General features: G+C 54.9%; 78 protein-coding genes, 1 tRNA gene and 2 pseudogenes. 24 read left to right on the top strand and 57 right to left on the bottom strand.

All coding sequences use genetic code 11. The annotated features are described in order from the left end of the window. Positions 1-131: 131 nt before the first annotated feature. The 7 genes from B5G40_RS11860 to B5G40_RS17185 all read left to right on the top strand — a co-directional run bounded on the left by B5G40_RS11860 (position 132) and on the right by B5G40_RS17185 (position 7,802). Positions 132-548, top strand: coding sequence for a terminase small subunit (locus B5G40_RS11860; RefSeq protein WP_087399741.1), 417 nt, complete (start codon positions 132-134; stop codon positions 546-548). Between the two features lie 83 nt (positions 549-631). Beyond that, entirely contained in the window at positions 632-2,257 is a 1,626-nt protein-coding gene (locus B5G40_RS11855) for a hypothetical protein (RefSeq protein ID WP_206407237.1), read from the top strand. Then, complete coding sequence (locus tag B5G40_RS11850; protein WP_087399739.1) at positions 2,250-4,139, top strand: hypothetical protein; 1,890 nt, start codon at positions 2,250-2,252, stop codon at positions 4,137-4,139. Before B5G40_RS11855 ends, B5G40_RS11850 begins: the two co-directional genes overlap by 8 nt. A gap of 136 nt (positions 4,140-4,275) precedes the next feature. Further along, a complete protein-coding gene (locus tag B5G40_RS11845) occupies positions 4,276-5,097 on the top strand; it encodes a hypothetical protein (RefSeq protein ID WP_087399738.1) in 822 nt (273 codons plus the stop codon). Positions 5,098-5,115: 18 nt separating this feature from the next. Continuing rightward, positions 5,116-5,751, top strand: a complete 636-nt coding sequence (locus B5G40_RS11840; protein WP_087399737.1) for a hypothetical protein — start codon at positions 5,116-5,118, stop codon at positions 5,749-5,751. A gap of 12 nt (positions 5,752-5,763) precedes the next feature. Then, a complete protein-coding gene (locus B5G40_RS11835) occupies positions 5,764-6,726 on the top strand; it encodes a hypothetical protein (RefSeq protein WP_087399736.1) in 963 nt (320 codons plus the stop codon). Positions 6,727-6,779: 53 nt separating this feature from the next. Further along, positions 6,780-7,802, top strand: coding sequence for a hypothetical protein (locus B5G40_RS17185; RefSeq protein WP_206407236.1), 1,023 nt, complete (start codon positions 6,780-6,782; stop codon positions 7,800-7,802). Between the two features lie 46 nt (positions 7,803-7,848). Here the strand turns inward: B5G40_RS17185 and B5G40_RS16920 are convergent. The 18 genes from B5G40_RS16920 to B5G40_RS11750 all read right to left on the bottom strand — a co-directional run bounded on the left by B5G40_RS16920 (position 7,849) and on the right by B5G40_RS11750 (position 24,325). After that, positions 7,849-7,929, bottom strand: a tRNA-Ala gene (locus B5G40_RS16920). A 348-nt stretch (positions 7,930-8,277) separates the two neighbouring features. Then, positions 8,278-8,844 carry an SLATT domain-containing protein gene (locus tag B5G40_RS11825; RefSeq protein ID WP_087289525.1) on the bottom strand — a complete coding sequence of 189 codons (567 nt, stop codon included), beginning with the start codon at positions 8,842-8,844 and terminating at the stop codon, positions 8,278-8,280. Positions 8,845-8,877: 33 nt separating this feature from the next. After that, positions 8,878-9,696 carry an SMODS domain-containing nucleotidyltransferase gene (locus B5G40_RS11820; RefSeq protein ID WP_087289524.1) on the bottom strand — a complete coding sequence of 273 codons (819 nt, stop codon included), beginning with the start codon at positions 9,694-9,696 and terminating at the stop codon, positions 8,878-8,880. 137 nt (positions 9,697-9,833) lie between these two features. After that, the gene (locus B5G40_RS11815; protein WP_087289523.1) at positions 9,834-10,256 is read right to left on the bottom strand and encodes a hypothetical protein; all 423 of its coding nucleotides are present in this window, start codon (positions 10,254-10,256) and stop codon (positions 9,834-9,836) included. After that, a complete protein-coding gene (locus tag B5G40_RS11810) occupies positions 10,253-11,770 on the bottom strand; it encodes a DNA methylase (protein ID WP_087289522.1) in 1,518 nt (505 codons plus the stop codon). The genes B5G40_RS11815 and B5G40_RS11810 overlap by 4 nt, the downstream gene beginning before the upstream one ends. A 49-nt stretch (positions 11,771-11,819) precedes the next feature. After that, the gene (locus B5G40_RS11805; protein WP_087399735.1) at positions 11,820-12,551 is read right to left on the bottom strand and encodes an AlkZ-related protein; all 732 of its coding nucleotides are present in this window, start codon (positions 12,549-12,551) and stop codon (positions 11,820-11,822) included. Between the two features lie 75 nt (positions 12,552-12,626). Then, positions 12,627-14,264: a recombinase family protein gene (locus B5G40_RS16915; protein ID WP_158099526.1), complete on the bottom strand. Its 1,638-nt coding sequence runs from the start codon at positions 14,262-14,264 to the stop codon at positions 12,627-12,629. 12 nt (positions 14,265-14,276) lie between these two features. Beyond that, on the bottom strand, positions 14,277-14,435 hold the full coding sequence (locus B5G40_RS16910; protein ID WP_158099525.1) for a hypothetical protein: 159 nt from the start codon (positions 14,433-14,435) through the stop codon (positions 14,277-14,279). Beyond that, positions 14,419-14,871, bottom strand: coding sequence for a hypothetical protein (locus tag B5G40_RS11795; protein ID WP_087399734.1), 453 nt, complete (start codon positions 14,869-14,871; stop codon positions 14,419-14,421). The genes B5G40_RS16910 and B5G40_RS11795 overlap by 17 nt, the downstream gene beginning before the upstream one ends. 346 nt (positions 14,872-15,217) lie before the next feature. Further along, positions 15,218-15,562, bottom strand: coding sequence for a response regulator (locus tag B5G40_RS11790; protein WP_087399733.1), 345 nt, complete (start codon positions 15,560-15,562; stop codon positions 15,218-15,220). A gap of 89 nt (positions 15,563-15,651) precedes the next feature. Next, the gene (locus tag B5G40_RS11785) at positions 15,652-17,277 is read right to left on the bottom strand and encodes a hypothetical protein (RefSeq protein ID WP_087289517.1); all 1,626 of its coding nucleotides are present in this window, start codon (positions 17,275-17,277) and stop codon (positions 15,652-15,654) included. Further along, on the bottom strand, positions 17,265-18,455 hold the full coding sequence (locus B5G40_RS11780; protein WP_087289516.1) for a hypothetical protein: 1,191 nt from the start codon (positions 18,453-18,455) through the stop codon (positions 17,265-17,267). The genes B5G40_RS11785 and B5G40_RS11780 overlap by 13 nt, the downstream gene beginning before the upstream one ends. Then, positions 18,452-19,324 (bottom strand): ABC transporter ATP-binding protein, encoded by an 873-nt coding sequence (locus tag B5G40_RS11775; RefSeq protein ID WP_087289515.1) that lies wholly within the window; start codon positions 19,322-19,324, stop codon positions 18,452-18,454. Before B5G40_RS11775 ends, B5G40_RS11780 begins: the two co-directional genes overlap by 4 nt. A 10-nt stretch (positions 19,325-19,334) precedes the next feature. After that, positions 19,335-20,474, bottom strand: a complete 1,140-nt coding sequence (locus B5G40_RS11770; RefSeq protein ID WP_087289514.1) for a hypothetical protein — start codon at positions 20,472-20,474, stop codon at positions 19,335-19,337. A gap of 5 nt (positions 20,475-20,479) precedes the next feature. Continuing rightward, positions 20,480-21,475: a hypothetical protein gene (locus B5G40_RS11765; protein ID WP_087289513.1), complete on the bottom strand. Its 996-nt coding sequence runs from the start codon at positions 21,473-21,475 to the stop codon at positions 20,480-20,482. A 51-nt stretch (positions 21,476-21,526) separates the two neighbouring features. Then, positions 21,527-22,783, bottom strand: coding sequence for a sensor histidine kinase (locus B5G40_RS11760; protein WP_087289512.1), 1,257 nt, complete (start codon positions 22,781-22,783; stop codon positions 21,527-21,529). Further along, a complete protein-coding gene (locus tag B5G40_RS11755) occupies positions 22,771-23,433 on the bottom strand; it encodes a response regulator transcription factor (RefSeq protein ID WP_087289511.1) in 663 nt (220 codons plus the stop codon). The genes B5G40_RS11760 and B5G40_RS11755 overlap by 13 nt, the downstream gene beginning before the upstream one ends. Positions 23,434-23,800: 367 nt before the next feature. Then, positions 23,801-24,325, bottom strand: coding sequence for an SLOG family protein (locus B5G40_RS11750; RefSeq protein WP_087289510.1), 525 nt, complete (start codon positions 24,323-24,325; stop codon positions 23,801-23,803). A 164-nt stretch (positions 24,326-24,489) separates the two neighbouring features. Between B5G40_RS11750 and B5G40_RS11745 the strand changes: the two genes are divergently transcribed. Then, the gene (locus B5G40_RS11745) at positions 24,490-24,813 is read left to right on the top strand and encodes a helix-turn-helix domain-containing protein (RefSeq protein ID WP_087289509.1); all 324 of its coding nucleotides are present in this window, start codon (positions 24,490-24,492) and stop codon (positions 24,811-24,813) included. Between the two features lie 133 nt (positions 24,814-24,946). On the opposite strand, the gene B5G40_RS11740 is transcribed toward B5G40_RS11745, so the two are convergent. The 4 genes from B5G40_RS11740 to mobP3 all read right to left on the bottom strand — a co-directional run bounded on the left by B5G40_RS11740 (position 24,947) and on the right by mobP3 (position 30,610). Then, positions 24,947-25,201, bottom strand: coding sequence for a helix-turn-helix domain-containing protein (locus tag B5G40_RS11740; protein ID WP_087289536.1), 255 nt, complete (start codon positions 25,199-25,201; stop codon positions 24,947-24,949). A 13-nt stretch (positions 25,202-25,214) separates the two neighbouring features. Then, a complete protein-coding gene (locus B5G40_RS11735) occupies positions 25,215-27,029 on the bottom strand; it encodes a type IV secretory system conjugative DNA transfer family protein (protein ID WP_087289508.1) in 1,815 nt (604 codons plus the stop codon). Positions 27,030-27,039: 10 nt separating this feature from the next. Beyond that, entirely contained in the window at positions 27,040-28,473 is a 1,434-nt protein-coding gene (locus B5G40_RS11730) for a toprim domain-containing protein (RefSeq protein ID WP_087399732.1), read from the bottom strand. A gap of 208 nt (positions 28,474-28,681) precedes the next feature. Continuing rightward, positions 28,682-30,610: a MobP3 family relaxase gene (gene mobP3 / locus B5G40_RS11725; protein WP_087399731.1), complete on the bottom strand. Its 1,929-nt coding sequence runs from the start codon at positions 30,608-30,610 to the stop codon at positions 28,682-28,684. A gap of 116 nt (positions 30,611-30,726) precedes the next feature. Here mobP3 and B5G40_RS11720 point away from each other — a divergent pair, with 116 nt between their 5' ends. Further along, positions 30,727-30,945, top strand: a complete 219-nt coding sequence (locus B5G40_RS11720) for a type II toxin-antitoxin system Phd/YefM family antitoxin (protein ID WP_087289505.1) — start codon at positions 30,727-30,729, stop codon at positions 30,943-30,945. 5 nt (positions 30,946-30,950) lie between these two features. Then, on the top strand, positions 30,951-31,349 hold the full coding sequence (locus B5G40_RS11715; protein WP_158099524.1) for a PIN domain-containing protein: 399 nt from the start codon (positions 30,951-30,953) through the stop codon (positions 31,347-31,349). A gap of 37 nt (positions 31,350-31,386) precedes the next feature. Here B5G40_RS11715 and B5G40_RS11710 read toward each other — a convergent pair whose 3' ends face one another. The 8 genes from B5G40_RS11710 to B5G40_RS11675 form a co-directional block, all read right to left on the bottom strand. Then, positions 31,387-31,794, bottom strand: a complete 408-nt coding sequence (locus B5G40_RS11710; RefSeq protein ID WP_087289503.1) for a hypothetical protein — start codon at positions 31,792-31,794, stop codon at positions 31,387-31,389. A 527-nt stretch (positions 31,795-32,321) separates the two neighbouring features. After that, on the bottom strand, positions 32,322-33,761 hold the full coding sequence (locus B5G40_RS17365; RefSeq protein ID WP_087399730.1) for a hypothetical protein: 1,440 nt from the start codon (positions 33,759-33,761) through the stop codon (positions 32,322-32,324). After that, positions 33,761-34,012: a DUF6103 family protein gene (locus B5G40_RS11700; RefSeq protein WP_087399729.1), complete on the bottom strand. Its 252-nt coding sequence runs from the start codon at positions 34,010-34,012 to the stop codon at positions 33,761-33,763. Before B5G40_RS11700 ends, B5G40_RS17365 begins: the two co-directional genes overlap by 1 nt. A gap of 4 nt (positions 34,013-34,016) precedes the next feature. Further along, positions 34,017-35,099, bottom strand: a complete 1,083-nt coding sequence (locus tag B5G40_RS11695) for a M23 family metallopeptidase (RefSeq protein WP_087399728.1) — start codon at positions 35,097-35,099, stop codon at positions 34,017-34,019. Positions 35,100-35,134: 35 nt separating this feature from the next. After that, entirely contained in the window at positions 35,135-36,982 is a 1,848-nt protein-coding gene (locus B5G40_RS11690; protein WP_087289499.1) for a VirB4 family type IV secretion system protein, read from the bottom strand. Next, a complete protein-coding gene (locus B5G40_RS11685; protein WP_242959415.1) occupies positions 36,975-37,508 on the bottom strand; it encodes a hypothetical protein in 534 nt (177 codons plus the stop codon). Before B5G40_RS11685 ends, B5G40_RS11690 begins: the two co-directional genes overlap by 8 nt. 46 nt (positions 37,509-37,554) lie before the next feature. After that, positions 37,555-37,821 carry a hypothetical protein gene (locus B5G40_RS11680; RefSeq protein ID WP_087289497.1) on the bottom strand — a complete coding sequence of 89 codons (267 nt, stop codon included), beginning with the start codon at positions 37,819-37,821 and terminating at the stop codon, positions 37,555-37,557. Between the two features lie 66 nt (positions 37,822-37,887). Further along, entirely contained in the window at positions 37,888-38,241 is a 354-nt protein-coding gene (locus B5G40_RS11675) for a hypothetical protein (RefSeq protein ID WP_087289496.1), read from the bottom strand. A 189-nt stretch (positions 38,242-38,430) separates the two neighbouring features. On the opposite strand from B5G40_RS11675, the gene B5G40_RS11670 reads away from it, so the two are divergent. Continuing rightward, positions 38,431-38,988 carry a DNA-3-methyladenine glycosylase I gene (locus tag B5G40_RS11670; protein WP_087289495.1) on the top strand — a complete coding sequence of 186 codons (558 nt, stop codon included), beginning with the start codon at positions 38,431-38,433 and terminating at the stop codon, positions 38,986-38,988. On the opposite strand, the pseudogene B5G40_RS11665 reads toward B5G40_RS11670, so the two are convergent. From B5G40_RS11665 to B5G40_RS11545, 25 genes and pseudogenes are all read right to left on the bottom strand, one after another. After that, positions 38,976-39,914 (bottom strand): annotated as a pseudogene (locus B5G40_RS11665) (DNA cytosine methyltransferase); the annotation flags it as partial. The gene B5G40_RS11670 and the pseudogene B5G40_RS11665 overlap by 13 nt on opposite strands. A 521-nt stretch (positions 39,915-40,435) precedes the next feature. After that, positions 40,436-41,074: pseudogene (locus tag B5G40_RS11660) on the bottom strand (DNA cytosine methyltransferase); the annotation flags it as partial. A 23-nt stretch (positions 41,075-41,097) separates the two neighbouring features. Further along, positions 41,098-42,003, bottom strand: a complete 906-nt coding sequence (locus tag B5G40_RS11655) for a conjugal transfer protein TrbL family protein (RefSeq protein WP_087399727.1) — start codon at positions 42,001-42,003, stop codon at positions 41,098-41,100. Next, a complete protein-coding gene (locus B5G40_RS11650) occupies positions 41,990-42,460 on the bottom strand; it encodes a hypothetical protein (protein WP_087399726.1) in 471 nt (156 codons plus the stop codon). The genes B5G40_RS11655 and B5G40_RS11650 overlap by 14 nt, the downstream gene beginning before the upstream one ends. A gap of 11 nt (positions 42,461-42,471) precedes the next feature. Continuing rightward, positions 42,472-42,807: a DUF3852 domain-containing protein gene (locus B5G40_RS11645; RefSeq protein WP_087399725.1), complete on the bottom strand. Its 336-nt coding sequence runs from the start codon at positions 42,805-42,807 to the stop codon at positions 42,472-42,474. Between the two features lie 187 nt (positions 42,808-42,994). Further along, positions 42,995-43,453, bottom strand: a complete 459-nt coding sequence (locus B5G40_RS11640; RefSeq protein ID WP_087399724.1) for a hypothetical protein — start codon at positions 43,451-43,453, stop codon at positions 42,995-42,997. Between the two features lie 169 nt (positions 43,454-43,622). Then, positions 43,623-49,214: a SpaA isopeptide-forming pilin-related protein gene (locus B5G40_RS11635; RefSeq protein WP_087399723.1), complete on the bottom strand. Its 5,592-nt coding sequence runs from the start codon at positions 49,212-49,214 to the stop codon at positions 43,623-43,625. Between the two features lie 268 nt (positions 49,215-49,482). Further along, entirely contained in the window at positions 49,483-50,172 is a 690-nt protein-coding gene (locus tag B5G40_RS11630) for a CAP domain-containing protein (RefSeq protein WP_087399722.1), read from the bottom strand. Positions 50,173-50,303: 131 nt separating this feature from the next. Continuing rightward, positions 50,304-51,113 carry a class D sortase gene (locus B5G40_RS11625; protein ID WP_087399721.1) on the bottom strand — a complete coding sequence of 270 codons (810 nt, stop codon included), beginning with the start codon at positions 51,111-51,113 and terminating at the stop codon, positions 50,304-50,306. Then, the gene (locus B5G40_RS11620) at positions 51,110-52,033 is read right to left on the bottom strand and encodes a cell wall anchor protein (protein ID WP_087289488.1); all 924 of its coding nucleotides are present in this window, start codon (positions 52,031-52,033) and stop codon (positions 51,110-51,112) included. Before B5G40_RS11620 ends, B5G40_RS11625 begins: the two co-directional genes overlap by 4 nt. A 21-nt stretch (positions 52,034-52,054) precedes the next feature. Next, a complete protein-coding gene (locus B5G40_RS11615; protein ID WP_087289487.1) occupies positions 52,055-52,423 on the bottom strand; it encodes a SpoVG family protein in 369 nt (122 codons plus the stop codon). Continuing rightward, complete coding sequence (locus B5G40_RS11610) at positions 52,420-53,067, bottom strand: hypothetical protein (RefSeq protein ID WP_087289486.1); 648 nt, start codon at positions 53,065-53,067, stop codon at positions 52,420-52,422. The genes B5G40_RS11615 and B5G40_RS11610 overlap by 4 nt, the downstream gene beginning before the upstream one ends. 14 nt (positions 53,068-53,081) lie before the next feature. Then, entirely contained in the window at positions 53,082-53,819 is a 738-nt protein-coding gene (locus B5G40_RS11605) for a DUF3849 domain-containing protein (RefSeq protein ID WP_242959414.1), read from the bottom strand. Then, positions 53,812-54,354, bottom strand: a complete 543-nt coding sequence (locus B5G40_RS11600) for an AbrB/MazE/SpoVT family DNA-binding domain-containing protein (RefSeq protein WP_140394185.1) — start codon at positions 54,352-54,354, stop codon at positions 53,812-53,814. Before B5G40_RS11600 ends, B5G40_RS11605 begins: the two co-directional genes overlap by 8 nt. Next, entirely contained in the window at positions 54,335-55,177 is an 843-nt protein-coding gene (locus B5G40_RS11595; RefSeq protein ID WP_087289484.1) for a DNA adenine methylase, read from the bottom strand. Before B5G40_RS11595 ends, B5G40_RS11600 begins: the two co-directional genes overlap by 20 nt. 8 nt (positions 55,178-55,185) lie before the next feature. Next, on the bottom strand, positions 55,186-55,494 hold the full coding sequence (locus B5G40_RS11590; protein WP_087289483.1) for a hypothetical protein: 309 nt from the start codon (positions 55,492-55,494) through the stop codon (positions 55,186-55,188). Positions 55,495-55,591: 97 nt separating this feature from the next. After that, positions 55,592-56,653: a hypothetical protein gene (locus B5G40_RS11585; protein ID WP_087399720.1), complete on the bottom strand. Its 1,062-nt coding sequence runs from the start codon at positions 56,651-56,653 to the stop codon at positions 55,592-55,594. Continuing rightward, on the bottom strand, positions 56,650-57,900 hold the full coding sequence (locus tag B5G40_RS11580; RefSeq protein WP_204248306.1) for a hypothetical protein: 1,251 nt from the start codon (positions 57,898-57,900) through the stop codon (positions 56,650-56,652). Before B5G40_RS11580 ends, B5G40_RS11585 begins: the two co-directional genes overlap by 4 nt. Next, the gene (locus tag B5G40_RS11575; protein WP_087289481.1) at positions 57,893-58,870 is read right to left on the bottom strand and encodes a DUF4314 domain-containing protein; all 978 of its coding nucleotides are present in this window, start codon (positions 58,868-58,870) and stop codon (positions 57,893-57,895) included. Before B5G40_RS11575 ends, B5G40_RS11580 begins: the two co-directional genes overlap by 8 nt. Before the next feature lie 31 nt (positions 58,871-58,901). Further along, a complete protein-coding gene (locus B5G40_RS11570) occupies positions 58,902-59,420 on the bottom strand; it encodes a hypothetical protein (RefSeq protein WP_087289480.1) in 519 nt (172 codons plus the stop codon). Further along, a complete protein-coding gene (locus B5G40_RS11565; protein ID WP_087289479.1) occupies positions 59,420-60,454 on the bottom strand; it encodes a hypothetical protein in 1,035 nt (344 codons plus the stop codon). The genes B5G40_RS11570 and B5G40_RS11565 overlap by 1 nt, the downstream gene beginning before the upstream one ends. 82 nt (positions 60,455-60,536) lie before the next feature. Further along, positions 60,537-61,274: a hypothetical protein gene (locus B5G40_RS11560; protein WP_087289478.1), complete on the bottom strand. Its 738-nt coding sequence runs from the start codon at positions 61,272-61,274 to the stop codon at positions 60,537-60,539. Continuing rightward, a complete protein-coding gene (locus tag B5G40_RS11555; RefSeq protein WP_087399719.1) occupies positions 61,274-62,482 on the bottom strand; it encodes an antirestriction protein ArdA in 1,209 nt (402 codons plus the stop codon). Before B5G40_RS11555 ends, B5G40_RS11560 begins: the two co-directional genes overlap by 1 nt. Continuing rightward, positions 62,457-62,738 carry a hypothetical protein gene (locus B5G40_RS11550; RefSeq protein ID WP_140394184.1) on the bottom strand — a complete coding sequence of 94 codons (282 nt, stop codon included), beginning with the start codon at positions 62,736-62,738 and terminating at the stop codon, positions 62,457-62,459. The genes B5G40_RS11555 and B5G40_RS11550 overlap by 26 nt, the downstream gene beginning before the upstream one ends. A gap of 103 nt (positions 62,739-62,841) precedes the next feature. Beyond that, complete coding sequence (locus tag B5G40_RS11545) at positions 62,842-63,468, bottom strand: hypothetical protein (protein WP_242959413.1); 627 nt, start codon at positions 63,466-63,468, stop codon at positions 62,842-62,844. A 694-nt stretch (positions 63,469-64,162) separates the two neighbouring features. Between B5G40_RS11545 and B5G40_RS11540 the strand changes: the two genes are divergently transcribed. From B5G40_RS11540 to B5G40_RS11500, 9 genes are all read left to right on the top strand, one after another. Continuing rightward, positions 64,163-64,747 carry a restriction endonuclease subunit S gene (locus tag B5G40_RS11540; RefSeq protein ID WP_087380776.1) on the top strand — a complete coding sequence of 195 codons (585 nt, stop codon included), beginning with the start codon at positions 64,163-64,165 and terminating at the stop codon, positions 64,745-64,747. Between the two features lie 2 nt (positions 64,748-64,749). Then, positions 64,750-66,279: a type I restriction-modification system subunit M gene (locus tag B5G40_RS11535; protein WP_206407235.1), complete on the top strand. Its 1,530-nt coding sequence runs from the start codon at positions 64,750-64,752 to the stop codon at positions 66,277-66,279. A 15-nt stretch (positions 66,280-66,294) separates the two neighbouring features. Next, the gene (locus B5G40_RS11530) at positions 66,295-67,053 is read left to right on the top strand and encodes a DUF6414 family protein (RefSeq protein ID WP_087399716.1); all 759 of its coding nucleotides are present in this window, start codon (positions 66,295-66,297) and stop codon (positions 67,051-67,053) included. A 20-nt stretch (positions 67,054-67,073) separates the two neighbouring features. After that, positions 67,074-67,955, top strand: a complete 882-nt coding sequence (locus B5G40_RS11525; RefSeq protein WP_087399715.1) for a S1 family peptidase — start codon at positions 67,074-67,076, stop codon at positions 67,953-67,955. After that, the gene (locus B5G40_RS11520; RefSeq protein ID WP_087399714.1) at positions 67,952-69,226 is read left to right on the top strand and encodes a restriction endonuclease subunit S; all 1,275 of its coding nucleotides are present in this window, start codon (positions 67,952-67,954) and stop codon (positions 69,224-69,226) included. Before B5G40_RS11525 ends, B5G40_RS11520 begins: the two co-directional genes overlap by 4 nt. Further along, entirely contained in the window at positions 69,223-69,576 is a 354-nt protein-coding gene (locus B5G40_RS11515; RefSeq protein WP_087399713.1) for a DUF2513 domain-containing protein, read from the top strand. Before B5G40_RS11520 ends, B5G40_RS11515 begins: the two co-directional genes overlap by 4 nt. 76 nt (positions 69,577-69,652) lie before the next feature. Further along, a complete protein-coding gene (locus B5G40_RS11510; protein WP_087399712.1) occupies positions 69,653-72,742 on the top strand; it encodes a type I restriction endonuclease subunit R in 3,090 nt (1,029 codons plus the stop codon). A 5-nt stretch (positions 72,743-72,747) separates the two neighbouring features. Further along, positions 72,748-73,473, top strand: coding sequence for a M48 family metallopeptidase (locus B5G40_RS11505; RefSeq protein WP_087399711.1), 726 nt, complete (start codon positions 72,748-72,750; stop codon positions 73,471-73,473). 70 nt (positions 73,474-73,543) lie between these two features. Next, positions 73,544-73,834 (top strand): DUF6809 family protein, encoded by a 291-nt coding sequence (locus B5G40_RS11500; RefSeq protein ID WP_087399710.1) that lies wholly within the window; start codon positions 73,544-73,546, stop codon positions 73,832-73,834. An 8-nt stretch (positions 73,835-73,842) separates the two neighbouring features. Here the strand turns inward: B5G40_RS11500 and B5G40_RS11495 are convergent, their stop codons facing one another. Together B5G40_RS11495 and B5G40_RS11490 are read right to left on the bottom strand one after the other, a co-directional pair. Further along, a complete protein-coding gene (locus tag B5G40_RS11495) occupies positions 73,843-74,715 on the bottom strand; it encodes a hypothetical protein (RefSeq protein WP_087399709.1) in 873 nt (290 codons plus the stop codon). Next, positions 74,705-77,734, bottom strand: a complete 3,030-nt coding sequence (locus B5G40_RS11490) for an RNA dependent RNA polymerase (RefSeq protein ID WP_242959412.1) — start codon at positions 77,732-77,734, stop codon at positions 74,705-74,707. The genes B5G40_RS11495 and B5G40_RS11490 overlap by 11 nt, the downstream gene beginning before the upstream one ends. Before the next feature lie 122 nt (positions 77,735-77,856). Between B5G40_RS11490 and B5G40_RS11485 the strand changes: the two genes are divergently transcribed. The 4 genes from B5G40_RS11485 (at position 77,857) to B5G40_RS11470 (ending at position 81,027) form a co-directional block, all read left to right on the top strand. Then, entirely contained in the window at positions 77,857-78,933 is a 1,077-nt protein-coding gene (locus B5G40_RS11485; RefSeq protein ID WP_087399708.1) for an AAA family ATPase, read from the top strand. Positions 78,934-79,135: 202 nt separating this feature from the next. Beyond that, entirely contained in the window at positions 79,136-79,447 is a 312-nt protein-coding gene (mobC, locus tag B5G40_RS11480; RefSeq protein ID WP_087399707.1) for a plasmid mobilization protein, read from the top strand. A gap of 3 nt (positions 79,448-79,450) precedes the next feature. Further along, complete coding sequence (locus B5G40_RS11475; protein WP_087399706.1) at positions 79,451-80,815, top strand: relaxase/mobilization nuclease domain-containing protein; 1,365 nt, start codon at positions 79,451-79,453, stop codon at positions 80,813-80,815. Between the two features lie 14 nt (positions 80,816-80,829). Then, on the top strand, positions 80,830-81,027 hold the full coding sequence (locus tag B5G40_RS11470; RefSeq protein WP_006572265.1) for a hypothetical protein: 198 nt from the start codon (positions 80,830-80,832) through the stop codon (positions 81,025-81,027). The last annotated feature ends 167 nt before the right edge of the window (positions 81,028-81,194 follow it).

Below are 81,194 nucleotides of genomic sequence, written 5' to 3'. Positions count from 1 at the left end.
CCCCTATCTATTACCCCCCTATTATCCCCCCAAAAAAGAAAGAAAAAACTCTTGCGCATTTCGCAAGTTTTTGCGCAGAATCTGGGGGAAGAAAACGAGCCTTTGAGCAGCCACAGAAAGGCGGTGATACCGTGGCATTGACAGCAAAACAGACAGCGTTTGTCCAGGAGTACCTTGTGGACCTCAACGCCACGCAGGCCGCTATCAGGGCGGGGTACAGCCAGAGGAGAGCGGGGGAGATCGGATACCAGCTACTCCAAAAAACTACAGTCCAGGAGGCTATAAAAGCCGCAATGGATGAGAGAGGCGACCGGACGCATATCACCCAGGACTTTGTACTGGCCGAGCTGTACAAGATCGCCACCCAGGGGGCGGACGACGGGCCGGAGAGCAGCCTAAAATACTCCAACAAACTCAAGGCGCTGGAGCTGCTGGGCAAGCACATGGCCATGTTTACCGAGCGGTCCGAGGTCACGGGCACCCTGTCCCTGACCATGGAGAGCTACCTGGAGGACCTGGACAAGCAGGGCGAAGGGCAGGCGTTTTGATGGTTCACGTCAGAGTCTGCCGGGAGTACATCGAAAAGTGCTTGAAGATCCGAAACAAGCAGGGCAATATAGTCCCGTTTAAAATGAACGGCCCACAGGGGCGTTTGTATGACCAAATCAAGGAACTGCGGGCGCAGGGAATCCCGGTGCGCATCATCGTGTTAAAGGCCCGTCAGATGGGGTTTTCGACCCTCATTGAGGCAATCATATTTTGGGCAGCAGCCACGGCGCGAAACGTGGCGGGGCTGGTCATGGCCCACCAGGACGACGCCACGTCAAACATCTTTGGCATGGCAAAGCGGTATTACGATTACCTGCCCGACCGCCTCAAGCCCATGCAGAGGGCCAGCAACGCCCGGGAGTTGCTCTTTGCATCACCTACCGGCAGCAAGGGCAAGCAGAGGGGCCTGGACAGCTCCATCCGGGTGTCCACGGCAGGCGGTCATGGCGTCGGCCGGTCCTTTACGATCAAGGTGGCCCACCTTTCTGAGTTCGCATTCTGGCCGGGAGACAAGCGGGACACGCTTGCCGGTATCATGCAGGCAGTCCCGGACGAGCCGGACACTATGGTATTCATCGAGAGTACGGCAAACGGATTCGACGAGTTCAAAGATATATGGGACAACGCGGTAAGCGCCTGGGAGCGCGGAGAGCGTGACGGATGGTGTCCCTTCTTCGCTGCCTGGTGGCAGATGGAGGAATACCGGCGGCCCGTGCCACCTGGATTCGTTCGGACGGTGGAAGAAGAGGAGCTTGTCAAGCTCTACGACCTGGACGACGAGCAGCTTGCATGGCGGCGCTGGTGCATCAAGATCAACTGCGGCGGGGATCTGGACTTGTTCAGGCAGGAATACCCCGCCTGCCCCGATGAAGCCTTCATCGCTTCCGGTTCCTGCATCTTTGACCAGACGGCAATAGCCGCATGGCGGCAGGTTATCAAGACCCGGGCGGCAGTAACCGGAATGAGCCAAGTATACAGCGGGCGAACGGAAAACCGTGGCCGATTTGTCTATGAGTACGACGGCCTGACGGTCTCCGGGATCACCTGGGAGCCTTGCGCCGATGGTGAGATTACCATATACAAGCGCCCTGTGGAGGGCGTGCCCTACGTCATAGGCGCAGACACCGCCGGAGACAGCGGGACGGCCTGGTCCGACTTCTTCGCAGCCCATGTGCTGGACAACACCAGCGGCGAGCAAGTCGCCGTGCTGCATGGCAAGATGGACGAGGACGTATTTGCCCGTCAAATCTACTGCCTTGGGATGTACTACAACGAGGCGTTGGTGGGCGTGGAGGTCAACTACTCTACCCACCCGGTCAAAGAGCTAACCAGGCTGCAATACCCCAGGCAGTACACCCGGGAGCAGACAGACACCTATACCGGGGCGCTCAAAAAGGCCTATGGATTCAACACCAACACGGCCACACGGCCGGTTATCATTGCGGAGCTGGTGGAGGCGGCCCGGGACAACCTGGAGAACATCGTGGACGATGCCACACTGGCCGAAATGCTCAGCTTCGCCAAGAACGACAAGGGACGCGCCGAGGCGCTACCGGGCAAGCATGACGACCTGGTTATGTCCCTTGCCATTGCCAACCACATCCGGCCCCAGCAGTCCATGGTGGTTCTGGAGACGCCGGAGGAACCCCACAAGAAGCTGATAGACATACTCAACGCAAAAGACAGGAGGAGACGCCGCCGTGCCTAAGAAAAAGACTGGAGCAATCCCCGGCTATGATTACTCCGACCGGCAGGCCCGGGAGGAAACGGCGGGGCAGCTCTTTGCCAAGGCCAAGAACGCCCGAACATTCCGCGAGACGGAGTGGGTGCGGTACAACGATTATTACAACTTTATCCACGCGGTCAGCGACGAGATCCGGGAGGCCGTGAGGGACTCTGACATTGGATGGGACCCGGCGGTGGTGCCTGACCCGTTTATCATGGTCGAGAGCCAGGTGGACCCCGTGGTGCCCGAGCCGGAGTTCCGAGGAAGGGACGACGATCTGGACAGCAGCAAGGCCAAACAGCGTGAATATGCGTGCAAGTTCGTCTGCCAAAACAACCGATTGGACGACCTCAACACCAGCAATGAACGGCGGCTGACCAAGTACGGCGACGCCTTTTGGAAAGTGTACTGGGACGATGGTATGCCCTGCGGCCCCAACTGGGGCGACATCCGAGTTCGGGACGTGCCAGTGGATGCGCTGTACATCGACCCTACCGCAGGCCCGGACGGCATCCAGGCTGGGCAGTATGTGGCCTACCTCTACCGGCTCCACAAGGTGGTATTTTGGCGGACCTACGGGGCAGCGCTCCGCAAGGACGGCATGACGGTAGACTCTATTCTGGAGAGCGAGTACACCGAGCGTGGCGGTATCTTTGACATGGTGACCCCCAATGTGGAGGACTCCGAGGATACCGTGCAGGTGATGGAGTTCTGGTATAAAGACCCGGAGACCGGCCGCGTGGGCTGTACCATCCAGGCCGGGGGCCACGAGGTCAAGCACATCCCGGACTACTGGCAGCGGACCGGAGACCAAAACCAGCTGTTTCCGTTTGTCCATTACTGGCGGATTCGGGACGAAAACCAGTTTTATAACCGCTCTGAGCTGGAGCCTATCATTCCTATGGTGGACGCAGCCGACCGGGAACTTGCCAATGGCCTGCTGAATGACGCCTTTACCGCCAACGATATTGTTCTGGTGGAGGAAAACGCCCTTGCCCCCGGCGAGGAATTTACCAATGTCCCCGGCGCTGTGGTTACCGTCCGGCAGAACGCCGTCGGAAAGATTGCCCGTCTGGGCGGACTGAACAGCGGTTCCAATTCCCTTCCTATGGTGGAGTGGCTGCTCACTCAGATTCAGCGCACCAACCGCAACTATGAGACAAACCAGGGCAAGGTCTCCAGCTCCGTCAAGACGGCATCCGAGCTGGCTATGATTCGCTCCGATGTGGACACCCAAATGGAGATTAAAAAGGCCGACCGAAACGCCGGTTTTGAGCGGCTTTATGAGCTGATTGACTGGTCGGTGCTGGAGTTCTACGACGAGGAGCGACAAATCTTCATCGGGGCCGAGAAACCGGACGAAGATCCGGTAAACTTTGCGCTCAATACCGACCAGCTGGCCGGATATGTGCCGGCCACTTACGACTTCATGACCGGCGACGTGCTGGAGGAGGAACGCCGGTACTGGCCCCGGGTGGGTGTGACCGTAAACGCCGGTGACGGCGTGATCCGTAGCAAGGCGGCGACGCTCCAGGCCCTGCAAAACCTTGTTGCGGCGCAGGTCACCCCTGACAATTACAAGTTGTTTGAGGCCATGGTGGACGTGCTGGACATCCCGCAGAAACAAGAAATCATCCAGGACTGGGAAAGCAAGTTTGCCCCGGCGGTTCCGCCTGAGATCGTGGAGGCGCTGGCGCAGAATCCCCAGCTTTTGCAGCTTGTGACCCAGGCTGTAACCGCCCAGCAGGCAGTCCAGCAGATGCAGAGCGCCCAGCAGGTGCCCACGGGCCAGATGGGCGGCAACCCCACGGCGGCCCAGTTTGACATGATGGGAGGCGGTGCAAGTGCTGTGCCCACGGTGTAAAACGGACTGTCAGGTGGTCCGGAAAGAAGGAAAAATACTCTATATCTGCCGGGATCCCCAGTGTGAGAACAAGGGGAAGATCGTGGCAGAAAAATAAAATCGCGGCCGGGGCGGATAACGGCGAAAGGAGATCACTATGGGCGAGTTTGAAAGCCAGGTAACCGAGCAGGAGATTGACGAGGGCACCGCTGGCCAGGAGAGTGTCGTGGACTCTCAGGAAGAAGATGTGACCGAAACCAACCAGGACCCCGGCGAAGGGGGTAACGCTGACCCCGCAAGTCAGCGCCAGGAGGGCGGACAGTCGCACCAGGACAACGCCGCCGCCAGAGCGGCCCGGATTCGCGCTGAACAGGAGACCACCGAGCGCCTGCAACGTCAGTATGACCAGCAGGTAGCCGGTATGGGTATCATAAATCCCTACACCGGGAAGCCTTTCAGCAGCTTCAAGGACTTCCTGGCCTATGGGGAAAGGTTCAAGGCGGATAAGCTGGCAGAAGAAGCCAAGCGCAAGGGAACCACCGTGGAAAAGCTCCAGGAGGAGCAGGAAAACCAGTCCTGGATTACTCAGAAGCGGCGCGAAGAGGCTGTCCAGAAGCAGGCTATGGCGGCCATCAACGCAAGAAACGATTTTGTGCGTCAGGACTTGGACCGGTTTGTCAAGAAGTATCCCGACGTGGACCCCGGGAAGCTGGAAAGCAACCCGAAGTTCCGGAAGTTTGCAAAGAACCGGCTTTACAAGGAATCTCTGTGCGACCTGTACGAGGATTTTGTGGAGCTGGTCAGTGACGCCGAGCGTTCCGCCGTCGAAAAGGCCGCACGCAAGAGCGGCAGAGGCACCGGCGGCGGTCAGAGTGGCGGTGGTGACGGCCTTACCCCTGCGCAGCGGGCAGAACTGGAGGAGTGGAACCGCGATAACCCCTCCATGAAGATGACCGCAAAAGAGTTTTTGAGTATGTAACAGAAAGGAGACCCCTATATGCACCAGGTTATGGATGTATCCGGTGCCGTGCTTCAGTCCGAGCGTGAGTACGACATCGCAAGCAATACCAATGTAACTGTGGGCGCTCTGGTCAAGCTGGAAAAGGGCCTTGTGGTGCCCGTGGTTTCGGCTGAGACCGGCGCTGTGCTGGGTATCACCGCAGAGGCCCACACCGGCACCGAGGACGCCCTCAACCCCCGCAACAACGGCACCAAGATCATCGTCCGGGACGCCCCCGGCGCTGTCCTTGCCTGCCCCGCCCCCGTGGTGGATGCCATTTCCGGCAGCGGCGCTACCACCGTGAAGTTCACCGCCACCACCGGCGCAGGCGCGAATGCCTTTGACGGCGGCTACATCAAGGACAAGACCGGCGCTATCCGCCGGATCACCACCGGCTCCGAAAGCGGCGGAACGGTTACCCTTACCGTCGAAAGCGGCGACACGGTAGCCGTGGGCGATAAGATCGTGGTTTATCCCCCTGTCGGCTGTGACAAGCTGGCTGTGGGCGACGACGGCACCAACATGGTTATTACCAAGGCCGGCGCAACTTCCATCAAGGTAGTGGGCCGCGACGAAGTAACCGACGAGATTTGGTTCATGGCCGTCAAGCACGCCCTGGGCAACGGGCAGTAAGGAGGTCCAAGTATGCCTACTAATGTCAACTCCACCGCCTGGAAGGGCGATAACTACAAGTTTGTGGGCAAGGCGTTCCAGAGCGCCTATGCCAACCGCATGAACAAGTTCAAGATGATTATGGGCGAGGTCAATTCCAAGTCCATCGACTACGAGATGAACGGCACCGGCGGCTACGGTGAGCTGTCCCCCTACAACGGAGCCGACCTGAACATGGGTGAGCAGAAGCGCGGATTCCGCACCATCATCACCCCCGGCGAGTTCCAGAAGTCCATTCCCATCGGCTACAAGCAGGCCAAGGTGGACAAGCTGGGCGAGACCAAAAAGGTGGGAACCAAGCTGGGCGACTCTGCTGCCATGACCGTGTATCTGCACTGCCTGCGGATGTTCGGCAACGCGTTCAACGCCAAGATCCTGGGCGGCGACGGCCAGCCCTGGGCCAGCACCAAGCACCCCGTGGCTGCCAAGATGGACCAGGGCCGCAAGCGTGTGCCCGATCCTGATTCCGGCACATTCTCCAACCTCATCACCGACGAGCTGAGTGTGGATGCTATCACCAAGGCCCAGTCCCTTTCGGGCCGGTATCTGACTCCCGACGGCCTGCCCTTCCTCTGCCAGATGGACTGCGTGCTGGTCTCTCCCGAGCTGGAGGCCACCGCAAAGAAGATCTTTGGCGAGAACAGCAAGCTGCGCCCCCTGCGCAACCCCGGCGACGACACCAACGCGGCAAACCCCGTGTATGAGGACATGACCTACATGGTGGTGGGCGGCGGCAAGGACGGCTTCGGCCCCAAGCAGTGGGCCATCTGTGACCGCACCCTCATGAAGGAGCTGGTCAACATCGTGTACATCACCAAGCCCATGGTCATGAACTCCGACCTGGACAACCCCCTGATTGACCTGTACACCGCCTATGTGGACTTTGGCGTGGGCTGGGGCGACTCTCGGCAGATCATCTTCTCCAACCCTGCGTGACAACAAGAGGGCGGGCAAACGCCCGCCCTCTTTGACTTTCTGGAGGTAATACCATGACATTGGGAGATGGAAAACGGAAGGTCCTCATGCTCATTGACGAGTATTCCTCCGGCGGGTCTATCACCGTGGACGAGGACCTGAACGTGCGCATGGCGGACTTTTTCGACCTGGCGCAGAAAAACATTGCCAATTACAAAAAAATCATCCGGACGTTTACCCCGGCGGCGCCAGACCCGTCCCCGGGCGATACTCCCGCCGCCGGTTTTATTGCCTGCCCGTTGCCGGACAACTTCAAGACCCCGTTTCGGATTTGGAAGGACGGCAAGCGGGGCCGGAACTATGTGTTCACAGAAAGCGCGATCCTGCTTCCGGAAAGCGATATCGGCGCGGTGGTGGTGGAGTACTTCGCCACACCGGCCACCATCCCGCAGAACGCGCCGGACGATTACGAGTTCGAGGTAGACGAGGATGCAGCGGCTTGCCTGCCCTACTTTGTAGCCGCACAGCAGCTGGTGGTGGATCTTGTTGTCGATTACCAGCCGCTGCTTGATAAGATCGTCATCCAACTCTTTGAGCGGATGAAGACTGCACCCAGGAGCCAGCTCATTCAAAAGCAGCGGGAGAAAGAACTCCAACTGGCAAACAGTTCAGTAGCAAATCTGGAGAAACTCCACGCCGCCGCAGAACGGGAACTGGAGAGCTACAAGAAGGAGATCATCAAGACCATCAATGGGACTGGCAGTTTTGGAGCGGACATCCTCGGCGAGATGATAGAGGACACCCGAAGCAAACTGGCGGCGCTGGCACAGGAATTGGAACAGGCCAAGGAAAAAGCGGCTGATCTGAAGAGCTCTGCCGTTGCCGTCCAAAAGGAGTATGACAAGATTATATCCTGGGCCGACCTGTATGCGGGGAGTAGTATCGAGGGAAAGAAGATGATCCTGCGGCAGCTCATTGAGCGGGTGAATATCGGGAGGAACTTTGAAATCCAAGTGGAATTCAAAATCAGTGTCACACAGTTCTTCGACTTCCTGCATCCGGAAGGGGACAAGAGTGTGTACTATCGTGCATCCTGAAAGCATGAAAAAACTCGGGAGATCTCATTTTGAGATCTCCCGAGTGTGGTGGACCTAATCGGGATCGAACCGACGACCTTACGGATGCGAACCGTACGCTCTCCCGAACGCGACACAGCACGGGCCCCACTCTTTTGGCCAAGCAAGGCTTTTTGCCAGCTTTACTTGGGCCCGTGTATTGCGCGGGATTCTTAGGGGATGCGAACCATTGGGAGGAAGCCTCCGAATGATTCGCATCTTGGCCCCAAATGAGTAATTCTTTGTTGAGAGATTTTCGCTAAGGTGTCCTCTATTTTCCCTCAAAAAAACACTGTCCAACAGGGTCTTCCTCTTAACTCCTTTTGGGGAGAGTTCAAGTCATCCCAGACACGGAGATCCTCCCAAAATATCTTTTCGAAATTCACTCTTTTTTGAAAACAAAACCCGCACCAAATTGGAACTGCAAATGTCTTTTGATTCTATCCACGGTGAATCCTTAATTTCTTGAGCTTTCTCGCAAGTGCTCAGGGAGCATTTGATCAATCTCCTCCGTGTCAAAAAACTGTTCTTCATCTTCTTTTAGTGCCTTTTGCGCCGCAAGGTAACTTCTGTGATCAGTTGGTCGAGCTGTTGTATAGACTTTTGCTGTAGACTCCTGGAGCTTATCTCGTCGCTCCATGATAATATCTTCGCTTAGAACTGAGAAGTCTGTAAGAAGAGAAATATATTGCTCTCGAATAATCCATAATTCGTGGGCTGTTGCGCGGTGACTGCTAATATCGCCAGCAAGGTCGAATTCTTTAAAGAACAAATTAAGTGCCAGTAAGATTGTCGAAACAATACCCGCGACCCAGGTCATGACAACTTCATCTGAAGCTATTGCGCCAAGAAATCCACCAGTTGAAATAGCAGAGAGAAAAATTTGCCATATCCTTATTCTTTTATTTTTCTTGACCAAAAACTCTGCTTGCTTTAAATGCGTTGTATATGTGTAAACAACTCGGCCAAAAGCCTCTCTGATTTGGACTTTTAAATCTCGCTTGTGAGATTCATTATGTTCCATTGAATTATTCTCCTATAAAAATGGCTGCCATTTTCAATTAACCATATAGTTAAGCACTTTCCACAGACATTCTGTGCTGTCTCTCCAGCTTAATACCTGGTTGCTTCCAGGAGCATATAAATGATATATTCCTCTTTGAAGATAGTTTTCTAAACTTTTCAGGAGATGGTTTTCATATTCTCCCCATGCAGAAGTTGAAGTTTCTCCATCAGGTACCCACTTCCAGCTTCCGATGGTTGAAAATACAAAGCTATCTATTACAATTCCTGATAGATGGTAACTTTTATAATTGCTATCTCGAACACTTCTAATATGCTTACAGGTATCATAAAGTAATCCATTGCTTTGCCTATTTTTTGCATACATAGCTTCTTGTTCTGCTTTAGGATTCGTGGGCAGCCAGTTTCCTCCCATATTTGTGTCAGGGTAGATATATGTACCGTCCCACTGACCAATCCAGTTCAAATTTTTAAATGCAGGAAGTATCTCGAATTTCATACCATCGCTAAAGGAAATTATTACAACTTGCCCATCAGCTCTCACATCGCTACGAGGATAGGTATTTAGAATTGCTAATCTCACCGCTTGTAGTAAGCGAGATTGTCCATTCCCTTTAACAACATCATACTGCATATATCTATTCTGTGGTAATTCAACCAAGATGTCAAGATCGCTGGTATTGACTGCTGTCCCACGCCCATATGAACCGACATACAAGCTATGTTCTAATTCGCTATCGATACCCCAAAATTCACGGTTAATAGCACGTGTCACAACATGATACCGCATAGAGATTGTTTCCCGAATAGCTTGCGGAATTATTTCCTGATGCTTACATACATGTGAACTCATGATATTATACCTCACTTATAGGCGGACCATAATATATAGAAAATTATACCATGGAAAGCATCCATTTTAAAGCCACATACCATCCATACGGATCAAAATATTTTGCGGATTAGGATTCACAACAAGAATTACTCTTATTAGGGTAGGTCATAAAGCAATTGGCTCTCAATCTGTACAATATCATCCAAAACTATCTCCTGTCCGCCAACCATGCTCAAAATTCTTTTAAATTCGTCAATCTTTTTTGCTCGGCCGACAGTTGTGACATAGGATCCGCCGTCTTTCCGCTCGTCCGGCTGGAACCAGATGACCGTGACCTCCGGCTGCTCGGCAATGTATTTCAGCAGCACCGCCTGCCGTCGATCTAACTCCGCTCTGGTGTCCTCGTCCAGATCCATTCTCTGGTCTGTCAGCCGGGCGGTTTCCGCGACGGCACCCGCGTGACCGGAGAGGGCGGCGAAGGGGCTGAAAATGGCGGCCCGCTCTGAAATCGGCATCCGAGGGTGCTTGGCGGAGGTGGGGTGGGGCAGGTGGAGGATATCGTCATATTTCCCGCTCATGCGTGGTGCCCTCCTATGGTCTGATTCCGCTCCTTGGCAGTGGCCCCCTCCTCCAGGTTCATCCCTTTGAGGATGGCGTTCTTGCCGAACTTCTTCTTGATCCCCAGCATGGCCTCCTGAATCTTCCGCTCCCGGGCATGGGCGGCCTCGTCCGCCTGCTCCCGCTGCTCCTTGGCGGCGTAGTCGGTGAACAGATCCAACTGCTCTGCCTCATCCTTGGGCACATCAACCTCGGGGAGCAGCTTGTTGGCGCTGATGCTCAGTCGGCGGATCAGTAGATTCTCGTCCACGATCCGGTCGTAAAGGGCACTCACCGCCTTCAGCAGATCGCTGGCGGAAGAAGTGTAGGGGAAATTCTCTGTCCCCACGGCGTGCTTGGGGATCTTCCGGCCATAGCGATCAGTGGTCACCGGGCCGCGGTAGCTCTGACGGCGGCTTGGGTCGTCCAGATTCTCCCGGTCGTAGCCCACGGTGAGTACCAGCTGGTTGGTCACCAGCCCTTTGTCCACCAAATCCAAGGCCAGGGCGTCCGCCATCTCCCGCACCACCAGCCTGGCTTTCTCGAAGTCGTAGGGACACTGCAGGACTTGCCCGGAGACGATACTTTTGTTCTCCGGCTTATAGGCTTTCACGTCCGCAATAGTGCAGGGCTCCCAGCCCCAGGCATGGTCGATCAAAATCTCCGCATTGACGCCGAACAGCCGGTACAACAGTTCCTCGCTGTGGTAATCTCCAGGTTTGCCGATGGAACACCGGGCGATGTCGCCCATGGTATATAGTCCGTGAGCCTCCAGCTTATTGGCATAGCCCTTGCCTACCCGCCAGAAATCCGTCAGGGGGCGGTGGGTCCACAGAAGACGGCGGTAGGTCATCTCATTCAGTTTGGCAATCCGCACTCCATCTTGATCTGGATGGACGTGCTTGGCTACGATGTCCATGGCAACCTTGGCAAGATATAGATTGGTACCCATTCCCGCCGCAGCGGTGATGCCGGTAGTCTTCAGAATGTCCAGGATAATGGTGCGGGTCAGTTCCCGCGCCGTCATCTTATAGGTGTCCAGGTAGTTGGTGATGTCCATGAACACCTCGTCGATGGAGTAGGGGAAGATGTCCTCTGGGGCGATATATTTCAGATAGACGCTGTAGATTTTCGTACTCCAATCGATGTAATGAGCCATCCGGGGCGGAGCCACGATATAGTCCAGAGCCAAGGCAGGGTTCCCCTGTACTTCAGGATCGTTCCAGGAGGCGCCGGTGAGCTGATGGCCTGGAGCGTCCCATTTCCGCTTGGCGTTTACCTCTGCCACCCGCTGTACCACCTCGAACAGCCGGGCCCGGCCAGAGATACCGTAGGCTTTCAGAGAGGGGGAGACGGCCAGGCAGATCGTCTTCTCCGTGCGCCGCTTGTCTGCCACCACCAAGTTGGTGGTCATGGGATCCAACCCCCGCTCCACGCACTCCACCGAGGCGTAGAACGATTTCAGGTCACAGCAGATATAGGTCCGTTCTTTCATGCCCGCTCCCTCCTTCCATTTTAATTAGTATCTCACAATCGCTGTCCCATTATCGGGTCCAACCCAGCACGGTGTCCAGTTCCCCCAGGGCCGCGTCCGGAAAGTTCTTCCGTACCTGTTCATAAATCATGGTTTTGGATTCCGCCGGGTCCACGGAATAGGCGGAAGAAATGTGGTCATAGCCCCACAGGGCCTCCGGGGTGGTGTAGATGGAGAGGGGCCAGCCGTAGGGTGCGCCCCGTTTATTGATTCGCTGCCGGAAGTCCCGAATCAAGAGATAGCCGCCCATCTGCAGGTCGGTGACGGTACCCTCGAAGTTCTTTTCCCCGCCCTTGCCGAAGCCGGCCCGCTGTTTCAGGGCAAAGGAGAACCACTCGTCCTGCCCGGCAAAGCAGTCCATGATCCGCTTCTGGCGCATGGGAGCCAGCTCGTCCTCCCAGCGGCTGTCGAAGTCGTACCCGTCCCGCCGCCAGTTGGCAAAATGGGGAAACCAGGCTTTGGAGATGAAGCCGGCCTTCTTCCCAAAGAACTTTCCGTAGGCCACCTTGCCGCTGCGGGCCATCAGGCACCGCCACTCCCAGGGGTCCTGGGCTTCATCCCCAGACCACCAGTAGAGGTCGGCGGTGTTCTCCTCCACAGAGAATCCGTCCACCTCATTTTTGAACAGGGGCAGAAAGCCAATCTCGTCAATCCACTCGATCAGCTCATCCCAGCTCTGAATGCGGGCGGGATCATACCAGTCCAGTCCCCGCATGATCCACTCGCCGTTCTCGATGGACATGATATTCCCCCTTCCACATTGTTGCCATGATTATAACACAGTAGGGAGGAGGGATGCTATTGATATTTCTTCAGATCAGCCCATCTCCATGCCGTTGAGGAATTGGGCCTCGGAAATGTTAAACTCGATCTGGATACCATAATTGCGGGTCAGGGTAACGGCCTTGATCATCTGTGAGGAAATCACTTTTTTCTCGTCAATGCTGGCAGAATCGAATAGTTCCGCCCAGGAGAGGAGCTGTTGGTGCTGTGCCAAAATCTCGGATGAAATCGTTTTGGCTTCGCTCATGCCTATCTGTAGCATCTCAATTTCCTTGGAGAGTCCATCCACTTTTTCCTGCGCAATATCCATCCGCTTTTTTACTTGTCCCGGCGTAAATACGCAGGTCCCCTCAATAGAAGCAAGCATTAGTTCCTCCCACTTAGAGAGCTCCTTGGTGGCCTTGGAATATTCCGCCTTTGCCAATTTCAGCTTTTGCTGATATTCTTTATTGGAAATCTGAACTTGTGCTTTCAAAAATTCCTTTTCATCTACCCGTTTGGCCCGCTCAAAAATGCCCCGAAGAATGGATTCAACAACGCTGTCCACTTTCTCTGCACGATATGTAGTGGGGCCGTCACATTGTTCCTTGTGCTGGGTCCGGTTGTAGCACTTATAGATTGCGATGCGCTCCGGGTGATCTGAGGGGTGGTGGGCCTTTCGTGCGGTAGTTGCAAAAACACGGCCTCCGCAATGACCGCAGTAAACATTGCCTGAGAGCAGGGCTTTTCCGACAATTTTCCGTGGATATGAGCCGGAGGAGCGGACTACAGTGGCTTCGTTTCCATCCTCCAAGGTGACTTTTTCCGTCTCCCAGCCGCATTTGATTGCGTAGTTGATGGATCTCTGCTCTCTGGCCTTTGTCACCCGCTGAAACTGCTCCAACGGGATGATCTGCAGCTCTGGAAACACATCAGATTGTGTTTCCCCGCTTCGTAAAATGCCGGCGTTCATGATGTTGGCCAGAATGTGCTGGATCGTAGAGTAGTGAAACGGCTCCCCGGTTCTTAGATTGATGATCCCCTCATTTTTCAGGATCGTAGAGATTTTCCGGCCTCCGTAACCGTATCGATCAGTCAGGTCAAACATTCGCTTGACTGCGAAAGCTTCGTCCGGATTGATTTCGATATCATACAACTCTCGATTTTTCTTTCCTGTCCGGCCTTTTTTTACCAGTTGAAAGCCATAGGCAGGGGTACCGCCACGGAAGCGGCCCTCTTGAACAATTTGACCCAGCCTGGTCTTAGTGCGGATGGAGGTCTTCAGGCTTTCCCCGGACGCCTGCCAGTAGCGGATGTAATTCATAAGCTTGTCAACATGATTATCAAACCGCTGCTGCCCTTCCTCGGCGCTCCATACCTCGATTCCGTTATTGACGAACCACTCTACTACAAAGGGTGTCTCATCCTCTTTGCGGCCAAGTCGGTCAAACATAAAGACCAACAGAACATCAAATTTTCCCAAGGCCGCATCCCGCTGAATCTCTTGGACAGCATCCCGGTCTTTGGCAGAGACCTTGAAACCGGAGACACCTTTTTCAGAAAACTCCGCAATGATGTCCCAGCCCTTTTCAGCGGCAAATTCGTGGCACCGATGTTTTTGCATGGGGATATCGTCTTTTTCTACCTGTCCTTTTGTAGAAACGCGATAAAGACAGTAGACCCGCTTTCCCATGGGCGCTCCTCCTTAACCTGCACCCCGCTGGAGGTAGGATTCCTTCAGAATCTCTCGCACCAGACTGGGAACAGCTTGGTTGGCCTGTTCGTTAAAGATGAGCCTGACGACCAGACCTTGGACAATCAGTTCTTGTACGCCTTGTCTTTTTGTATCATTCTGCTGCCTCATGGCCGATAGCTCCTTCCTGAATGATTTGTTCCAGTTGATGAATCAAAGAACCGGCTTCCTCAGGCAAAGAGAAAGCCAGTTCCTGTGCGGCCCGGAGCTGCTGAAGGATAGCTTCCAGGTCATTTCGGTCAAGTGTCGATGTTTCGCAGAGCACAATGGCCCGGTCGAGGCAGAGGATTTGAATATCCTCACCAGGGGACAGATTTGCTTGCTCCAAAAGCGGGGAAGGAATCAAAAGCTTCTCCGCGTCCTCCCCGGCCTCGATGCACTCGGGAGAGAGCAGGAATTCCTGATAGTCATTTTTTGCCCCGCCTCGTGTCAGATAGGCGAGGTAGACGGGATCGGCAGGGGATAGCCCCATCTCCTGGAGCAGTTCAGATGCGATGTGGAGATCCCCGTTTTCGCTTACCTGCAGAACCACTTCACTGATTTTCAAACACACCATCCTCCCTAAAAGATAAAGTGCCGGCATCCGAGAACGGTGGCCGGCACTCATCATGATTTGTCAATAGTAATGGTATATAGAGAATACATCATCAGATGATTGCGGTCTGTAACCATCTGCTACTCTCTTTGTTGACAGTTATACGTTATTTTCTATGGCATTCGCCTCACTTTTCTTGGTGTTCCTTAAAATCTGCGGTTAATACCACAAACATAGGGACCGCCCTGCCTTTGGCATTTCACCTTCTCCAGCGATTTTTCTGGATTTATGCAATAAAAGCATCCTCATCAGTTGGAGGGTGAAACAGGGACAAAGGCGATCCCCATGGCTTCTGATATTAAGACTTCACAGTTCTCTCTGTGTCTAAGGGATGGTCGAAAGCGAGATACCGATCCGCACCGGCATTCAGCGTCTCCACTTCCTCTGAGCTGGTAGCGTGGGTTGACAGAACCAGGATCGGGGTCTGTTCCAGCTCCCGCATCCTGCGAATCAGGTCCACACCGCTGATCTCTGAAAAAGATAGATCCATAACCACAAGAATATAGTGATACCTTGCCACCATACTCAGCGCTTGCATATAGCCATCAGCATGGTGGAATTCCAGTGAAAGCCCCTGCAGGCTGTCCTCAATATCCTGACAAAGTTGCTGATTGCTTGTGATAATCAACGCTTTATGCGGCATTGTCTCACCTCGAATCTAATAGTGTAAGCGCAACAGGAAGTGGTACGCAACTGCTCGTAAGTTTCTTAAGAAAAACCAAAATGCTTAAATCATTTCTCACAGACGATCTTTCCATCTAAAAACTTTATACTTTGGACTTGTGCTGTGTTTGTGACCTCCACAGTTTCCCATCCCGTCCAGCGGAACACTTTATAGAGCCGTCCGCCTTGCAGATAGTAGATGTAATTCCTGTCTACGACAAAGGATGTAACAGAGCCCACATCGGCCAGCAGTTCGTCTACCGTCGGTTCATGGTCAAACAGCCCCCAAAAGGTTGCCATGTTATCAGAGCCGGTGCTGAAGTAAAGCCGTGTGGAAAAATCCTTTAAATCGATTCGGTAAATCTGAAAGCCATCCCCCACCTCGCCGCTGGAGGCATAATAACAGGCATCCTCGTCAACATAGATGCTGGAGATAGCCCCGGATTGTCCAAAGGGATCACGGGTCAGCAGGATAGCCTCGCCTGTGGCCTTGCTGGTCGCAGTGATTGTGTTCTCCACCATATCAAGCTCTACCGTGTAGGCCCTGTTTTCTCCCTTGGACGCATCGGCCAGAAAATCATGCGTAATCTCACTGGAATTGCTGTGCCCACAGCCAGTCAATGAAACGGTCATGCAGAGTATGAGCACCGCTGTCAGGAGCGGGCGGGCAGAAATGGCCTTCCGCCTGCCGACATAAAATCTGAGACAAAGCCACACCAGCAGACATACGATAGCCAAGAACAGGACTATCAAAAAGCCGAACTGCTCCGGTGTGATGCCCGGAAAGGTTACTATATCAATCAAGTTCCAGTCCTCGTCATATCCAACCTCTGTCAGTGTCCCCCACACATAGCCGGTTCCGGCCAGCAGACCCGCCGGGAGCGGAAGGACATATTTGAGAAAGCTGCCGCCGATCAAATGTGGCAGAATAGAAACCGCGATGCCGGAAAATGTAGTCAGCACCGTCTGCCGGAACAGGATGGAGAGAAGGGCAATCAGGATAGCAAACCAAGCAGCCCCCAAGCACCTGGATAAGACTACGATCCCATACGCCTGCCCAACGGAAATAAGGTAGGGCGAATGTTCAAAAAAGGACAGGCTTTGCAGCGGATAGGAGGCTCCATCCAGGCCGACCGACAAGGCGACAACAACAAACTGCACCAACTGAAACAGCACCGTCGCCAGAACCGCCAGAGCCGCCATTACGCATAATTTGATCCCAGCCAACCGCCCTCGGCCATTTCTGCAAGAGCGGAGGATCTGCGCCATCCCGCACTGGTACTCCCCGCAGAACACCGGAACACAGAGCGCCAGCAGAAATAGTAACAGGATTACATTCACGCCATCGCGGGTCAGCAATGTGTCCCATCCTCGCTCATCCATCAGGAAACGATGGGCGGGGTCCTCTTTTGCGTAGTAATACTGGTTGTAGATGGTTAAAAAGGCGGCCTTCCTGCCATCATCGGAGCGGGTGGCTTCTGCGTACTCCGCCTCCATCTCCTGCGCCTTTTCCTCTGTTATCTCACCTTGCCAGCGTTCCATGTAGGTCAGGTAGGTATCTTCGTTCCGATCAATCACATAACTGCTGTCGTAGCCGCTGCCGACGCAAAAGACTGCATAAGCCGCCAGAGCAATCAGAAGAAGCAAAAGCCCTTTATGATGAAATAATATCTTCTTTAATTCTACTTGCAGCATGATTTCCTCCTGATTGCTATGACCAGCAGACACGCGATTACAGCTTGAACGATCAGAACCACAAAAAGTCGGAGCAGATATACCCCACCGATGCTCACCCCGGACAGGCTTTCCAGCAGGTTACTGCCGCTGGTCAAGGTGAATGGGCTGATGCAGGAGAGGGCCTGTTTCCACCACACGGGGGAGAGCGCCCAACCAGTGCAGTAGTTTAATACCACGCCAAGCCCCAATCCCATCAGGCAGGGATAGAGTGATTTTTGGAAACAGGCGGACAGGAGAATCAGCAAGAGTGCTGTCACACTGAAACCGATGGCCTTCAACCCGCAAATCAATCCATAGAACAGCAAAATCGAGCCGGAGAATGGAGTATATTGATAGCTTTCGATGGCATAGAGCGGGCTGCCCCAGCCCTCAAAGCCGCACAAAAGCCCAAATACCAGCAGGTTTAACAGGGCGAACAGGATTGTCAGTATCCATGCAAATATCACTCCAGCGCCGCATTTGGAAATAAGCAGAGGCCATCTGCCTCGTTTGCAGGAGGACAGAATCAAGGTCATCCCGTTTTCCTTCTCCCGGGTGAATGCGGGCGCTACCGCCAAAATGAGTAAAAGCAGGATCAGTAGATCGGAAAAGTCATAGGACAGCAGAGCTTCCCAGCCGTCATACAGATAAAACGCAGGAATCGTTCGGCCTGCATAGTGATGGAGAATGTAGGCATTTTCTGCCGCTCCCGCTGTGTTACCGCTCTCTCGATAGAAAGTCATATTCTCTTTCGCCTGGGCCAGAATCTCCTCCATATCAGAGGAATATTTGACACTGTACTCCATGTGGGGATAGAAGTAACTGTGGAGCAGATAGTAGTCGCCAAAGATATAGCCGCTGTAAGTCCCCTCCTGCGGCTCTCGGCTGTATGTTCCATCCGCCGTCAACCCGTCCAGTCTCTGATACTCCGAAGTGATGAAGCTTACCGTTTCCTCTGTGATGGGGCCTTTGATCCGCTCATAGATGGTGTCGTAGCCTGCTTGCATTCCGCTTGTATTGGCCGCAACGGGCCGTATCTCGCCAGCGTGATAGTCTGCAATGATTTTGACCGTATTCAGACACAGGAACAGTGCCAGCGCAATCAGTGTATAGCGCCGCAGGATGCCTTTTCTGGCCTCCAAATAGAGAAAACTCATATTTGTCCCTCACTTGGCTGGAAAAAGGTGTGCAGGAACACGTCGTCCAGATTTGGGGATACCGGCTTTGCGCCTCGGAGCGGTTTCCCATCATCCACGATGCGCAACAGATAGGAGCCATCCTGCTGCTTGATATTGCTCACGCAGTAGGTGTCCACCATCAGAGCCATCTCCGCCTCGTTGACTGACACCTCCCACACCTTTCCCTGGATGCTTTGCTCCAGTTCCCTGGGCGTACCCTGCATGACCAATGTACCCCTCCGAAGCAGGAGGATTTCTTTGGCGATATATTCCACATCGGAAACAATATGGGTAGCTAAAAGAATGATACGCCCTTTTGCCAGACGGGAAATGAGATTGCGGAAACGGATTCGCTCACCAGGGTCAAGGCCCGCCGTCGGTTCGTCCAGCACCAGCAGTTTGGGGTCGTTCAGAATGGCCTGGGCGATCCCCAGCCGCTGCCGCATCCCACCGGACAGCGCCCCGATCCGCTTGCTGCGGTTTTCCTCCAGATTGACGAAAACCAGCGCCGCGTCGATGCTCTCTTTTGCGTTCGCTACCCCTTTTACTTGGCACATATAATCCAAAAATTCCTGTACGGTAAAATTTGCATAGAACTGAGGGTACTGGGGCATATAGCCAATCTGATCGAAGTAGCGCCCGCCCATCTGGACGGTGTTTTCACCGTCCAGATGGATCACGCCGCCGCTGGCAGGCAGTATCCCAATCAAAATGTTGATTAGTGTCGTCTTTCCGGCCCCATTTGGCCCCAACAATCCATAGACCCCTTCTGTCAGAGTAGCGGATACATTTTGGAGCGCGGGATATTTTCCATAAAATTTTGTGATGCTTTCAAGTTCCAGTTTCATCTTGTGTTCCTCACGGGAGGTCAACCGCTTGTGAGAGGGCATAGCCGTCATCCGTGCCCAAGGCTGCATAGGCGGAATGGCCGATAACCCAAATCTCATAGGGCTTGCAGTTTGTATCCATCGTATAGGTTTCGTCCGCAACTTTCGTTCCATCGCTGACCTGATAGGCCCGCAGAGTACCGCTTGGGCTGTCTCCACCCGCACAGGTCACAATGTACTGGCCGTCTGCGGATACGGCGGCAATCCCGCTTTCATCTCCGCTCTCCACGCTGATTACTTTTCCCTGCTGCTTGGCCAAGTTCAAAAAGAGGACGGAGCCGGTCTGCTTTGCGCCTCCCATGCTGGCGGGCAGGATTGTATCAGAAACAGCGGCATACTCTCCGTTCACAGAGAGCATGGAACCGGAAAAGCCATCGGCGGTAAAAACAGAGGCGGTGTTGCTGCTCAGCTCAATCGAGCCGTAGGCCGTGGTATTTTCCTGCCCGTCCAGGCTTCCGAAAAAGGCCAAATAGTCTCCGCTGCCGCTGTACCCGACCGCCTCAAAATAAACGGTTTCGCTCATGGCCGGAGTGATTTCCGTCAGCTCCTGTGTCTCAAAGGTATATTGATAAAGGCTGGGCCCTTCCGCATATACAAGGGTTTTCCCATTCGGCGCAGCGGCAAAGACAGAGCCCCAAAGCCCATTTACCAATGTCTCGTTCGTCAATTCATAGCTATCCACCAGATCAAGATTCTGATCGAACAGCCAGTAGTACAGTGTCTCCGCAGAGCTGTCGCCGGAGATCACCGTGACCCCGCCGGTATCCTGCACATCCGCCGCTGTCTGGCTGGACAGCATAACGATGGCCCCCTGGCTGGTCTTGCCTGTCAGCAGAGGCGTTTGGGCGGCGTCAAAAGCGTAGGTGGCTGTTACTTCGCCGGTAGATAGGTCGGTCAGTTTCAGCTCATTTGTGGTATAATCGTACTCCGGCGAGAGAAAATCGGCCCCGACGCCGGTTGTCTGCTCCGCCGATTCGTCAGGAACCTGCTGGGAGTCCGCTGAGGGATCGCTGGGCGGATTTCCGGTGCTTGCCGCCGGTTCGTTGTTTCCGCAGGCGGAAAGCAGAGAAAGACTGAGTGCAAGCACAAGCAAAATACTGATTCTTTTCATGTTCGTCAAACCTCCCCGTTGACCAAAAGTACAGATGCTGTCTTAACTGGATTGTTGATTTCAAGCTCCCCATCTTCCGGGGTAACGGCAATGGCATAGACCGTGTTCAGCGCACCAAGTGCAGAGGTATCAATCTGGAATGTGGCTTCTACCATCTGGTTTTTCACCGTCCGAACAGAGAGATAGTCCGCTCCATTGAGTTGGACAGGTTGATGGTTGATAAACAAAGTAATATTGAACTCCGCCTCCGGCCCGCCGTAGAGCTGTACAGTGATTGTCGCTGTTTTCCCATCTGCCTGAATGTAATTTCCATCTTCTACACCCAGGGACAGGGTGGCCGTTGTGTCCAGGCTATCAGTGGCCCCCCATGCGGCCAGGGTATCTAATATATCCTGCGGCAGATCCACCACATTGTAGTCCGTACCGGCTGCGGCCAATGTCTGTGCGGGGGCGTCTGCTGCAAAAGAAATCTGGCGGGATGTGGTTGCAGATTCCTGGTGGTGGAAGCCATAACGCGGATTATCCGGCCCCTCTGCTACAAAACTGGGTTCCAGAATGGTGACAGCCATAACAGGGACGGTTTCTCCCGCTTTGCCTGTCACGGGCTGGAATACCATGTTGAAATTCTCCCGCTGTTCATAGTCCAGGTTAAAGACCTGCATATAGCTTTCCTCAAGCTCTGTACCATCCTCATAGACTGCGGAATAGGGCTGGGCCACCCCATCCACAAATAGGAGGACGCCGATCTCCGTGGTCTTTCCAGAAGATGCGCCAGTTATGGAGAAGGGAATTTCTAAGGGCTCACCATCGTAGGTATAAACCGTGTCCATCGGGTCTTGCAGGCCAAATTCCGCAGAGCCCATCTCATTGTCTGCCGGCTCCTCCTCAAAATAAGCGTCCAAGTCGTTTGATGCGTCCGGGGCCGGGTCGCTGGCCTGCGGTGCGCTACACCCAGCCAGCAAACATACAAGCGCCAAAGAGAAAAAAAGAAGTCTGTGCATAAAAAATACTCTCCTTATCGGTAGGATAAGGAGAGCATAATAGGAAAAGGTCTACGATTGGTCAATCGGCATCAATTTTTCTGCTTGTATCTGCATTTCCACGCAGGCCCCGTTGCGATTGCTCAGAGAGAGCGTTCCACCTTGTTTCTGGCAAAGGGTGTTGCAGATTGAGAGGCCAAGCCCGAAGTGGTCATTTTCAGTATTCTCTTTGTAAAATGGCCTTGTGGCGGAGCGGAGGGATTCTTCCGAAAAGCCTGCCCCATCATCATATACCTGGATGGTAAGTATTCCTTCTTGCCACCCGGCCTTCAAAGCAATCTCATGGCAGGCGAAACGCAGGGCATTAGAAATCACATTGTCGATCATGCGATGTACCAAGGTCCCATCCAGCATGACCTGAAAATCCGGGACCCCACTAATATCCATAGAGAATTGAAGCTGGTGCTGATGCGCCAAAACGGTGTATTCGTCCTCCTGCTCCTCAAAAAATTCCCGCAGAGGGCATGCTGTTGGCTTCACTGGTATGGCATCCATCGCCTGTATTTCGCGCACTTGGTTTGCGTACTGTTCCAGTCGATCTGTTGCCAAAGAAAGATTATGGATCGTGTCCATCAGTTTGTCCTCGCTGATGCGTCCAAGCGGGACATTATGCGAGAGATATTCTGTGTATCCTTTCATCACAGTGATGGGGGTACGGAGGTCATGGGCGATGGAGGCGCTGAGTTTGCGCCGCTCCTCCATCATAGCCCAAGTCTCTTGATTATTTTTTAGGAGGGCGGCCCGCATGGTGTCCATAGCCCGACAGAGCTCGCCCATTTCATCCGAAGCCGGATAGTCCAAACAAAAATCCAGGTCGCTTTGCGATATGCGGTCGGCGCTCTGTAAGAGTAAAGACAGCGGCTGTTTCAGTTTGATGGAATAAAACATCCAGGCACAGAAAATCGTACCAAGCACGAAAAGCAAGGTCGGCACCAGGATCACGGCCGCTTTTGCCGCATAGTAGGCGACCCGTTGTGTATCGCTCAGGTTGGCGATTTGGTACTCCGTGGATAAAATTACAAGCTGTCCATTTTCTCCCGGAACGATCTGTTCATCATCTGCAATCACCAGGTTATATTCATCCTCAGTCTCTTGGGGTGGCAGCACCTGATAGTCCGTCACACTTTCCAAGATTTGATTTTGCACGTTGACACAGGTAAAAATGGTTACTGCTGAAATACCAGCTACAAGCACCGCCATAACAAGGACAAGTGATACAAAGGCTCGGCGGAGAGGCATGGAGCGAAGCCAGTGCTTTATTTTACCCATTTATAGCCGCACCCCCAGACTGTTTCAATATACTGCGCCCCCAGCTTGTTTCGGATGCGTCGGATGTGTTCCTTCACCACAGCATTGTCAGCGGTGCCGTCAAAGCCCCGCACCTGTTCATAAATTGTTTCCCGGCTGAACACTTGTCCAGGGTGGAGGGAAAGCAGTTCCACTATATCAAATTCTACCTTGGAAAGTTCTATGGGCCGACCATTTCGAGAGACGGTCCTTGCGGCGTAGTCCACCACAATGTCTCCAAAGCCACGGACGCTGATTTTTTGCTGGATACGGCTCTCTCTGCGCAGGTGAGCCTCCACCCGGGCAGTCAGTTCGGCCAGGCTGAACGGCTTCAAAATGTAATCATCACCACCGGCCCGCAGACCAGCGACACGATCCGCCTCCTCAATCCGGGCGGTTAAGAATAGGATGGGGCAGGTCACATGGTCGCGGATTGCCCGGCACAATTCAAGGCCATCCATCCCCGGCATATTGATGTCCAGCAGAATAATATCCGGCTGCTGGGTCAGCTTTTGCAGGGCCTCCTCGCCGCTTTTTGCGGTGATGACCTGATATTGCTCCATTTCAAACTGATCCCGAAGCATATCTAAAATCATCTGCTCATCATCTATAATCATAATCGCATAACTCATGGTTTCACCTCGCTTGCTGGCATCATAATAGGAAAAAGTCTATAATTGGTCAAGTCCCTTTCGGAATCAGTATTTCTGCCTTTGTAAAGAGATGACGGAAATCCTAAATTTTATTGCCTTTTGCCAGAAAAAGCGTCCGAGGCTTTTGACTTACACTTTGCGATTAATTCTTTCCGCTGTCTATCCATCGATTTGCGCGAATCACTCTGGTCAATAACTTGACAAAATACTTCACAATAGATCTTCTTCAAATTCATAACAGCCTTCATCCTTACTTAGTTGTTTAATTTCACTCTATTGTATAAGACGATTTACGAGGCAGGATCTGATGTGGTATCTCTATAAATTAATTACAATTTTATGCTTTTTATTTGATGATGGAGTCGGTATCCGGGTGGATTACCGTCACCGGCAGTTTTTTCTTCAGCACCGCATAGTTATAGGTCATTCCCGTGCCGCTCCGGATGGACTTGTCCAGGTCGTACACGGCGATCCCGCACACTGAGCGATCCACCATGTAGTAGTCCCGACGCTTATAGGCATCCTGGCGATAAGACTTACACACCACCACACTGTCAGCGCATTCGTTTAGGATGCGTTGATAGCGTTCTTTTTGTTGCGGAGCAAAAGTATCCCCGAACTCCGTGAAAGGGATGGCAACATGGAGTTCCAGGTCATGGTACTGCTTCTGCTGTTGCAGTTCCAGCACGATCTCCGCAGCCCAGGTATCCACGCCGGCCGCTCCACCAACCCAGACGCCCCGGATGCCATCTTGTTCATAGAGGCGGATGATTTCGCTGCGAATGGCCGATTTGATCTTATCGCACCTTGGATAGTTCTCTGGGAACTTAAAACGGTTTGGGCGGTGCCCAGTGATGAAACAGAACCGCATACAGCTGCCACCTTTCCTGTGTTGGTAGTGATAATATAAATTGTCTCTCGTATTTGATAATTATATCGTTAATTATCGCTGATGTGAAGTCAAAATTGAAAGTATGATTACGAACTCTATCTGCTGGTTCATATTAGAATAAAACCAACAGAAGGAGTGATCAGATGGACGACACTCAGCGGTATATCACCTATGTGCGGGGGCGAATCACAGATCTGCGGACACAAAAGGATGTATCGGAGCACCGCATGAGCCTGGAACTGGGCAAAAGCGGCTCCTACATTCGGGGCATCACCAGTGGAGCGGCGTTGCCCTCCTTGCGGGAGCTGTTCAATATTATGGCCTATTTGGAAGTGTCCCCCTCCGAGTTTTTCGATGGTCTGGATGATCCGGACTCCCTGCGCACGGCATTACGTGGAAGACTGATGGAGCTGAACGACGAGGACTTACAGAAAGTCTCATCCTTCCTCGACTGGATCAGGAAGTAATCCCGGAAATTGTTCTTTTCTCTGTCTTAGAAAAATCCTTAGAGTGGGCACTTCTGGTTGGCTCACCATGAACCAGACCCCAGTTCACTAAATTGGCAGACTCTCCCCCTGGCGGGGGAGAGTCTGTTTTTCATCAGGAGAGCCGATAGAGATTCGAGGTGCGCCCACCGTTTTCTCGCCATCTGGTCTCCTTTGTCAGCAGTCCGGCCTGACATAAATCGTCCAGTGCCCGCTTGACGGTGGAGCTGGAGAGTCCCAGCTCTCTCGCAATCGTCTTAATCGCTGGCCAACACTTCCCGTCCCGGTCTGCTCGGTCTTTCAGGTACATATAGACCGATCTGGCCCGGTGGCTCAGGTCGGAGGAGTAGATGTTACGGAAATTTGTCACAGATATCACCCCCTCAGCGCCGGATCCTGGGCCTGCGCCCATCTTTGGGCGAGTCATCCGCCTGCACGACTTGGACCTCGCCGCCTGATGCTGGCGGCTCCGCCTGGGGGATCTCTCCATCCTCAACGGCAGGCGCGTAGTGCTTGCGGAGGATCGCTGCCTCCAATTCCTGCTTGCTGGCGTAGGCCACCGGCCGCTGGGCGCGCTCGGGTACCTCGTAGGACTTGTCGAACTTGATGCCCCAATCCAGGAACAGGCGAAGCCGCACCTGCATAGGATGGACGCCAGTCTTGGCCACGATAAAGCTGCCCTTTGGCATGGACTTCAGCTCGTCGGGAGTCATGAGGGGCCGCTCGATCATCTGCAGGCTCTGGGATGGGTCGTTCTTTCCCCGGCTGATGGAGCCGCTCATCACCGTGCGGCTCCCCAAGGCTTTAGACAGTTCCACCGCCGTCTGGCTGGCTGGGGCAAATCCTCCGGAAATCAGCACCTGGCAGTTGTCCACAATGACCTCCGAACCCTCCCTGCCGTAGTTCTTCTGGAGCTGGCCCGTGATGCTCTGCACGATAGGCACCAGCATCAGGCCACGGGAGCGGGAGGCGGAGAACATCAGCTCCAGGGACTGGATGGGCGGGCAGGTACCCAGCTCATCCGCGAAAAAAACCACTCGGTTTTTCAGCCGCCCACCGTTCTCATCCGCCACGGTGAGAATCTCCCGGTACAAGTTTTGGAGGATCAGGCTGACCATGAAATACTTGGTCTGGTCTTCCTCCGGAAGTACGATAAAAATGGCGGACTTCTTATTGCAGAAGGTCTCCGCGTCGATAGCGGTGTCGAAACACAGGATCTGCTCCATCTCGCTGTCCAGGAACGCGTTCAGCCGGGACAGAACTGTGGAGATCACCGACATCATGGCCTGCTCTGAGGTATTCAAAGCGGCGCCGGCGAACCACTTGGCTTTATGGTCTGGCGGAAGTTTCGTCAGCAGGAGCTGGAACTGGTTCTTGCCCTTCACGCCGCTGGGTGCCAGGAGCTCCTGCACCAGCTTGAAGACCGAGACGATGTGGCGCTCCTCGATAGGTCTGCCTTCCGCATCCTCGGTGGGCAGGTATTCCGCCACCAGCAGGAGCATGGAGGTAAGCAGGCCCTCGGCCGCGTCGTAGAAGTAGGCGTTCTGCCCGTATTGGGAGCTGTCCCCGGTGGTATTGATCAGGGTCTTGGAGAGGATCTTGGCATACTTCTCCGCCTTGGCCTTGGCCGGCAGATTTTTGGGGTCAGCCTTGTAGATATCCATGTACTTGTTGATCAGGTGGAGCAGATTATTGCCGTCTGAGCGGGTAGGGTTGCGCAGATCCAGCACGGCGATTTGAAAGCCGTAGCACTCCTTGGCGATCCCCGCATAGTTGCGGAACAGGTCGCCCTTGGTGTCCGTGCAGAGGAAGGACATCCCAGTGGCCAGAGCGTATTCGATATTGGGATAAAGAAAATAGGCCGTCTTGCCCGCGCCGCTGGCGGCGGTGACCAGGGCGTGGATATCGTCTGTGTCCACGATGGCGATGACATGGTCCTTGCGCCCCTCACACCCCAAGACCAGCCCCTGCTTTTTGGGGAGGCGCTCACCTTTTCGCCACTCCTCCGGTCGGAAGGGGACGTGGGCATAGGTCTGCTGGATCTCTTTCTTGGTGGCCCATCGTGCGGTTCCATGCTGGCCGTCTCCTACAGTCTTGGACTTGATGTTGTTCAGGGAGCCTTGTCCGGAAAAGTGGGTCACCGCGGCAAGGAGAAGAAGGGCGCCTCCTGCCAGTGCCAGCAGGAGGATCGTCTGCATATCCACGCACTCACCCCATCTCCATTCCCAGCGCCTGTTTCTGCTTTTCCATCGCTTTCAGTTCATCCGCATCATTCTTAACAGAGACCTTGGCGCAGGAGAGGGCCAGTTCCAGCCACGCGCTGGCGATCTCCCGTTTCTCCGCCTCGCCGCGCACGCCAGGAGCACCGCTCTTAGCCAGCGCGGTTTGGAGCTGGGCAGAGATCTCCTCCGTCCGGTTCCGGATGGCCATCCGATTCTGATGGGGCAGGATGTGGCTTTGCAGATACTGACTTCCCTGAGCTGGAGTCAGGGTAGTCCCCAGCTGGCGGCATTCCCGCAGGGTCACCAGCAGAGACAGGGCGGCTATCTCCTCCATGCAGTCCATGGCCGTTTCCAGTTTCTTTTCTTTCAGGCATTTGCGGTAACATTGAAACAGGTGCGGCACCTGCTGCATCGCCCCGTCCGGTTTCAAATCCATGCATTTTACCGCGATGCGGGCGCAGACAAGCTCCGCCGCCTGGAGTTGAGGATGCTGCTCCGCAGGCTGGGCAGGCCGGCCGTTGAGGGCTTTCAGATCTTCGTCCCAGTCCTTATATTCTGGCCGCAGTACAGAGACCCGCGTGTGTCCGTGCTCCCGCAGGATATCCGTGAGACGGCCCGTGGCCTCGATCCCCGCGGCATCGTGATCCAGGCAGAGCACGACTCTCTGGAGCCTGGGGTCCTTCTCCAGCATCCAGAGCATGGCCTGCTCCGAAGTGCCGCAGAGGGCTACATAGCTGTGTTCCCGCCAAGCCTCCGGATAGAGGGTCAGGAAGGCCAGCAGGTCAATGGGCGCCTCGAACACATAGAGCCGGCCGCTGTTTCCAAACCAGTGAAAACTGCAACGGGGATCGCCGCCCTCCACATTCCTGCGGAAGCTGTTTCCCTGGGTGTAGAGGCTCCGCTTATGGGCGTGGCGGGCAGTGCCGTATTCGTCACTCCCAACGAATACGGCATTATGATATTCCTTCGTCCCTGCCCTTGACTTCTCACAGCTTTCGTAGATCATTCCGCGTTTTGTAAAGGCGTCAAGGACGTCCCGGTCAATGAACCTCTGCTGGAGCAGGTAGGCATAGAGCCGCCGCATAGTCGGACTGGCCGGAGGGAGGACAAATTCCTTTGGTTTCTCCGGCTCAGACGGTACTGTCTGGGGATAAGCGACCCCCTCGCCGTCCAGCAGACGTTTCACCGCCTCTGGGTAAGTCAAGCCGTAATACGTTTGGACAAAGGAAATCGCGTGGCCTCCCTCCTTCGATTCATGATCGTACCACTCGTTGCCCCTCACAGTGATGCTGTGGTCTGAGGACAGGCGCTTGTCCCGACCGGATGGGATGAGTTTCTCTCCCTGTCGGCGCAGGAACTCCACCAGATTCACACTGTTGGCTCGGAGCTTTTGCTCCTCCGTAAAAGGGATATAGGGCATTTCACACCTCCTGGTAAAAAGTTGGGGGGCCGCGTCTTGCGGCCCCCGAATGAGAGATCATCTTCGACGCTGCCGGGTCTTCCGGTGATAGGGGACCTGCCGCACGGTGGCGCATCTCCGCCACGATTCAAGGCGGCGGGCAGACCGGCCCGCTTTGCTGGGAGCTGTATCTGTACTGTTATATTTTTTCTTCACATTAAAACCTCCGTTACATCGTGATGGTCGGTTCTTCATGATCGTCGGGCTTATGCCCCATAGCGATCTTCTTTTCCCGGATCTTCCGCCAGAGTTTTTTGTCCACGGTCAGCCTCAAACCTCTGGGGTGGGGAGGCTGGCTCTGCTCCCGGAAGATGCCGGCCAGGTGATGGAGCAGCCGGGCGGCTGACTGCACAACGGGAAAAAGATCCCGGTGATCCATACGCTCCACAAAATACTGGGCGTACTGATCTCCCTGCTCCGCTGCTTTCTGGAACCACTGCCGAGCGGCCTTCCGATCCTCTGGAACATCCTTTCCCAGCAGGAAGAGCTTGCCAAGGGCATACTGGGCATATTGGTTTCCCTGCTCCGCGGACGCGGTCAGCCAGCGGACGGCCCCGTCTGCATCCTTGGGAACCGCATCTCCCTGGAGGAGCAATTTCCCAAGGCGATATTGAGCGTGCTGATCTCCACCCAGGGCCGCACGTTCCAGCCATCGGACAGCGGCGGCGGGATCGTGGGGCAGTGTTGTCCCCGAGAGATACAACCTTCCCAACGTAAAAGCGGCGGAGCAACTTCCATGCTCCGCCGCCTTGGTCAGCAGCTCCACCGCCTGGGCCGTCTGTTCCGGCGGTGCTTTCGGATCTTCGAGGATGGCCCTCGCACGCCGGTATATCTGCTCCCATGAGTTGTGCGGTTCTCCGCTGTCATTAGGACGTTCATCCCAAACGGACTCTGGCCCCGGCTGGGGGCCGTCTGCTCCTTTCTGTTCTGGTAGTGTGTCCTCTGCCTGATCCTCCGGATGGAACACTTGCCGCAGTTCTCCCAGCCGTATTGCCTCCTGAATGACCATGTTTTTGATCCGCTTGAATTCCTTCTGCCGGGAGAGGGGCAGGCGTTCCGGCAGATCGTTTTTGTAGGTGCGCAGCACCTCCTCCCGCATCTCATACCACAGGTCGTAGGCTTTGGCCACACGGGGATCCCTGGCCAGCTCGTCCACGATCTCGTCCACCACGGCCTTCAGCGGCGCTTTCAGATAGCCGTATTGCTTTTTCCCGGAGAGGAACTGCAGGCGATCCGCCAGATGGGTCATAAGCTCCTCTATACGTGGATTGTCAACCGTTCCCTCCTCCATGCGGAGGAGCAGCTCCCGCATCACCTCTTGGGCATCCCGGTTCAGCACGTCCCGCCGCTGGGTCTGCTGCTGATAAAGTTCGGTCAGGTCGTTCTGGAAGATTTCTTTGGCCAGACCGGACTTGATGTCCGCGATCCCCTGCTTGGTGAGGTAGCCGGACGTTCCATCCGCGCTGTAGCAGACCATGTGGATGTGAGGATGGTGGGACTCGTCGTGGAAGGCGGCATACCACCGGAACTGATCCCAGGGGATCTTCATGGCCTGGGCAATCTCCATGGCGTATCCGGTAAGCAGGCTTTTCCACCGCTCCGCGTCGTCGTAGCCCAGCCGGGCGGCGTCCTCCCGCCGCAGGGAAATGATTGGGAGCCACACATTGCCGGGGTGGTGTGCAATCTCCTCCGCCACCTTGGACAGGGGCGGCGACTCATCCGAGCCGGTGAAAAGGGCATGGGAGCCCGTACGCTGGGCGCGGGGACGGCTGGCGATGTAACTGATGTAGTTTTCTTTTTTCGCCGCCGCATCGTAGTTGTCCTCCAGCGCCCGTGTGATGAAGTCTGCGGCGTTGCCCCGAGTGGGTGCGGCGGCGTAGTCCTCGTACTCGAAGGTTCCACGGCTGAGAGGAAAATCCCGGAGGAGCTGCTCCACCATCTGCTGCTGTTTTTTTGTAGCGGGCAGTTGGGCTTTGTCAGCGGCGATCCGCTGAGCGCCCTCTCGAGTCGCCATGTATCGGACATAGTTGCTCAGATGGGCGGCAACTTTTTTCGAGCCGCCCCGAATGTAGGGACACTTGAAAATCAGATGAGGCACGCATATCACCGCCTTGTATCGAACAAAATAACCGCACGATTTTATTGACAATATCGTGCGGTTTCCGTATAATGAGAATAGCAGGAACCACACTATAACCGCTGGAGGTGTTTGAAATGATCGTGACAGCAACGGAGTTCAAATCCAATCTGGGAAAGTATCTGGACATGGTTGCCACGCAGGATGTGTATATCACGAAGAACGGGAAGAACATCGCCCGCCTGACCAGCCCCTCCAGCAATAAGCTGGCGGTGCTGGACGAGTTGGTGGGTATCGCATCTCGAGTGGATGCAGATGAGGACACGATCCGGAAGGAGCGTCTGGCGCGGCAATGAGGATCATGGTGGATACCAATGTGCTTTTGGACATCCTCCAGAAGCGTGAACCGTTTTTTTCGGATTCCTATCAAGCTCTGCGCAAGGCGATTGAGGCGGAGGCGGAGTGTCTGCTTTCCGCCTCCGCAGTAACCGACATTTTCTATGTGCTGCGGAAGGCGCTGCAGTCTCCACAGCAGGCGAAGGAGCGTGTGGAGCAGCTGGCCGCGCTGGTCACCTTTGCCGATGTGACTGGGATGGACATCCACACCGCGCTGTCACGGGAGATGCAGGACTTCGAGGATGCTGTGGTGGACGCGGTGGCAGAGCGGAATGAGGCCGACTGCATCCTGACCCGGAACACGAAGGATTTCGCAGGCTCCATTGTGCCAGCAGTCACACCCTCTGATTTTCTGAATAGCTGAAACACAAACGCCGCCGTCCTGCTTGGACGGCGGCATTTCAGTTCGCACCTTTTTGATAGTCGACGGCGTCCTCGAAGGAGATCCTGCCTCGGGTCTCTTTGACCTCGCGGACGCACCTCCCCCGGAGCTCCCGGAGATCCTCGTCCGTGAGCTCCATACCTGCCGCCAGGATATTCATCATCATATCCATCTCCACCGCCAGTTTGAACAGCAGGCGGCAGATCCGATCCTCGCTGGCCTGCACAGTAGCGCGAATGGCGGAGAGCAGTACAGGCGGCAGGGCGGAGAAGGTATCCTGGGCGGTCAGGTGTTCACAGTAAAACTGGAGCGCCTTTTCCACGAATTCATTTTGACTTCTGCAATTGGAGAAGGGCATAGCCGCGGCGATCTTCTGCTCCGTCTCCGGTGAGATCCGGGTGTGGATTCGTGTCTTTTCTTCTGTCATAGTCAAACCTCCAAAAATCTTGATTTCAGGGCGAAGGAGCCACATCTGAGCCAGCCAAAACGCCGGAACAACGGTGGATTCCGGCTGAATTGGAGCTGGAACAGGAGACTCCTCCTCAAAAGAGGAGCCACGCTATATTTTGAAAACATGCGGAAAAGTGGTGGCCTTTGCTTGAAAACCGTATCCCCGGCCCGCATTGCGGGACGGTGTGAAAGGCGGTGGAGCCACCGCTTTATCCCGCACTTTTTTCGTCCCCCTGGTTCACGTCGTTGCAGGCTCCATATCTCTCACTTCACCGCAGGCGGCAAAGCTCGTTCCTTGCGCCGCACCGTCTCTCCACCCCTGAGCACTTCGCTGGGGCAGAGGGCGGTTTTGCGAAACAGCGGGCACACGGCCTCAACACGCCTCTGCAGAGGGCGGGGAGGGGTACGGATGCCACCCCGCCATCAAAAGGGCGACACAGGGCGGCACAGGGGCAACAACGGGGAGAAACGCAGGAGCCGCCCTCGATGGGCGGCCCCCACCAGCTACAGCTGATGCCCCTGCTCCATGGACGGTTCCTCTGAGCACAGCTCCTGCCGGTATTTCTCCAGGGACATCCCGGTCTGGGCCTGGCAATAGTCCTCCATTTTCTCCCGGAGCTGTTCCCGCTCCGGGGCGGTCAGATGATAGGAAAACTCGAACTCATGGCCGTCGCTGCAGACGAGTACGACCGTCAGAGCTTTCTCCGGTTCTCCGGCCTCCAAATCAAAATTGGCGTAGACATTGAGCCAATCGTCGTTGGACTCCGAGGCTACATGGGTCCCGAACACTGCGTCTGGGTCGAAGGTAACGGGGATATAAAAGTTCAGCTTGCCGCAGCATTCCATGGGTTCTTCCTCGAAGGAAACCGCGGACATGTCCAGTCGTCGGGTCCCACCATCCAGCACAAGCGGCTCACAGCCCTCCAGCCGGTACCGTTCCGCATAGAGTCCGTTCAGGGTTTGTCCATACCGATTCTGACAGTGAGTCTCCAGCTCTGTCCGAAGAAGTTCCTGTTCCTCTGGGGTGAGGTCATAGCGGAAAGACTTCTCCCATGCGCCGTCTTTTCGGTGCAGCGTGAGATCCAAGTGATCCCGCACCTCCTGTCGGGCCACGTCGTAGCTGACGTAGATGTCGAGCCAGCTGCCGGTCTTGGCGCATTTTGCCTCTGGACCGAACACCTCCATCTGCACCGTGTCGCTGGAGCAGTCCACCTGAAAATCCAGCAGCCGCCCCATACGGTTGGCTGGCTCTGTGAACAGAAGGTCTCCCGGCTGGAGGTCCCGCAGAGCCTTCAGAGGGGCGCCGAGATCCCGGTCAGTCAGCTCTTTTCCCTCCAGCCGGGACACAAATTTCCGCCAACGCTCCTCCTGAGAGCTGTGCTCCTTGCGGAACGCTTGGTAGGCAGCGGCGCTCACATCCTGGAACCGATAGCTTTTCCAGCCGTCCAGAATGTGGGTGGCGGAGAACACCTGTCTGTCAAAATCCAACTCAAACACGCCGGCGACCCGGCGGGAATTATCCACCCGCGCCAGAGTCAATTCCTCAAACCGGCTCAGAGAAATATCGTATCCGCCGTTGATTTTTCGGGCAAAGTCATCAGCCCCGCCCGCTTTCTCCAGAAGATGCTTGCGCAGGAGTCTGGCCGTATCCAAAAAATCCTTTGGGTACTCGGTCGCCAGGCATCGGCTTTTTCCGTTCTCCCAAAGGCGGAAGGCGGAGAAGACCTTCCGAGCCTCCCGTTCCCGCTGGGTCTCCAAAGCCTCCTTCTGAATGTCGGACTCGATCTCCCGAACCTGATCCGGCGGTACCATCTCCCGGTACAAGTCCAAGAGATATTCTTGCAAATGCTGTTCGATATTGGAGCCTTGTTCCTCCAGCACTACCTCCAGTGCGTCCCAGCGGCGCTCGTCCAGCCACACTTCAGCAGAGATAGAATTCGCCATTACTCACCCTCCTTGCCCGCATCCGGGCCAGCAGGTTTGGTGATCCGATTGGGCCGGGGCCGGGATCGGTCCTCTGGATCATCCATGCTCTCGATGTATTCTCTGGTCTGGGATGGCACATATCTTTTATAAAGTTTGGCCATAAATTCGCCCAGCTCCGCCTCCAGGGAGGTCTCATTCTTTCCCATATAGAACTGGATCGCTCTGAGTTTTTCCTGTTCAACAGCGACTGAGATCGTTGTTTTTTTCATTTTGTCATCCTCCTGACGTCGATAAATAATATCTTGGATTTGTCCGCTCCCCGTTGGCACGCACCTCGAAGTGGAGGTGGGGCCCTGTGGACCGCCCGGTGGAACCGGAGAGAGAAATGATGTCTCCGGCCTCTACCGTCTGACCCACCTGGGCCAGCAGTTGTGAGTTGTGGCCATACAAGGTGGAGAGACCATTCCCGTGGTCGATCATCACATAGTAGCCGTAGCTGCTATTGTACTGGGACACAGTGACGGTGCCGGGCAGTGCGGCCCGGATGGGCGTGCCCGTAGGCACCGCCAGATCCATGCCGGTGTGCCCCCTGGTCTCGCCGGTAAACGGGTCGCTGCGGTATCCGAACTCCGAGGTCACCACCGACTCCCAGCCAGCCCCGATGGGGGAGCAGAACCCGTCCACCCCAATAAACGGCACGTCCGCTCCGGGAAACCAGCCGCCGCTGGATCCGCCGGGGGAGCCGTAGACGATTAGGTTGTAGATGTTGTCGGCGTTTGCCTGGTGGCTTGGAGTGGCCGTGACTCCCGTCGCCTCGCCGATCCGCTCATAGATTTGGGACAGGTCATCCACCAAGTGCGGGATCTGATAGGTCTCCTCGACTTCCACCTCGTTGCCCTCTTGGTCTGTGTCAATGACCGTCCGGATCCCCTCGGTGTAGGTCACAAAGCAGTCCACAAAGGACTGGAGCCCCACCTCGTCCGGCTGCTGGGCGCCGAAATACAGAACATAAAAAATGGCCTTGACCCGGTTGGCGTCAAGGCTTTCCCCATCTTCCAGCAAGCTGTTGATCTCCTCCACCATGCTGTCCAGCATACTAAAACTTTCCCGCATCTCCAAAATAAACTGCCGGTACTCCGGGGTGGCGCTGGCGGAGATGGTCCCGCCGTGGAAGCACAGCTCCACGGTGGACACGTTGTGCTGAGAAGTGGAGGAGAATATAGAGCAGATCAGGGCCACGACCAAGATGATGGGGGAAAGGATGGCCACCAGCACCCAGCCGATCTTCTTCCGAGTGCTCTCGTCTGTCAGAGCAAGAATGGCCGCTTTGATCGCGGCCACGGCAGTTGCGCTCATGCGGTATCATCACCTCCTTGATCTCCGTGCTGCGACTACCGTCCTCCCGCTGTTCCGAACAGTTTTTCCTTATAAGGCGGGGCGTGAACTTCCAATAGGTATCGCTCATTGCCGCACTTGTAGAGGCAGACACCCCGCTGGGGATATCGGATCAGCTCGAACTCCGAAGGCTCCAGCTGAAGGTTGTCCATATAAAACCGCTTATCCACACTGCCGGCGTTGAACAGGAACTGATGGGTGGGGATAGCGAAGAGGGGGCGAGTCAGCTCCCGGATGCCCGGTTGGTCGAAGTCCTCCAGATTTTGCGACGCCAGAATCAGGGCGGACTCCTTTTTGCGGACACGCTTCAGGCTGTTGCGGATATACTCCACGGCGGTGAGATTGCTCAGCCAGATGTACAGCTCGTCCAGCGTGGCCACGGTGTTCCCCTCGGTGAGCAGCTTGTCGCTGAAGAAAGAGAGCACGTTAAACAGCATGGCGTTCTTCACACTGCTGTTGGCCTGGAGCAGCCCCTTCACGCCGAAGACCAGGAAACGGAAGCTGGTGATATTTGTCGGCCCGTTGAAGAACTTGCTCTCTGCCCCCCGGCACATGGAGTGGAGGCCCAGCAGGATCTCCCGCAGCAGTTCTTTGGGGTATAGCGGGTTTTCCTCCCGGTCGTAGTGCTGGTATGCGTCCTCGATGACGTCATAGAGGTCGGAGAGGATGGGATAGTCCGTTGGTGTCAGGGTGGAGAAGTCCGTGTGGTCGTTCAGCCCAAAGCTCCGGTACAGCCGCTCCAGCATCAGCTCGATGGTGTCGATGTGCCGGTCCGCGAAATCCTTGTAGGAGCGGAAAAAGTCTTTCAGGAAGGAGATGTGCTGGCTCAGGCGGGTCTTCTGGCGGAAGGCAAGGGGGGTGTCCGGCTCCGGTTCCCCCTCGCCGCCCACATCCCACACCTTGGGCTCCAGGGGATTGATGCGGTACTGGCCGCTCATCAGGTCGATGAAGCATCCGCCCAGGTGGGAACAGAGATCAATGAGCTCATGCTCCGGGTCCAGGCAGATGGCGGACTTCCCGGCCTCCAGGATGCTGCACAGCAGGAGTTTCAGGAGATAGCTCTTGCCCTGGCCAGAGTTGCCCAGGATGAGGGCGCTGGCGGTGGTCTTGTCCTCCGCCCGCCGGTCCAGATCCACGATGATGTTGGAGCCGTAGCGGTCCCGCCCAATGTAGAATCCGTGGGGATCGGTCTTGCCGGAGTAGTTGAAGGGGTATAGATTGGCCACCGAGCTGGCGGGCATGACACGCTCATACTGGCTCCTGAAAGTGTTGCGGCCCATGGGGTTGGATGAGAGGAATCCGTCCTGTTGGCGCAGCAGGAGCTGGTCGGTCCCCAGCTTGCTCCGCACCAGCTCCGCCGTCACCTCCTCCCGGAGCCGGCGCAGGCTCTCCGGGTCACGGGCTGCCAGGTCGATGTACACCGCGCAGTGTACCAGAGGCTCCCGGTTCTTCCGCATGGCGGCGATGAGCTCCGCCACATCCTGGAGGTTGCCCTCGGCGGTGACGGCCGCTTTCATGCTGTTGGTGCTGCTCCGGGCCATGCGGTTCTTGTTCTCCGCGTTGTGGAGGATGCCATTTTCCTCGGCGGCGGTCACCTGTCTGGTATAGATGCTCAGGGTGACGCCGCTTTTCTCCCCCAGATGGCGGAGCAGGGCCAGCTCCTCCGTGGTGGCGGGGTAGCTACGCAGGGCCAGGGTGCAGTGGTACATGCTGCCACAGATATAGTGATCCGTGTTGAACTTCACGGCAGCGGGGGCGATAAGGTCCAGGAAATCCTTGGGCCGTGTCTCCTGAACCCGCGGCTCTGTTTTGTTCTTCTTTTTCTTCTGTATTTTCTTAGGCATTTTCCATCACCCACCTCTCTCCGTCGCAGTTCTCAAACCATTCCGTGGTCACGTCCTGCTGATAATATACCGCCAGCAGGCGCTTGACGTCCTGCTCCGAGGCAAGACGTGCATGGAATCCCAGATCCCGCAGGGCCTGCTCCATCTGCCGCAGGCGGCTGATGTCCTCGCCGGACTCCTGCTGATCCAGGCGATAGACCAGGGCAAACTCCCGGGCCGAGGCGGTGGCGGCCTGGATCTCGTCCAGGTGGGCGGCGTCCTGCCGCAGGAGTTCCCGGATAGCCGGGAGCTCCTCTGTCTCCAGCCGCTGGCGGTACCAGTCCTTGTTGCGCTGGAAGGACTCACGGGAGTCCAGGGCCAGCAGGCGAACCTCCTGGGTGCCGCACAGGAGATCCGTCAGATTTTTGACCCGGCTGCGGATTCCCTCGCCGGACAGGACGGACAGATTATCCGGCTTGACCATAAAAAAGACCAGCTCCCCGCCGGCGGTTTTGGCGCCGTGGTCGGTGAGCTGGCGGATCCCCATGAGTTGCCGAGAGGTTTGCCTCTGCCGCAGTTCCTTCTTCTGTTGTCTATTCAATGGTTTCCCCCCATTCGTAATACTGCTGTTTCAATATCAAAAAGCATACAGCATAGCGAAGGAAGTCCAGGATACTGGAGCCCTCCAGCCGGATGCTCAGAAAGGCATAGAGGACGGTGACCACCAAGGGGAGCAGGATACCTGTCTGGGCAATGGCCAAGACAGAGAAGAGAAACCCCACCCCGATGATGGCCACGTCCCGCAGCTCCCACAGCCACAGGGTGGCTTTGGCCTTCAGATTGTCTGGATAGATAAACATAGATGACCTCATTTCTATCTGAAAAAGCATACGCCGCCGGAGGACCGGCGGCGCGTCTTTGTGCTATTATTCTGTTTGATCCGTCTCCTGCGGTTCCGGTTCAGAGCCGGACGCCTCATCTGCGTCTCGCTCCTCCGCCAAGGCACTCTGGATACAGCCCAGGAAGAATTCCTTTTGTTTGAAGTTGTTCCGCTGGAGATAGGCTTTGAACTCCTCAAACAGCTCCACCGGCACCTGGAAGGCGATTGTTTTCGTATTAAGATTCATGTTCTGGTACCCCTCTTTCATTTGATAAAATTCTATGATGAGTTGGGTCATGTACTCGCTCAGGGTCTGGCCGGACGCCTCCTGCTCCTGTCGGACACGGCTGTGCAGGCTGATAGGTATTTGCGCACAGAGGTTTCGTTTTTCTTCCGCCATGGTGACTCCCCCTTTCTGGATGGCAAGGCAAGTATATCGAAAGCTCTATGGAATAGCTATTCACAGAAAGCAACAAAGAAATTGTGTAAACGCAAGCGTAATGGACAAGCCCCACCGCAAAACTTTTGGTGGCTATCCGCCGGCAGGTCAGGTATAATCAGGGTATCATTTTAAGGGGAGGCGGAGGATATGGTGCGGTGCCGCTGGGCAGATCCCAATTCAGAGATCTATCTTGCTTACCACGACAGAGAGTGGGGCCGTCCGGAGCATGATGACCGAAAACTCTTTGAGATGCTGACCCTGGAAGGGTTCCAGGCGGGCCTCTCCTGGCTCACCATTTTGAAAAAACGGGAGGCGTTTCGTACCGCCTTTGACAGCTTTGAACCGGCAGTGGTGGCCGGATACGGCCCAGAGAAGGTGGAGGCTCTGATGGCCGACGCCGGGATTGTCCGCAACCGGGCCAAGATCCAGGCCGCCATCCAAAATGCTGGGGTGTTCCTTGCCATCCAGAAGGAGTTTGGCTCTTTTGACCGCTATCTCTGGGGCTTTACGGATGGGAAAGTCATTTTGAATACGGATGATGTTTTTCACACCAGTACCGATCTGTCCGACAAAATCTCCAAGGATCTGAAACGCCGGGGGATGAAGTTCGTGGGAACGACCATCATTTATTCCTTCCTCCAAGCGGTGGGCGTGGTGAATGACCATGAGCTGGCCTGTTTCTGCCATCCCAGTCACGCAGAGTAGCCTGCGGCAATGATAACGCCCTGCATGATGAATTCCACACACGGAATGGCCACGCTGTTTCCTAAAGCCCGATACCGGGCGGAGTCAGAGGCGCCAGGGAGATCCGTCCACCCATCCGGAAAACCTTGGAGGCGTTCACACTCCAGCGGCGTGAGGCGGCGGATCAGCTGAGGCGGTCCTGTTCCTGCGGCCTGATGGATCAGGTCTGTCGCGTCCTTGTACTGGCGCGCACTCTCTGTGGATGCCACATCACTGGGAGAAAACTTGTCTGCACGCTGCCGGGAAAATACCGCATGGTGATCCGTGGCGGTCAGGGTGTAGGAGACGTCCTCCTGATAGCCGATCCCGTTGCCGCCGTTTTGGGGCTGGCGGTCAATGGCATTGCCGGTGATGCAGAAAGTCTCCGCTGGATCCTGTTCCACTAAGGGCAGGTTATTCCCGCCGGTACCGGCACGGGCAGACAGTGTGGGCACCACGGGGTGCGGCCCGGTGTACCGGGCGTCGATACCGTGGTTTTCGTAGACAAGGGGCTGATTGTTTCCGCCCTCCCCAAAGCTGGCGGATATAGTCTGGGCACAGTCCACAGGTCCACAAAAGCGGGTATCCTGGCCGTGGTTGTCAAAGACAAGCGGCTGGTGTCCGTGCTCCTGGGCCCGCAGGGTGCCGGACACGTCCTCTGAACAATCCATGACGCTTCCGCCCTGGTCGTTGAGGCAGAGGATGGAGGGCATACAGTTGCCGCTGGCGCTGCCCTTCAGCGTTGGGGCTATCTGCTCTGAATAAGCGATGCTGCCGGCGCTTGCCCCTGCCCCTGCGGAAAACCCAGCTACAAAGGTCTGCTGTTTCATCCCTGGCTGGGCGCTGAGGGCTCCGGCCACATCATGGAGGTCGCGCACCTCGTCTCTTTGATTTGCGGCAAAAGCAACAGCGAGTTCTCCAGGGGTAAATTCCAGTTTCTTAACCTGTCTGGCTAATCCCGCCTGTGCCGTCAGTGCCGCCTTCAACTGGTGCGGCAACTCTTTGCCGCGCTCCTTCGCCCGGCGCAGGATCCCCAGGCAGGCCGTCTGCGACAGGTAATATTTTTGTGCCGGAGTGGGCTCCAGAATATCAGACAGGGATGTGCGAACCGGCTCACGAGGCGCGGGGCCGGTATTGAGGAACAGCTCCCCCTCCCGATAGGGGGAGCGAAGTTCCCAATAGTGACTGCCGAACAGATCCACATGGCCGCAAGACAGGTCTAAAACCAAATACGGGATCGCGGCCAGCTCTGACGCCGGTTTTGCCGGCGCCTTTCTCTTGAGAGACGGTACAGCCGGGACACGCTCCTCTTGATCAGCCAGTCCGGGCAAAGTCAACTGCTCCTCTGATCCAAGGTGATACTTCACACCAAAATCATCTCCTCCTTTTCCGGCGTTCTCTCCGTCCCATTCGAGCTGTTAAGGAGATCGAACAGGATCTTCGGCGCGGTCATTCCCGCAAAATCAGCGATCAAATAAATGCGCTTACGCCGCTGTGCGACGCCCCAGAACTGTGCGTCCAGACAGCGCCAAGCCAGTGAGAAGGCACCCTCCACCCGGATCTCTCCCGCGTCATGCCATGGATAGGGAAATGGCCTGGGGATCGTTGCGCTTCCGTCATAGACCCGCAGGATCTCCTCCAGCACGATGCGAAAATCCTCACCTTTTGGTGATCCGCTGCTGAAAGCACCAGGCACGTTCTCCCATGCCATATACCGGGGGCGGATCTGTACTCCGGTGCGGCCGCGTTCCCGCTCTGCCGTGCGCATCTCCTTGATGATGCGGATCTGCTCCATAAAAAGGCCGGAGCGGGCGCCGGATAATCCGGCCCTCGCTCCGGCGACAGAGAGATCTTGACATGGGCTGCCTCCGCAGATGATATCCACGGGGAACAGCAATTTCCCGCTCAGCTTGGTGATATCCCCCTTGTGGGCCATACTGGGGAAACGCCGTAGGGTGACTTCTATTGGAAATGCCTCGATCTCGCTTGCCCAGACGGTGTTGATGCCGAAACGGGCAGCGGCCAGGGGAAAACCGCCGATACCGTCAAACAGGCTCCCCATGGTCATCGCCGTCGTAAGCTCCACATTGCTCATTTTGATGCCACCGCCTGCACGATTGTCCTGGTGGTGTTGACGGCGGCCTGAGCGGTATAGACTGCGCTCATGATATTGGCCCTGGTGGTAGTGTCCAGACCGAATGTGCCTGCGATTCGGGGCACCTCATTGGCAGAGAGCATGAGACCCAGACCCAGCAAGGCGTGGTCTTTGAACACCATAAGGCCCGCCACCAAAATTGTGGATTGCAGGAAGGCGGTCAGGCACAGGCCGATGACCTGCTTGATCCACTGGATAAAGCCATCTGTGTAGCCTCTGGGGATGCTGAACATGTACAGGCTCCCCACGGCAATCTGAATGAGCAGGATGCCGCCCCGCTTGAGATTGGAGAAGAACACCTTGATCACCGCATAGGCCATGAGAATGACGCAGAAGATGATCATGATGGGACTGGTAATGACGCCCAATCCGAAGCCCCCCGCGGCGCCTGTCATCTCTGTAACACTCTCCACTCCGTTGAGATCCTCGATGATCTGCTGGCCCACCGTCCCGATGCTGGACCCATAGCCGGTGAGCCCGGAGGCAAAGGTCCCCTGTAGGGTCACCGACAGGGAGTAGAGCCGCACCGGGACGGTGGTAAACAGGCATACCGACAGAAACCCTTTCAGAATGTTCAGGGCGGTGTCCTTGATATTGGCCCGGCCAGTGGTATAGTCGATCCCACATTCAAAAATACAAACCACCAGACTCACGCCGAACAGGGCCCAGCCCAACTGGGAGAAAAACAAGACGATGGCCTGCACCCAGTCCAGGTCGAAAAGCTCCACGCCCATGTTGCCCATCTCGGCAAAGAAGTTTCCAAGAAAGCCTACCACCTGGCCATAAAACCAGTCGATGAGGTTGTCCATAACAGTGGACGCCACAAAATCAAGAATAAAGATAGCGCCTCACCCCATTTCCATGCCGCAGGTCTCTGTGAGCGGGGTGGAAAGGGGCAGCGCAAGGATTTCTCTCTCCGTTTTGAAACCGGGACAGAATCTCCTGAGACTCTGCGCTCTCGGCATTCGTGACCACACATCCGAAGGTCTCGATGCAGTCCATAATTTGTTCCATAGAGCTGCCCGACGCAACCAGCCTTGCCACAGCGCGCAGCTCCGAGGGGTAGAAGAGATACCGTTCCCCGTGGTTGAATATGCTTTGTGCAATATCCTCCCCGTAGTCCCGCCTAACCAATGCCAGATTCACATAGAAGGCATCATAGAAATGCCCAGCCCCGTCAGATAGTTCAATCGCCAGCTCATCCGGCTCCTCGGCATATGTGGTGACGGTTGCCAGGGCAATTTCGGAGGAGCCAGGCAGCAATTCTCGGATCCGAGTTTCAAATTCTTCTCTCTGCATGGCATCCTCCCTTAAATCCCGATGATGCCCCAGATGTAGTTGGGGGCCAGCAGGACGAAGACCAGGCAGACAAACAAAATAACGGGCCCTGCCCATTCGAACTGGCCGTGCTTGCGGTAATCAAAGTACGCCATGGCAAGTTTAGCGAAGAAGGCGATAGCCAGCACCATGCTCAAAGCGGGAAAGACCACATTGTCCACCACGGTCTTGATCTGGCTGGAGGCGTCCGTCCAGGTCTGTTCCACCGCGCCGGCTACATCCCCGCCCGCAGCAAAAGCAGGTACGCAGAGACACAAGGCCAGGGCGAGAACAACGAGAAACATCTGAAAAATACGCTTGCGCTTCATAATTGTTTTCCTCCTGTTGAAAAGAATGGAAGGCCGTCCTATGAGACGCCCTTCCTGGTCGTGTGATATAGATGCCTAAATGCCGCTTAGCAGCCGGGGAGTTCGAAGACCACCTGGCCGTAAAACGAGTCGATGAAGTTACTCATGATGGTAGATGCCACAAAATTCCCAGGACAAAGATAGAACCTCACCCCATTTCCATACTTTGCTCTTGCGGGGGCGGATCAGGCAGACACAAGTCTCCAAAAGTTTTCGCCTTATTTTGAAAAAGCCATAGGAGCGCCTCAGATTCCATTTCCTCCTCCGGCGTATACTCACAGAAGGGTTCCTCGCCTCCATGCTCGATCATGTGATTCGCAATTTCGGGGATTTTCCACCCATCCGCAATCAGTCTGGCCGCGCCTCTGAGCTCGAACGGGTTGAAGGTATAGGTTTCCGCATAATTAAAGAGGTCTGTTGCGATAGCTTCACCATGATCCCGTTTGACCAGGGCCAGATCCACATACAGAGAATCATAAAAAGTGGAACGGCCCATTGTCTCCTCGACTTCCGGATCCTCTGCCAGTTGGGTGTAGCCTTCCAGAGCGGTTTCGGACACCTGGGGAAGCAGGAGGCGAACCCGAAAATCAAATTCTTCTTTCCGCATGCTCTTTTCTCCCCAAATTCCGATGATGTCTCAGACATAATCGGTGGCCGGCACTATGCTCAGGGCGGGAACGGCAATATTTGCGCTTCATGATTGTTATCCTCCCATTGAAAGGAATGGAGGGCCGTCCCGTGGGACGGCCCTCTGGATCATGTGATAGGGATACTGTTTAGTAGCCAGTGCGAGGCAGGGGCTCCGCGGGCTTGTAGACCTTGGTCACCCAGCGGGAGGTGGCCATGATCCACTGACCGTTGTAGATGCCGCCCACGTCCGCCTGGTTGACGAACTGGGTGCCTCCAGTGAGCCAGGAGACCACATTGCAGTACACCTGCGGGGCCTCTACCTGCCGGAAGTTGGCGGGTACCACCCCAAACACTACCATGAACTCGGTGATGACCTCATTGGAGGCCAGCCCCAGAGCGGCGGGAGAGGCATCCAGCACATAGTTCTGCTGGGTGCTCAGGTTGTCGTACATGGTCCGGTAGTTGGGATTCAGATTGGTCTTATAGACCACCTTGTAGTTTCCAGGAACGTTATAGGTGCCGGTGACGATCTTGTCCAGCCGCACCGCCTGGGTAGGCAGGGTGTCGCGCCAGTAGAAGGAGGTCAGACTTGTGGTGGAGTTGTTGCCGATGCCGCTGAAATCATAGCGGATCTGCTGGCCGGGCATGACCTCCACATAGCCAGTCTTCTTGATGGAGACATTGGTGTAGAGGCTCTTGTTGGTCATGGCCGCCTTGACGATCTGGCCGGCGTACTCGATCTCCACCTCGATGGGCGTCTGATCCAGGCCGTAAAAGTCCGCTGCCTTGGATTCCACGACCTTGTACCGGCCCAGAGGCAGAGGCCGGGAGGAGGCAACGCCGTTCTTGTCTGTCTTGATGGTATCCACCAAGTTGCCGGTTCGGGCGTTGTAGATTTCGAACTCCGTGTTGGGAATGGGCGTTCCAGCGGGCCAGCCGTTCATGGAGTTGTAGTCCGCGCTGGTTTTGGTGATCTGAATCTGGCCGGTGATGGCGGTATTCTCCCAGACAATCTCCGTGGTGGTGCCGTCCGTGACATAGACGGTCTTGAGCTGCTCATCCACGATGTAGCCTTCATTCTCCAGCTCCCGCAGGTAGTAGCGGCCGGAGCTGGGCAGGTCGTCGATGTAGACATAGCCGCGATCATCCGAGGTGTACTGGCCGATGGGGTTCTTATTGCTGTCATAGAGGAGGAAGGTCACACCGTAGATGCCCTCACGGGTGTCCGCGTCGACCTTGTGGATCAGGATGCCGCTGAAGGCCTTGTTGGTCACCGTCAGGGAGACGGTCTTGCCGTCCTCCACCTCGAAATAGTGGGGTGTGGGATCCACCTGGAAGCCCTCTGCCGCCTCGGTCTCCACGGCGTAGTAGGCTCCATCCTCCAGAGAGACAAAGACGCGGCCATCCTTGCCGGTGGTAACGGTGTCGATGAGTTCATCGTCCACCTTGCGGATCTCAAAAGTGGTGTTGGGGATGCGTTCTGTTCGATCTGCCTCGTTGACCTTGATGATCTCCACGCCTCCGATGGGCTGGTTGTAGAAGGTCAACGTCTGGGTGTCCGCGGGGTTGACGACGACGGTCTGACTCTGGCCAGCCGGGTCGATAGTGTATCCAGGGATCGTCTGGGTCTCTTTGACCACGATGGTGCCGGTGACGCCGGAAATCATGATCTCACCATTTTCATTGGTCTTGTAGAGGCCCTTGCTGGACAGGTGGCCGTTGGCGTCGTCTACATAGCCGCCCTCGGCGTAGGTCAGTTCAAACTCCACGCCGGCAAGAGGCTCATGGGTCACAGAGTCCAGTTTCCGGATCACAAGGGTTCCCTTTGCCTCATTATAAAAGCGCAAAGTCTGTACCTCGCCCGCCTTGATCTCAATGGACTTGGGGGCTGTGTCCAGGACGTAGCCCTCCAGGGCCTTGACCTCTCGCGCGGTGACAGTAGTGCCCGGCTCCAGATCCGTGATGACGATGCGGCCGTTCTCGTCGGTGATGTACTCGCCGTTGGAGGGGCCCACCACCGCGCCGCTGGAATCGGTCACCAGGAAAGTCACACCCTCCAAGGGCGTGGTGGTGCCCTCGATATACTTTTCAATGATCAGGGTGGTGCTGGGGGTGTTGTAGAAGGTCAGCGTCTGCGTGTCGTTGGGGTTGACCTGGACTGTCTGGGTCTGGGTAGCGGGGTCAATGGAATATCCGGGGATGGTGGCTGTTTCAGTGACCACCAAGGTACCTACCACTCCATCGATCTGGATCTTGCCATCCTTGTCGGTCTTATAGAGGCCGTTACTGGAGATGTAGCCGTTTTCGTCGGGTACATACTCGCCGGTGCTGGTGGTCACTTTGAAGGTGACCCCCTCCAGGGGCTCTCCCGTCAGGGAATCCCGCTTATCGATGACCAAGGACCCGGCCTTGGAGTTGGTGATGACCACCGTCTGGGTGTCGCCGCCCTCCCCGATGACCACATTGGTGGATGCCTGATCCATGACGTACCCCTGGGGGGCCTTGATTTCAGAAATGACATATGCGCCGGGTGCCAGATTGGTGATGTGGATCTCGCCTGCGGAATTGGTGATGAAAATGCCATTCTGCGTGAGGGTGGAGTCACCGATGACGCCGTCCAGCCCAACCTCGCAGCCGGCGGCTGTCGTTACTCTGAACTCTGCACCAGCAAGAGGCTGACCCGTGGCGCTGTCCCGCTTCTGGATGATCAGCTCACCTTTGGGCTGGTTCTTGAAAGTTAGGCTGACCGTTCTGCCCTCTTTGATCTGCACTGTCTGAGACTGGGTATCAATGAGGAATCCCGGAGGGGCCTGGGTCTCCGTCACCACCACGCTCTTTCCGGGCTGGAGACCCTCGATCAAGATCTCGCCGTTTTCGTCCGTCCGGTAGACGCCATTGGAGTCCCCAATGAGGGTACCGTCCGCATATACGATTTTAAATTCCGCATTGGGCAGGGTCACGCTGGGATTGGTGGCGCAGACCTTGCGGATCAGCAGGTTTCCGTCCGGCATATTCTCGAAGCGCACTGTAATGACCGACTGCTCACCGCTGTCCGCCAAATAGACGATCTCGGAGCTCTGGATGATGCTGTATCCGTCTGCCGGGTCTACCTCCTCCAGAATATAGGTGCCCGCGGTGAGGCCGGTCCAGATGGCGGTGCCGTTTTTTCCGGTCACTTTCTGACCAATGATGGTACCGCCTGTTCCGCTGGTGCCGCCAAGGAACCTCAATTGGAAGGTAGCTCCGGCCAGGGCTTCGCCGGTGACGCTGTCATATTTCTCCACAATGATGGCATTGAGCGGCACATTTTCAAATTGCACCGTCTTGCTCTCGCCGCCGTGGAGGATAACTGTCTGCTTGGTGGGTTCCTTGAGCTGGAATCCAGGGGCGGGCGCCACCTCCTCGATGGTGAACTCACCGGGGTACAAACGCTGGCCCTGCTCATGGAGCTTGATCTCGCCGCTGGCATCGGTGGTGATCTCGCCGAAGTCGTAGGACTCAGGTGCGTCGGCAGCCTCGCCGGTGGAGGTGTAGGTCACATGGAAACGCGCCCCCTCCACAGGAGCGCCGGCGACAGAGTCCACCTTGTAGATGGTCAGCTCCGGGGCTTTGTGGTTTTCAAAGACCAGCTTTTTCTCATCCCCTGCATTCAGGGAGATGGTCTGCTCCCGGTCCGCGTCCTTGTCCGGCAGATAATAAGGGGCCGGGACAGACAGCTCTGTGACCCGGAAGGTGCCGGGAGCCACTCGCAGGGTGACGGTGCCATCCTGCCCGGTGGTCACGGTGTTTAGGTAGTCGCTGTCCACACCCTCGATGCGGAACACGGTGCCGGGGATAGGGGTGGTGGAGTCCGCGGCATCCACTTTGGCGATGGTGAGCTGGGGCTGCTTCAGATTGTCGAAGATGAGCTGCTGATCATCACCAGGGCCCAGCCAGATGGTTTGGGTCGGCTCTGCTGCCACCACATAAGGGTCTGGGACGGATACCTCGGTCACCTCATAGCTGTCCACAGGAAGGCCGGTGAGGGTAGCTGTCCCGTCCGGCCCAGTGGTCACGTCCGTGTGGTAGCCATGGTGGATGCCCTTCACCTCGAACACCGCGCCGGGAACCACTTCCCCGGTCTGCCCGTCCCGCTTGAGGATGGTAAGATTGGGGAGCTCGTGGTCCACCGCGGTGACGGAGATCGTGCCGCCGCCGTCAATATCCGCCTGATCCACATGGACGACCACCGGCTCCGTCAGCCGGGCAAAAGGCGCAGGGACAGAGACCTCTACGAAGGCATACAGGCCCTCAGTGATGCCGGTGACGGTGATGATGCCGGAGGCGTCCGTGGCCTCCGATCCGATGATCTGGCCGTCCTTCAGGATATTGAAGACAGCACCCTCGATGGGGCTGTCCGAATCGTCCACCTTCAGCAGTTCGATCTTGACCTTGGCATCATTTTCAAAGACCAGATCCACATCGCTTTTGCCGTCCCAGTAGAACTCCTGGCGGACTTTGTTGGGATCGCTGCTGGTGGTGTAGCCAGTGGGCGGGGTGACCTCCGTTGCCACGAAGGAGCCGATGGGCATGGTGTCCCAGGGGACATCCTCCAGATAGCCGCCTGCGCCGGTGGTGTAGGTGCCGGTAAAGCTGTTATCCACACCGTCGATACGGATGACGGCGCCGGCCAGCCCCTTGGTGGGATCGTCCGCATCCACCTTGCGGATGGATCCCTCGCCGGTGATCTCGGGGGTGTCCGTGAAGGTGACCGTGACCGTTTTGCCGTTTTCATTGGGCAGGACCACATACTGGGGGCCGGGGTTGTCGATTTGGTACCCCTCCGGGGCCTCCAGTTCCGTGACGGAATAGGTATTTGCATCCAGGGGGGAGAGGGTGTAGGTCCCGTCCGCCCCGGTCACGACCTCCTTGGAGTAGGTCCCATTGGCATTCTGAATGAGAAACCGGGCGCCGGGGAGCCCCTTGCTGGGGTTGGTGGCGTCCACCTTTTTCACGGTCAGCTCATACTGCTCATGGGTGACGGTGAGATTACCGATGATGATCCCCTGGACGTCATAGGCCGGATGCTGTGTGGAGCCGGGGCCGGCGTAGGTATATTCAAAAACTTCGCAGTCGCCCCAGACGCCCTGAGCGCCCAAATCGAGAATATACTGGGCGCGGTCCCGGAGAGAGGTCCCGTCTACGACATCGTCAATGCTGGTGTAGCTGGTGTGCTCCAGATTGTTGTAGACATACATCAGCTCCTCTGCGCAGGCAGCCACGGGATCAGCGGCAAGCGTCTTCTGCTCATGGCGCCAGATGATAGCCTGCACCCAGGCGTTCATGGTCCAGGTATAGTCACTGCCCCAGACCTCATCCACACCCAGGGCATGAGCCTGGTCTGTAAAAATGCCGCGGCTGTGGGCGTAATAATACGCCATCATGGTCTTGACGGTAGGATCGCTGATGGGCTGTGGGTTATTCCACTCGTGTCCCTCCAGCGACCAGCCCATGCCGCCCCCGTGGTCGGCGCAAAAGCCTGTGACAGTATCGCCGTTGTAGTCAAATTTCATCTGGTGGAGCCAGCAGGTGTCGAGGGCTGCCGACTCATAGTGGACACCGTTATGGGTGCAGTCCTCCATGACAATGGAGTCCGGGCTGGCGGCCAGGGCCGCTCCGGGGAGCAGACCCAGGATACACACCAGCGCCAACAGCATGGAGAGGATCCGGGCAGGCAGAGAATGCGTCTGTTTCTTCATGTTCTTTTCCTTTCCTCGGAAAAGGAAGGGCCGAAGGGACAGGGCATTCCGGCAGAACACAAACAGGCCGTGGGTGCTGTATCCCTACGGCCTGTTCCAGTTCCGATATTCAAAGTCTTGTCGGTTTCTCCCCCATCTGCTGCGGGAGAACGGTCCTTGCTCCGGATAGGAGCGGCTTAATTCATGGGCTTCATCTCCGTTTCTTCTGAATTTTGGAAAAAAGAGCGGCCCCTCCTGTTTGGGAGGGGCCGTACCGCTGGATCTGCGGTTATCCGTAGGGGTTGTAGGTGGTGGGGTCACCCAGGAACAGGCAGCAATAGGTGACCCCCTGTGCCACGGTGACGCCTACGCCGAGGCTGTCCGCATTGGGTGTAAGCATCGCCTGCAGGTGTCCGGGGGAGTTCACCCAGTTCTCCACCGCCTGCTGAGCAATATCTGAGGCGGCGGCTCCGGTGAATACTGTGAGATTGGAGCGGAATCCATAGGGATATCCGGCTCTTGCCACTGCCTCGCACTCCTCCTGATTGTGGTGCCAGGTGTATTTCCTCCCAGAGAGCTCCTGGGCAGCAGTCATCAGCCGCTGGTCAACAGCCAGCTCCGGGAGCCCGTGTTCACGCCGCACCTGATTGACCAGCGCGGCGATATCCTGGCGCGTCTGCTCCAGGTCGGACACCTGTTCCGAGGCGCGGCCGGTGTAGGGTGCACCGCTCTCGATCCGCACCGCGTCATCCCAATAGACGTTGAAGTCCAGGGCCTCGCCCACATCTGCCAATTTCACATAGTTATTGCCGTTAATGAGGTACGCCTCCAACTGGATCTGTTCCCCATCCAGATAGAACTGGTGAGTGCTGCGGACCGCCGTCAGAATCTCCTCCGCCGCGTGCGACGCAGGACCGGCCAGGGCCATCCCCAGCACGATACATGTGGATGCCAGCAGGATATTTTTCTTTCTGCTCATGACTTCGCTCCTCCTTATTGTCTGGAATTGCAGCTTTCTGCAAGCACACAATACCGGAAGAGCGGACGGAAGTCGATAGAAATAAGAGCGCCTGCATGTAGAAATTCAGAGGGGAAAACAAAGCAGATCAACTAAATTTCCACTGCCTTGACGCACCAGCGGTAGTCTCTCTGGTTCATCACACAGGTGTAGAGGGTGATCATGTTTTCCGTGGTGGCGGCGAGGCCGCTTCGGTCGGTCTCCAAGACTTTAGAAACGGACACCACCTCATAGGTGCGGGTCCCCAGCTTGGTGGTCAGGGTGATCTCATCCCCCAGCTCCAGGGTATGGATCTTCCCAAAATGGTTGTTGGTGCCCCTGTTGTGCGCCGCCACCGCAATATTTCCGCGCCAAATAGAGGTTTCCTCGAAGTGACCGGCACCCTTGGCCAGGGTTTTGCTGTCCGTGCCCTCATAGACCTTCACAGTTAAACCGATGGCCGGGATCTTCAGCGTTCCCAGGTGGCCGCCAGAGTAATAGAGGTCGCTTGTCACTTCGGTGTAGCCGGTGGAGGGAGCAGATGTTTCCGGGTCAGCAGGGGTATTCACAGTGGGGATCGTACTTCCGGGGACAAAGACCGGGGCGGAGGTGCCGTTGACCGCCGCGCCGGTGGCGGGTATGGAGCCGGGGGCCAGGTTGGGGGTGAGGGGCGTCCCGGTGTTCAGGGCATCGGCGCTGGCGGTACCAAATCCAGGCGGGATCAGGGCGGCGTTTTTACTGACGTCCTCGTTCTTCCTGGCCCCGCCGTCTGCCGTGGCAACCGGCTCGAAGGAGGTGGGGGTGCCGTAGTCCGGATCGCCCGGTGCGTCGATGGAATACTCCAGAGGTCCCGCCGCGCTCGCGGGAACTGTCAAGGCGGCGGTCAGGCACATCAGGCAGAGAAACGCACACAATTTTTTCATTCGGTTTCCTCCTCACTCTCATGCTTCCGTTTGTAGAGCAGGCATCCGCCAATGACGCCGCCCGCAGCGAATACCACACCCAGCGGCACCAGGATATAGGCCCAGTTAAACTGGACTGGACTGCTGCCCGAATCAGGGAGCGGCGCCAGCGGCTCTATGGCTGTGCCCTCGAAGATGGCCACATAGCGGGTCTTATTCAGGGCGATCCGGCTGACAGTACCGCTGTAATCGGCGGTGACCGTGTAGCCGGTCACATAGCTGCTGGTGGCACTGCCGGTGTAGGTGGCGACTGCCGTAAAGCGGTCTCCCATGGCGTAGCCGTCTGTATTGGCGGTGTTGTCCGTCTGCCAGCTGATGTTCTGGAGAGTCAGGGTGCGGCCATTGTCCTCGATGGTCTTGGGGATGTTGGCGGTATCCTGGCTGGCCAGATTGGGGTAGCTCCTGGTGGCAGACACCTCCCTGGTAGAGCTCCCGTACCCGGCCACTTCCACCTGGACGGTGTCCAACTGGAGGGTCAGCACACCGGAGAGACCGTCCTCGGTGATAAACTCTTTTTCCTGGGGGAGCAGGGCCAGCACGGACTCCATGTCCTTGCTTTTGCTCTCCAGAGAGACGGTCTCTGTGTGCTGACGGCTCTCGTTCTCCGGCAGTTCCTGCCGGAGCAGATCAATGAGGGTATAATGGAATCCATCCTGCTCGAAATCAGACCGGGGAATGCCGGCGGGGTTCTCCTCCGGCCCCAGGTCATAATACTTGCGGATCTCTGTGCCATCCTCATTCCGGGACACGGAGGTGGGGTAGCAGACCTCCGGGGGCGCAGATGACTGGGAAATCACAACCGACTCCGCGGCGAAGGCGGAGGGGGACAGTGCCATGGTCAGGCACAGGACCGCGGCACAGAGTGCGAGTTTTCGTTTCATATCAGCTTTCTCTCCTTCCTGTCACATCGACATGCCGTCCATCTCGGGGCTGTTTTGCTCCTGGGCCTCGTTATGGTGCTGGTTGAGTCCCTGATCCAGCTCCATCCGGTAGGCGTCCAAAACGGCCTGGTCGAAGGACTGTTTGAATTCCGGGGTGCAGGGGAAACAGATGTCCCGATATTCGCCTTTGACCTGGCGGCTGGGCATGGAGACGAAGGGGCCGTTTCTGCCCTCCTTCACCTGGACCCCGCGGATGGCGAAGCACCCGTTCAGGTTGACCGAGGCGTCTGCCAGGATGGGGCCCTTGACGCTGGGACGGTAGATCTTCACGTTGATCTGCATGGGCAGCTGCTCAAAATTGGGGTTCTGATGGTTGATAGTCTGTTTCATCGCTCACTTCTCCCTTTCTCTTTTTTCAGCCGTTCCAGGGTGTGGATGGCTATCCGGTCATACTCCCAGGGTTCTACCTCCAGGGAGAGGTAGGCGCCCTGCTCGTTGATCCCATCGGCTCGATATTTCAGCACTAAGGGCATCGGCTCGGTTTTGCGGTTCAGAATGCCGGGAGATACCCAGCCTGTCCCGGCCACATAGACCTGGCGGATAGCGGACTGGGCCTCGCCGGACAGATTCAGCCATAAAAATTTCCCCTGAAGGTCCTGCGGCAGACCCTCCGGGGATGGAATGGGCTCAATCACATTGCCTTTGATGCGATAGCGCAGGCCCATGGCTGTGATACAGACGTGAGTGGCATTGGCGGCCTCTGGCTCCTGGGTCCAGAGGGGAAAGCAGCTGTAGTCCGAGGCCAGCACATCTTCTCCTTCCTGATCGTCCGGGAACAGGGGCAGGCACTTTACCAGCTCCAGGACATGGATTCCGTCTGTGAGCCCCAGCACTCTGATCCCGGCAGCAGGCAGGGATTGGTAGCGGGCCAGAGCCTCCTCCAGTGTGGAATACTGCTCCACGCTCCGGCCCTTTCGCAGAGATCGCTTGGGGGGCAGGCGCAGATCGTCAATGGTGTAATAGGAAATGTTCATGTCTATCAATCACCTCATTTCATGGTCATCCCGCCCATCGCGGGGGAGTCGTTGTTCTGTTCCTGTCCTTTCAGCTCCATCAGCTTTTCCTTTGCCCACTCCGGAAGGAATTCGTCCTTCAGCGCACCGATAAAGTCCGTTCGGTTCCAGCGGGTCATCTCTCCGTCCCCCAGACAGGTACAGCGGACAGAGCGTCCAATGGCTTTGGGGCTACAGCCAAATCCGTCATGGGCGTACCAGAGCTGGGCACGGGCGTTCCAATAGGACTCCTTCAGGGTATCTGGGGAGAGTACCAGCACCTTTCCTTCGTAGTCCAGTTCTTCAAAGGAGCTTGGCTCGCACTGGTCAGGACCGAAGAGTCCCAGCGCCTGATATGCCGTGCGGTATTGGTCCACCACTCCATCCAGTACAGCGGAGCGGGTTGGCACCACAAAGCTTAGATTGTGGAGTTTATCTGGTGGGATATAGATTTGACTGGCCCATGCTTTATTCTCGGAACTGTACTGGCCACCCCATTCCAATTGCTGAACCGTGTTGGCCAGCACCCAAGCTGTCCGCTTATAGCCGAACTCTTGAAGCACCCCCGTCAGGCATTCCTTGTCCAGATGGGCGCCGTCGTAGTGCTGTCGTACGGCTTTCTGAATGGCATCTTTGCAGTCAATGTTCTCCAGGTAACTGGCCCGCCATAGAGACTGTTCTCCCCGTCGGCAGGCTTCCTCTGCGGAATAGGGATAGAGGTACGTCTCACGCATGATCTTCCTCCCGGCGCAGCTGCCGCCGGAGGGCGTCCAGATCCACATGGCCCTCCTGGAGCATGGAGCGGAAGCCCTCGTCGAACTCCTGCAACGGGTCTTCCTCCCTGTGCTCGCTGGGGTCATCATCTTCTGCCTTGGATACGATCACCCGGCCATCCTCCGCAACGGCCTCCAGGCTGTCTGCATCATCCAGTCCGGCCAGTTCCAGTAGACAGGCGGGGATGGTCAGACCGGGATCGTCCATTTCATCTTCCTCGTCAATGGTGTCCTCACACTCGGGAAATTCCGCCCCTTCCTGGCTGAATACCGCCAGCTGGAGGAGCAGAGATGCGGCAGTGGAGGTGAGGAACTGGAGAAGGTGCAGGCATTCCAGGGTACTCAATGCATTCCGTGCCGCCAGGACATATCCGCCGCCTGTGTGGAGGATCAGCTCCTCCGCGTCCGCAAGGCCGGAGAGCTGGAGGGCAGCGCGGGGGATCGTCAGGGTCTTGTTCTCAGGATTGTGGTAGAGCTTAAAATACATAGGTTTCATCAAATTCTCCCTTCTGAAAGTCAAACAGATTGATTTGTGTTGTGGCATGAGCGCGCTCCGCCATGTCATAGTTGGCGATGAGCAGCTCGGAAAATTGGCAGTTAGGGTCGTATCGCTGTCGAATGTTGTTCAGCCGGGTCACCGGCTCGATCTGGATGCCGGGGGCATCGTACAGCCCTCGGATGAAGGCGTCGTCGTTGTAGGACAGCAGGAACTTGCCTTCCATGGACAGCAGGGCATCCCGCAGGCGGATGTGGTCCCGTTCCGTGAAGCCGTCCTCACCGATGTTCTGGTAATACCCCTCTGTAGCGTGGTAGGGCGGGTCGCAGTAGAAGAAGGTCACTGGGCGGTCATAGTGCCGGATCAGTGTTTGGAAGTCTTGGTTTTCCACCACCACATCCGCCAGCCGTCGGTGGGCCTGCTCAATGAGCGGGAAGTTGCTCCACATATCGTGAGGCTGGCTGGCAAAGCTGGTGAGAGCGGCGGCGTAGCTCTGGCGGATGACTTGATAAAACCAGGCTGCCCGCTGAATATCTGTGGTGCGCTTGCGGCGCAGAGCCAGGCGCGCCCGGTCGAAGTCCTCTCTGGAATTGAGGACATATTTCAGAGCGTTGATCAACAGATCCGGCTTGTCCCGCACACAGCGGTACAGATTGGCGAGGAGGCCGTTGTAGTCGTTGTAGACCTCGAAGTCGTTGCCGGGGGCTTTATGAAACAGCACCCAGCCGCCGCCTCCGAACACCTCCACATACCGCTCATAGAACAGGGGAAATCGCTTCACTACTTCCTCCCGGAGAGCTTTCTTCCCGCCCACCCAGCTCATAAAACTGTTCAGGGGGGATCACCGCCCTCGCCAAAGCTATCCAGGGATTGCTCCAACCCCCGGATAGCGGCCTCCAGACCATTTGCCATCTTCCGAAGTTGACGGATGGTAGTGTAGACCTCGCCGGCAGTCTGGGCATAGAAGTAGCCGCTCCGGTCGCTGGCAATGGGGATTCCCCGGCGCCGCAGCCGGTTGACGATCTTCCGCAGATCCGTGCTGCTGACACCCAGCGCCCGCTCCAGTTCCGCACTCCCTACTCGGTATGCGCGTCCAAGGCAGGCTCCTTTTAAATAGTCCAGCAATTGTTTTTCATGCATTTTCGTTTCCTTTCCGGAGCCGTTTTTCCGAAAAAGGGCACAAAAAAAGAGGGGCCGTTTCCCCCTTCGGAAAACGGCCCCTGTCTAATTTGACTGATTACATGGTCATGTCAAACTCTGGCTGTGGCTCCGTGCGCTCATGGTGGAACTCCTGTTCGTTGCGGCGGATGTATCCGGTCTCAGCGGTATTCAGGAGGTAGCCCTGCTGCTCCAACTGGGCCTCCCCATACACTTTCAAGTCAATGCTCCCTTGCAGAACAGGGTCCCGGAACACCGTATCACCCTGTTTCTGCAACACCTCCTCTCCAAACCGTCCTGTCTCGGTTGTCGGGCAGTAGTCATAGCAGTTCAAGTTCGACGCGATGTCCAGCGCCAGTTTTAAGTCGTGACAGTGCTCATACTCCAGCGCCGCCCGGAATTTTTCCAGAAAGTGTTGCTCTCCCTGGCCCTGCTCCTGGAGCACATATCCCAGGTCATTTCCATCGTAGATCAGATCTGCCAGATCCTGATACTCGTCCAGACCGATGGACAGTTCCGGAAGGGAGCACCGCACATCCAGAAGGCTGCACTCCTGAAGTGTCTGAACCTGCAGTTCCCGCAGGGCCAGCCGGATTTCGTCCATCCGCCCCTTCTCGTCGATGGTGCTGTCCGGCAGGCACAGCCAGACGCCCTCCGGCACGGCGGGGGAGGCCAGTTTCAGCCGCAGGCTCCAGTCAGTGTCTGGCAGCCTGTCCAGATTGGAGCCGTCATAGAACTGCTTGGGCTCTTGCCTGGGGAGCACCACGAAACAGTCCCCCACGAAGATTCCCAAGTGGCTGTCCTCATAGTTCCACCCGATCTGCTCCAGATTGGCATAGGGGATGAGGTCAGGCTGACCGGCTTCGTATCGCAGGTAGTATTCCCCCAGCTGTTCGTAGCTCCCCGCCGGGCAGATCACCTCGTAGTCCGGGAGGGCCAGCAGGAGGTTGACGGCATCCCTTGCCGTATTTGGATCCATCTTCCGAACCGCCAGCTCTCGCTCATCGCCAGCCTTTTCAGATAACGCCTTCAGCTGGCCCCTGGAGATGATGGCTGCTGCCAGCTGGGTCTGTTCCTTTACCGACAGAGTTTCCAGCCGGTTCAAGATCCACTGGCGCTCCATACTTTTACTTTCCATCATGCCATCTCCATTCCGCCCCAGGCGGGGGCTTCCTTTTGCTCCTTCCGAAATACTGGCAGCTGGCCGCTATCCTTCCGTCGAAGCAGTCCATAGTCCGTAATAGACGCATGGTTCTCCTCCAGCATCCGCTGTCCAACCCGGGCGGCCTGTCCGGTCTGGAACAGTTCCTCCGGCAGATCCGGATACTTCTCCCGCAGGATCAGCTCCGCATAGTCCCAGGTCGCCGCCACATCCGGTCGTAGTTCATAAGCATCCAGACCGTGCATCAGCTGGATGGCATCCTGCAGGTGGGGGTGCCCGGCCACAGACAGCAGAGCCTTGTACTTGACCCAGTCCGCCTCATGCCAGCTCTGCTTTTTCTGCGCCAGGTTTGTTGCGAATTCGCTTGCCATGCCGATGCCGCTCTCCTGTTCGATGGCGTCATCGACCGCATCTCGCAGAGAGGGGATCTCACAGTCGATACAGCGGAAGGCGCACTCGTCCAGCGAGGCCGCGTCTACCTCTCCCACTGCCCGCCAGATGTCGGCGTCTGAAGCGGGGAGGTTCAGGATAGTGGTCTTATCGTTATCATAGCTGGGATCGTCAAAAAATCCCTTGCGTACCTCCAGCACCACCGGGGCGCTGGGGCGGGCAAAGCAGAACATCTCGCCCTTCCGATATACCTCTTTGAAGTCACTGCCAGGCTCCGCGTAGCCCCGGCTGGTGAACACACCGCTGTGCTCCTCCTGGTGCTGTTCCCCCAGCAGCTCCAGCAACCTCTCCCGAAAGCTGCTGTCCTCCTCCATGGTATCCACCAGGGCCATGGCCTCCTCCGAGAGCATCTCACCCTCATACAAAAGCGCCCCAAGTTCCTGCGTGTCGGAGACTTGGGGCGCCAGAAGGCAGATATCCGCATTGAAGGTCAGGTTGATGAAGCGGGAGAGGGGAAAGGGAGCAGTGTGGTTTTCCTTCTCGATCTGGAGCAGGCCGTCCAGCCCCATCCGGTCATCCTCACCCAGCATGGTCAGCCGGAGGGCCAGCAGGTTCAACTCCAGCAGATCCACATTCCGACCGATCATATCCGCTGTGATACCAGGATAGCGGATCCTGGTCAGCTCATTGCGGCAAGTTTTGACGTCCTGGACACGGGCCTTCTGGAGCGCGTCACAAAGCTCCGCCTGGGTACACGGCATCGTCAGCACTGCGGAGGTCTTATAGCTTTCGGGCCCGCCGCTGCTGATCTCCACCTCGAAGATCTTCTTATCCAAGGGTCATCCCTCCCTCTGTCTGTTCCTCTCTCTGAATTTCATAATTGGCAGGATCCGCCCCAGGAACATCCCAGCCCGCCATGCTTCCGATCTCCATGGCCTGCCGCTGGGCGGGGGTGACGCCTAACCGCTCATTCAGCTCATCCGCCAGCTCCACGTTGCGCTCCTTGTCTCCGGTATCCCACTGGGAGGGATAGTAGCCGGACTCGCCCCGCCGGATGCAAATGAGCTGGCCGGTTGTCTGTAGGGTGGAGAAACACTCCGCCGGCAGGCCCTCGGCAACCTTGGGGGCGAACCGCTCCTGCTCCGTCTGGATACTCCAGTTCTCGCTGTTCCACAGATGGATGTACAATTCACCGCCGTCCACACGGATTTGTTCCAGATCCATGCCCTCTCCCCAGCCATCCGATGCCTGGCCGGTGAGGTACTCCTTTAAAGTGGAAAGTTCCTCCGGGGAGAGTTCTCCAACTACCCGGCACTCCGCCACGCCCCAGAGTTGGCCGCTTCGCTCCTCCGCAGTGAACTCCGCGGATCGTACCTTGATATTCAGGCTGTCCTGTTTATCGTACCAGCGCATAACGCCCCGCTCTTTCTCCTCCGGCATCCGGTTTCTGACCAGGGCACCCTGGATCTGATCCTCGTAGTCCAGCAGCGTCCGGCCGTCCCATTCCTCACCCGTCTCGTCTATATCGCCCCACTCGTCCCGCCCATAGAAATCGGCGGTCAGGGGCATATAGAGTTTGAGCAGGGTTGGCTCCGGCGGCTGGACAGAGAATTGTTCCTCTCCCAACGCCAGTTTTCGAATGGCCCCATCCCCCATGCGCGTGTGGAACCGTCCTTCTTCATCGATCTGTTCCAGCGTCCCAGTAGATATGTGTTCTGGGTCATCCAGCTCCCAGCATATAACTTGGCTCCCACGTGGGAACTGTTCCCGCAGGAATGCCAGCCATTCTTTTGATATCGTCCGCATATTCTGCCTCCTTTGCTCTTTCGTAGATCACTCACATCTCTATGGATGGGCCGTCCTCCTGCTCCTCATCCCAGTCCTCACCGAGCAGATCCTCCAGATCAGGCGGTTCACTGTATTGGACCGTGTCGTTCTCCAAGTCCTCCTTTAGGCTGCGGAGGACGGCCTCTTGATTCCCGGTCGGTAAGTAGAGCCATTGTCCATTCGTATCATAGATATAGATGTATTCGATCCCAGCCCAATCTGCCGCATCGTACAGTTCCTCGAAGGTTTTTATAGTGGCCTCCCAGCCGGGACAGTCCCCATCTCTCCGATAGGCCAACGTCACTCCTGGCTGTGGAGCAATGAAATCGTGGCGTCCGGGGTCAGGAGAGAGTTTTTCTCGAAGATAGTACAGATCTCCCAAAGCCAATAAAGCGTTTACTTTCTCCGATGTATCATAGTGTTTTACAAGGGTCGCGCCGGTATCTTCCGGGTATCCGTTGAGCTGACAGTATATCGTGAGGTACTGGTCATCTCCAATTTGCCTTGCGATATAGCTGCGTGTTCCCATTAAAGTCCTCCCATCTCGAGGCCTGCCTCCGGACCGTCCAGCTCCTGATGGAGCGTTTCTACTGCGTCGGCGATCACCGGATCATTCCGAAAACTCTCCAGCTTACGGTAGTCTTCAAAGAATACCTGCTCTTCATCCAGAAAGCACACCAAGTCCACCGTGGCGATCTCGTCCTTGGTGACGCCCAGCCTTTTCTCAGGCCGGTCGCTGTCTTGGTAGAGCTGTATCGCCCCATCCAGTGTCAAAGCCCTGTGGATCTGCTCCTTCGAAGTGTTGCAGTCAGTCATCACGAACCAGGAATAGGTGTGAGGCTTGCTGGGGTCCGCAGCATCCCGCAGGGCCTGCTTTCCGGCCTCAGTGAGACCATAGTTGCAGGTGCGACGGGGGTTCTCCTCGCCGGCAACATCCAGAAGAATGTCGTCTACCGCTTTTTTCACCGCTGGATCGTCTGTCAGGGTCTCGTACCGGAAGCCGGTGGTGTTTCGGTAGGGCAGTTCTTCTCGAATAGTCTGGAGATACCGCTGGGGATCACAAAATTCCTGCTGCTCGCCGCTGGCATAGGTCACTCGGCCCACCAGTTTCTCCTGCCTGGCCATCTCCTGCTGGCGCAGGTCGTAGCAATACAGATACCCTTGATAATCCCCTGGTCTTGGGGTACACCGCAGGCAAAATCGGTAATGTTCTGTCTCCGCAACAAACCCGTAGACGCGGTCGTTTTCTGAGATCTCACCTCCGTTGTGCCAGCAATAGGTGTTCATGGCCGCCAAGTTCTTCAGTGGACCGCTTTGCCGCATGGCATCCACAAATTCCTGCAGGGCCTCCTTGAATTCCGGAGTGTTAAAGTGGTCACCGTTGTGGGGCCACCAGGTGTGATAGAAGCCCTTCCCGCCGGAGCCGAAGTCCATGCGGAGGTGGCCCACTGTGCCCAGTGCCTCGTCCCGCTCATCGTTGGAATAGAAAAGGCCCGCCTCCTCAACGGAAGCAGGCCGCAGGTCAAAGGGGGGCGTCTGTTGGAAACTACTTTGTTTTTTCACTTCGATCACCTCGTTTCTGTTTTTTGAACACAACCAATACCACAACTTGTGATGAAAGTCTACTACAAATCGTGGAGAAAATTCAGGTCATCCGTATCCCTATCTCTGGCTCCGGTGACTCCATGATCTGCTCCAGGTATTTGGGATCCACTACGACTTCTGATTCATTCCTGCCGTTGAAAAAGGCAAGAATGTGTTCCTTTGAAATCTGAGCCTCATAGACGGTGCCCTCCTCACCAAAGCGGTGGGCAAACCACTCCGCCGTATCCCGGTCCAACGTCCAGGACAGTGCTTTGATGTTTTTGGCATTATAGGAAGTCACACCGCGGTAGACGGTCACAGGATCCTCCAGCGACTGATAAACTGCGTACTCCTCCTCGTCCATCAGAAGTTCCGGCGGGACAGAATGGAATAGAGCCAACAGTTCTCTTTTGCTCACATTGCGGTCTTGGTTTGGGCACTCCTCCAAAATCCACGCATGAGCCAGCAATTGGCCCAGATTCTCCTGTGAGAGGACTGGGGCAGAAAATTTGAGAAAAGTCAGATAATAGGGCTTGTTAAGGAGGAAAAATACCTGACAGGCGTTTTCAGCACTGTCGATCTGTTTGCCCACCATCTCCTTCCATTTGGCATAGTCTTCTTTGTTGTGGAGCAAGTCGACAACAGTGATATTGCCATCCTCATTTTGAGCAGCGGTAACCCCGGTACTTGTAAACGGGTGGCTGACGATAGCTGGTGAAAATGAAGTTTCTGCGATTGGCATATCCAAGAGTACATGAGCGATCATCTTCACCCTGGCAAGATCGGTTTCCTTCCGCATCAGGAGAGTCCCCCCATCCCCATGGACTCATCCTGCTCTCGCTGGTATTGTTCTGCGGGCTCCTTCCGCATCAGCTCATCCAGTGACAAAGTTCCCTGATAGGCAATGTAGCCCCGCTCTGTGAAGATTCCCTGTTCTTGCTGGATGCGTTGCTGGCCGTACTTCTCATAGTCATAAAAGGCGTCCAGATTGCTGTCGTAGTCGAAATGGCCGGAGTCCTGGATCATATATCTGCCGTACTCACCTGGCGTATGGACATTGGGGACGAAATCGAACAGGTCCAGATTCTCCGCCAGGCGGCGAATCTCAGCCGCGCTCTCCGGATTTGCATAGGCCACCACAGCCTCCAATTTGGCTCGATCTGCCTGCGCCAGCTTTGAGATGGCGGCGCACATGGCATTGAGATCAAAGACGCTTTCCTGCTCCAAGGGACAGGCCGTTTCAACAGCGGCAGGCAAGTTGTTGATTTGGATCTCCAATGTTGCGAAATCCTCACTCTCCATTCCATCCCGCCAGAGCATCCGCTCGATCTGGCGCTCTGATGTGGGCAGGTACAGCCAAACCGCCTCGCGGCTGTCGTCGCTGTCGTGGATGGACCTCAGTGAAACAGTCATCAGGCTCTCCTCATATAGATACTCCGGGAAGTTTCTTCCCTGATAGATCCGGCTGAGCTGCATCCCGTTGTCGTAGACGACGCCGTAGGGAGTGACGGTACCCTCATTTTCCGAGATCAGGAGCAGAGCGGTCTCCATACTATCCAGTTCCTCCAGCTCCTCCGTGGAGACGCATCCGCCGTGGAGGTTCATGTAGTGATCCCGGCCAATCTGCTCCAAGTCGGAAAAGTCCGTAATGACCGTGGCCTGCTGACAACAAAAGGTCAAATTGATGAGGTCGGTCATATCGGAGAGTCCCATTTTCGCTGCCATTCCTTGGAACTGGGCCAGCTCCCCGTCAGAAAAACTGTCCAACCGCTTGACGAGGTAATCCAACTCGTCCACATTGATTCTGTGCCCCTCCAGGCATTTCAGACTGGGAACGCAGCCTTCGATCTCCTCCACCATACAATCCTTTGCCCGCGGGTCTCCGATATCCAGCGCCTCCAGCATCTTGATCGTGTCGTTGTATTGATCCTGCGGGATGGGGAAGGGGATAGTGACCAGGCCATATTCCAAGTGATCAGCGTTATACAAAGCCGCTTTGATCCTCATGCTCCAACTCCTTTTCGTTCAGTTTTTTTACTCTGGTGCGCATACAGTCATCCTCGCCGCCCCAACAGAGGAAACCGTGGGCGGGATAGGGGCAGCCCTCGCAGCGGGAGAACTGCCGGCACACTGGTTTTTGTTCCGGCTCCGGGGCATAGCCGGGCGCATAGTTGATGTGGAGCAGCCATTTCTTCACACTACTCCACTTAGGAGGCGGTTGATTGACCACCCCGACATAACTGTTCAGTTTTTTGGGATCCACACGGAGCACCTCACTTGCTTTTTCTGCTCTGAAAACAAAAAAGCGGGGGCCGTATTCTGTCCGATGGCAGATGATACGGCCCCCGCCTTGTTCAGCGTAGGATCTATAAATTCATTTGTGGTTCCTGACTCTGGGCCTGCTCCAACCGGCTCTGCAGATCCGGGACGGTGTACTCGATTTTTGTTCTGGCCTCCTGAATGGCTTTTTGCTGCTTGTAGTCCAGCTCCGGGCCTTCATAGAACCAATGCTCCGCGGCGCGGTACAATTCTGTGAGTTCCTCCAGGGTAAATAACTGCGCTCTGGGGATCAGGCCGGAGCGGACAGCAAAGTCCTGCTTGGCGCTCTGGAAGTCATCTTCATAGTAGTGACCGTGGCTGACTCCAGTTCGGTCATAGTCCCAGATCCAGGTTACAAATTGATACCCCTGGCCATTTTCTCGTTCCTGGCCTGCCAGCACCGCGCCGCCGAAGTCCGCCAGCAGGCGGAAGTCCTCATGCAGGCCAGAGGCATGGAGCAGGGGGGCGTTTTGCATCGTTTCCACATAACTGTATACCTCGTCCGCATCCATGGCCACCTGATGGTACAATTCACTGGCCTCCTCGTTTTGACTACCGGCTGGCAGTAGGAAGACGTCGCTTGCCGGGGACACATAGAGAACCGGCTGGCTGTGGAGGAATACCTCCAGCCGCTTGTCCGCTATGACAGATGATTCGATTCCTCGCTCTTGCAAGCGGCGAGAAAGCTCCAAAAAATATTTTTCTCTCACATTGAACACCTCCAATCAAAAATAGCCAGGCTCCCATTAGAGTCCTGGCATAAATACAAGTTTATACGAATTTTTCACAAAAGAGATGCGAACCGTTTTGTACACATTGCTTGGATGTGAATGTCGCGTTTCTGTGGTTAAGTTCTGCTTCTTGCCGACCAAAAAGGGCGAGGGAGGATACCATCAAAGCAAAAAATGAAGAGGGATGCGAACGAACTGGGGAACATTTTGGAAAACAGCTTAGAAACGCCTGAGCTACAGGCCCATAACTCCCTCAAAAAAGTTACAAAAAAGCCGTGAAACTCAACATTTCACGGCTTTTTGTGGTGGACTCGAAGGGATTCGAACCCTCGACCTCTCGGATGCGAACCGAACGCTCTCGCAAGGTGGTAAGTTTTCTGCCCACGGACTGCGGTGTATGGTTTGATGAAAATGCTGAAAGAGGAGCAACTGCAAGAAACACTATCCCCAGTTTTTCAATAAGGAGGGAGTGGACAGCAAACTTATATGCGTAGAAGGCTGGAAGTTATTTTTTTGCCATGACAAAGTTCAACTTGACAAGGAAAGATGGCCTGGTGTATAATGGGAACAACTCATCGGTGAAAATTTTTTTAGAAAATTATTGTTATTTATTGACCATGACAAGAGAGGTGGAAGAATGAAATTGCAGGACCTTGCAAGTGTTCGCAGCGGCCTGGTCTTGTCGAGAAAACAGGCCAAAGAGCCAAGTGAGTATCGATATCCCTTGATTAATCTGCGGTGTATCCAGCAGGAAGGGACAATTCAATTGAAAGAGGCCGATATCTATGAAGCGAAAGAACCGCTGAAAGAAGAATACCTCTCGCAAAGCGGAGATATCATTGTCCGCCTTACAGCTCCCTATACAGCAGTTCTGATTGATGAAACTACATCTGGAATGGTGGTTTCCTCAAACTTTGTAGTGATTCGAGTTGAAGATAAGAGCCTGTTGCCAGAGTATCTTTTTTGGTTGTTGAATACAGAAAAGATAAAACGAAAAATTTATGAGAATGCAACCAGTAATATGCTTGGCGCAGTTAACGCAAGATTTTTAGCTGACTTTGAATTGGCCCTTCTTTCCGTGGAGGATCAGCGTAAAATCTCCCAGTTCAATCTGCTGGCCAAAAGAGAACGCCAATTACTTAGGATGTTGGCAGATGAAAAAGAAAAGTATTATGCTGGTGTACTGAATCAGGCGTACAAAAGAGCAAAGAAAGGGAAATGAAGATGACAACCAGAAAAGATATTGAACAGGTCCTGTGGAACGCCTGTGATAGTTTCCGCGGCAAGATCGACAGTTCCCGCTATAAAGACTATATCCTCTCCATGTTGTTCGTAAAGTACCTCAGCGATGTCTCCAAAGAGAGGCGCGAAGGGTATATCAAACAGTATGACGGGGATATGCGCCGAGTGGAACGGGCCATGAGCCGGGAACGCTTTGCAATAGACGAGCAGTCCACCTTCGACTATCTCTATGCCAACCGGAACGACGCTGAAATCGGCCAGAAAATCAATGTGGCACTGAACCACATCGAAGAACACAACAGTGGAAAGCTGCGAAATGTATTCCGGGCCATCGATTTCAACTCCCAAGTGGATTTTGGTGAACCCAAAGAGAAGAACTCTACCCTGCGCAACTTGCTGGAGGATTTCAACGGACTGGATCTGCGCCCCAGTCAGCTGGGTTCTGCCGATATCATCGGAGATGCCTATGAGTACATGATTGCCATGTTCGCCTCTGACGCCGGAAAGAAGGGAGGCGAGTTCTTCACGCCAAGCCAGGTCTCTGAGCTGGTTGCCTCTCTGGTGCAGCCCAAGGAGAATGACCGGATCTACGACCCCACCTGCGGTAGCGGTGGTTTGTTGCTGAAAGCCTATAAAAAAGTACCCAGTGGCAAGGTGGCCATCTATGGACAGGAACTCAACGCACAGACCTGGGCTCTCTGCACCATGAATATGTTCCTGCACGGTGTGGATGATGCCCGGATTTGGCAGGGCGATACTCTCTCCAATCCTCAGAATGTTGAGGATGATAATTTGATGAAGTTCCAGGTAGTGGTGGCAAATCCGCCGTTTAGCCTGGACAAGTGGGACAGCGGGTTTCTCTCGGAGGCCGAAGCGGATAGTAAGGGAAAGAAGAAAATGTCCGCCGAACTGGATCAATACCACCGTTTCGATTGGGGTGTGCCTCCTACTTCCAAAGGTGATTATGCCTTTGTGCTGCATATGCTCTCCAGTTTGGATGCCGAGAACGGTCGCATGGCGGTGGTGCTGCCCCATGGTGTTCTGTTCCGTGGAGCCAGCGAGGGAAAAATTCGCCGTCAGCTGGTGGAGATGAATCTGCTGGACGCAGTCATTGGCTTACCCGCCAACCTGTTCTACGGCACCGGTATCCCGGCTTGTATCCTGGTATTCAGGAAGAACCGTACCTACCGGGATGTGCTGTTCATCGATGCCTCCGGGGACGGAAACTTTGAAAAGGGTAAGAACCAGAACATCCTGCGGGACAGCGACATCACCCGCATTGTCAATGCCTATCAAGCACGACAGAACGAGGATAAGTATAGCTATGTGGCCTCCTTCGACGAAATCAAGGAGAACGACTTCAACTTGAATATCCCCCGGTATGTGGATACCTTCGAGGAAGAAGGACTGGTGGATATTGATGAGGTGCAGAAGAATATTGCTTCGATCGAGGCGGAATTGGCCGAGGTGCAAGCGAAAATGGTAGAGTACCTGAAAGAACTGGGGCTGTAAAGGAGGGATAAGCCTGTGTTTAGAAGCTTTATCTATCTTGACGAAGACAAACTTTATACCTATAAACGGCAAATTGATGGCAAAAACGATGTACAACCCAAGGCAGTATCCCAGAAAAAAACCGCAGGTTTTTCAGCTGCTGTGAGCGGCTTCGGTTTGAACGGCGCAACAGAAACCAGTATAGATGGAGAGTTTGAGAAAGATGTGAGTTTCGACTACGATCGCTTTGAGCTTGACCTTAGCAGGCTTGAGGGTGAGGACTACTTCGATTGCGTGTTAAACGCAGAATATGATTTGACTACAATCCCAGCGATGAAGCTCTTGCGTATATGTAGTGGTTTTGAAATTCCGGAAGCCTTTGATGCAGTTAACTTAATTGATCAGTTTATGCCTATGTTAATGGGGCAGATTGAAACTAAGTCTGCAGGAGAACAGGAAGCATTAGAGGGAATATTAGGTAAGGCTTCCGCAGGCATTCCCTTTATTATTGAATGCGATGATGTTACGATTTCTGGCAAGTTGAACGCAAAGTATCTCCGTGAGGAATACGCCAGCCTTGAAGACTATGCCGATCAAGATGTGTACATGCTCTGTAAGGTTGTTGGTATGGTGCGAAAAGATATGGTTGAAATCTTTGATCCGCTGAAAGACTTTATCCGCTTGCCGCGCACTATGCGTCGTCAGATGACAGCGAATGGAAGGTCTGTTGGACTTGATAAGATTTCCATTGAGGGCCCCGTCCTCAAGGTTGAAGTAATTGCCATCTATAAATAATCGAAGGAGGGAACTATGTCATGGCTATTATTCCAGACTTTTTTTTAAATGCAGTAGTCGCTCTTGGCATAGATGGGGGTGATGGAAAAAAGCACTGGATTGGAACGGGCTTTATCGTTGGACGAAAAGAAATTGACAATCCAAACCTTTCTACATATTACATCATCACCAATAAGCATGTTATTGAGCAACAAAAATATGTCTACATTCGTTTCAATTCGCTTGGAGGGGAGCTTGTTAAGGATTATCGAATTAGCCTATATGACAGCATGGGCGTGCCTATGTTCTCTGCGCATCCGCATGATAAAACAGATATAATAGCACTGCAAATTCTCCCGCAAACACTTATCAATGACAAATCTATTTGGGGAGCATTTGATCTTGCTGACCATGCCCTGACACTTGAGCAGATGCAAAATACCGGTGTTAACGAAGGAAGCCTCGTGTATGCCTTGGGGTTCCCTATGGATTTAGTCGCTCCAATCAAGGTTCCCATTTGTAGGCTTGGGTGTATTTCAAGAGTTACAGACGCATTCTTGTTAAAAAAGGGTACTCCAATATTTCTGGTCGATGCACAAACCTTCCCTGGAAATTCTGGTGGTCCTATCGTGAGCAGGCCGGAACATATATCTATTGGTGGAACGCCGAGCAATACCAGTGCAAACCTTATCGGTATTCTGAGCGCGTACATTCCCTACAGAGAAACGCTTTATAGCAGACAAACCGGGCGAGACCGTATGATTCAAGAAGAGAATAGCGGCCTCACTATTGTTCATCCCGTCGATCGTATCAAAGAGGTTGTGGAACTTGAATGGGCGAGAATAGAGACGCAGAAGAAGGCAGCGAACAATGTTGCAACTCTTCCTGCGCCACAAGCGACTAAGGAAGAGGTTGCTGTATGACACCAGAAATCAAACAGCGAATCGAGCAAATTTGCCGGGGTGAAGTTCCTGATGGGTATAAAAAAGGAAAGCTGGGAGTTGTGCCTGAAGAATGGGAGGAAACCTCATTTTCCACTCTTTTTACCAGCACAAGTGATTATACAGACGATTTGGAAAAGTATCCTCTGTACAGTCTTACAATAGAAGATGGGATTACCCCGAAAACGGAACGATATGAAAGAAGTCACCTTGTCAAAAAAGAGGACTCTTATAAGATTGTAAGGCCGAATGATTATGCTTACAACCCAATGAACCTTCGTTTTGGTGCGGTTGCCAGACATAAGGGAGATATGCCGGTTGCCGTTTCGGGGTACTACGATATTTTTACAACGGTACATGAAAGCGACTTGCCGTTTATGGATAGCTTTCTAACCTGTGGCCCTATGATCACCTACTACAATAGGGTCTCCACGGGATCATTGGTTGAGAAGCAGCGTGTTCATTTTTCTCAATTTTTAGAGTTCATGTTACCGTTGCCATCTATAAATGAGCGCACCAAGATTGCCACCATCCTCACTACCCAGGACAAAGTAATTGAGCTGAAAGAAAAGCGCCTTGCCGAAAAACAGCGGCAGAAAAAGTATCTCATGCAGCAGCTTTTGACCGGCAAAAAGCGCCTTCCGGGGTTTAGTGAAGAGTGGAAGATAAAACCATTAAAAAAGTTGACAGAAAAACAAAAAAAGAAAAACCATGGTTTTCAATATCGCCTCGTTCTATCTAACAGTGCTCAACATGGAATTGTATCTCAAGATCAAGAATTTGATAAAGAAATAGCAAACGAGGAACGAATTGATGGATACTATGTTGTTATTCCAGGTGCATTTGTTTACAACCCTCGAATTTCAGTCACCGCACCATGTGGCCCAATTAATGTGAATGAAACTGGTGAGACTGGCATTATGTCTCCACTCTACACAGTGTTCACCATTTCCTCGCCACAGATTAGTCAGGATTTCCTAAAATACTACTTTCAATCGTCTTGTTGGTACAAATATGTGAAGGGAGTTGCGAATTATGGAGCGCGGCATGATAGAATAAGTATTTCAGATGGCGATTTCTTTGATATGCCTATTCCCTTGCCGACAAAAGAGGAGCAAAATTATATTGCCAAAGTGCTTTCTGCCGCTGACCGTGAAATCGAGCTACTTCAGCAGGACATCGAACAGGAAAAACAAAAGAAAAAAGCCCTGATGCAGCTTTTGCTGACGGGTATTGTGAGGGTTAAATCATGAAACGCGATATGGAACTTTGCAGAAAAATACTCTTTAAAATTGAAGAAGACACAAGTGGACGCCCCATATCTGATTTGAAAATTGAAGGATATTCTGCGGAAGATATCAATTATAATTGTAAACTTTTATATCAGGAAGGATTTGTTGAAGATTATACCCCCTATTTTCGTAGTCAATATAGCGTGGGCCAATTGACATGGGAAGGACATGACTTTCTGGATAAAGTTCGTGAAGAAACTGTTTGGAATAGAATAAAAGAGGCAGTGGCTCAAAAAGGAGCGACTTTGACATTCGAAATTATTAAGAGTGTTGCACCTTCTATTATTTCATCTATGATAACTGGAATCTAACTTTCAGGTAACAGCGAGGCGGGATTTCCCGCCCCGCTATTCCTGCTTTTACTGATATTTCCGAAAGGAGGCAACCATGGACAAATCTCTGTACTTAGAAAAGAATGTCAGCCAGCAGCCGGCCATTGATCTGCTGCGGTCCATGGGCTATACCTACATATCACCTGAGGACTGCGAGGCGCAGAGAGGCAGCCGATACCATGTGCTGCTGAAAGACATCCTCCGAGGCCAGCTGCGGCGGCTCAACCGCTACGCCTTTGCCGGTGCGGAAAACGAGTTTTCCGCCGCCAACATCGAGCGTGCCATGGAAGATCTGGATGAGCCTTTAACTGACGGTCTGATCCGCTCCAGTGAAAAAATTTATGATGCCCTGTTGCTGGGCAAAAGCTATCCAGAGAGTGTAGGTGAGGGTAAAACCCTCAGTTTCAATCTGAAGTATATTGATTGGGAACATCTGGAGAACAACCTGTTCCATGTTACCGAGGAGTTTGCAGTAGACAGCCGGGACAAGCTTCACAATGCCCGGCCGGATATCGTGCTGTTTATCAACGGTATTCCCTTCGCTGTCATTGAGTGTAAAACGCCCCAGATCAGCGTAGAACAGGCCGTGGAGCAGAACATCCGTAACCAACAAAAGGAATACATCCCGCAACTTTACAAGTTTGCCCAGATCGTGATGGCGACCAATAAAAACGCTGTGAAGTATGCCACCACCGGCACGCCTAAGAAATTCTGGAATGTTTGGAAGGAACAAGACGCCACTTTTCAGGAAGAGGCACTGGCCCAGTATGTGAGTGACCGCACCCCAACTGAGCAGGATCGGAATTTGATTTCTCTGTTCAGCAAAGAACGGGTCATGGAACTGATCCGGTACTTTGTGCTCTTTGATGCCAATGTAAAGAAAATCTGCCGGTATCAGCAGTATTTCGCTATTAAAGAGATTATCAAGACCATTCAACAGTCAGACGAAAAGGGCAACCGTCAAAGTGGCGTTATCTGGCACACCCAGGGCAGCGGAAAAAGTCTGACCATGGTTATGCTGGCAAAATATATCTTGATGGAACTGTCCGACTGCAACCCGAAAGTAGTCGTTGTCACTGACCGCAAGGAACTGGATCGTCAGATTGCCGCCACCTTTGCTCACACCCGTCTTAATCCGGCCCGAGCCACCAGTGGACGGAATCTGGTAGAGCTGCTGAATAGCGGCAAGGCGGATGTGGTTACTACCATCATCAATAAGTTCAACACCGCTGAAAAAATGGAGCACAAGAATTTTTCACGGGATGTGTTTCTGCTGGTGGATGAAAGCCACCGCTCCAACTATGGTCTGCTGGCCACCAAAATGAGGGCGGTGTTCCCCAATGCCTGCTACATTGGCTTTACCGGTACTCCTTTGATGAAAAAAGAGAAGAACACCATGGCAAAGTTCGGTAAGCTGATCCACAAATATACCATCAAGGACGGTGTGGATGACGGAGCCATTGTGCCGCTCATTTACGAAGGCCGCTTTGTGGAACAGAATGTGGACGAGGCAAATATCGACCTCTGGTTCAAACAGACCACCAAACGGCTCACGGAAGCGCAGCGGGATGACCTTTCCCGGAAATGGAGCAGTATTCGCCGCCTGACCTCCACCGATGCCCGTATCAAGCGGATCGCTCTGGACATCAATGAGCACTTCATTGATGGGTACAAAGATACCGGCTTTAAGGCTATGCTGGCCACTAACTACAAGCGGGATGCGATTCGGTATCTGGAGTGCTTTGAGCAATTTGGGGATTTGAACTGTGCCGTGGTGATCTCACCGCCTGATCTGCGGGAAAGTGTAGACGATATAGACGAGGGTACCGACGATAAGGTCATTGCCTACTGGAATAAAATGATGAACCGCTACGGTGACGCAGATGCCTATGAAGAGGCAATGAAGAACCAGTTCTGCGCAGGGGACATCGATATTCTTATCGTGTGCAGTAAGCTGCTTACCGGTTTTGATGCCCCCATCTGCCAGGTGCTCTACATCGACAAAGAGTTGAAAGAACACGGCCTGCTCCAGGCCATTGCCCGCACCAATCGTCTGTATGAAGGCAAGGACTATGGCCTCATTGTGGACTACCGTGGACTGATTGAAAAGCTGGATACCGCTATGGATCTGTACAGTGGCGCCGGGCTGGAGAACTTTGACAGTGGAGACCTGAAGGGCGTCGTGGTGGATGTCATGTCGTCTGTGGCTGGCCTGCGAGAAGCCTATACTCGGTTGACAGAATTGTTTGCAGACTTGAAAAATCCACGCGACACCGAAGAAGTGGAAGTGTTTCTCGCTGACGATAAGAAGCGAGAGAACTTTTATAATCTCCTCTGTGCTTTTGGTAAAGCGTTGAATATGGTGCTGAATGCGGAACAGGCGTATGCAGCCATTCCGAAAGATGAATTGAAGCAGTATCAAAATACTTTTATCTTTTTCTCCAAGGTGCGCCGCAGCGTGAAAATCCGTTACTGTGATGCCATTGATAACCGGGAATATGAGCCGCTGATGCAAAATCTTTTGGATACGCACCTCTCCGTAGCTGGTCTGAAACAGATCACCAGCCCCATCGATATTCTGAACAAGGATGATTTTGAGCGGGAATTGGAGGAGTTGGGATCTCTTCGAGCAAAGGCAGATGCGATTACCAGCAAATTGACCCGCAGCATTAGCGAAAAGTATCAGGAGAATCCTGCCTATTACGACAGTTTCTCCAAGCGGATCAAGGACGCATTGGAGCAGTACAAGGAAAAGGTGATCTCTGAGGCTGAATATCTGGCAAAGATGCGTACCATTATGGAAGACTATCACGCCGGAAAGAGTACCGTGACCTATCCGGAATCCATTAAGAATAATGTTCATGCCCAAGCGTTTTACGGTGTCCTGTCAGCAGTATTCGACGAAGCGAAGGAAGCGGAAGTTTCTCCTGATTTTGTTGCGGAGATTGCGGAAGAGATTACAAAAATTGTGGCTAACCACAGTCAGGTGGATTGGACTAACAACAAAACAATCCACGACCGGATTTCGCAGGATATTGATGACCTTTTTTATGACTACGAGAAAGAACGGGGATTAAAACTGTCTTTTGACACCATTGATAAGATCATCGAAAATGTCAAAACAGTAGCACTTCGGAGGTTTTGACAGCAATGGCGCAGGAAAGAACCGTCGTATATGAAAACAACGAGATCCACTATCTGCTGGAGCAGAAGCAGGTAAAAAATCTCAATCTGCGGGTTCATAAGGACTGCATGGTTTATGTTTCAGCTAATCCAGATGTCTCAGCTGAAAAGGTTGACGATTTTGTAGTGAGCAAAGGGGGCTATATTCGCTCAGCACAAAGAAAGTTTCGTGAGATGGCGCAGTATGCCCCTCAACCCAAACAATATGTCAGTGGAGAAACTTTCTATCTGCTGGGCAGAGGGGTCCGCCTGAAAGTGGAGAAAAATGTGCGGGACACAATTTCCTCTGATGGGATTTATCTGCACCTTTGTGTGAAAGACACGGAAGACTTTACAAAAAAGCAAAAGATGGTGACCCGTTACCTGGATGAGCAGTGTCGATCCATTTTCGGTGAAATTATTTTGGAGACCTACCCCGTATTTCAAAAATATGGGGTGCCGATGCCAGAATTACGGATTCGGAATATGGAGACCCGATGGGGATCTTGTTTGGCCGAAAAGGGAGTTGTTACACTGAATAAGAGGCTGTTAGAGGCACCACGCAACTGTATCGAATATGTCGTGATGCACGAGTTCTGCCACTTCGTTCACCCAAATCATTCGAAGCAGTTCTATGCTTTCTTAACGATGCTGATGCCGGATTGGAAACAGCGGAAAGAAACCCTGGATAAAAGCGCAACTTTCTGGTTGTAAAATACCTGCAAAGAGCTGGCTATTTTCCTTAACCTGTGCTATTGTGTCTTGCTACAAGGAGGCGAGGCACATGAACGACACACTGAAATTGTTGTACGACAGATTCTATATCCCTCTGCCTATGGTGGAATTCGAACAGGAAGTAGAAACCTGCCACCGGCAGCTTATTGAGCGGTTGGACAAGCCAGAGCGGAAGTTGGTGCTGCAGATCATCGACGCCCAGAACCTGATGATAGAGCAACGCTCCGTGGACAGCTTTATCTGCGGATTCCGTCTGGCTTGGGAACTGGCATACGAACTGAATCATTTTGAAACGAACAGGCATCCATCTCCAGTGGAAGAAGCGGAGATGGATGCCTGATTCTATCTCTACTTAATGACAAGGGTGCCGCCCAGCCGATACCGGCACAGTCCAAAGCCTGTTTCAGATCGCTCTAAAATGGTCTCCGGGATTTGTTTCAGATACTTCCGCCCAAAGCTGGTGGTGCCGAAATATGCGTCAAAGTTGGCCACCGGCAGTACCACCCAGTCGGAGTCTTCCGGCTTGTTGGCGAGGTAGTAGGCTGCCAGTGTCTCAACCATCTCCGAGGGAACCCCTTTGGGCGTGAGCGTGCGAAATTGCTCCACCAGCGAGGGAGGAAGCTCTGGTTCCTCTTTTCGGAGTGGCCCCAGTTCCAGAGCTTGGGCCAGAAAGCTGTCAAACCGCAGGCCCCACTGCCCCTTGGTGGTGGGGGCGAACAGAGGGATCTGCATCTGGATTACCTTCTCCTGCCAGGCTCGGTCAAAGCCCTTCTCAATGGCAGCACACTTCTTCTGGGTACTGCTGGACACCTTCTCCGGGTTTTTCCGCACAAAGGCTGCCACCAGATGCACATGCCTATGAAACCACCCGCTGCCGTTTTCGTCCACAAGGCCGGGAAACTCCCCATGGAATTTTCTAAAATCACTGCCGAACTGCCACGCCTCCCGGGGCGTGGCTTTTTTGTTGTCCGGCACACTGCACCAGGCGCATAAGCCCCGCTTGGCATAGTCGATGCGCTCCCGGGGCGCTTCGGCGGGGCTGCCATCCTCATTATGAAACAGAAACCCTCTTGCCAGGATGGTCAGCACCCGGTTGAGTCCCTCGAAATCCAGGATGGTGTCGAAGGTAAAGCGGCCCAGGTAGGTGGTGTCCTGCTTGTTCCGAGCGGTGTAGCTTACCACACCGGTGTAGTCCTGAAACTCGTTCCACTCATTCAGCATGGTCTACCTCCAGAACATGTTCTTCAATGTGGTCCAGCAGCAGATCCCACAGCAGGTTCCGCTTGCCCAGGGCTACCACATAGGGCACCGCCAGGCTGGGCCAGATAATCTTATTCAGCAGCTTGCGGCAAACCTTGGACACCACGGCCCGCTCGTTGCCGCTGAAGGGGGCAGACAAACAGGCCTCCATCATCTTCTGGAAAGCCGGAGAATCCGTCGGTCGGCGGAGTTGCTTCCGTTCCCGGGCTACCTCCAGATCCTCGATGTCGCAGACCAGATCTCCCAGCATACGGAAGCCGCCGTGGCGGAAGTCGGTCAGCAAATCGTAGTAGTCGCCTCCCTCCGGCAGCCACTCCCGCAGGAATGTTTCTCTCTGTGCTTCTGTCATCAGGTGCCACTGCTGTTCCACAATCTCCTTTCGCAGAGCGGCGATACGCTCCGGGGAGAGCTGCTGGAAGAAGGCATACAGTTCGTCGCTGTCGCAGGCTTCTTCCTGTCCCCTGGCGTAGAGAATGCGGTCAATGTCCGTTTTCCGCTGCTGCCCCTTGGCAGGAGCGCGGCAGGCTCGGATGCGGGAGAGGCAGTGTTCGTAGTCCCACAGCAAGGCAGAAACAGAAGAAAGAATGTTCTCATTCAGCTGTTTCTTCCAACTTCGTTCCTGGGCGAAGGTGAATAGTTCGCTATCCTTCGCTGGTTTCTCCTGAATCTTGGGCGTGTTGCGCTCCAGCTGGCGGGCCAGCCAGGGTAGCCGCTCCACCGGGGAGTCCACCGTGTCCCAGTCGATCCTGGCAAAGAAGGCATCCAGACGCTCTCGGTGGGTGGGCTCATACCAGGCGCGGCGGCGCTCCTCCGCACGCTCCAACAGATATTTGTACTGGAGGAAAGGAGTGCGCTTTACATTCCGTCCGCCCAGAAATTCATCCAGGTTGGGCCGCACACCGGTCTTGGCCGCGTCGATCTCCAGTCCGCTGTAGATGGCCAGGGCCTCCAAGTCCCGGCGGCACCGCTTGCGCTCCTCCGGGTCGGCGTGGTCGTTGTAGGCGATGACGCTGCGGTCCAGCGCGGCATTGCAGATCTGTCCAATGCGGGCGGCAAAGGTGTTCTCCACCGTTTGAAACCGAGCCTGCCAGTCGTTGGCGTCGGACTTGGGTGCGAATAAGGATGGAATTTTCAGCAGGGGCAGGTTGGCGTTGTTGGAGAGCTGTTGATGGACATCATAATCATAGTTCCGCTTCACACAGCGGTTCAGGATAGGATCGGCAATGGTCTTGATGAGGTCGCCGTCGTAGTCCGCACCGCCCAGCCGCTCCGCTGCCAAACTGTCTGCAGACACCATGACCACATCGGTGAGGTGGCCCAGGTAGTGCTGACGCAGTGCGTCTCCCTCTGGGTACACGGACAGCTGCAATTCCTCGTTCCGGGCGATGTGGGGGTTGCGCAGAAGGGTGCAGCTGTCCTCATGGTCATAGGCTGCACCAGGAGCAAAGAAGCTGTCCTCAGCAAAGAAATCTCCCATCACCTGATTGCAGAAGTCCCGCTCACCGGGCAACTGGAACACACGGGGCGCAATTAACTGCCGCAGCAGTTCCAGAAGATCATCGGAGAGGAAGCGGTTGTCCCCTGGCACCAGCAACCGCCCAACGGCATATCCTCGGAGGATCTTCCGGGCCTGTCCGTCCAGCTGTTCCACGTAAATAGGCTCGCGGATAAACTTCGGATTTTTCTCCAGTACCCGGGCCATGATGTGCGCGCGGCTCCCCTTGGGCTGGCTCAGGCCCCGGCGAAAGTATTCCTGCTGATATGCTTCGTTGGCACGAAAGTTATAGTAGGCCGTCTCGGTGGCCTTGGTCAGCCACTGCCGGGAATCATCCTCCGGACTGTGATCCCAGCCTTCCGGCAGGTCGGCGGGGCGGAACTCCTCCGGCTGGATGGAGAGGGTGGAGAGAAATTGATAGTTGAGCTCCACCAGCTTCTCCGGCTCCGTCTTACTCAGGTTGGTGATGTATAGGGCGTGATTGTACTCCCGGAAGGCCTCCCAGTAATCCTCCCAGGTCATACCGTTCTCCCGCAGCCAGCCGTAGGCCTTGAACTGACTGCGGGTGAGAATGATGTCCACACTGCGGACAGGGTGCGCCTTGCCCCAGATATCCACGATGGTCTGGGAGCCGCTGCGCTTCAAAAAATCCTTGAAGTCCACCTGGTGGAGCATCCCCTTGATGTAGGGCATACGAATCTGGAAGGAGGTGTGGGTGTGGCTGCCGCAGCAGGCCTTGTCTACCACCTGGGCGTACTCCTTGGAGATGAGACCCACGCCGTCAAAGCAGGTGATGTCCAGATCTTCCAGTGTATCTGCCCGGTAGAAGGTTCCCGGCTCTCTGCCTTCCAGCAGGGTAATGACAGGGGCTCGCTCCACTCTCTTGGTTGGATTGTCTATGACGATGACCCGGTGATTTTTGTCAATGCGGATGCCGTCTATCCGGGTTCCACTGGAGAACATGAGACCATTGTAGGCGTAGAGTTTACTGAGTTGGCATCGGCCCGGTTCCATATTCAGCATGATCCGCTGGCGCATGGGCTCGTACAGTTCCGCCCGGATGAAGGAGAGGCGGGACTGGCGGCTCATGCTGGCGGAGCGCTCAAAGGCCACATAGCGGCAAGGGCCGCTGCCGAAGTCCAGGGTGATCCCCTCGGGGCGGAACATATCTCTGGCCTTCTCCCGGCGGGCCTGCTGCGTCTTTCCGGTTCCACGCCGGTCAAAGATCCCGGCGAAGTCCATATAGAACAGCACATCGGAAAGCGCTGTGACTTTCTCATCGCTACGCTCCCGCCAGCCTTTCCCGTGGAGTTGGTACATCAGCTGGTGGAACATGGCGCAGCTGTCCTGCTCGTGCTTGGCACCCGGTACCTTGCAGTGCTCGGTGGCACTGCGGTTCAGAGCAAAGGTGTAAACGCCGTCTTTCTCTGTGGCATAGCTCATCACTGCCCGGGCAGAGAGTTCGTAGATCTGATAGGTCGCCATTGGCTCACCTCCGTTTGCTCTATTCTACCACAAACCATTTCAAAATCAAAATGAATACTACTCCCACTTCTTTTGAGGTGGGAGCTTTTTGTATTCAAATTTTTGAAACGGAGGTACCAAACATGAACAACAAAATGAACCATCCCCTGATCACAGTGGACGGCAGAACCCTGATGGATCGTCCGCTGGAGCCGCCCAATTTTGTGGTGGATACCCTGATCTCTCAGGGTCTGCACATCCTGGCTGGCTCACCAAAGGTGGGCAAGTCCTGGCTTGCTCTGTGGCTGGCGGTGACAGTTGCCAAGGGAGAACCGGTCTGGAACATGACCACCAAGCAGGGCACCACCCTCTATCTCTGTCTGGAGGACTCCGTCCTCCGTATCCAGAACCGGCTCTTTGAGATCACCGAGGACGCGCCGGACAGCGTCCACTTCTGCACGGAGTGTGCGCTCATCGGTCAGGGGCTGGAGGAACAGGTAGAAGTGTTCCTCACCGCCCACCCCGATACCATGCTGGTCATCATCGATACCCTGCAGATGGTTCGTCCGATCCACGACGCCACCTACGCCAATGACTACCGGGATCTGTCTGTGCTGAAGCGGTTGGCGGACAAGCACGGCATTGCCATCCTGCTCATCCATCATCTGCGCAAGGAAAAGGCGGAAGATGTGTTCCACCGGATTTCCGGGACCACCGCTATCAGTGGTGCAGTGGATTCCAGCTTCACGCTGGTGGAAGAAAAGCGGGGTAGCGGCAGGGCCAGACTGACTTGCGTGGGCCGGGACATCGAATATCGGGAGCTGGAACTTCGACGCGGCGAGGAAAATGTGTGGGAGTTGGTTTCGGACAGCCGGATACAGCCGGAACTATTGGAGGGGCAAATCGTTGTTCTCCTCTCTGCATTTATGAGCAGCAGAACAACATTTATCGGCACTCCCACGGAGCTCTCCGAAAAGATCGACCCTGACAGAATCGAAGGGGTAACGCCCAAAAAGATTTCAAGGCTGATCCTGCAAAGCGTTGAGGCCCTAAGAAAAAACGGAATTCAGGCAATGGTGCGCCGCAGCAACGGAAAACGAGTGATTGAGCTGCGCCGTGCCGATAGTGCCGATTTGGAGGGCGCCGGAGAAATCGTCCCTATCGACCCTGTCGAGGCGCTGTGCGGTGATTTGCGGGCGGTTTCCAGGTGCGGCGAGTAAACTCCCGCAAAGCAAAAGAAACGCCGTGTTGGGCCGCTTGTGGCCGAAGGAGGAGCGCGGGTGTTCGGCGCGGGAGAATCACCTCCTTGGAGGTGGCCAGCATCGCGTTTGTCTGGTCACCGGCAAAGCCGCCGCCCGCCTTCCGCTTGTTTGCGGGGCGCTGCCCCACACCCCATTTTTATGAAAGACTGGAGGAAACGACATGAAAAAAGATATCAAATTCAGCACCCGGATGGCATCCGCAGACCGGGAGGCCATAAAGGAATTGGCGAAACGCTCCGGAATGTCCATGAGCGACTATGTGACAGCCTGCTGTCTGGGAAAGCAGGTTGTGGTCGTCGATGGAGTGAAAGAAGTGCTCAAAGAGCTGAAGTCAATCGGCAGAAATCTGAATCAACTCGTCACCCTGGCACATATGGGACGCATCACGGTAGTCAATCTGGACAGCGTACGCCAGGCATTCTCTGAACTCTGCGCCGCTGTCCGGTTGATTCTGGAACGAAAGCGGTGGTGAAAAATGGCGATCATCAGCTTCACTAACTACAAGCGAGGACAGACCACCGGATGCATGGGAGCCGTGATGCGGTACACCATGCAGAACAAGAAAACCGAGTGTGACGGTCAACAGTTGGTCACAGGCATCAACTGCCAGCTGGAATCTGTCTACGCGGACTTCATGACCACCAAGCGGCTGCATCACAAAACCGACGGTGTGCTGTTCTACCACATGGTGCAGAGCTTTCCAAAAGGCGAAGCGGTCGATCCGGTCGCCGCTCATGCGGCGGCACTGAAGCTGGCCGAGTACTATGAGGGCTATGAAGTTCTGGTCTGCACCCACACAGACCGGGAACACATTCATTCCCACTTTCTCATCAACTCCGTCAACTTCGATACTGGGAAGAAACTGCACATCGCAAAGGAGCAGCTCCAGGAACTGCGGCAGCGCAACGATCAAGTCTGCATGGAGTTTTCTCTCCCTGTGTTCAACCCCACGAACAGGAAAGAGAAGACCAAGACGATGTCCATCGGCGAGTATCACACGGCCGCCCGTGGCCAGAGTAAAAAACTGCAGCTCATGAACATCATCAACGACTGTATGCGCCACGCCTCTAACCGTGAGGAGTTTATTGCGCTGATGGAGAGCGAGGGCTACAAGGTACGCTGGGAAACCTCCCGGCGGAATATCACCTACACCACACCCAGCGGCTGGCAGTGCCGTGACCGCCTGCTGTTCGGGGACAAATATTTGAAGGAGAATATGGAATATGAATTCAGGATCAGAGAAGAAGTTATCTATGGACGAGCTGTTGGAAAAGAACCGACCTGCGCAGATGGTGCAGACTACGCAGCCTCCGGCGCAGGAGCTGATACCGCCTCCCGAAGACCATCCTACGAAAGCGGAGTGGGAGGAACTGCTGAGCAGCCTCTGTACGCTGGGGTACCACACCGAGAGACAGACCGGTTATCTGAAGAAGGTCAACGAACTGCTGACGCAGTTCCCGACCCGGACGCAGATGGACGAGCTGCTGAAAGCGGTGAAGCATCTGGAGCAGATGAGCGAACAGGCTGGGAAGCGGAACGAGAAGCGTTTTTCTCTGCCCGGCATCAGACTGCCCAGACTGAGTCTGCCGGACATTCCATGGACCAGTCTGCTGTTGGGACTGGCGGCCCTGGCGCTGACTGGGCTGGTGCTGTGGGTGGTATGGTCCAGCTTGGCCACGCTCTGGAGCGTGGCGAGGGGCCTGCTCCCGTGAGGGACGCCACCACCACGCACTACCACGCAGACAGCAAGGCACTTCGAAAGGAACGGCAAAAGAAAATCGCCCAAGGCCACGCCGAGGACGACCACGAAGAAGAACAAACTTGGCAGCAGACCATGTAAAGGAGGATGATCACATGAGTTATCAGCAGGCAATGTATGATCGGGAGCATCCCCGATACTCTGAGCCGACAGAATATATCACGATGGAAGTGGACGGACTGATTGTTGCCCTACGCTTCAAAAACGCCGTTACACAGCCTGACACAGTATCTGCAATTGAGCAGACGCTGTTGATGGCGCAGGACTTTGAAAATCTGAACAAGCCCGCTTGATTCAGTAGACTTTTTACCAGTGGTGTGGGATACTGTGTGTGCATATGAACCTTGCTACGAAAATAAGTAGCGAGGGCGTGAACCTTGACAAACAGGCTTTCAACGCCTCATGAAAAACCATCGCAGCACAAAAAGCGGCAGGCCAAAACCTGTCGCCGGCCGAAGTA

This window comes from Flavonifractor sp. An9, assembly GCF_002161245.1.
Classification (GTDB): domain Bacteria; phylum Bacillota; class Clostridia; order Oscillospirales; family Oscillospiraceae; genus Flavonifractor; species Flavonifractor avicola.
This window is presented reverse-complemented; position numbering and strand designations above follow the sequence as displayed.

Coding starts and splice junctions, on each gene's coding strand:
- B5G40_RS11855 (WP_206407237.1), top strand. CDS start 632: ATGAACGGCCCACAGGGGCGTTTGTATGACCAAATCAAGGAACTGCGG.
- B5G40_RS11845 (WP_087399738.1), top strand. CDS start 4,276: ATGGGCGAGTTTGAAAGCCAGGTAACCGAGCAGGAGATTGACGAGGGC.
- B5G40_RS11840 (WP_087399737.1), top strand. CDS start 5,116: ATGCACCAGGTTATGGATGTATCCGGTGCCGTGCTTCAGTCCGAGCGT.
- B5G40_RS11835 (WP_087399736.1), top strand. CDS start 5,764: ATGCCTACTAATGTCAACTCCACCGCCTGGAAGGGCGATAACTACAAG.
- B5G40_RS17185 (WP_206407236.1), top strand. CDS start 6,780: ATGACATTGGGAGATGGAAAACGGAAGGTCCTCATGCTCATTGACGAG.
- B5G40_RS11825 (WP_087289525.1), bottom strand. CDS start 8,844: ATGGAACATAATGAATCTCACAAGCGAGATTTAAAAGTCCAAATCAGA.
- B5G40_RS11820 (WP_087289524.1), bottom strand. CDS start 9,696: ATGAGTTCACATGTATGTAAGCATCAGGAAATAATTCCGCAAGCTATT.
- B5G40_RS11815 (WP_087289523.1), bottom strand. CDS start 10,256: ATGAGCGGGAAATATGACGATATCCTCCACCTGCCCCACCCCACCTCC.
- B5G40_RS11810 (WP_087289522.1), bottom strand. CDS start 11,770: ATGAAAGAACGGACCTATATCTGCTGTGACCTGAAATCGTTCTACGCC.
- B5G40_RS11805 (WP_087399735.1), bottom strand. CDS start 12,551: ATGTCCATCGAGAACGGCGAGTGGATCATGCGGGGACTGGACTGGTAT.
- B5G40_RS16915 (WP_158099526.1), bottom strand. CDS start 14,264: ATGGGAAAGCGGGTCTACTGTCTTTATCGCGTTTCTACAAAAGGACAG.
- B5G40_RS16910 (WP_158099525.1), bottom strand. CDS start 14,435: ATGAGGCAGCAGAATGATACAAAAAGACAAGGCGTACAAGAACTGATT.
- B5G40_RS11790 (WP_087399733.1), bottom strand. CDS start 15,562: ATGCCGCATAAAGCGTTGATTATCACAAGCAATCAGCAACTTTGTCAG.
- B5G40_RS11785 (WP_087289517.1), bottom strand. CDS start 17,277: ATGCTGCAAGTAGAATTAAAGAAGATATTATTTCATCATAAAGGGCTT.
- B5G40_RS11780 (WP_087289516.1), bottom strand. CDS start 18,455: ATGAGTTTTCTCTATTTGGAGGCCAGAAAAGGCATCCTGCGGCGCTAT.
- B5G40_RS11775 (WP_087289515.1), bottom strand. CDS start 19,324: ATGAAACTGGAACTTGAAAGCATCACAAAATTTTATGGAAAATATCCC.
- B5G40_RS11770 (WP_087289514.1), bottom strand. CDS start 20,474: ATGAAAAGAATCAGTATTTTGCTTGTGCTTGCACTCAGTCTTTCTCTG.
- B5G40_RS11765 (WP_087289513.1), bottom strand. CDS start 21,475: ATGCACAGACTTCTTTTTTTCTCTTTGGCGCTTGTATGTTTGCTGGCT.
- B5G40_RS11760 (WP_087289512.1), bottom strand. CDS start 22,783: ATGGGTAAAATAAAGCACTGGCTTCGCTCCATGCCTCTCCGCCGAGCC.
- B5G40_RS11755 (WP_087289511.1), bottom strand. CDS start 23,433: ATGAGTTATGCGATTATGATTATAGATGATGAGCAGATGATTTTAGAT.
- B5G40_RS11750 (WP_087289510.1), bottom strand. CDS start 24,325: ATGCGGTTCTGTTTCATCACTGGGCACCGCCCAAACCGTTTTAAGTTC.
- B5G40_RS11745 (WP_087289509.1), top strand. CDS start 24,490: ATGGACGACACTCAGCGGTATATCACCTATGTGCGGGGGCGAATCACA.
- B5G40_RS11735 (WP_087289508.1), bottom strand. CDS start 27,029: ATGCAGACGATCCTCCTGCTGGCACTGGCAGGAGGCGCCCTTCTTCTC.
- B5G40_RS11730 (WP_087399732.1), bottom strand. CDS start 28,473: ATGCCCTATATCCCTTTTACGGAGGAGCAAAAGCTCCGAGCCAACAGT.
- B5G40_RS11720 (WP_087289505.1), top strand. CDS start 30,727: ATGATCGTGACAGCAACGGAGTTCAAATCCAATCTGGGAAAGTATCTG.
- B5G40_RS11715 (WP_158099524.1), top strand. CDS start 30,951: ATGGTGGATACCAATGTGCTTTTGGACATCCTCCAGAAGCGTGAACCG.
- B5G40_RS11710 (WP_087289503.1), bottom strand. CDS start 31,794: ATGACAGAAGAAAAGACACGAATCCACACCCGGATCTCACCGGAGACG.
- B5G40_RS17365 (WP_087399730.1), bottom strand. CDS start 33,761: ATGGCGAATTCTATCTCTGCTGAAGTGTGGCTGGACGAGCGCCGCTGG.
- B5G40_RS11700 (WP_087399729.1), bottom strand. CDS start 34,012: ATGAAAAAAACAACGATCTCAGTCGCTGTTGAACAGGAAAAACTCAGA.
- B5G40_RS11695 (WP_087399728.1), bottom strand. CDS start 35,099: ATGAGCGCAACTGCCGTGGCCGCGATCAAAGCGGCCATTCTTGCTCTG.
- B5G40_RS11690 (WP_087289499.1), bottom strand. CDS start 36,982: ATGCCTAAGAAAATACAGAAGAAAAAGAAGAACAAAACAGAGCCGCGG.
- B5G40_RS11685 (WP_242959415.1), bottom strand. CDS start 37,508: ATGGGGATCCGCCAGCTCACCGACCACGGCGCCAAAACCGCCGGCGGG.
- B5G40_RS11680 (WP_087289497.1), bottom strand. CDS start 37,821: ATGTTTATCTATCCAGACAATCTGAAGGCCAAAGCCACCCTGTGGCTG.
- B5G40_RS11675 (WP_087289496.1), bottom strand. CDS start 38,241: ATGGCGGAAGAAAAACGAAACCTCTGTGCGCAAATACCTATCAGCCTG.
- B5G40_RS11670 (WP_087289495.1), top strand. CDS start 38,431: ATGGTGCGGTGCCGCTGGGCAGATCCCAATTCAGAGATCTATCTTGCT.
- B5G40_RS11650 (WP_087399726.1), bottom strand. CDS start 42,460: ATGCAGAGAGAAGAATTTGAAACTCGGATCCGAGAATTGCTGCCTGGC.
- B5G40_RS11645 (WP_087399725.1), bottom strand. CDS start 42,807: ATGAAGCGCAAGCGTATTTTTCAGATGTTTCTCGTTGTTCTCGCCCTG.
- B5G40_RS11640 (WP_087399724.1), bottom strand. CDS start 43,453: ATGCGGAAAGAAGAATTTGATTTTCGGGTTCGCCTCCTGCTTCCCCAG.
- B5G40_RS11635 (WP_087399723.1), bottom strand. CDS start 49,214: ATGAAGAAACAGACGCATTCTCTGCCTGCCCGGATCCTCTCCATGCTG.
- B5G40_RS11630 (WP_087399722.1), bottom strand. CDS start 50,172: ATGAGCAGAAAGAAAAATATCCTGCTGGCATCCACATGTATCGTGCTG.
- B5G40_RS11625 (WP_087399721.1), bottom strand. CDS start 51,113: ATGAAAAAATTGTGTGCGTTTCTCTGCCTGATGTGCCTGACCGCCGCC.
- B5G40_RS11620 (WP_087289488.1), bottom strand. CDS start 52,033: ATGAAACGAAAACTCGCACTCTGTGCCGCGGTCCTGTGCCTGACCATG.
- B5G40_RS11615 (WP_087289487.1), bottom strand. CDS start 52,423: ATGAAACAGACTATCAACCATCAGAACCCCAATTTTGAGCAGCTGCCC.
- B5G40_RS11610 (WP_087289486.1), bottom strand. CDS start 53,067: ATGAACATTTCCTATTACACCATTGACGATCTGCGCCTGCCCCCCAAG.
- B5G40_RS11605 (WP_242959414.1), bottom strand. CDS start 53,819: ATGCGTGAGACGTACCTCTATCCCTATTCCGCAGAGGAAGCCTGCCGA.
- B5G40_RS11600 (WP_140394185.1), bottom strand. CDS start 54,354: ATGAAACCTATGTATTTTAAGCTCTACCACAATCCTGAGAACAAGACC.
- B5G40_RS11595 (WP_087289484.1), bottom strand. CDS start 55,177: ATGAGCTGGGTGGGCGGGAAGAAAGCTCTCCGGGAGGAAGTAGTGAAG.
- B5G40_RS11590 (WP_087289483.1), bottom strand. CDS start 55,494: ATGCATGAAAAACAATTGCTGGACTATTTAAAAGGAGCCTGCCTTGGA.
- B5G40_RS11585 (WP_087399720.1), bottom strand. CDS start 56,653: ATGATGGAAAGTAAAAGTATGGAGCGCCAGTGGATCTTGAACCGGCTG.
- B5G40_RS11575 (WP_087289481.1), bottom strand. CDS start 58,870: ATGCGGACGATATCAAAAGAATGGCTGGCATTCCTGCGGGAACAGTTC.
- B5G40_RS11570 (WP_087289480.1), bottom strand. CDS start 59,420: ATGGGAACACGCAGCTATATCGCAAGGCAAATTGGAGATGACCAGTAC.
- B5G40_RS11560 (WP_087289478.1), bottom strand. CDS start 61,274: ATGCGGAAGGAAACCGATCTTGCCAGGGTGAAGATGATCGCTCATGTA.
- B5G40_RS11555 (WP_087399719.1), bottom strand. CDS start 62,482: ATGAGGATCAAAGCGGCTTTGTATAACGCTGATCACTTGGAATATGGC.
- B5G40_RS11540 (WP_087380776.1), top strand. CDS start 64,163: ATGAAATTGCAGGACCTTGCAAGTGTTCGCAGCGGCCTGGTCTTGTCG.
- B5G40_RS11535 (WP_206407235.1), top strand. CDS start 64,750: ATGACAACCAGAAAAGATATTGAACAGGTCCTGTGGAACGCCTGTGAT.
- B5G40_RS11525 (WP_087399715.1), top strand. CDS start 67,074: ATGGCTATTATTCCAGACTTTTTTTTAAATGCAGTAGTCGCTCTTGGC.
- B5G40_RS11520 (WP_087399714.1), top strand. CDS start 67,952: ATGACACCAGAAATCAAACAGCGAATCGAGCAAATTTGCCGGGGTGAA.
- B5G40_RS11515 (WP_087399713.1), top strand. CDS start 69,223: ATGAAACGCGATATGGAACTTTGCAGAAAAATACTCTTTAAAATTGAA.
- B5G40_RS11510 (WP_087399712.1), top strand. CDS start 69,653: ATGGACAAATCTCTGTACTTAGAAAAGAATGTCAGCCAGCAGCCGGCC.
- B5G40_RS11505 (WP_087399711.1), top strand. CDS start 72,748: ATGGCGCAGGAAAGAACCGTCGTATATGAAAACAACGAGATCCACTAT.
- B5G40_RS11500 (WP_087399710.1), top strand. CDS start 73,544: ATGAACGACACACTGAAATTGTTGTACGACAGATTCTATATCCCTCTG.
- B5G40_RS11495 (WP_087399709.1), bottom strand. CDS start 74,715: ATGCTGAATGAGTGGAACGAGTTTCAGGACTACACCGGTGTGGTAAGC.
- B5G40_RS11490 (WP_242959412.1), bottom strand. CDS start 77,734: ATGGCGACCTATCAGATCTACGAACTCTCTGCCCGGGCAGTGATGAGC.
- B5G40_RS11485 (WP_087399708.1), top strand. CDS start 77,857: ATGAACAACAAAATGAACCATCCCCTGATCACAGTGGACGGCAGAACC.
- mobC (WP_087399707.1), top strand. CDS start 79,136: ATGAAAAAAGATATCAAATTCAGCACCCGGATGGCATCCGCAGACCGG.
- B5G40_RS11475 (WP_087399706.1), top strand. CDS start 79,451: ATGGCGATCATCAGCTTCACTAACTACAAGCGAGGACAGACCACCGGA.
- B5G40_RS11470 (WP_006572265.1), top strand. CDS start 80,830: ATGAGTTATCAGCAGGCAATGTATGATCGGGAGCATCCCCGATACTCT.